90 protein-coding genes, 6 tRNA genes and 1 pseudogene (2 of these 97 running past the window's edge) are annotated in these 115,343 nt (G+C 67.1%); 62 read left to right on the forward strand and 35 right to left on the reverse strand.

The window, feature by feature from the left end; all coding sequences use genetic code 11:
* Both ACIA75_RS08110 and ACIA75_RS08115 read right to left on the reverse strand, forming a co-directional pair.
* A protein-coding gene (locus ACIA75_RS08110; protein ID WP_397101360.1) for an SDR family NAD(P)-dependent oxidoreductase crosses the window boundary here: on the reverse strand, positions 1-368 show its 5' portion. It extends 454 nt beyond the left edge of the window; the window shows 368 of its 822 coding nt (coding positions 1-368); it begins with the start codon at positions 366-368; its stop codon lies beyond the left edge, outside the window.
* Positions 365-2,320 carry a flavin-containing monooxygenase gene (locus ACIA75_RS08115; RefSeq protein WP_397101362.1) on the reverse strand — a complete coding sequence of 652 codons (1,956 nt, stop codon included), beginning with the start codon at positions 2,318-2,320 and terminating at the stop codon, positions 365-367. The genes ACIA75_RS08110 and ACIA75_RS08115 overlap by 4 nt, the downstream gene beginning before the upstream one ends.
* Before the next feature lie 104 nt (positions 2,321-2,424).
* On the opposite strand from ACIA75_RS08115, the gene ACIA75_RS08120 reads away from it, so the two are divergent.
* Positions 2,425-3,306 carry an IclR family transcriptional regulator gene (locus tag ACIA75_RS08120; RefSeq protein WP_397101364.1) on the forward strand — a complete coding sequence of 294 codons (882 nt, stop codon included), beginning with the start codon at positions 2,425-2,427 and terminating at the stop codon, positions 3,304-3,306.
* Positions 3,307-3,372: 66 nt separating this feature from the next.
* Positions 3,373-4,185 carry an alpha/beta hydrolase fold domain-containing protein gene (locus tag ACIA75_RS08125; protein WP_397101366.1) on the forward strand — a complete coding sequence of 271 codons (813 nt, stop codon included), beginning with the start codon at positions 3,373-3,375 and terminating at the stop codon, positions 4,183-4,185.
* A gap of 113 nt (positions 4,186-4,298) precedes the next feature.
* Here ACIA75_RS08125 and ACIA75_RS08130 read toward each other — a convergent pair whose 3' ends face one another.
* The 6 genes from ACIA75_RS08130 to ACIA75_RS08155 form a co-directional block, all read right to left on the reverse strand.
* The gene (locus tag ACIA75_RS08130) at positions 4,299-5,291 is read right to left on the reverse strand and encodes a GAF domain-containing protein (RefSeq protein WP_397101368.1); all 993 of its coding nucleotides are present in this window, start codon (positions 5,289-5,291) and stop codon (positions 4,299-4,301) included.
* A gap of 10 nt (positions 5,292-5,301) precedes the next feature.
* Positions 5,302-6,723, reverse strand: coding sequence for a cytochrome P450 (locus ACIA75_RS08135; RefSeq protein WP_397101370.1), 1,422 nt, complete (start codon positions 6,721-6,723; stop codon positions 5,302-5,304).
* Positions 6,724-7,352: 629 nt separating this feature from the next.
* Positions 7,353-7,667: a hypothetical protein gene (locus tag ACIA75_RS08140; protein WP_397101372.1), complete on the reverse strand. Its 315-nt coding sequence runs from the start codon at positions 7,665-7,667 to the stop codon at positions 7,353-7,355.
* 58 nt (positions 7,668-7,725) lie between these two features.
* A complete protein-coding gene (locus ACIA75_RS08145; protein WP_397101374.1) occupies positions 7,726-8,634 on the reverse strand; it encodes a hypothetical protein in 909 nt (302 codons plus the stop codon).
* Positions 8,635-8,901: 267 nt separating this feature from the next.
* A complete protein-coding gene (locus ACIA75_RS08150; RefSeq protein ID WP_397103405.1) occupies positions 8,902-9,492 on the reverse strand; it encodes a TetR/AcrR family transcriptional regulator in 591 nt (196 codons plus the stop codon).
* Positions 9,493-9,566: 74 nt separating this feature from the next.
* Positions 9,567-11,564, reverse strand: a complete 1,998-nt coding sequence (locus ACIA75_RS08155; RefSeq protein WP_397101376.1) for a heavy metal translocating P-type ATPase — start codon at positions 11,562-11,564, stop codon at positions 9,567-9,569.
* Between the two features lie 76 nt (positions 11,565-11,640).
* On the opposite strand from ACIA75_RS08155, the gene ACIA75_RS08160 reads away from it, so the two are divergent.
* Complete coding sequence (locus ACIA75_RS08160) at positions 11,641-12,003, forward strand: ArsR/SmtB family transcription factor (protein WP_397101378.1); 363 nt, start codon at positions 11,641-11,643, stop codon at positions 12,001-12,003.
* Positions 12,004-12,119: 116 nt separating this feature from the next.
* On the opposite strand, the gene ACIA75_RS08165 is transcribed toward ACIA75_RS08160, so the two are convergent.
* From ACIA75_RS08165 to ACIA75_RS08185, 5 genes are all read right to left on the reverse strand, one after another.
* A complete protein-coding gene (locus tag ACIA75_RS08165) occupies positions 12,120-13,445 on the reverse strand; it encodes an MFS transporter (protein ID WP_397103407.1) in 1,326 nt (441 codons plus the stop codon).
* A gap of 47 nt (positions 13,446-13,492) precedes the next feature.
* Positions 13,493-14,608: a PLP-dependent cysteine synthase family protein gene (locus tag ACIA75_RS08170; RefSeq protein WP_397101380.1), complete on the reverse strand. Its 1,116-nt coding sequence runs from the start codon at positions 14,606-14,608 to the stop codon at positions 13,493-13,495.
* A 106-nt stretch (positions 14,609-14,714) separates the two neighbouring features.
* Complete coding sequence (locus ACIA75_RS08175; protein ID WP_397101382.1) at positions 14,715-15,086, reverse strand: hypothetical protein; 372 nt, start codon at positions 15,084-15,086, stop codon at positions 14,715-14,717.
* 438 nt (positions 15,087-15,524) lie between these two features.
* Entirely contained in the window at positions 15,525-15,731 is a 207-nt protein-coding gene (locus ACIA75_RS08180) for a heavy-metal-associated domain-containing protein (protein ID WP_397101384.1), read from the reverse strand.
* A 711-nt stretch (positions 15,732-16,442) separates the two neighbouring features.
* Entirely contained in the window at positions 16,443-17,816 is a 1,374-nt protein-coding gene (locus tag ACIA75_RS08185; protein WP_397101386.1) for an MFS transporter, read from the reverse strand.
* Positions 17,817-17,862: 46 nt separating this feature from the next.
* On the opposite strand from ACIA75_RS08185, the gene ACIA75_RS08190 reads away from it, so the two are divergent.
* Positions 17,863-18,261 (forward strand): ArsR/SmtB family transcription factor, encoded by a 399-nt coding sequence (locus ACIA75_RS08190; protein ID WP_397101388.1) that lies wholly within the window; start codon positions 17,863-17,865, stop codon positions 18,259-18,261.
* 383 nt (positions 18,262-18,644) lie between these two features.
* Here ACIA75_RS08190 and ACIA75_RS08195 read toward each other — a convergent pair.
* Positions 18,645-18,729, reverse strand: a tRNA-Leu gene (locus ACIA75_RS08195).
* 388 nt (positions 18,730-19,117) lie between these two features.
* Between ACIA75_RS08195 and ACIA75_RS08200 the strand changes: the two genes are divergently transcribed.
* Together ACIA75_RS08200 and ACIA75_RS08205 are read left to right on the forward strand one after the other, a co-directional pair.
* Positions 19,118-28,459 (forward strand): fatty acid synthase subunit beta domain-containing protein, encoded by a 9,342-nt coding sequence (locus tag ACIA75_RS08200; RefSeq protein ID WP_397101391.1) that lies wholly within the window; start codon positions 19,118-19,120, stop codon positions 28,457-28,459.
* A gap of 11 nt (positions 28,460-28,470) precedes the next feature.
* The gene (locus ACIA75_RS08205; RefSeq protein WP_397101393.1) at positions 28,471-28,908 is read left to right on the forward strand and encodes a holo-ACP synthase; all 438 of its coding nucleotides are present in this window, start codon (positions 28,471-28,473) and stop codon (positions 28,906-28,908) included.
* A gap of 56 nt (positions 28,909-28,964) precedes the next feature.
* On the opposite strand, the gene ACIA75_RS08210 is transcribed toward ACIA75_RS08205, so the two are convergent.
* The 3 genes from ACIA75_RS08210 to ACIA75_RS08220 all read right to left on the reverse strand — a co-directional run bounded on the left by ACIA75_RS08210 (position 28,965) and on the right by ACIA75_RS08220 (position 31,558).
* Positions 28,965-29,585 (reverse strand): TetR/AcrR family transcriptional regulator, encoded by a 621-nt coding sequence (locus ACIA75_RS08210; protein WP_328398787.1) that lies wholly within the window; start codon positions 29,583-29,585, stop codon positions 28,965-28,967.
* Positions 29,586-29,805: 220 nt separating this feature from the next.
* Entirely contained in the window at positions 29,806-30,573 is a 768-nt protein-coding gene (locus ACIA75_RS08215) for an ABC transporter permease (protein WP_397101395.1), read from the reverse strand.
* 37 nt (positions 30,574-30,610) lie between these two features.
* On the reverse strand, positions 30,611-31,558 hold the full coding sequence (locus ACIA75_RS08220) for an ATP-binding cassette domain-containing protein (protein ID WP_397101397.1): 948 nt from the start codon (positions 31,556-31,558) through the stop codon (positions 30,611-30,613).
* A gap of 206 nt (positions 31,559-31,764) precedes the next feature.
* Between ACIA75_RS08220 and ACIA75_RS08225 the strand changes: the two genes are divergently transcribed.
* Complete coding sequence (locus ACIA75_RS08225; RefSeq protein ID WP_397101399.1) at positions 31,765-32,547, forward strand: TetR/AcrR family transcriptional regulator; 783 nt, start codon at positions 31,765-31,767, stop codon at positions 32,545-32,547.
* Positions 32,548-32,786: 239 nt separating this feature from the next.
* Here the strand turns inward: ACIA75_RS08225 and bcp are convergent, their stop codons facing one another.
* Positions 32,787-33,260 (reverse strand): thioredoxin-dependent thiol peroxidase, encoded by a 474-nt coding sequence (bcp, locus tag ACIA75_RS08230; RefSeq protein ID WP_397101401.1) that lies wholly within the window; start codon positions 33,258-33,260, stop codon positions 32,787-32,789.
* Between the two features lie 265 nt (positions 33,261-33,525).
* On the opposite strand from bcp, the gene ACIA75_RS08235 reads away from it, so the two are divergent.
* Positions 33,526-33,747 (forward strand): DUF3618 domain-containing protein, encoded by a 222-nt coding sequence (locus ACIA75_RS08235; protein WP_397101403.1) that lies wholly within the window; start codon positions 33,526-33,528, stop codon positions 33,745-33,747.
* 70 nt (positions 33,748-33,817) lie between these two features.
* Here the strand turns inward: ACIA75_RS08235 and ACIA75_RS08240 are convergent, their stop codons facing one another.
* Positions 33,818-34,123, reverse strand: coding sequence for an excalibur calcium-binding domain-containing protein (locus tag ACIA75_RS08240; RefSeq protein WP_397101405.1), 306 nt, complete (start codon positions 34,121-34,123; stop codon positions 33,818-33,820).
* 321 nt (positions 34,124-34,444) lie between these two features.
* Between ACIA75_RS08240 and ACIA75_RS08245 the strand changes: the two genes are divergently transcribed.
* Positions 34,445-36,574: an acyltransferase family protein gene (locus ACIA75_RS08245; RefSeq protein ID WP_397103409.1), complete on the forward strand. Its 2,130-nt coding sequence runs from the start codon at positions 34,445-34,447 to the stop codon at positions 36,572-36,574.
* A 174-nt stretch (positions 36,575-36,748) separates the two neighbouring features.
* Here the strand turns inward: ACIA75_RS08245 and ACIA75_RS08250 are convergent, their stop codons facing one another.
* A complete protein-coding gene (locus ACIA75_RS08250; RefSeq protein WP_397101407.1) occupies positions 36,749-37,060 on the reverse strand; it encodes a hypothetical protein in 312 nt (103 codons plus the stop codon).
* Between the two features lie 231 nt (positions 37,061-37,291).
* Positions 37,292-37,924: a transglycosylase SLT domain-containing protein gene (locus tag ACIA75_RS08255; protein WP_397101409.1), complete on the reverse strand. Its 633-nt coding sequence runs from the start codon at positions 37,922-37,924 to the stop codon at positions 37,292-37,294.
* Between the two features lie 731 nt (positions 37,925-38,655).
* On the opposite strand from ACIA75_RS08255, the gene ACIA75_RS08260 reads away from it, so the two are divergent.
* The 4 genes from ACIA75_RS08260 (at position 38,656) to ACIA75_RS08275 (ending at position 43,462) form a co-directional block, all read left to right on the forward strand.
* A complete protein-coding gene (locus tag ACIA75_RS08260) occupies positions 38,656-40,695 on the forward strand; it encodes an FAD-dependent oxidoreductase (RefSeq protein ID WP_397101411.1) in 2,040 nt (679 codons plus the stop codon).
* Between the two features lie 108 nt (positions 40,696-40,803).
* Entirely contained in the window at positions 40,804-41,631 is an 828-nt protein-coding gene (locus ACIA75_RS08265; RefSeq protein WP_397101413.1) for an ABC transporter permease, read from the forward strand.
* Positions 41,624-42,472, forward strand: coding sequence for an ABC transporter permease (locus ACIA75_RS08270; protein ID WP_397101415.1), 849 nt, complete (start codon positions 41,624-41,626; stop codon positions 42,470-42,472). The genes ACIA75_RS08265 and ACIA75_RS08270 overlap by 8 nt, the downstream gene beginning before the upstream one ends.
* A gap of 15 nt (positions 42,473-42,487) precedes the next feature.
* Entirely contained in the window at positions 42,488-43,462 is a 975-nt protein-coding gene (locus tag ACIA75_RS08275; protein ID WP_397101417.1) for an ATP-binding cassette domain-containing protein, read from the forward strand.
* A gap of 112 nt (positions 43,463-43,574) precedes the next feature.
* On the opposite strand, the gene ACIA75_RS08280 is transcribed toward ACIA75_RS08275, so the two are convergent.
* Positions 43,575-44,732: an Ig-like domain-containing protein gene (locus tag ACIA75_RS08280; protein ID WP_397101419.1), complete on the reverse strand. Its 1,158-nt coding sequence runs from the start codon at positions 44,730-44,732 to the stop codon at positions 43,575-43,577.
* 359 nt (positions 44,733-45,091) lie between these two features.
* Between ACIA75_RS08280 and ACIA75_RS08285 the strand changes: the two genes are divergently transcribed.
* Both ACIA75_RS08285 and ACIA75_RS08290 read left to right on the forward strand, forming a co-directional pair.
* Positions 45,092-45,167: transfer RNA gene (locus ACIA75_RS08285), tRNA-Lys, on the forward strand.
* Between the two features lie 418 nt (positions 45,168-45,585).
* Entirely contained in the window at positions 45,586-46,932 is a 1,347-nt protein-coding gene (locus ACIA75_RS08290) for an MFS transporter (protein ID WP_397103411.1), read from the forward strand.
* A gap of 5 nt (positions 46,933-46,937) precedes the next feature.
* Here ACIA75_RS08290 and ACIA75_RS08295 read toward each other — a convergent pair whose 3' ends face one another.
* Complete coding sequence (locus ACIA75_RS08295) at positions 46,938-47,546, reverse strand: TetR family transcriptional regulator (RefSeq protein ID WP_397101421.1); 609 nt, start codon at positions 47,544-47,546, stop codon at positions 46,938-46,940.
* 177 nt (positions 47,547-47,723) lie between these two features.
* Here ACIA75_RS08295 and ACIA75_RS08300 point away from each other — a divergent pair, with 177 nt between their 5' ends.
* From ACIA75_RS08300 to ACIA75_RS08325, 6 genes are all read left to right on the forward strand, one after another.
* Positions 47,724-48,779 carry a ferredoxin reductase gene (locus ACIA75_RS08300; protein ID WP_397101423.1) on the forward strand — a complete coding sequence of 352 codons (1,056 nt, stop codon included), beginning with the start codon at positions 47,724-47,726 and terminating at the stop codon, positions 48,777-48,779.
* A 12-nt stretch (positions 48,780-48,791) separates the two neighbouring features.
* The gene (locus tag ACIA75_RS08305; protein WP_397101425.1) at positions 48,792-49,976 is read left to right on the forward strand and encodes a fatty acid desaturase family protein; all 1,185 of its coding nucleotides are present in this window, start codon (positions 48,792-48,794) and stop codon (positions 49,974-49,976) included.
* Complete coding sequence (locus ACIA75_RS08310; protein WP_397101427.1) at positions 49,976-50,347, forward strand: hypothetical protein; 372 nt, start codon at positions 49,976-49,978, stop codon at positions 50,345-50,347. Before ACIA75_RS08305 ends, ACIA75_RS08310 begins: the two co-directional genes overlap by 1 nt.
* Before the next feature lie 68 nt (positions 50,348-50,415).
* Positions 50,416-50,736 carry a hypothetical protein gene (locus ACIA75_RS08315; RefSeq protein ID WP_397101429.1) on the forward strand — a complete coding sequence of 107 codons (321 nt, stop codon included), beginning with the start codon at positions 50,416-50,418 and terminating at the stop codon, positions 50,734-50,736.
* 189 nt (positions 50,737-50,925) lie between these two features.
* Positions 50,926-51,972 carry a mechanosensitive ion channel family protein gene (locus ACIA75_RS08320; RefSeq protein WP_397101430.1) on the forward strand — a complete coding sequence of 349 codons (1,047 nt, stop codon included), beginning with the start codon at positions 50,926-50,928 and terminating at the stop codon, positions 51,970-51,972.
* Positions 51,973-52,132: 160 nt separating this feature from the next.
* A complete protein-coding gene (locus tag ACIA75_RS08325) occupies positions 52,133-52,834 on the forward strand; it encodes a DUF4389 domain-containing protein (RefSeq protein ID WP_397101432.1) in 702 nt (233 codons plus the stop codon).
* 56 nt (positions 52,835-52,890) lie between these two features.
* Here the strand turns inward: ACIA75_RS08325 and ACIA75_RS08330 are convergent.
* The 4 genes from ACIA75_RS08330 to ACIA75_RS08345 all read right to left on the reverse strand — a co-directional run bounded on the left by ACIA75_RS08330 (position 52,891) and on the right by ACIA75_RS08345 (position 54,925).
* Positions 52,891-52,963, reverse strand: a tRNA-His gene (locus ACIA75_RS08330).
* Positions 52,964-53,017: 54 nt separating this feature from the next.
* Positions 53,018-53,692, reverse strand: coding sequence for an oligoribonuclease (orn, locus tag ACIA75_RS08335; protein ID WP_397101434.1), 675 nt, complete (start codon positions 53,690-53,692; stop codon positions 53,018-53,020).
* Between the two features lie 83 nt (positions 53,693-53,775).
* Complete coding sequence (cmrA, locus tag ACIA75_RS08340) at positions 53,776-54,579, reverse strand: mycolate reductase (protein ID WP_397101436.1); 804 nt, start codon at positions 54,577-54,579, stop codon at positions 53,776-53,778.
* Between the two features lie 272 nt (positions 54,580-54,851).
* Positions 54,852-54,925 (reverse strand) — tRNA-Arg (locus ACIA75_RS08345).
* 134 nt (positions 54,926-55,059) lie between these two features.
* Between ACIA75_RS08345 and ACIA75_RS08350 the strand changes: the two genes are divergently transcribed.
* From ACIA75_RS08350 to ACIA75_RS08380, 7 genes are all read left to right on the forward strand, one after another.
* Complete coding sequence (locus ACIA75_RS08350; protein ID WP_397101438.1) at positions 55,060-57,102, forward strand: cytochrome c oxidase assembly protein; 2,043 nt, start codon at positions 55,060-55,062, stop codon at positions 57,100-57,102.
* Positions 57,099-58,067, forward strand: coding sequence for a threonine/serine dehydratase (locus tag ACIA75_RS08355; protein ID WP_397101440.1), 969 nt, complete (start codon positions 57,099-57,101; stop codon positions 58,065-58,067). Before ACIA75_RS08350 ends, ACIA75_RS08355 begins: the two co-directional genes overlap by 4 nt.
* 231 nt (positions 58,068-58,298) lie before the next feature.
* Positions 58,299-58,799: a single-stranded DNA-binding protein gene (locus ACIA75_RS08360; protein ID WP_397101442.1), complete on the forward strand. Its 501-nt coding sequence runs from the start codon at positions 58,299-58,301 to the stop codon at positions 58,797-58,799.
* 35 nt (positions 58,800-58,834) lie between these two features.
* Positions 58,835-60,511 carry an energy-dependent translational throttle protein EttA gene (ettA, locus tag ACIA75_RS08365; RefSeq protein WP_397101444.1) on the forward strand — a complete coding sequence of 559 codons (1,677 nt, stop codon included), beginning with the start codon at positions 58,835-58,837 and terminating at the stop codon, positions 60,509-60,511.
* Positions 60,512-60,601: 90 nt separating this feature from the next.
* The gene (locus ACIA75_RS08370) at positions 60,602-65,551 is read left to right on the forward strand and encodes an NAD-glutamate dehydrogenase (RefSeq protein ID WP_397101446.1); all 4,950 of its coding nucleotides are present in this window, start codon (positions 60,602-60,604) and stop codon (positions 65,549-65,551) included.
* Between the two features lie 35 nt (positions 65,552-65,586).
* Positions 65,587-66,021 carry an acyl-CoA thioesterase gene (locus ACIA75_RS08375; protein WP_397103413.1) on the forward strand — a complete coding sequence of 145 codons (435 nt, stop codon included), beginning with the start codon at positions 65,587-65,589 and terminating at the stop codon, positions 66,019-66,021.
* A 109-nt stretch (positions 66,022-66,130) separates the two neighbouring features.
* The gene (locus tag ACIA75_RS08380) at positions 66,131-66,799 is read left to right on the forward strand and encodes a hypothetical protein (RefSeq protein ID WP_397101448.1); all 669 of its coding nucleotides are present in this window, start codon (positions 66,131-66,133) and stop codon (positions 66,797-66,799) included.
* A gap of 168 nt (positions 66,800-66,967) precedes the next feature.
* On the opposite strand, the gene ACIA75_RS08385 is transcribed toward ACIA75_RS08380, so the two are convergent.
* Complete coding sequence (locus ACIA75_RS08385) at positions 66,968-67,693, reverse strand: HNH endonuclease (protein WP_397101449.1); 726 nt, start codon at positions 67,691-67,693, stop codon at positions 66,968-66,970.
* Between the two features lie 255 nt (positions 67,694-67,948).
* On the opposite strand from ACIA75_RS08385, the gene ACIA75_RS08390 reads away from it, so the two are divergent.
* The 3 genes from ACIA75_RS08390 to ACIA75_RS08400 all read left to right on the forward strand — a co-directional run bounded on the left by ACIA75_RS08390 (position 67,949) and on the right by ACIA75_RS08400 (position 69,215).
* Positions 67,949-68,368 carry a globin gene (locus tag ACIA75_RS08390; RefSeq protein ID WP_397101451.1) on the forward strand — a complete coding sequence of 140 codons (420 nt, stop codon included), beginning with the start codon at positions 67,949-67,951 and terminating at the stop codon, positions 68,366-68,368.
* Positions 68,369-68,470: 102 nt separating this feature from the next.
* Positions 68,471-68,764: a hypothetical protein gene (locus ACIA75_RS08395; protein WP_397101453.1), complete on the forward strand. Its 294-nt coding sequence runs from the start codon at positions 68,471-68,473 to the stop codon at positions 68,762-68,764.
* Complete coding sequence (locus tag ACIA75_RS08400; protein ID WP_397101455.1) at positions 68,751-69,215, forward strand: DUF5130 domain-containing protein; 465 nt, start codon at positions 68,751-68,753, stop codon at positions 69,213-69,215. The genes ACIA75_RS08395 and ACIA75_RS08400 overlap by 14 nt, the downstream gene beginning before the upstream one ends.
* Positions 69,216-69,492: 277 nt before the next feature.
* Here the strand turns inward: ACIA75_RS08400 and pepN are convergent, their stop codons facing one another.
* Complete coding sequence (gene pepN, locus ACIA75_RS08405; RefSeq protein ID WP_397101457.1) at positions 69,493-72,066, reverse strand: aminopeptidase N; 2,574 nt, start codon at positions 72,064-72,066, stop codon at positions 69,493-69,495.
* Positions 72,067-72,194: 128 nt separating this feature from the next.
* Here pepN and ACIA75_RS08410 point away from each other — a divergent pair, with 128 nt between their 5' ends.
* Positions 72,195-73,019: a phosphoribosylaminoimidazolesuccinocarboxamide synthase gene (locus ACIA75_RS08410; RefSeq protein WP_397101459.1), complete on the forward strand. Its 825-nt coding sequence runs from the start codon at positions 72,195-72,197 to the stop codon at positions 73,017-73,019.
* A gap of 39 nt (positions 73,020-73,058) precedes the next feature.
* Here the strand turns inward: ACIA75_RS08410 and ACIA75_RS08415 are convergent, their stop codons facing one another.
* Complete coding sequence (locus ACIA75_RS08415) at positions 73,059-74,279, reverse strand: NAD(P)/FAD-dependent oxidoreductase (RefSeq protein ID WP_397101461.1); 1,221 nt, start codon at positions 74,277-74,279, stop codon at positions 73,059-73,061.
* A gap of 161 nt (positions 74,280-74,440) precedes the next feature.
* Here ACIA75_RS08415 and ACIA75_RS08420 point away from each other — a divergent pair, with 161 nt between their 5' ends.
* Entirely contained in the window at positions 74,441-75,088 is a 648-nt protein-coding gene (locus ACIA75_RS08420) for a DsbA family protein (RefSeq protein WP_397101463.1), read from the forward strand.
* Between the two features lie 57 nt (positions 75,089-75,145).
* Here the strand turns inward: ACIA75_RS08420 and ACIA75_RS08425 are convergent, their stop codons facing one another.
* Complete coding sequence (locus ACIA75_RS08425) at positions 75,146-76,189, reverse strand: M48 family metallopeptidase (protein WP_397101465.1); 1,044 nt, start codon at positions 76,187-76,189, stop codon at positions 75,146-75,148.
* 142 nt (positions 76,190-76,331) lie between these two features.
* On the opposite strand from ACIA75_RS08425, the gene ACIA75_RS08430 reads away from it, so the two are divergent.
* Together ACIA75_RS08430 and ACIA75_RS08435 are read left to right on the forward strand one after the other, a co-directional pair.
* On the forward strand, positions 76,332-76,805 hold the full coding sequence (locus ACIA75_RS08430; protein WP_397101467.1) for a ribose-5-phosphate isomerase: 474 nt from the start codon (positions 76,332-76,334) through the stop codon (positions 76,803-76,805).
* 4 nt (positions 76,806-76,809) lie between these two features.
* The gene (locus ACIA75_RS08435; RefSeq protein WP_397101469.1) at positions 76,810-77,622 is read left to right on the forward strand and encodes an Fpg/Nei family DNA glycosylase; all 813 of its coding nucleotides are present in this window, start codon (positions 76,810-76,812) and stop codon (positions 77,620-77,622) included.
* A 6-nt stretch (positions 77,623-77,628) separates the two neighbouring features.
* On the opposite strand, the gene ACIA75_RS08440 is transcribed toward ACIA75_RS08435, so the two are convergent.
* The gene (locus ACIA75_RS08440; RefSeq protein WP_397101471.1) at positions 77,629-78,585 is read right to left on the reverse strand and encodes a diguanylate cyclase domain-containing protein; all 957 of its coding nucleotides are present in this window, start codon (positions 78,583-78,585) and stop codon (positions 77,629-77,631) included.
* 472 nt (positions 78,586-79,057) lie between these two features.
* On the opposite strand from ACIA75_RS08440, the gene ACIA75_RS08445 reads away from it, so the two are divergent.
* A tRNA-Gly gene (locus tag ACIA75_RS08445) sits at positions 79,058-79,128 on the forward strand.
* 33 nt (positions 79,129-79,161) lie between these two features.
* Positions 79,162-79,235, forward strand: a tRNA-Pro gene (locus ACIA75_RS08450).
* Between the two features lie 90 nt (positions 79,236-79,325).
* Here ACIA75_RS08450 and ACIA75_RS08455 read toward each other — a convergent pair.
* Positions 79,326-80,102, reverse strand: a complete 777-nt coding sequence (locus ACIA75_RS08455; protein WP_397101473.1) for a MerR family transcriptional regulator — start codon at positions 80,100-80,102, stop codon at positions 79,326-79,328.
* Positions 80,103-80,302: 200 nt separating this feature from the next.
* Between ACIA75_RS08455 and ACIA75_RS08460 the strand changes: the two genes are divergently transcribed.
* The 9 genes from ACIA75_RS08460 to ACIA75_RS08500 all read left to right on the forward strand — a co-directional run bounded on the left by ACIA75_RS08460 (position 80,303) and on the right by ACIA75_RS08500 (position 90,237).
* Positions 80,303-80,845 carry a hypothetical protein gene (locus ACIA75_RS08460; protein WP_397101475.1) on the forward strand — a complete coding sequence of 181 codons (543 nt, stop codon included), beginning with the start codon at positions 80,303-80,305 and terminating at the stop codon, positions 80,843-80,845.
* A gap of 43 nt (positions 80,846-80,888) precedes the next feature.
* Positions 80,889-81,791 (forward strand): ROK family protein, encoded by a 903-nt coding sequence (locus ACIA75_RS08465; protein WP_397101477.1) that lies wholly within the window; start codon positions 80,889-80,891, stop codon positions 81,789-81,791.
* 384 nt (positions 81,792-82,175) lie between these two features.
* Positions 82,176-83,312, forward strand: a complete 1,137-nt coding sequence (locus ACIA75_RS08470; RefSeq protein WP_397101479.1) for a GAF domain-containing protein — start codon at positions 82,176-82,178, stop codon at positions 83,310-83,312.
* A gap of 72 nt (positions 83,313-83,384) precedes the next feature.
* A complete protein-coding gene (locus tag ACIA75_RS08475; RefSeq protein ID WP_397101481.1) occupies positions 83,385-84,380 on the forward strand; it encodes a conjugal transfer protein in 996 nt (331 codons plus the stop codon).
* Positions 84,381-84,396: 16 nt separating this feature from the next.
* Positions 84,397-84,657 (forward strand): hypothetical protein, encoded by a 261-nt coding sequence (locus tag ACIA75_RS08480; protein ID WP_397101483.1) that lies wholly within the window; start codon positions 84,397-84,399, stop codon positions 84,655-84,657.
* Complete coding sequence (locus ACIA75_RS08485; RefSeq protein ID WP_397101485.1) at positions 84,654-85,298, forward strand: hypothetical protein; 645 nt, start codon at positions 84,654-84,656, stop codon at positions 85,296-85,298. The genes ACIA75_RS08480 and ACIA75_RS08485 overlap by 4 nt, the downstream gene beginning before the upstream one ends.
* Entirely contained in the window at positions 85,299-87,821 is a 2,523-nt protein-coding gene (locus ACIA75_RS08490) for an ATP-binding protein (RefSeq protein ID WP_397101487.1), read from the forward strand. It abuts the gene before it with no gap.
* A gap of 62 nt (positions 87,822-87,883) precedes the next feature.
* On the forward strand, positions 87,884-88,753 hold the full coding sequence (locus tag ACIA75_RS08495; RefSeq protein WP_397101489.1) for an NlpC/P60 family protein: 870 nt from the start codon (positions 87,884-87,886) through the stop codon (positions 88,751-88,753).
* Positions 88,750-90,237: a C40 family peptidase gene (locus tag ACIA75_RS08500; protein WP_397101491.1), complete on the forward strand. Its 1,488-nt coding sequence runs from the start codon at positions 88,750-88,752 to the stop codon at positions 90,235-90,237. Before ACIA75_RS08495 ends, ACIA75_RS08500 begins: the two co-directional genes overlap by 4 nt.
* Positions 90,238-90,554: 317 nt before the next feature.
* Here ACIA75_RS08500 and ACIA75_RS08505 read toward each other — a convergent pair whose 3' ends face one another.
* Complete coding sequence (locus ACIA75_RS08505; protein ID WP_397101493.1) at positions 90,555-92,825, reverse strand: hypothetical protein; 2,271 nt, start codon at positions 92,823-92,825, stop codon at positions 90,555-90,557.
* 418 nt (positions 92,826-93,243) lie between these two features.
* Here ACIA75_RS08505 and ACIA75_RS08510 point away from each other — a divergent pair, with 418 nt between their 5' ends.
* The 14 genes and pseudogenes from ACIA75_RS08510 (at position 93,244) to ACIA75_RS08575 (ending at position 111,161) form a co-directional block, all read left to right on the forward strand.
* The gene (locus tag ACIA75_RS08510; RefSeq protein WP_397101495.1) at positions 93,244-95,415 is read left to right on the forward strand and encodes a hypothetical protein; all 2,172 of its coding nucleotides are present in this window, start codon (positions 93,244-93,246) and stop codon (positions 95,413-95,415) included.
* A 168-nt stretch (positions 95,416-95,583) separates the two neighbouring features.
* Positions 95,584-97,779, forward strand: a complete 2,196-nt coding sequence (locus ACIA75_RS08515; protein ID WP_397101497.1) for a hypothetical protein — start codon at positions 95,584-95,586, stop codon at positions 97,777-97,779.
* Positions 97,780-97,806: 27 nt separating this feature from the next.
* Positions 97,807-99,276, forward strand: a complete 1,470-nt coding sequence (locus ACIA75_RS08520) for a PPE domain-containing protein (protein ID WP_397101499.1) — start codon at positions 97,807-97,809, stop codon at positions 99,274-99,276.
* Positions 99,273-99,641: a hypothetical protein gene (locus ACIA75_RS08525; RefSeq protein ID WP_397101501.1), complete on the forward strand. Its 369-nt coding sequence runs from the start codon at positions 99,273-99,275 to the stop codon at positions 99,639-99,641. The genes ACIA75_RS08520 and ACIA75_RS08525 overlap by 4 nt, the downstream gene beginning before the upstream one ends.
* Positions 99,638-100,300, forward strand: coding sequence for a hypothetical protein (locus ACIA75_RS08530; RefSeq protein ID WP_397101503.1), 663 nt, complete (start codon positions 99,638-99,640; stop codon positions 100,298-100,300). The genes ACIA75_RS08525 and ACIA75_RS08530 overlap by 4 nt, the downstream gene beginning before the upstream one ends.
* A gap of 35 nt (positions 100,301-100,335) precedes the next feature.
* Positions 100,336-100,695, forward strand: coding sequence for a hypothetical protein (locus ACIA75_RS08535; RefSeq protein WP_397101505.1), 360 nt, complete (start codon positions 100,336-100,338; stop codon positions 100,693-100,695).
* Positions 100,692-101,033 (forward strand): hypothetical protein, encoded by a 342-nt coding sequence (locus ACIA75_RS08540; RefSeq protein WP_397101507.1) that lies wholly within the window; start codon positions 100,692-100,694, stop codon positions 101,031-101,033. Before ACIA75_RS08535 ends, ACIA75_RS08540 begins: the two co-directional genes overlap by 4 nt.
* A gap of 11 nt (positions 101,034-101,044) precedes the next feature.
* A complete protein-coding gene (locus tag ACIA75_RS08545; RefSeq protein WP_397101509.1) occupies positions 101,045-103,465 on the forward strand; it encodes a hypothetical protein in 2,421 nt (806 codons plus the stop codon).
* A 91-nt stretch (positions 103,466-103,556) separates the two neighbouring features.
* Entirely contained in the window at positions 103,557-105,446 is a 1,890-nt protein-coding gene (locus ACIA75_RS08550) for a type VII secretion target (RefSeq protein ID WP_397101511.1), read from the forward strand.
* 22 nt (positions 105,447-105,468) lie between these two features.
* A complete protein-coding gene (locus ACIA75_RS08555; RefSeq protein ID WP_397101513.1) occupies positions 105,469-106,530 on the forward strand; it encodes a hypothetical protein in 1,062 nt (353 codons plus the stop codon).
* A 60-nt stretch (positions 106,531-106,590) separates the two neighbouring features.
* A complete protein-coding gene (locus tag ACIA75_RS08560) occupies positions 106,591-107,001 on the forward strand; it encodes a hypothetical protein (protein ID WP_397101515.1) in 411 nt (136 codons plus the stop codon).
* A 6-nt stretch (positions 107,002-107,007) separates the two neighbouring features.
* Positions 107,008-107,280 (forward strand): annotated as a pseudogene (locus ACIA75_RS08565) (type VII secretion target); the annotation flags it as partial.
* Between the two features lie 567 nt (positions 107,281-107,847).
* A complete protein-coding gene (locus ACIA75_RS08570; RefSeq protein WP_397103518.1) occupies positions 107,848-108,942 on the forward strand; it encodes a hypothetical protein in 1,095 nt (364 codons plus the stop codon).
* On the forward strand, positions 108,942-111,161 hold the full coding sequence (locus ACIA75_RS08575) for a hypothetical protein (protein ID WP_397101517.1): 2,220 nt from the start codon (positions 108,942-108,944) through the stop codon (positions 111,159-111,161). Before ACIA75_RS08570 ends, ACIA75_RS08575 begins: the two co-directional genes overlap by 1 nt.
* A 513-nt stretch (positions 111,162-111,674) precedes the next feature.
* On the opposite strand, the gene ACIA75_RS08580 is transcribed toward ACIA75_RS08575, so the two are convergent.
* Complete coding sequence (locus tag ACIA75_RS08580; protein ID WP_397101519.1) at positions 111,675-112,943, reverse strand: hypothetical protein; 1,269 nt, start codon at positions 112,941-112,943, stop codon at positions 111,675-111,677.
* 205 nt (positions 112,944-113,148) lie between these two features.
* Between ACIA75_RS08580 and ACIA75_RS08585 the strand changes: the two genes are divergently transcribed.
* Positions 113,149-114,093: a C40 family peptidase gene (locus ACIA75_RS08585; RefSeq protein ID WP_397101521.1), complete on the forward strand. Its 945-nt coding sequence runs from the start codon at positions 113,149-113,151 to the stop codon at positions 114,091-114,093.
* A gap of 528 nt (positions 114,094-114,621) precedes the next feature.
* Positions 114,622-115,343: the 5' end (the start) of a type VII secretion AAA-ATPase EccA gene (eccA, locus tag ACIA75_RS08590; RefSeq protein WP_397101523.1), read on the forward strand. The gene runs 988 nt beyond the window's last position; the window shows 722 of its 1,710 coding nt (coding positions 1-722); its start codon is at positions 114,622-114,624; the stop codon falls past the right edge of the window.

The following is a 115,343-nucleotide window of genomic DNA, read 5'->3' on the forward strand; positions in this document are numbered from 1 at the left end:
GTGAGGTTTACCAGGAGCTGCGAGTTCCACTCCGCATCGGTGATCTCGGCGGCCTTGCTCCACTTGGCCTGACCGACAATGTCGACGCAGACATCCAGTCCACCCATGGTTGCCGCGGCCTCATCGATCGCCGCCGAAGCCTGCTCGGGCCGGAGTACATCGGCGATGACCGTGAAAGCCTTGCCACCCTCGGCGGTGATCTCCTCGACGATCTCCTCCGCGCGCGCGGCGTCCTTGTCGATACACGCGACAGTGGCGCCGGCCCGCGCCAGTTGCAGTGCCGAGCCGCGACCGTGACCCGCGCGGCTCGGGATGAATCCGGCGCCGACAACGACGGCGCGGGCGCCGTCCAATCCGAGGTCGATCACTGTGTTCCCGCTTCCTTGTCGGTATTCGTGCCGGTGTCGCCGGGGGCGGAGTACGTGTAGGCCCCGTCGATATGCATCAGGCGCGTGGCGAGTTCGAGGCCCGCCAGGGGAGTGATCGGTCCGAGCCGTCCGTATTCGTTGACGTAATAGTTTTTTTCGGGCTTCGCGGCCGGGTCGAGCCAGATGAGCCGGGCACCTTCGGTGTCGATTGTGTGGTTGTACTCCCAGAACGCCGCATCGGTGACTTCGGCGCAGCGGTAACCGCTCTGTACGACCGCCACGATCACCCGGGCAGCGTGGCCCACCCAGGCCTCCATCCACGCGGGTAGCCCGCCGAACCCGATGCCACCGCCGGTCACCGGCTGGGAATTCGGGCCGTAGAGCGTGAACAGGTTCGGGAACTCGGGGATGGTCAGGCCGAGGTAGGCGCGTGGACCCCCGTCGAGGTGCCAGCGATCTTCGATGTGCCTACCACCGCGGCCGCGGAAGTCGATGGGCCAGAGCCATTTCATCATCTGGAAACCCACCGCGGTCACGGCGAGGTCGATGCGGCGCTCGACCCCGTCGACCGTGACGATGCCGTGTTCGGTGAAACGCTCGATACCGTCGGTTACCAGCTCCACGTTGTCGCGGGTGAGCGCCCGGTACCACTTGTTGTCCACTACCGGACGCCGGGCCGAGGGTGGGTAATCCGGTACCAATCGGGCGACGAGATCCTCGCGGTTGTCCACTTGCGCCCGGATGTAGTGGGTGAGGTTCTCGCGTAACCGGTCGTTGCTCTTACTGAAAAGCCCACCGGCAGCGCGCCATTCTGGGTCGGGCCGGACCATGTCGCGTGGATCGGCGGGTTTGAGCGAGGTCATGCGTGCCCAGTTCCAGTAGTGCGGGATATTGTCCAGCACCCACCGCGTTTCCGCGCTCACGGGCTCGCCGTAACCTTCCCGGGGCGCGATCCACTGCGGGGTCCGCTGAAAGACGTAGACCCGGTCGGCATCCTCGGCGATCCGCGCCAGTATCTGGACTCCGGTGGATCCGTTTCCGATAACGGCCACCGATTTTCCCTGTGCGCTGTGCCGGTCGGTCCACTGCGTGGAGTGGATGATTTCTCCGGTGAAGTGCTCGATCCCGTCGGCGTCCAGGTTCTTCGGAGTGGAGAAGAGCCCGGTCGCGGTGACAACGAAATTGGTGTGCACGGAATTGATTGCGCCATCGCTGTCGGCGACACGTAGCGACCACATACCCGACCGCTCATCGAGCTCGGCTGCGCGGACCTCGTGTTCGAACCGGATATGTTCGAACACGCCGAACTTCCGCGCCACCATCTCGAGATAGGCGCGCACCTCGGGCTGCCGCGCGTACTGCTCGGTCCACGGGTGGTTCTTGACGAAGCTGTACTCGTACATGGTGCTGGCGCTGTCGACGCGCGCGTCCGGGTAGGTGTTGATGGCCCAAGTACCCCCCACATCCGGACGGCGTTCGTAGATCACGTAGGCGATGCCGAGCTGTTCGAGCTGGACGGCCATCGCGATACCGCACAGCCCAGCACCGATGATGACCACCGAGAAGTCGTCCGCGCGTTCGGGACGATCACCCGGCCACTGTGCGAAGAGCGGGAACTCGTCGACGGCAGGCACTGTCCGCGCCACCACGAATTCGGCGTCCGTGAGCTCTCGGCCGAGCGCGATCTCGACGATCGTGCGCAGTTCGTCGTCGTCCAGGCGGCGCGGAGTGTAGGTGGGAGCGGTATCGGCGAGGAACTTTTCGGCCTTGACGAAGAGTTCTTCGCGGTCTTCCTCGGCGATGGTCATCTCGAACGCGGCGCCGCTGCGAATCGGCACCAGTTCGAGTTTCATCGTGGCCAGGGCGGGGTCTCCGGTCGCGTGCAGTAGTGCCAACCGCAGGGCGTGCAGGTTCGACTGAGCCAATACGTGCCGGACGAAGTCGCCATCCATTTGCTGTCCTAGTTTTCAGCATTTCGAAACTAGTTTTCGAATTGTGTTCAAGCTACGCTAAACCTCGAAAGCGCCTGGCGTCAACGGATCGGTCAAGGAGTTCGATGTCCCTCTCCGCCCAACGTGCACTGCAGGTACTGGACTTCCTCACCGCCAACGAGCGGGGGACGTTCACCCTCAGTGAGCTGTCCAAGGCGCTGGATGTGAGTCCGGGTTCGATGTTCGCCGTGCTCAAGGCGATGAGCGAAGGGGGTTATGTCACCCGGCATCCGCGACACAAGACCTACACCCTGGGACCCGCGGTGGCGGCGGCCGGCCACGCCGCCTCGGGTGCGCATCCGGTGATCGAGCTGGCACGTACCGAGATGGTGAAATTGGCGGCGGCGACCGGGCACGAGTGCACCGGCACCGTTCTGGTCGGCAGCGATATCCTGGTCATCGCCGTGGAGGGCGAGCCCTCCGGGCAATCCCTCGACCTCGCACCCGGACAGCGGATTCCGCTGTTACCGCCGTTCGGGCAGCCGTTCATGGCGTGGATGCCACCGGCCGAGCTGCGCGAGTGGATTGCCGACCTGCCGGACGATCTGCGAGATCGGGTGGCCGGATACATCGAATCCTACGGCCGGATCGTGCGGCAGCGGGGTTATTCCGTCGGCCGCGGGGTTCCGGGCCGCGAACACCATTCGCTGACACGCGAATTATCCGCCCGACCCAATGATTCCGCACTGCGCGCGGCCCTGCTGCAGCGGTTCTTCGCAGAACAGCCGGAATTCGCGGTATCGGAGTTCGAACTCGATACCGAATACCATATCGGCAACATCGCGGCCCCGGTCTTCGATCCGGAGGGCCGGGTGGCCTGCTGCCTCACCTTGCTCAATATCGGCACCCGCACCGGCCGCGAGGTGCCTGCCGCCGCACGGCCGGTGATCGCCTCGGCGCAATTACTCACCCGGCAGATCAGCGGCCGTGTGCCGCAACAGGATTAACGCAGTACCGAGTACGACATCGCGCGGATCACCGGCGCGGCGTCCAGAGTGATCGAGGACCCGACCATGTCCGGAACAGAACTCGCCGCGCGCGATCCGCACGCCGATGTCCGTATCGAAGACCTCGGCTCCACCCCACCCATCCTGCGCATACAACCCGCCGCAGCGCCGTCCGACTCGGCGTTGATCCATTTCCACGGTGGCGGCTACCGCAAGGGATCCCCACGGATGTTCGCCGGCAGTGTCGCCAGAATCGCGACCGCCTGCGAAACTCAGGTGTTCGCGGTGGGCTACCGACTCTCGGGGGTGAGTCCGTTTCCGGCCGCCGTGGACGATGCCTTGGCCGCCTACCGGTTGATCGCCGCGGATATCGATCCCGATCGTATTGCGCTGTGGGGGGATTCGGCCGGCGGCGGACTGGCCGCGGCGCTGCTGCTGCGGCTCCGGCAACTCGGGATACCGGGCCCGGCCGGTGCGTTCCTGTTCTCCTCCTGGCTCGACCTGCGCAATACCGCCGCAAGCTACGCCGGGAACCGGGCCACCGACCGTATCTTCTCCATCGAGCTGGCGACCGAGGCTGCGGCGGCGTATCTGGCGGGCCGTCCGGCGACCGATCCGCTGATCTCGCCCGCCCTCGGCGACTGGACCGGGCAGCCGCGACTTGTCGTGCAGGTCAGTGGTGCCGAGGTGCTACGCGACGACTCCCTGCTGCTGGCCCGGAATGCTGCCGCTGCAGGTGTCGATGTGCGGCTGAAGGTGTACGAGGGGGAACCACATATCTGGAACCTCGCCTACCCCGCGACCCCTGCCTCGCGCCGCGCAATCGGCTTCATGGTCGAGCAGCTCGGTGAGCTGTTCGCGCCGGTTACCGATACCTGAGCTCGCCGCGGTCCCCGCCGGTTGGAGAACCACTTGCTTCGACTCGTATCGCTGCGCACGCCGGGATGGCGGGCAAGGTGCCGGCCGAGTCTCTGGTGGACCGAGTGAACGCGTTACTCGGCGCGGGAAATCCTGACTATATGCAGGCGGCTGCCGACCTCGCCGGGATAGCGGCGTGAGGTGATGGTCACCGGTTGCCATCCGCTCGGGTTGTGTGCGCGGATGCGGGCTGGGGTGACGGCCTTTGTATCGGGTAGGCCGGACTGCAGCATGACCGCCGTTTTGGCGACTGCTTCCCAGTCGTCTCGGTGGATGAGTTCGGCGTCGCCCTCGCGCTGCCAGTCGATCCACGCGGGCACGTGGCCGATCCACTGGGCAATGAGCGGGGCGCCGGTGGGCGGGAAGGCGATCAATGCGGCAGCCGGCATTTCGGGGCCGGGCTCGTCGGTGAGGCCGAGAGCTTCGTGCGGTCCGAGGGCCGCCGGTTCGACGTCGGATACATCATGGGTCAAGCCGCGCAGCCCGGCTCGCTCCAGATCCGTTCGGCCACGAGCGAAGATCTGCCAGTTCATCAAGTGGCCGTTGTCGTGCAACACCACAATGTTCGAGGTGAACTGGGCATCGGGCTCAGGGTTGGTGCCGAGAGCTATCAATGCGGTGGCATCATCGAATTTCACTACCTTGCGGAAGAACTCACCGGGTGATCGAACCCGCTTGAATCCGTCCGCGTCATCGGTGCTCATCATCCATGACTCGAGGCGCTGTTGAACTTGCAACTCGCCTGCGTACCAGCCGATTCCGGCTGCCGGACGGCACGCGGGAATCGGTTCGTCAGGTGCACCGACCCACAGCTGAAGGGCGTACACGTCGCCTTCCGGGCCGAGGACGGGCAGGGCTCTGACACGACGGTGACCACCGCGCCCGGACACAACCTGATCGAATTCCGAACCGGATCGACGGACCCAGTCGGACAGGTCGGCAACATCCACGCCTTCGTTGCGTTGCAGCGAACGGAGGGAAACCCACTCACGACGCTCGCCGTCCTTGGCGACGATGGTCATCGGGGTGTCCAGGGGACCCAGCGCCTCGATGAGAAACCATGACATCAGAAAGCGCCTACCTGTCCGGAACGGCGGCCGCCGAGCGGCCACGGGCGGTCAATTCAAAAGGTTCGGGACGCAAAGTTCCCCGCTCCTGGAGCGTCAGCGGGACGTCGGAGGAGCTGCGCAGATCGAAGGCGTATACCAGCCGGCCGAGCAAGAGCGTTGCCTCGTGCAGGGCGAACGCCCGCCCGATGCACGAGCGCGGGCCCGTGCCCCACGGCTGGAAGAACCGATCGGGGAAAGCGCGGAGAGCGGCGGCATCGAAGCGATCGGGATCGAACTCTCCGGCAGCCGGCCCCCAAACATCCGGGTCACGTTGCGCGGCCAGTGCCAGAACGAAGACCGCTCGGCCGGCCGGAATCTCGTAGCCGCCGAGGTTCTGCGCGGTGCGCGCGATCCGGAAATAGCCAGGCGCGGGTGGACACAGACGGAGGCATTCGTTCAGGAACTGGCGCGTGAATCGCATTCTGGTCACGGAGTCGTAGTCGAGGCCGGTTGCCTGCGGGGGCATTTCGGCTCGAACACGGTCCTGGTAGCCGGGGTTCTGCGCCAAGTAGTACAAGGCAACTTCCAGCAGTGCCGCGGTGGTCTCGTGCCCGGCGATCAAGAATGTAAGAGTCTGGTCGCGAACATTTTCGGTCGGCAGACGCGACCCGGTCTCCGGATCGACAGCAGTCAGCATCAAATCGAGCAAGTTGGTCGGTTCGCCGTTCTTCTCGGCCTGTCTGCCCGCTATCAGCTCGTCGACATACTGTTGCAGTGAAGCGATATCGCGCCGCACAGTCGAAGCCCGTAGCGCTTCTCGGATGTGGCCGAGGATCGGCACATCATTGGTGGATTCCGATGCCCACTGCAGGGTGCGGCCGAGTTCTTGCACGAAGCGGTGCGAATCGCTGCCGTCGCCGGTGGAAGAGAGCAACCGCAGATTGCGCCCGAACCCGGCTCGTGCGATCACCTCGAGGGTGGCGCGAGTCATCGCTGAATGGACTGCGACAGATCCACCGCCGGCCGAGGTCCACTCGGCCACCAGATCGTCGGCAACCGAGGCCATCGCGTCGTGGTAGGTGCGCATCGCGGCCTGGGCGAACCCCGGAGTGAGAATACGCCGGGCCTGTCCCCAGAGCGGGTCCTTGGAGCTCGCCGTGAACATCCCGTGTGGCGCCATCGGCCGTAGCTTCGCCAGTGGCCCCAGAAGTACACGACCCCAGGCAGTTTCGTCATTGCACTGCGTTGCCAGCCGGCCCCCGGCCACGAGGATGAGCTGAGTGCCGAGCAGTTTGCGCTGAAAGATCGGGCCCAGCCCACCTTGGGCGAGCTTCAGCTCGTGCTGCGTCGGGCGGCGCCTGTCCACACTGGCCACGTCACCGACGATCGGCAGCCGACCCGGCGGATGTGGCAGCGCGTCCACAGGCAGCGTGGCGGTAGACGATTCCATGCGACCACTCAAACATGCCTGCCGACTGATCGCCACGTAGCGTGCGGTCCCGTAGGCCCTCTGCGGTACGCCTCTCGGCTCCCCATTCCAGAAGGTGTGATCCAGGTGATTTTCACCTGTCGGATGCTTCGGTGCGACCCATGCGTTGGTTGCACCGTGCGACGAGCTTGTGCTTAGCTCTAGCCAAGTCGGGCGGCTTATTCCCCTGGCTGGACGTAAGAGGCTCGCACCGGACCGCGTATCTCAGGTACCCGTCTGCCTTGCTGAGCAATGAACACGACCAGCAGGTGGGACAGCAGTGAGCGCCGAGCAGTGCAGTAGCACCCAGTACCTTTCGACGCCGATTCGAGCGCCGCCGCCACTCGGTCGCCGGTTATAGCCAACACCTATTGGTGAATTGCAGAGAATTGCCCGGCGAGCCCTGAGCGTTTGCCCCCGAAAGTCCTTGCTGATAGCTGCACGGTCGGTGGGGCCGGATTCGGAGGGGAACTCCGGCCTGGAGAGTGGTCACCGATACCAGCACCGCGAGGACTTGGCACCGCCCGTCCTGGTGGGCCTTCGTCAGGATGCCGGGCAGGGCCGGCTCGGAGCGGTCGAGGAGCTGGAAGCCAGTGCGGTTCCCGGCGCGGTCACGGACGATGGCGTGCACGAGAAGGCGCCACGCGTCGCGTGCATTGCCTGTGTCCGCGGTAGTCCGGGCGTGATCCGCTGAACAGCGGAAGCGGCGCTCGTGAGGAGGCGCCGCGGTCTGGGGGCCGTTTGTCTGGACAGTCGGGCCGGGTCAGTTCCATGAAGTCGTCGTCGGAGGTGTCGATGCGGGTGGTGGTGCCGTCGGCTGCGAGGGTGAACAGGCCGGTGTGAGTGCCGGCCAGAACCGATCCGTCGGCGGTCAGGTGCAGGCCGTGCTGCCATTCGCTGGGGGTGCGCAGGGTATGCCAGGTCATGATGGCAGTGTGGGCCGGGCTCGACCAGGCCGTGTACCAGATGTGGTGGCTGCTGCCCTCAGTGATGGCGGTGGGTTGTCCTGGTGGGCAGTGTGAAGGCTGCGGTACGGACGGTTCCTCGATGTTTGAAGTCGAGGAACAGGCGATAGACGCCCGGCCCGGGGACCGCGGTGTGGAAGATGATGTCGGGGCCGGGCGCGGTGACACCGTCGCCGGGCTCCCCGTTGGGGTGGACGTGGACATAGGCCAGATCCCCGGCTCGCAGGACGACCAGGTGGCCGAACGCCGCGAGGTAGGGCTGCAGATCGGTGACCGGGGCTCCGTCCTTGCGGACGGTGAGAGTCAGTAGCCGGCCTTCGTCGGGGACCAGGTCGCCGCCCAGTTCGACTTCGTAGCCGTCGACCACGGTGGTGCGGGCGGGATCCGGAACCGGTAGCGGTGCATAGTTTCCTGCGACGGCGAGGTCCGCGCCGAGGGTGATGGTGCGGCCGAGTTCGCGCGGGGCGATATCGGTGAAGACCCGGTATGCGCCTGCTTCGGGTAGATCCAGCCGTACCGACCAGGTGCCGTCGGCGGCGCGCTGGGGATGCACGTGCCAAAAGCCGGTCAGTTCGCGGCGGGCAACGATCAGATGCAGTTCTTTGTCGTGGATCGGGGAGTAGTCGGTGACCGGCCGCCCGTCGAGGCCCAGGATCCGGAACCGGAAGTCGATCTCACCCGGCCGCACAACGGTGTCCGCCAAATCCAGTGAGTACCCGTCCTGGGTGACCAGTAGGCCGCCCGGGAACGCGCCGGCGTCGTGGCCGGTGTGAGGGTGGTGACCGGTGGGAGCGGGACCCCGGGCACTGTGACCACCGTGAGTATCCGCGGTGGCATGTGCTGTCGCCGTGCCGCCGGCCTCCTCGTGGTTCGCGTGATGTCCGTGGTCGCTGTGGCCTGCGTGGTGGTTGTTGTGTGGGGCGTTCATCGCGATCTTCCTTTTCTTGTCATCAGCGGGACGAGAACGAACATATACCCCTGGGGGGTATATGGCAACAGGGGTTGCCGCCCGCAGCAAATGCGCTGGTCGAGCATGCGGGCAAGCCGCCTGGGGGGCCGACGGAGGAGTGTGGACCGCTGAGTCCCGTTGGGGGAGTGGTGTCGAAATATCGGGTCAGGCCCCGTGCTTCGAGTGAGCCACGACAACCCGCACTCACAAGACGAACAAGCTTCGCGTCCGACCGGAACGAAGGTCTCAGTCCGCCCTCGTGAGTGAGCGGACCCAGAAGCTGATCACCACATCCACGCACTGATCGGTGGACCGGCCCTGTGGTGGGGCGAGGACCGCGCCGTGGACCTGAGCCTCGACGGCCTGCACCATCAGCAGCGCGGTGAGATCGGGTTCTGGGCACCCGGGGTCGACGCGGCGAAGGTGGAAGGCGACCTCCTCGGCGAGGAGCTGTTCGAGTTGCCGGAGTCGGGCGATGATCTCGGGCGTGCGCGGCGCCTGTTCGAAGAGCAGTTGATGCATTCTCGGTTGGGCACGATGTATCTCTGCAACGGCCAGGATCAGCCGTCCGGCGGTCTGGTCCAACGGCGGAGGGCCCTCGCACAGGGCATTCAGCTCGGCGAGAGGGGATTCACCGGACTGTCGGAGATGGCGTTCAGCAAGCGCGTAGAGCAGCGCGTCCTTGTTCGGGACGTAGTGATAGAGCGTGCCGATGGAGACGCCGGCGAGTTCAGCGACTCTATTGGTCGTCGTCGCAGCGTAGCCGTGCTGTTGGAAAAGTCGAGCAGCCGAGTCGAGGATCGCGTCGAAAGGTGCACAGCAAAGTCTGTTTCGGATCGGCCACCGCGGAGGCCGATCCGACTTCGCGTCCGGCGCGGCGTTGGGCCCACGACAGGGCTACACCGTGGTTGTCATTGTGTCGGGGCGCCTGTGGCCTGCTTCCATGCGGAATTGCGGAGCAGGCGTAGGCCATTGAGGCCGACGATGACGGTCGAGCCTTCGTGGCCGGCGACGCCCAACGGTAGTGGCAGGTGTCCGACGAGGTCCCAGACGACCAGGACTGTAATGAAGGTGGCGGCGATGGCCAGGTTGGCGACCACCACTCGCCGTGCGCGCCGGGACAACGCGATGACGGCGGGGATGGTGGTCAGGTCGTCGCCGACCACGACGGCGTCGGCGGTCTGCAGGGTGAGGTCGGAACCTGCTCCACCCATGGCGATTCCGGCGTGCGCGGCGGCCAGCGCGGGGGCATCGTTGATTCCGTCGCCGACCATGGTGACCCGCCCGCCCTGGGCTTCCAGTTCGCGTACGGCGGTGACCTTGTCCTCGGGCAGTAGCCCGGCCCGCACCTCGGTGATGCCGACCTGCCCGGCGAGCTGGGCGGCAGTGGCAGAGTTGTCGCCGGTGAGCAATACCGGTGTGGCCCCGGTCAGTGCGGTGACCGCCGCGATCGTTGCGGCGGATTCGGGGCGCACCTGGTCGGTGATGCCGAGCACCGCGACCGGCTGCTGCTCACACAGCACGACCACGGCCGTGCGTCCGCTCTGCTGTAACCGGTCGACCGCTGCCGCGGCCGCGGCTGCGTGCACCGACTGCGTGTCCTCGGCCGAGTTCAAGAGCGCCGCAGGAGAACCGACCTGGATGAAGTGGCAGTCGACCAGTGCGGACACGCCACGGCCGGGGCGGGCGGTGAACTCATCGGCCACCGGCAGCTCGAGTCGCCGGGTACGGGCCGCACGCACCACCGCGGCGGCCAGGGGATGCTCGCTGGGGTGCTCGGCGGCAGCGGCAAGGCGCAGGATCTGCTCCTCGGTGAACGAAACACCCGGCATCACACGGATATCGGTGAGCTCGGGCGCGCCCCGGGTCAAGGTGCCGGTCTTGTCGAACGCGACCCGGTTGGTGGTGCCGAGCTGTTCCATCACCACGGCGGACTTGACCAGCACGCCGTGGCGTCCGGCGTTGGCGATGGCAGCCAGTAGCGGTGGCATGGTCGCGAGAACGACCGCACAGGGCGAGGCGACGATCATGAACGTCATGGCGCGCAACAGTGAAGGCTGCAGGGCTGCACCGAACAGGAGCGGGACGATGAAGATCGCGAGGGTGAGCGCGACCATGCCGAGCGAGTAGCGCTGTTCGATTTTCTCGATGAACAGCTGTGTCTCGGCCTTGGTGCGGCCGGCCTCCTCGACGAGGCCGGCGATACGGGCGACGACGGAGTCCTCCGCGCGACGGTCCACCCGGACCCGCAGCGCGCCGGTGCCGTTGAGGGTTCCGGCGAACACCTCGTCGCCGCTGGTCTTGTCGACCGGCATCGATTCGCCGGTGATGGTGGCCTGATCGACCTCGCTCGCGCCGTTCACGATCTCGCCGTCGGCGGCGATACGGACGCCGGGCCGCACCAGGATCACATCACCGATCTCGAGGTCCGCGGCTTCGACAGTCTGCTCGTCACCGCCCGGGAGAAGTAGGGTCGCGGTGTCGGGGGCCAGATCCAGCAGTCCCCGCACCGAGTCCTCGGTGCGTGCGGTGGCGAGGGCTTCCAGGGCGCCGGAGGTGGCGAAGATGACGATCAGCAGCGCGCCGTCGAGGACCTGCCCGATCGCTGCCGCGCCGATCGCGGCGACGACCATCAGTAGGTCGACATCGAGGGTCTTCTCCCGCAGCGCCTGAAGTCCGGCCAGGCCGGGCTCCCATCCGCCCGCCACATAACAGGTCAGGTACAGCGCCCAGGACAACCATGCGGGTGCGCCCAGCCCCTGCGCCGCGAGGCCGACCAGGAACAACGCCGATGCGGCTGTGGCCCATCGTATCTCGGGCAGCGCGAACAGCCGGGTGCGCCGCCCCGGCGCCGGGGCGGCGGTGGGTCGGGTGGGTGTGGCAGTGGACGAAGCCACGGGACTCCTCATGGTCGGGGGTAGGCACTCGACAATACCAGTACATATGAAGAGGTCTTCATTAATACCTGTGAGATAGACTCCCGGCATGGGACACGGGGTAGAGGGCAACGACCGGCCGGTCGCACGCCTGGATGCCGAGTCGGCCGCGCACGTGGCGACCACACTGCAGGCATTGGCGACCCCGAGCCGGCTGCTGATTCTCACCGAGCTGCGCCAAGGTCCCCGGCCGGTCACCGACCTCGCTGAGGCGGTCGGCATGGAGCAGTCCGCGGTCTCGCATCAGCTGCGGCTGCTGCGCAATCTCGGCCTGGTCACCGGCACTCGTACCGGGCGCAGCATCGTCTACAACCTCTACGACAACCACGTCGCCCAACTCCTCGACGAAGCCGTCTACCACAGCGAGCACCTGCGGCTCGGACTCGCCGATCGGCCCGAAACCGCCAGTTGACCCTGCTCGGCCGGGTCGGGTGCTCGAGACGCAGGAGACCCGGCGATCCTGTCGGGAAGTGCGGTGGGGTGGTCGGATGACGCTCGGTTTCTCGTCGCCGCTGGTGAAAGGAGGCGTCAGCGGCGCGTTGGATGTGCTGGTTCGCGTTCCTGGCGGTCGAAGTCACCGTGTCGGCGGTGGGTAGTCGTGTCCTCCGGTTGTGTGGCGAGGGGGAACTGCTGGCTGGTTCCGGCGGCGGGGTCGTCTTGCTGTTCGCCCCGGAGGGCTTGTTCGCCTGGCTGCGATCGGTCGAGGCGGTGCAGCGCGATGGCCGCTATTGCTCCGATGAGGCCGAGCCCGGCCCACACTGCCCACTCCGCCCCGGCGGCGCGCGCGGCCCCGACTGCCGCGCCGGTGGTGAGGTTGCCGGCCAGGATTCCGATTCCCACGATCGTGTTGTAGAAGCCGTAGTGGGTGGCCACCAGTTTTCCGCCCGCGAGCGAGACGACGGTATCCATTTCGAACGGGAATACCGCGGCGGTCCCGACTGCGAGCACGGCCGTCGACAGGAGCAACGCGACGATCGCCGCGGTGACGCCGAATGGTCCGGGTCCGGGCACGACGAGTAACGGTAGAAACGCGGCGGCCAGTATCGCCATGCCCACTGCCAGGCTGCGTCCGGTTCCCCAGCGCGCCTCGAACCATCCGGTGATCCGCAGCTGCCCGGCTACGGCGACGACACCGGAGACGACGAACAGCGCCGAGACCAGTACCTGGGCGTGCTCGCCTGCGAGGAATTCGGCCTGGAGGGGCAGGGCCAGGTACACCTGGAACGACAGCACATACGAGCCGATCATCGTCAGCGAGAACAGCAGGAAGCGGCGGTTGGCCGCTACCGCGCGCCAGTCCTGCAGCACCGACGTCTGTTCGGCGGGCTTCTGCTCGCGGCGGGCGGGGAGGGCCAGCAACTGTGCGATGGTCAGGGCCGCGAATACGACGGCTGCGGCCGCGGCGGTCACCCGGAAGTCGAGAAACATCAATGCCAGACCGACCAGGGGACCGGCCAGGATGCCGGCTTGGTAGAAGATGTTGAAGACCGCGAAGGCTTCGATGCGGCGTTCGCCGGTGTCGGCGGCCAGATAGGCGCGTACGGCGGGGTTGAACAGGGCTCCGGCGAATCCTGTTGCGGCGGAGGCGATGAGTAGCGCGGGCAGTGAGGTCGCGAATACGAGCAGGGCGAAGCCGCCGGTGCGCAGGAGGCAGCCCGCGACGATCAAGGGTTTGTAGCCGAGCCGGTCGGCGAGGGTGCCGCCGATGAGGAACATGCCTTGCTGGGAGAAGTTTCGTACGCCGAGTACGAGGCCGACTGCCCAGGCTGCCAGCCCGAGTGGTCCGGCGAGGTAGCCGGCGAGGTAGGGCATCAGCATGTAGAAGCCGAGGTTGATGCCGAACTGGTTGATCATCAGTAACCGGGCGGCGAGGTCGAAGCTGTGGAAGCTCTTCAGTACGGTCACGATTCGCCCTTTCCGGTGTGCGGGTCGATGATGGTGGTGCAGCGGGTCCACGAGTTCACCGCTCGTTCGCCCGGGTGCGGGATGACAGCTGGTTCGATCGGCGGGCTGGTGGCGAGCAGGCCGTGTTCGCGGCAGTAGTCGTCGTTGTAGATGGTGTCGAAGTAGCGCTGGGGACCGTCTGGGAACACCGCGGCGATTCGTGTGTCCGCCGGCAGAGTGCGTGCGGCCCATCCGGCGACCAGTGCCACGGCTCCTACGCTCCATCCGCCCGTCGCATAGTGGGTGCCGGCCAGCGCCCGGCATGCCCATACCGCTTCCGCCGGCGCTACCCAATGCACTTCACCGAAGGCGGGATAGTCGACATTGCGGGGGAAGATGCTCGATCCCAGTCCGCGCATCAGCCGCGGGCCGGCGGGCTGGCCGAAGATCGTGGAGGCCACCGTGTCCACGCCGATCAGCTTCACCTGCGGATTGAATCGGCGCAGCACCCGGGCCACGCCGGCCGAGTGGCCACCGGTGCCGACCGCGCACACCAGGACATCGATCTCACCGAGCTGTTGCTGCAACTCCAGGCCCAGGGATTCGTATCCGTCGACGTTATCGGGGTTGGTGTACTGGTCGGGGCACCATGCCCCGGGTTCGGCCGCCATGAGTTCGGTGACCCGATCGCGGCGCGCTTGCTGCCAGCCGCCGCTGGGATGGGGTTCGGTCACCAACTCGACATGGGCGCCGTAGGAGGCGAGCATGCGTGCCACGATCGGCTCGAGCCCCGGATCCGTGACGACTGTGACGGGGTGGTGGTACACCGCCCCGGCCAGCGCCAACCCGAGCCCGAGAGTGCCGCTGGTGGATTCGATGATGCGTGCCCCTCGCGGCAGGTCTCCGCGTTGCGTCGCCCGCTCGACCATGTGCAGGGCGGGGCGATCTTTCATCCCGCCGGGATTGAAGCCCTCGAGCTTCGCCCAGAATCCGCGGTCGGCCGGGGCCAAAGGCGCGCCCACCCACAGGACCGGGGTATTGCCGACAAGCGAACTGGATTCCCGTACCGGAGCTGGTGGGCTGAGTACTCCAGCGGCTGCTTCGGCGGGTTTGCCGAATACGACGTTATTCATGATTGTCGCTTTCTGTATCCGAACCGCCGCACAGGGCGGTGTAGACGGTGAGCAGGCAGCGAACACCGGCCGGCGACACACCGAGTCGCGGCCTGGCGCTGACCGATCAGCGTCGGGAGATACAGAAATTCGTGAGTATGGCTTGCCCGTTCGACACGGGTAGTGCGGCGACGGGAGGACCGCGGATCCCACGAGCGGCGGTGAAAATCAGGGCGATGCCGCCCACGGCGGTCGCGGCGAGCAGCACCAGCCACAGCAATGGCGAAATCGTCGCGCCGCCGGAGGGCAGCAACGCCTTCTCGATGCAATGGATCATGTGCTGATCACAGTGGTCGGTGAGCCCCCCGCTCATCGCGTGCGGGGAATGGCTGTGCGAGGCGAGGGCGACCTGAACGGCTGCCCCCGCGGCGGGATGTGTGTGCTCGTCTTGCCGGTGCAGGGTGCAGTCGATCAGCGGGGCAACGAGCAGCACCGCCATCAGCAGTCCCACCGATGCGCGCCGCAGGCGAGCGGAAATATTCACCGCGGACCACTCGGGTCCGGGCGCCGGCGGCCGAGTGATAGCGCTGCGGTCTCCGGAGATGGTGCGCCGGCCACGCGGTCTCGAACGCCGCCTGAGCGTTCACGCTGGATATCGGTGTATTCGAACGTCCTGGTCACCTGCGCCACCTCCTCTCGTCACCCATTGTTCTCGCGGCGAAGGCCGCATCGGCGAAGCAACACTGCAACGGTCGCGAAACAACCTACTCGCCAGACCCATCCTGCCTCGCCTTCCTGCGCCCAGGGCCACCGATGGCGCCGACCGTGGGAAGGGTGTCCCGGCGTCCGGCGCCGGCTCGGCGCGCCGACCGAAGATGAATCAGCCGGCGTACCGCTGCACCAGCTCCGGGTCACGGACCTTATGCGTTCCGCGAAGTCAGGTGATCACTCGGTAACCGGCGGCTTCCACAGCGTTCGCGATGGTCTCGGGGTCGACCTCCCGAGCTGATTCGACGGTGACCCGGCCGGTAGCCGGATCCGCGTCGACGCCGGTGACCCCGTCGAGGACGCCGAGCTGGGTCCGGACTTTGGAAGCGCAACCGCCGCAGGTCATTCCCGCAACGGTGATGGTCGAAGTACTCATATCGTTTCCTGTCGATCCGGGGAGTCCGCGTGCCCATCCGTACTCGTGATCGCCGGGCCGCGGGAGGAACAATTCCACCTCACTATACCCGTACGGGGTATATGTAGCGAGTGGAGTCGCTGAGACGATCGAGGTCCGGTCGTGACTCGGAGACCGGGCGAGCCGCATGCAAAATGCCTCCCGTGCTCACAGCGGGCGTGGCGTACATGGGCGGACACCGCGAGAACACTGGATCGCGAGGCGTGCCGGACTTGCATGGGGTGGGGGTGGACCACCAGGGGCGGCCCCCGGGTGGCGGCTCGGCATCGCTTTGTGTAGTCCGTGGCCATGGAATGGCCACGGAAAGGTGCAAGCCCACGTGCATGGACGCGCCGGATGGGGGTACGTCCATGGCCCCACGCGCAAGTGGTGATAGGAGGTGGCACCGATGATGGAAATGTGCATGCAGATGATGAACATGGCGCGGAACTGGTGGAACGGCATGTTCCCAGGAATGCCTATGTCCATGATGTAGCGGACAGATCCGGCGGTCACGGAGCTGAAATATTCTCCGTGAGCCGAATCTCCGGCATGAAATAGTTCAACGCACCGCCGCCTGCTTCGGCGTCGATGGCCGCGCTGCGCGACGGCAGCCATGAACTGCGGTGAAGATCGAGGTGGATCGTAAGCGGCCGCGTCTCCGTGCGGCGGCCTTGGGGCGAAAAGGACACCTCAGGCGGCCAGCGCGGTCGGCCGCTCCGTTCGGGGCCAGTGCGGGTGCTCGGCATCGATGACGAACACGTGGGTGTGCAGGAAGTGGCGTTCGTCCACGCGGACCGCGTCGCCCACCCGGGCCGGGTCGATGGTGCCGACTTCGTGCAGGTGGGTCAGTTCCGCCGGGTCGTTACGCGGCCACATCCGCAGCGCCACCGTGATCCCGGCGCCGGCGAGCACGGCCAGCACCGACCAGGTCATGGTGAAGCCGGCTGCGGTACTCAACCATCCGGTGAGCGGGTAGGTCAGCAGCCACGCCAGGTGCGATAGCGAGAACTGCGCGGCGAACAACGCCGGCCGGTCCGCGGGCTGCGACGACCGCCGCAGCACCTGCCCCGTCGGAGTCAGTACCGCCGCCGTGCCCACCCCGACGACCGCCCACACCGCGACCGCGGCGCCCCAGCGCCATTCACCCCCACCTGCGGCCGACAGTGCGATAGCCGACCCCAGCCCGGCGAGCAGGGTGACCGCACCGGCCATCATCACCGGCCGCGCACCGAGGCGTTCGAGGACCCGGGGCAGCGCCGGCGCGACGAGCATGGTGCCGAACCCATTCGCGGCCAGCAGCATCGCCACCCCGGACTGCGTTCCACCGAGAGTGTCGCGAACGTAGTTGACTGTGTTGACCATGATCACCGAACCCGCGGCCGCGACCACCAGATTCAACCCGAGCAACCCCCGCAACCGCGGCGTCGCGGCGAAAATCCGCATACCCACCGTGATCCGTTCCCTGAAACTGCTCCCGGCAGAGCCGGCGCCCGTATCCGGGATGCGAGTCGTGACCACCAGCAGCGCCGAGACCACGAACCCGATCGCGGTGCCCACAAACAACCAGTGGAAACTGATCACCGCCAGCGCCGCCGCGGCCAACATCGGACTCAGCAACGTCTCCATCGTCGCGGCAAGCTGAGCGGCCGACAACGCCCTGGTGTAATCCCGCTCATCCGGCAGGATATCGGGGATAACAGCTTGGTAGGTCGGGGTGAACGCAGCCGAAGCGGTCTGCAGGACCGCGATCAGCACATAGATCTGCCACACCTGATCGATGAACGGCAACGCCAGCACAACCCCGGCCCGGACCACATTCAGAGCGACCAGAAACAGCCTGCGCGGGAACTGGTCGGCGTAGGCGGCCACGATCGGCGCGACCGTCACGTATACCAGCATCTTGATCGTCAACGCGGTACCGAGCACCGCGGCCGCGTCCGCGCCGGCGAGTTCATAAGCCAGCAGACCCAAGGCGACAGTGGTCAGACCCGTACCGAACAGGGCCGAGACCTGGGCGGTGAACAGTCGGAGGTAGTCGCGGTGGGAGAACAACGAGGCAAACATCGTGCGGGCCTTTCTCCCCAGCTTCTGCGTAGCTTAATATCTACGTATGTATGCAGATAACCGGAAGGTACGGACGCCTATTCCCGACCACGAACTGAACTTGGCGGTCGACGTCTTCCGGATGCTCGCCGACGCCACACGCGTCCAAGTGCTGTGGGCCCTGGCCGATGCCGAGCTATCGGTCAACGAACTTGCCGAGTACGTCGGAAAACCCGCTGCCTCGGTCTCCCAGCACCTGGCGAAACTGCGCCTTGCTCACCTCGTCCGCACTCGCCGCGCCGGAACCACCGTCTTCTACAGCCTGGAAAACGACCATGTCCGGCAACTGATCACCGACGCAGTCCACAACGCCGAACATGCCGGTCCGGATTCGCCGGCCCATCATCGCCGGGGAGCCGAAGTGCCTTCGACCAGCCATCACATCGACGGGGAGAACGCCGGCTGACGGTGTGGGAATGCGTGCCACCGGTCAGGCGTGCACGTCGGTGGCCGTGTGTGTCGCGAGTTGCTGCTCGCGTGGTCGGTCCGGGCGTGATCCGCTGATCGGGAGCCGCCGGGGAAGCGGCGCTCGTGATGAGGCGGCGCCAAAGGCCTGGGCGTGGCCGTCTACACAGTCGGGCCGGCTGTGGGGCCACTGTGGAAGTTTGCTGGTCGCGCGCTCCTGAGGCGCGTTGTACGGGGAACGGGCGCTCGCGCGCGGCACGGCGTGGAAGAGGAGTGTCTCTAACATGCGGAGCCGTCATCTGTGACAGGAAAACGTGCGGAGAGGGCGTGTAGAGGGCCTCGAGCACGGATTCCTGTCATAAATGACGGAAATTCGTGCCGGAGTGGTGCGCGAGGGGGGACTTGAACCCCCACGTCCGTGGACACCAGAACCTAAATCTGGCGCGTCTGCCAATTTCGCCACTCGCGCTGGATGGTACGACCGTCCAAACTCTACCGGGCCGCGGCGAGATCGCGAAGACGTGGGCCGGGGTTTCGTACTGGCCGGTAACCCCACCTGGGATTATAACGATTTCATAACTCCCAATATGAGGAGTGCTCATGTTTCGTCGCGGTAAGGAGTTGTCCTCACCTGCGGGTTCAAACATGAGGGAGGGTCATGTTTCGGAGGATTCTGGTACGTGAGTACATGAATACCGGTGGGTAAGCGCCCTGGTCGGGGGCAAACGTGAGGATTTCCTCATGATTTTGTGCCATTCTCGCCGTTATCAGGCCGGTGAGCGTGGAATGTCCATGCGCGGGCCGGGAGCCGGGGAAGTCTCCGCAGACATGTCGCCACGAGAGAAAGTCGAAGCGTCTTGACGATTAACGAGAGCACTGCGTCCGGTCCCGGATTCCGGGAGAACGCGACCTCGGGCCGGACTGTCTCCGAGACGAATCGCACGCCGCTGCTGGACCGGTTGCGAGCCGGAACCCCCTACGCCTTGGCCTTCGGCGGGCAGGGCGCCAGCTGGCTGGGCGAACTGTCCGAGATCGCCCGCGACGCCGCGCTGGAGCCGGAACTGACCGCGCTGGTCAACGAGGCGGCCGCGCTGCTGGGTCCGGTGGCCGATCAACTGCTGACGGTGCGCCCGATGGGCTTCGACCCCGTGGCGTGGATGCTGGAGGACGATCTCGCCGAAGACGACGCCGAGATCGCGGACGCGCCGTCGGAGCGCGTACTGCGCTCGGCAGCGGTGTCGATGCCGGGTGTGCTGCTGACCCAGCTCGCCGCGCTGCGCGCACTGCGGTTACAGGGACTGGACCCGGCGGAGTTCGCGCCGGTCGCGGTCGTGGGGCATTCGCAGGGGCTGCTGGCCGCGACGGCAGTGGCGACCTGTGGGCAGCGCGATGCGGAAATGCTGGCGATCGCTCAGCTGGTCGGCGCGGCGGCCGGGCTGGTCGCGCGCCGGCGCGGGTTGATGCCGGTGGGTGACCGTTCGTCGATGGTCGCGGTGTCGAATATCGACCCCGACCAGCTGCGCGCCGTGCTCGCCGAGGTCTTCGCGGATACCGACCCGGCGGCCGCCGCCGTGCTGTCGATCCGCAACGGCCGGCGTCGGGTGGTGCTGTCCGGTACCCCGGATGCGCTGCTGCGGGTGCAGCAGCGATGCGAACAGCTGCACGCCGAACAGGACCGCGAACGGGCCGCCAAGCAGCGGGGCGGTGCGGTGTTCGCGCCGGTGTTCGAGGACCTGGACGTGGATGTGGCGTTCCACCATCCGGCGCTGGGCGACACCGTCGATCTGGTGTCGGGATGGGCCACGCAGTGCGGGCTCGATACCGAACTGGCGGGCCGGATGGCGCGCGACATCCTGGTCGAGCCGGTCGACTGGGTCGGGACCGTGGACGAAATGGTGGCCGCGGGCGCGGAATGGATCCTCGACCTCGGCCCCGGCGACCTTCTGACCCGGGTGACCGGTGGTTCTCTCAAGGGCCGCGGCGTGGGAATCGTCGCGGCGGCGACCCGCGCCGGACAGCGCGGCCTGCTGACTCCGGGCGCGGCGCCGGAGGTGGCGCTACCGTGGTCGGCCTTCGCGCCGCGGCCGGTGCGGCTGCCGAACGGGCGGATCGTGGTCGAGACCGCGTTCACCCGGCTCACCGGACGTTCGCCGGTCCTGCTGGCGGGAATGACCCCGACCACGGTGGACGCGAAGATCGTCGCCGCGGCCGCCAATGCCGGGCACTGGGCGGAACTGGCCGGTGGCGGTCAGGTGACCGAGCAGATCTTCGCCGACCGGGTCGACGAGCTGAAGGAACTGCTGCACCCGGGCCGGCAGGTGCAGTTCAATTCGCTGTTCCTCGACCCCTACCTGTGGAAGCTGCAGCTGGGCGGTAAGCGGCTGGTTCAGAAGGCACGCGCGGCGGGCGCTCCGTTCGACGGTGTGATCGTCACCGCCGGTATTCCGGAGCTCGAGGAAGCCGTCGCGCTGATCGAGGAACTGACCGAGGTGGGTATCAGCCACGTCGCCTTCAAACCGGGCACGGTGGCGCAGATCCGCGCGGTGCTGCGGATCGCCGATGCGGTGCCGGACTACCCGGTGATCATGCATATCGAGGGCGGTAAGGCCGGTGGGCACCACTCCTGGGAGGACCTGGACGATCTCCTGCTCGAAACCTATGCCGAACTGCGCACCCACGGGAACGTCGTGGTCTGCGTCGGCGGCGGGATCGGGACCCCGGAGCGGGCCACCGAATACCTGACCGGGGCCTGGTCGGCGGCGCACGGATATCCGGCCATGCCGTTGGACGGTGTACTGGTGGGAACCGCGGCGATGGCGGCTCTGGAGGCGACCACCGCCCCCGAGGTGAAGCAGCTGCTGGTCGACACCCCGGGAACCCCGGACTGGGTGGGCGCCGGAACCGCCAGTGGCGGTATGGCCTCGGGCCGTAGCCAGCTCGGGGCCGATATCCACGAGATCGACAACGCGGCGTCGCGGACCGGCCGGCTGCTGGACGAGGTCGCGGGTGACGCGGAGGCGGTCGCGCAGCGGCGCGACGAGATCATCGGCGCCCTGAACGCCACCGCCAAACCGTATTTCGGTGATGTGGCGGCCATGACCTACCTCGCCTGGCTGCAGCGCTATGTGGAGCTCGCGGTCGGGCAGGCGGGCCGGGCGGACTTCGATTGCGGAACCGATCTGGGTGAGGCGATCGCCGATTCGACCCGCTCGGTCTGGCTGGACAGCAGCTGGCGGGAGCGTTTCGCCGAGATGCTGCGCCGGGCCGAGGCCCGCCTCGCGCCCGCCGATCGCGGCGAGATCGATTCGCTGTTCCGCGACGAGGACCTGGAGAACCCCGCCGCGGCGCTGGCCGCGTTGCGCGAGCAGTACCCGGCGGCCGAGCAGACCCTGCTGCACCCGGCCGATGTCCCGTTCTTCGTCACCCTGTGCAAGACGCCGGGTAAGCCGGTGAACTTCGTGCCGGTGGTGGACCAGGATGTGCGGCGCTGGTGGCGCTCGGATTCGCTGTGGCAGGCCCACGATCCGCGGTACTCGGCCGATCAGGTGTGCGTGATCCCGGGCACCGTGTCGGTCGCCGGCATCACCCGGGTCGACGAGCCCGTCGGGGAACTGCTGGACCGGTTCGAGCAGGACGCCGCCTACGCGCTGGTGCGCGACGGTGTCGTCCCGGCAGCGGTCGACGCGCGCCGGGTCGCCGCGGTGACCAGCGGGCCGATCGATGTGGTGCTGGCCGCGCCCGATGTGAACTGGTCGGGCCGGGCGACGGTCAATCCGGTGCACCGGCTGGGCGATCTGCACGAGTGGACCGTGGACGAAAAGGGTGCGGTACATCCGCCGACCGGGGCCACGCTCGTCGAGACCGAAGGCCCCGAGCCTGAACACTCCTACGTGGAACTCGCCGTTCCGCTGTACGCCGGGCACAGCGTCCGGATCCGAATCACCGTGCCGGTGTCCGTGTACAACGGTGGCGCGCCGGTGGTGACCGAAGCCGACGCCGATATCGCCATGTCGGCGCTGCTCGGCGTCGCCGCCGGGCAGACGCTGCCGGAGGTGAAAAACTCTGTCGCGCACGTCAATCTGGCCTGGACGCCGGATCTGATCGCCGACCACGCCGGGGTCACCGGGGCCGGACTGCCGGCGAATCTGAGTACCCTGGGCCGCACGGTGCCGGACGTGCTGGTGGGTGCGTGCTGGCCGGCGGTGTTCGCGGTGCTGGGCGCGGCGCGGACCGGCGCCGATACCAGCGTGATCGAAGGCATGCTCGACCTGGTGCATCTGGACCATCGGATCGAGTTGCTGCGCGAACTGCCCGATGTCACCAGCATTCTCGTGGTGCGGGCGGAATCCGGCACCGTGGTCGACACCGATCTCGGCCGGGTGGTCGAGGTGGAGGTCACCGTCGGCGAGATGCGTGACCAGGGCCTCGACGTGGTGCCGCTGGCCCGGCTCGCCGAGCGGTTCGCCATCCGCGGCCGCACCGGCGCGGGCGAACTGACCGATCCGCCGCGGGCCGCGGGCACCGTGAGCGCGGACGCCACCGAGACCCCGCGGCGCCGCCGCCGGGATGTCGCGATGGTCGCGCCGCGCAGTATGGCGGCGTTCGCCTCCGTCTCCGGGGACCACAACCCGATCCACACCAGTGACGCGGCGGCGAAACTCGCCGGGCTGGGCAGCCCGATCGTGCACGGTATGTGGCTGTCCGCGGCCGCGCAGCACGCGGTATCGGCGGTGGACCCGCAGGCCTCGGTCCCGGCGCGCACGCTGACCGCGTGGACCACGCGGTTCCTCGGCATGGTGCGCCCGGGCGCGGAAATCGATGTGCGGGTCGAGCGGGTCGCCGTCGACTCCGGGGACGAGATCATCGAGGTGTCCTGCCGGGCCGGCGGGGACCTGGTGATGACGGCCACGGGCCGCACCGCCGCGCCGAAGACCGTCTACGCGTTCCCGGGCCAGGGAATTCAGCGCAAGGGGATGGGCCTGGACGCCCGCACCCGGTCCAAGGCCGCGAAGGCGATCTGGGACCGCGCCGACAAGCACACCCGGGAGGCTCTCGGCTTCTCGATCCTGGCCGTGGTGCGGGACAACCCGACCTATCTGAAGGCCCGCGGTGTCGAGCACCGCCACCCGGACGGTGTGCTGCACCTGACCCAGTTCACCCAGGTCGCCATGGCGACCCTCGGTGTCGCCCAGGTGGCCGAGCTGCGTGAAGCCGGTGCGTTCGTGGAGGGTTCGCTGCTGGCCGGGCATTCGGTGGGGGAGTACAACGCCCTTGCCGCCGTTGCGGGTGTGCTGCCGCTCGAGGCGGTGCTCGAGGTCGTGTTCCAGCGCGGCTCGGCCATGCACGAACTGGTGCCGCGGGATGCGCAGGGCCGCAGCGATTACCGGATGGCCGCCATCCGTCCGTCGCAGATCGGACTGCCGGACGACGAGGTGATCGACTTCGTCGCGGGCATCGGTGCGCAGGCCGGGGAATTCCTCGAGGTGGTGAACCTGAATCTGCGCGGTGCGCAGTACGCGATCGCGGGTACGGTCGCCGGGCTGGAGGCGCTGGAGACCGAGATCGACCGGCGCCGCGAGGAATTCGGCGGTAAGCGCGCCTTCATCCTGGTTCCCGGTATCGATGTGCCGTTCCATTCGACCGTGCTGCGCAAGGGGGTGCCGGAGTTCCGCGGCAAGCTCGAACAGCTGCTGCCGGAGGAACTGCGTCCGGAGGTGCTGGTCGGACGCTATATCCCGAACCTGGTGCCCCGGCTGTTCTCGCTGGATCGGGCGTTCATCGCCGAAATCGCCGACTTGGTGCCGTCCGAACCGCTGGCCGCCGTGCTCGCCGATTTCGACTCCTGGTCGCAGCGGCCGAGCGAACTGTGCCGGGTCGTGCTGATCGAGCTGCTGGCCTGGCAGTTCGCCAGCCCGGTGCGGTGGATCGAAACCCAGGATCTGCTGTTCGGCGATCTCGATGTGGAGCGGTTCGTGGAGGTCGGGCTGGGTGCTACGCCGACCGTGGCGAACCTGGCGAGCCAGACGCTCAAACTGCCCGATTTCGCCACCGCCACAGTGGAAGTCCTCAATATCGAGCGTGAGGCGGCGGTCGTCTACTCGACCGATACCGATCCGGCGCCCGTCGAGGAACCGGCCGAAGAAGTCACCGAGGCACCCGCCGCGGCCGCGGCCCCGGCCGCCGCACCTGCTGCCGCCCCGGCGGCCACCGGCGGACCGCGGCCGGACGATATCGCCTTCACCGCCGCGGACGCGACCAGGGTCCTGATCGCCTTGTGGACCAAACTCCGCATCGATCAGATCGGTCCCGTCGACACCATCGAGGGCCTGTGCGACGGTGTGTCCTCGCGCCGTAACCAGCTGCTGGTCGACCTCGGATCGGAACTGTCGCTGGGCGCGATCGACGGTGCCGCCGATGCGGATATGGGCGCGCTCTCGGCCACTGTGGAACGCCTGGCCCGCACGTACAAGCCGTTCGGCTCGGTGCTCAGCGACGCGATCAACGACCACCTCCGTAAGGTGTTCGGCCCGTCCGGGAAGCGGCCCGCCGCGATCGCCGAACGGGTGAAGAAGGTCTGGGAACTCGGTGACGGCTGGGCCAGCCACATCACCGCCGAGGTATCGCTCGGCACCCGGGAAGGTGCCAGCGTGCGCGGCGGCGACCTGGGCGGGCTGGTCTCCGGCGCGCTCACCGACGGCGCCTCCGTGGATGCCGCCGTCGACGCGGCCGTGCAGGCCGTGGCCGCGCGGCGCGGTGTCTCGGTATCGCTGCCCAGCGCCGGTGGTTCCGGCGGCGGCACGGTGGACGCCGCGGCTCTCGGTGAGTTCACCGAGCAGATCACCGGCAAGGACGGTGTGCTGGCCTCGGCCGCGCGCCTGGTGCTGGAACAGCTCGGACTGAACGAGGAGGTCTCCGCGCCGGAGGCCACCGAGGACAGCCTGGTCGATCTGGTCTCGGCGGAGCTGGGGTCGGACTGGCCGCGGCTGGTCGCGCCGGCCTTCGATGCTCGCAAGGCGGTGCTCATCGATGACCGGTGGGCCACCGCGCGTGAGGATCTGGCCCGGTTGTGGCTGGGCGACGACGCCGACGCGGCGCAGCTGACGGTGGCCGGTTTCGCCGGTGCCGGAGAAGCCGTTGCCGCGCAGGCCGACTGGTGGCGGCAGCGGGCCGTGCACGAGGCGCGTTCGGTCCTGGCCGGACATTACGAACGGATCGCCACGGCCGCGCGGGACAGCGCGGACGCGGGCGAATGGACCGGTGAGATCGCCGTGGTGACCGGCGCCAGCAAGGGGTCCATCGCCGCGGCGGCGGCCGGGCAGTTGCTGTCCGGTGGCGCGACCGTGGTCGTCACCACCTCACGGCTGGACGATTCCCGGCTCGGTTTCTACCGCGAGCTCTACCGCGCGAATGCCCGCCAGGGTGCCGCGCTGTGGGTGGTCCCGGCGAATATGGCCTCCTACACCGATATCGACGCGCTGATCGATTGGATCGGCACCGAGCAGGTCGACAATGCCGGTGGCGCCAAGATCAAGACCAAGGACGCGTTCACGCCCACCCTGCTGCTGCCCTTCGCGGCGCCGCGGGTGGCCGGTGACCTCTCCGACGCCGGCGCGCGCGCCGAAATGGAGATGCGGGTACTGCTGTGGTCGGTCGAGCGGCTGATCGGCGGGCTGTCGAAGCTGGGCGCCGATCACGATGTCGACGCGAAACTGCATGTGGTGCTGCCCGGTTCGCCCAACCGCGGCCTGTTCGGCGGTGACGGCGCCTACGGCGAGGCCAAGGCCGCGCTGGATGCCGTGGTTGCCAAATGGCGGGCCGAGAAGTCGTGGTCGGCCCGGGTCACCCTGGTGCACGCGCTGATCGGCTGGGTCCGCGGCACCGGGCTGATGGGGCACAACGACCCCATGGTGGACGCCGTGGAGGCGGCCGGCGTGCAGACCTGGTCCACCGATGAGATCGCCGGTGAACTGCTGAAATGGGCGACCGAGCGGGCCCGTGCGGTGACCGCTTCCGGCCCGCAGCAGATCGACCTCACCGGCGGGCTGGCCGAGGCGAAACTCGATCTGCCGGAGTTGGCGAAGCAGGCACAGGAGGCCGCGGACGCCGAAGCGTCCGAACCGGCCGCCGAGCCGACCACACCGCGGATCGCCGCGCTGCCCGCCCCGCCGACCCTGTCCTCGGCGCTGCCGGTGCCCGAATGGGGCACGGTGACTGCCGATCTCGCCGATATGGTGGTCATCGTCGGTGCCGGTGAGCTCGGACCCTACGGTTCCGCGCGGACCCGGTTCGAAATGGAGGTCGCCGATGAACTCTCGGCCGCGGGCGTCCTGGAACTCGCCTGGACCACCGGCCTGGTGACCTGGGAGAACGATCCGAAACCGGGCTGGTACGACGCCGAATCCGGCGACTACGTCCCCGAATCCGAACTGGCCGAGCGCTATCACGACACCGTGGTGGAACGCTGCGGTATCCGGCGCTACGCGGACGACGCGGCCATGGTCGACAACAGCAGCCCGCTGATGACCTCGGTCTTCCTGGACCAGGACCTGTCGTTCACCGTCGGCGGCGAAGCCGAGGCCCGGGCCTTCCACGCGGCGGATCCGGAGCATACGGTCATCACCCCGATCGCCGATTCCGGCGACTGGACGGTGACCCGTAAGGCCGGCACCGAGATCCGGGTGCCGCGGCGCGCGAAACTGTCGCGTACCGTCGGCGGCCAGATCCCGACCGGCTGGGATCCCACCGTCTGGGGTATCTCCGCCGATATGGCGTCCTCGATCGACCGGGTCGCGCTGTGGAATATCGCCTGCACCGTCGACGCGTTCGTCGGTTCCGGCTTCAGCCCCACCGAGCTGATGAGCTGGGTGCACCCGAGCCTGGTGGCCAACACCCAGGGCACGGGTATGGGTGGGATGTCGTCGATGCGTTCGCTCTACATCGACAACCTGCTCGGCGAACCGCGGCCGAACGACATCCTGCAGGAAGCCCTGCCGAATGTGGCGCTCGCGCATGTGGTGCAGTCCTATGTCGGTAGCTACGGCGCGATGGTGCATCCGGTCGCTGCCTGTGCCACCGCCGCGGTCTCCGTGGAGGAAGGCGTCGACAAGATCAAACTCGGCAAGGCCGAGGTCGTCGTGGCCGGCGGTTTCGACGATCTGGGGATCGAGGGCATCGTCGGCTTCGGCGATATGTCCGCGACCGCGGACTCGGCGGCCATGAGCGCCAAGGGAATCAGCGACCGCTACTTCTCCCGGGCCAACGACCGCCGGCGCGGCGGGTTCGTCGAATCCCAGGGCGGTGGCACCGTGCTGCTGGCCCGCGGTGATATCGCGCTCGAACTCGGACTTCCGGTGCTCGGTGTGGTGGCCTACGCGCAGTCCTACGCCGACGGCGTGCACACCTCGATCCCGGCGCCCGGACTCGGCGCGCTGGGCGCGGGCCGGGGCGGCCGGGAATCCCGGTTCGCCGCGGAACTGCGCAAACTCGGTGTCGGACCGGACGATATCGCGGTGATCTCCAAGCACGACACCTCCACCGCGGCCAACGATCCGAACGAGTCCGAACTGCACGAGCGGCTGGCCGCGGCCATCGGCCGCTCCGACGGTGCGCCGCTGTTCGTCGTCTCGCAGAAGAGCCTCACCGGGCACGCCAAGGGTGGCGCGGCGGCCTTCCAGCTGATCGGCCTGTGCCAGGTGCTGGAAAACGGTGTGGTGCCGCCCAACCGGAGTCTCGACTGCGTGGACGACAAGATGCGTGAGTACCCGCATCTGGTGTGGTTGCGTGAGGCGCTGCGCTTCGGCGACCGGTTCCCGCTCAAGGCGGGCCTGGTGACCTCGCTCGGCTTCGGCCACGTCTCCGGCCTGCTCGCGGTGGTGCATCCCGAGGCGTTCGTCCAGGCGATCGAACCGGGCCGGCGCGACGACTACCAGCGGCGGGCGCAGGAACGGCAGCTGGCCGGCCGGCAGCGCATCGTCGAGGCGATGTGCGGCGGCGCCGCGCTCTACGAGCGGCCGGGCGACCGGCGGCTCGGCGGCGACGGCACCCCGGCCGCGCAGGTCCGCGGCCTGGAAGCCGAGGTGCTGCTGTCCGAGAGTGCGCGGCTGGGTGCCGACGGCGTCTACCAGGTGGACGGAGCCGGTTGCGAGACCGGGCAGTTCATCGGTGGCGGTTCGGATGCCGCCGCGGCCGGCACGCCGTAGGCTGCGCCACTGTGACCATCCTCGGAATCGGCTTGGACCTGGTGACCATCTCCGAGTTCGCCGAACAACTGCAACGAGCCGGAACAACCATGCTCCGGGAGAGTTTCACCGCCGGTGAGCGGCGCTACTGCCAGAGCAAGGCCACCGATCCGGCCCGTAGCTACGCGGCGCGGTGGGCGGCGAAGGAGGCCGTGCTGAAAGCCTGGGCCTCCTCCCGGTTCGCCCGCCGCCCGCAGATCGGGGACAACCCGTATCCGCTGATCGAAGTGGTCAACGACGCCTGGGGCCGGCCGAGCATCAAACTGCACGGCCTGGCCGCGGAGTTCCTGCCGCGGGTCCGGGTGCACCTGTCGCTCACCCACGACGGGGACACCGCGGCCGCCATGGTGGTACTGGAGGATCCCGGTGAACTCGCCGATCTGATCGAAGGACGGTCACCGGAGAGCTGAGATCGACCGAACGGCCCGGAGTGCATGGCACCCCGGGCCGTTCGGCGTATCGAGCTTCAGCGTTGGCTGGCGGTGCGGGATTCCTTCTCCGCGACCAGGAGATACGCGACCATCAGGCGTTTGAGCTCGGCGACCGCGTCGGCGTGGCTCTGCTCGTCCTGCACCGAGAAGTTCATCATCGAATAGACCACGTGCACCAGCACCTCGGCCATCATGGTGCGCCGGGCCCGGGGCGTGCGCGGGGTGAGCGGGCGCAGCATCTGCGAGACGACCTCGGCGAATTCCTTCTCGTGGATCGCGCCGGTGGCCCGCGTCGAGGGCGTGGACTGCATCGCCAGCCAGACCTCGCGGCGGGACGGGTCGGTCATCCACAGGCTTGCCAGATGATCGACGAACTGGTTCATATGCCGCAGCCAGTCCAGCGAGGGGATCTCGCCGTGGAAATCGGCCAGCTCCTGGGATACCGCGACCAGGTCCTGCCGATTCAGTTCGCAGACGATCACGTACTTGTTGGCGAAGAATTGGTACAGCGTGCCGATCGGCACTTCCGCCCGGGCGGCGACCTCTTCACAGGTGAACGATTCGAAGCCCACTTCGACGAGAAGTTCCCGCGACGCCTGCAGCAGCGCGTCGAACTTTCGCTTGCTGCGCTCCTGCGTCGGACGCCGCCGCGGCATGAGTTCCTGCGGATCGTCCTGCAGTTCCAATTCCAGCGCAGGGTCCGGACGCCGTTTCACTGTGGCCTCCGCACGTACGTTCACATGTCCCAGGCTAGCGGTAGGCCGAAGGTAGTGGTGGGAGAGTGCGGGATTGTAACGGCGAGTCTGTCATGTCTCACCACGGGAACCCCGCCGATCGGGGGCCGGCAACACCGTCGCGGATCGGCGGGGGTTCGGTTCAGTTCCGGGTTTTGCGCCGGAAGAGCACCAGGGCGGTGAGGTAGCACACCAGCGCGATGGAGCCCCACCACACGATCGCCAGCACCGCGCTGTTTCCGATCGGGGTTCCGACCAGCAGTCCGCGCAGAGTTTCGATCACCGGTGTCACCGGCTGGTGCTCGGCGAAGCCACGCAGCCGGCTCGGCATGGTCTCCGGCGGAACGAAGGCGCTGCTGACATAGGGGATGAACATGGCGAAGATGGTGAATCCGTTGGCGGCCTCCGGACTACTGGCGAGCAACCCGAAACATGCCGACATCCAGGAGAGCGCCACCACCACCAGCGCCAGGAGTGCCGCGGCGGCGAGCCAGCGCAGCGGATCGGCGGTGGGCCGGAAACCGATGGCCAGCGCGACGATCACCACCACCGCGGTCGCCAGGATATTGCGCAGCAGACTTTCGGTGATGTGCCCGGTGAGGAACGACGAGCGGCTGATCGCCATGGTACGGAAGCGATCGACGATACCTTCGGCGATATCGACCGAAACACTGATCGCCGTGGTCGAGGCGCCGAAACAGGCGCACATCAGCACGATCCCGGGCACCACGTAATCGACGAAGGTACCGCCGACATCCATGGCCCCGCCGAAGACGTAGACGAACATGAGCAGGATCATGATCGGCAGCGCGAGGGTGCTGATCAGCGCGTCGGGACTGCGCACCGTATGACGGAGATTGCGGGCCGTCATGGTTGCCGCGTCCTGTGCAGCGTGGGTGAGGGTGGTCATGTGAGTGGCTTTCTGTGAGGGGGATGCGCGCGGGTCGCTATGCGGCCGGTACGGCTTCGGCGGGACGGCTGGTCAGTGCGAAGAAGACGTCGTCGAGATCCGGGGTGTGCACGCTGAGCCGTTCGACGGTGATATCGCGTGCGGCGAACTCGTCCAGCAGATGTTTGAGATGGGTGACCTGCCCGTCGGACGGGACCTGCAGGGTGAGTTCGTCCGGATCGGTTTCCGGGAAACCGGTCACGCGCGCCGCGGCGGCCAGGTTCGCGCGGTCGGCGAAGCGGAAGAGAATATGGCCGCCGGGGGTGAGTTGTTTGAGTTCGGCCGGGGTTCCATCTGCGACGATGCGGCCGTCGTACAGGACCGCGATCCGGTCGGCCAGTTGATCGGCTTCCTCCAGGTACTGGGTGGTGAGGAAAACCGTCACGCCGTCGTCGACCAGTTCCCGGATGACCTGCCAGAGTTCGCGACGGCTACGCGGGTCCAGTCCCGTGGTGGGTTCGTCGAGGAAGACCACCTCCGGGCGCCCCATCAGGCTCATGGCGAGGTCGAGGCGGCGGCGCATACCGCCGGAGTAGGTGCTCGCGGGCCGTCCGGCGGCCGCGACGAGGTCGAAGCGTTCCACGAGTTCGGTGGTACGCCGGCGGACTTCCGACCGGCTCAGATGCAGTAGCCGGCCGACCATGTGCAGGTTCTCGGTGCCGGTGAGCACTTTGTCCAGTGCGGCGTACTGACCGGTGACCCCGATGGCGGCCCGGACTCGATCTGGTTCGTGCGCTACGTCGTATCCGGCGACCCGGGCGGTTCCGCTGTCCGGACCGGTCAGGGTCGCCAGGATGCGCACCATGGTGGTTTTCCCGGCGCCGTTGGGGCCGAGGAGGGAGAACACCGATCCGGGCGCGATATCGAGGTCGATACCGGCGAGGACCCGGTGGTCGCCGAAGGATTTGCCGAGGCCGGCGAGGGAAATGGCAGGTGGGGCGGTCATAGTGGGCTCCGTTCGTAGAACTGCATGCTGAATAAACTGTATATGGCATATATTCTGATTAGAGAGTACACAGTTTGAGGCGGGGTGCAAGGACAGCGGGGAACCCGGTGGTAGGAAGGGGTAGGCGCCAGCGGGCCGGCCGCTGTCCGGCCGGACTGCCGACCACCGCGAACCGGGTCGCGGAACCGACGGAAGGAATCAGATCGATGCCGAGCGCAGCGGACAACGGACCGGCCATGGCCGTCCCAGAAGGGGCAGCGGCCACGGCGGACACCGAACGGCCGCTCCCGAAATCGATCGAACTCATGTGGGGACTGGCGCCGGCCGGAACCCGAGGGCCCCGCCGCGGGCTGAGCCTGGAACAGATCGTGGACGCCGTGATCGAACTCGCCGACGAGGAGGGGTTCGCCGCGCTGTCGATGAACAAGATCGCCGAGCGCCTCGGTTTCACCGCGATGTCGTTGTACCGCTATGTCGACAGCAAATCCACCTTGGTGGAGATCGCGCTGGACCGGGTGCTGGGAAAACCTCCGGAGCCCGCACCCGGCACCCCGTGGCGGGCGGTGCTACACGAATGGGCGTGGGCGGAGTACCGGCTGATCGCCAAGCACGCGGGCTGGCTCAGTGTGCGGATGACCGCACCGCCGCTGGGACCGAACAACATGGCATGGCTGGAGGCGGGCCTGTCGGCGCTCGGTCAAACCCGGGTGCCGGAACCGATCAAATTACAGCTGGTGATGAACCTGACGCTGTTCGTGATCGGACGGGTCCGCCTCGTCGCCGAAATCGACCCCGGCAACCCGGAATCCGACGGCGATTGGGACATTCTCGAACGGGTGATCGACCCCGAACGCTTCCCTGCCGTCACGGCTGCCGTGCGGGCCCAGGCCTTCGAACAGGACGAGGGAGCCTGGGAGGACCTGTTCTTCGAACGGAGTCTGGGACTGCTACTCGACGGCTACGAGCGCTTGATCGAATCCTACGACTGATCGCCCGGGAGCACCTCCCCACCGGATCGCGCTCGTCGATGAATCGACAGCAGCGCGATCCGGTACGGGGTTGTTCACCGGGTTTCGCGGCGTCCTGGACTCGGCGGGCCACGATCGAACGCGCGGTCGTCGCAAGGTCGGTGCTGTCCGACGAGGGCCCGGCCGTGACGGATCGGCGGCGGGGGCGGTCACTGCTATCGCCGGGCAGGCGCCGGCGGATGCTGCGCGGTGGTCCGCGGCTACACCGACAGGTCGCGGCGGAGTTTGGCGACGTGGCCGGTGGCCCGCACGTTGTACTGCGCCACTTCGATTTTCCCGTCGGCATCGACCAGGAAGGTGGATCGGATGACCCCGGTCACCTTCTTGCCGTACATCGTCTTCTCGCCGAACGCGCCCCATTCGGCGAGGACCTTGCGTTCTGGGTCGGACAGTAGCGGGAAGTTCAACTGCTCGGCATCCCGGAACTTGGCGAGTTTGGCCGGTTTGTCGGGGGAGATCCCGACCACCTCCAGCCCGGCGGAATTCAGCTCACCGAGACTGTCCCGGAAATCACAGGCCTGCTTGGTACAGCCGGGAGTGCTTGCGGCGGGGTAGAAGTAGACCACCACCTTGCGGCCGCGGTAGTCGGCCAGCGAGACGTTCTTGCCGTCCGCGTCGGGGAGGGTGAAATCGGGTGCCGGATCGCCCGGGGAGAGTCGATGGTTGTCGGTCACCTTCGCACCGTACCGAATCGCCCGGCTCATGGGCGTGGACTCGGATCGCGTCGCAGGGTGTGCGGTGTACCACGGTGGTAGTCGTCGGCGGGGACACGAGTTCGGTGGTGGCCGGCGACCGGCCGGATCGGGCCGAGCGCATGGTGACCGCGGTGTCCACGGATACACTCGTGCGCGAACCCTGGCGCGACCGGTGACAACCGCGGCCCGGGGGTGATCATCGGCCGGCGGACGACGCGGCAGACCAGGTACAGGAGGCGTGAAGGTGGCAAAGGATACCGAGCGGATCGAGCAGGAGATCGAAGCCGCGCGGGAGCGGCTGGCGAGCACCCTGGACGAGATCGCGGTGCGGGCCGATCCGCAGCGGCTCGCCGAGGGCACCAAACAGCTGGCGCTGGCCAAGGTGAATCAGCCGAAGGTGAAGTACACGCTGATCGGTGTGGGTGTGCTGGCGGCGGGCGCGCTGCTGTTCAAGATCCTGCGCTGAGCCCGTGACCTACGACAACGCCCGGTGACAGAAATTCTGTCACCGGGCGTTCGTGCGCAGTGGTGCTGGATCAGACGGTGGGGCAAGCGAATCCGTCGCCGTCCGGATCCAGGTGCGGCCCGAACCCGGGCTCACCGCGGAAGATCGGCGCCCGGCCCGCGGCGCGTGCTTCGTCACAGTTCTTGAAGGCGCCGCCGGCGGAACCGGTCTGCGCCAACTGCGCCGAACCGGTGGCGCCCAGGACCGCGTCGGCGGCCGAGGAACCGGTACCCGCCAGGGAAGGCAGCGGGAACAGGATCTGAGCGCTGGCGGCGGGAGCGGCCAGAAGAGTCAGCCCCGCGGCGGCGGCACTGACATAGAGCTGGCGTACGTTCATGAATTCCTCTATGTCTGCTGGGGAGTGGATCTAGCGTCCGAGAACGCGCGGCTACCACTGTTGTGAGGGGGGCCTCGATTGTCAACTCGTATGGCCCGGATAAGACAGGGGAAATCGGGGTCGTAGGTGGGTACTCCCCGGGTGCTGCGGCGGATCGAGCCACAGTGGCGAAGCTCTCCGGTGAGACGGCGGAATTCGCCCGGGACCACACGTTGTGATAGGGATTCATGCTATGTCCGAGGCTTGTTCTCCGCTGCTCATACCCGACTCGAACCGGGCCGGGCGGGGAATTCGATAGGTCGGAGTAAGCAGTTGTTGCGAATCAAGGACCGTGACGTCGCCGCGCAGCCCCCGGTCGCGCAGCCTCCCGCCGCGGAGCCCGGTGCCACCGCCCCCTCGGCCGAGTACCGGCTGGACCTCGACGGTCTACGCGGTATCGCGATCGCTCTGGTTGTCGCGTTCCATGTCTGGTACGGCAAGGTGTCCGGCGGCGTCGATATCTTCCTGGTGCTCTCGGGCTTCTTCTTCACCGGTATGTTGCTGCGCCGGGTGGAACGCACCGGCCGGGTTGTTCCGCGGGAGGTCGCGGTGCGCACGGGGCGGCGGCTGCTGCCCGCGCTCATGGTGGTACTCGCCGCCGTGGCCGTGGCCACAGTCGTCACCAAGCCGTATTCGACCTGGAGCAATATGTCCGGGCAGACCATCGCGTCTGCCCTCTACTACCAGAACTGGTACCTGGCGGGTGCCGCGGAGAGCTATCTGGCGGCCGACCCCTCGGTGAGCCCGCTGCAGCATATGTGGTCGATGGCGGTGCAGGGCCAGTTCTATGTGGCCATCGTCGTGCTGCTGGCACTGGTCGCCTGGGTGTGCCGGCGCGTCGCCCGGCCCGCCGCGCTCCGCCCCGCGATCGTGGTGCTGTCGGTGCTCCTGGGCGCCGGCTCCTTCGTCTACGCCGCCGTCTGGATGACGGTGTCCCAGGAATGGACCTACTACGACAGCGCAGCGCGTGCCTGGGAACTGCTGACCGGTGCCCTGCTGGCCGCCGCGCTGCCGTGGCTGCGTCTCGGCGCGGGTTGGGCCGGGCGAACCCTGGCGGCCGTGCTGGCGGTCACGGGTCTCGGCGCGGTACTCGTCTGCGGTCTGCTGTTCGACGGTGCGCGCCAATTCCCGGGACCGGCCGCACTGTTTCCGGTGGGTGCCGCGGTCGCCCTGATCATCGCCGGTATCCGTACCGAGAGCGGGCGGCGGCCGCTCGTCTCACGGTTGCTGGCCACCCGGCCCATGGTCGAACTCGGTGCCATCGCCTACTCGCTGTACCTCTGGCACTGGCCACTGCTCATCTACTACCTGGTGCAGACCGGGAAACCGCATGCCGGGCTGTACGGCGGCCTGCTGGTCATCGGGGTATCCCTCGTCCTGGCCCTGGTGACCAACAAGTTCATCGAGGAACCGCTGCGCATGCGGTCGGGTGCGGCAGCGGTCGTTTCCCCGGCCTGGCGTCGCCGTATCCCGGGTGTCGCCGTGAGCCTGGTCGGCGTGCTCGTTTTCGGTGCGTGCGTGTCCTGGCAGGTGGTGGTGGCGCGCACGCCGTCCGAACCGGTCGAGGCGCTGCCGGTGAACGAATACCCCGGTGCCGAGGCGCTGTTCGCCGGCGCGGAGGTCCCCGTCGCGAAACTACGGCCGTCGATCCTGGAAGCGTCCAACGATCTACCGGCCCCCACCCGCGACGGCTGTATCTCCGACTGGTTCAACAAAGAGGTGGTGACCTGCACCTACGGCGACCCGAACGGATCACGCACCATCGCCATGGTCGGTAACTCCCACACCGAGCACTGGATGCCGGCCATGGACGCGCTGGCCCGGGTTCACGACATCAAAGTGGTCGTGTATCTGAAAATGGGCTGTTCGCTCAATATCCGTGACGACGCCCAATACCGGGGTCTCGATATCTCCGATTGCCGTGACTGGTCCCGCCAGGTGATCGACATCTTGGCTGCCGACCCGCCGGAGTTCGTGTTCACCACCGCCACCGCGCCGGTCTGGCCGAGCGGCGGCGATGTGGTCCCCGCCGAGTACCTCGATGTATGGGCGGCGCTGGCCGAACGGCGCCTGAACGTTCTCGCCATCCGCGATACGCCGTGGCTGCGCAGCCCGACCGGGGTCCGGTACAGCGCCGTGGACTGCCTGGCCGCCGGCGGGGACAGCGCGACCTGCGGTATGGCTCGTACCGCGGCGCTGGCGCCGGTGAACCCCGCTCTCGTCCACGCGGCGGCGTTTCCGAATATGAAGCTGCTGGACCTCACGGATTCGGTATGCGGCCCCGACGTCTGCCGCGTGGTCGAAGGAAATGTCCTGGTCTATCACGACGAACATCACCTCAGCGCCAGCTACGCGCGCACCCTGGCCCCGGAGCTGGAGCGACAGATAGGAACAGCCACCGGCTGGTGGTGAGTTCGAAGTTCCGGGCGGGATCGTGCGCATGCTGCTGGCCGGCGGTGCCGATCTCACTGTCGGGGGCCGTCGGCGGTCGATGTCGCTCGGCGGTTGGGCAGGGACGAGCTGCTGGCACTGTTCGCCGGAGACGTGACCTAGCCGAAGGCTCACGTGGCGCGGTCGAAACACTGCTCACCACGGGGTTATGGGTGGCTTGACCCAGAGAATTTTTTCGTCGCGATCAGGGTGTTGCGAGGCGGGATGTGTGGGGTGACGGGCGGCCCAGGTGGCTTTGTCGTCGAGAAGTTGTGCGACCGACCGCCAGGTTTCCGCGCTACTCGGCGGGTTGACTCCCGCCGCCCGCGCCAGCTTGCGGCGGGCCGGGTCCGGCAGGTCGAGCAGTTCGGGGCCCGAAATATCCCGGTCCCACAGATATCCGGCCAGGTGCCGCGCCTTGGCGGCCCGACCGGCCTCCGCGGCCGGTGAGTGCGCGTAATCGGCCATGGGCACGAGTGTAAGCCGGTGTTCGAAACAGCCGATCGGAGAAGGGGGTTCACGGACTTTCTCCAGAAAGCAATGCGCGGTGCCGCGCTTTCGCACGGCACCGCGCACCCACTCCGTTGTGGGGTCCTCTGGTCACTCTCGCGGACGATGTCACGCGCCGTTGCGTCGACAGATGTCCGTTTCGGGTGATCGAGCTGTGTTTTCCGGTGCGCCCGTGGTGGCGCCGCAGGCTCAGTAGGCGCTGTTGACGTTGTCCATGGAGCCGTACCGGTGGGCGGCGTAGTTGCAGGCCGCGGCGATGTTCGAGACCGGGTTCCAGACATCGAACGGGGTGCCGGGCACGTGGTACGCGGCGAAGGTGGGGTCGATCACCTGCAGGAGTCCCTTGGACGGGATGCCCATGATGGCGTTCGAGTCCCAGAGGTTGATGGCGCCGGGGTCGCCGGAGGATTCACGCAGGATATTGCGCTGGATCCCCTCGTAGCTGCCGGGGATGCCGTTCTTGGCCATGATGTCCAGCGCCTCGCGGATCCAGCCGTCCAGGTTGTTGGGGTAGACCGGTGCGGGCGCCGGAGCCGGTGCGGGCGCCGGGGCGGGAGCGGGAGCCGGAGCGGCGGCAGCCGGGGCAGGAGCAGGTGCCGGAGCGACGGCCGGGGCCGGCGCCGGAGCGGCGACGTTTTCGGCGGTCACGGCCGCGGCAGGCTGCTGCTCAGCGACCATGGCGACCTTGGTGGGTGCGCTGTCGTCGGCCATGGATACCGCGGAGGACGCGGTGACGGCGACGATGCCGGCGGTGGCGAGGGCGAAGCCCAGGGCTTCGCGTTTGGTGCGACGGCGCAGGCTGGAGAAACGGTGATTGGACATGAGCGGATTCGGTTCCTTGATCGGTCTCGGGATCCGGCCCGGTTCGGGCAGCACGGATCTACGGTGGCGACCGGTGGGTCACGACCGGAAAACATGGCTGTGCTGTTGTCGGGTTTTGTTGTGTGACACCGAACGCAGGCCGGTTCGGGTCCGGAGGGCGCATCCACGGTGCCGGGTGGTTTCCCGGGCCGCCGCGCCGGCGGATCTCCACCTCCCGGTGGAGTACATTTGAATTTGGATTCGTGTTCGGCTGTCGCCATACCTTCTGTGGTATTCACCGGCGGAGCTGTTCCGGTTGTTTCCAACCCGGCGTCCACACTGTTCGCGGACCATCCGAACCTCAGGTCGTTTCCGACCGGATCTCAGAATGGTCACAGGGGGTTAACAGAAGGTGAATGGAACCTGAGAAACGCCTGAGCGCGATCTTGAATGCCGAAATGAACGAGTTGCAGTACGGCCGCGACCTGGGGAAATATCTTTAAACATCTTGTGGCGTACGACACAAAACTTTTCGCCCTGATGCCTGGATTTAGCTTCCTCGTGACGGTTCCGTGATGGATCGAGGGCCGTTTTCGTGCTGCCGGACCGGCCGGCGAACCCGGTCGTGACCGAGCGTTGTCCGAGGCTGTGGCCGGGGGTGGAAATCGCCGTGCACCGAATGGTGTGATGAGGTCCGGCAGGACCCCAGGTCCGGGTGGGGGCCCGGATCGATACCGGAAAGAGAGCCCGCGATGGACTCGACGACGAGTTATCCGCAGCTGTTCAGCCCGCTCGAGGTGGGCGGCACCACGCTGCGGAACAGGGTGGTCATGGGATCGATGCATACCGGCCTGGAGGACCGGGCGTGGGATGTGAACCGGCTGGCCGCCTATTTCGCCGAACGCGCACGCGGCGGGGTGGCGCTGATCATCACCGGCGGTTACGCCCCGAACCGCACCGGTTGGCTGCTGCCGTTCGGCGCCAAGCTGACCACCCGGACCGAGGCCTACCGGCATCGCACGATCACCCGCGCGGTGCACGATGCCGGTGCGAAGATCGCGCTGCAGATCCTGCACGCCGGGCGTTACGCCTACGTCCCGGGCAGCGTTTCCGCCTCGTCGATCAAGGCACCGATCAACCCTTTCCGTCCCCGCGCGCTGTCCGACCGGGGTGTCCGGGGCGTAATCGACGATTACGTGCGCTGCGCCGAACTGGCCCGCTTCGCCGGGTACGACGGCGTCGAAATCATGGGTGGTGAAGGCTATTTCATCAATCAATTCCTGGCGCCCCGCACCAATCGCCGCACCGATCGCTGGGGCGGGTCGGCCGAGAACCGCCGCCGGTTGGCCGTGGAGATCGTGCGCCGGACCCGGGCCGCCGCCGGACCCGATTTCCTGATCATCTTCCGGCTGTCGATGGCCGAACTCGTCGAGAACGGGCAGACTTTCGCGGAAATCATCGATCTGGCGAAAGAACTCGAAACCGCGGGCGCGAGTGTTCTCAATACCGATATCGGGTGGCACGAGGCGCGTGTGCCCACCATCGTCACCTCGGTACCGCGGGCGGCGTTCGTGGAATTCACCGCCAAGATCGCCGCGGCGGTGGATATCCCGGTGTGCGCCTCGAACCGGATCAATATGCCGGAAATCGCCGAAGAGATACTGACCCGTGGCGATGCCCAGCTGATTTCCATGGCGCGGCCGCTGCTGGCGGATCCGGAATGGGCGAACAAGGCGGCCGCGGACCGCGCCGACGAGATCAACACCTGTATCGCCTGTAACCAGGCCTGTCTCGACCACGCCTTCCAGCGCCGGACGGTGTCCTGCCTGGTGAACCCGCGGGCCGGGCACGAGACCGAACTGGTGCTGCTACCGGCGCGGCGAACCAAACACGTGGCGGTGGTCGGCGCCGGCCCGGCGGGTCTGTCGGCCGCGGTGAACCTGGCCGAGCGCGGGCATCGGGTCGAATTGTTCGAAGCCCTGGACCGGATCGGCGGGCAGTTCGATATCGCGCGCCGTATTCCGGGTAAGGAAGAGTTCGACGAATCCATTCGCTACTTCACCCGCAAACTCGAGCTCACCGGTGTCCGGGTGCATCTGAATACCCGGGTCACCGCGGCCGAACTGATCACCGGCGAATACGACGAGGTCGTGCTGGCGACCGGGGTGCGGCCACGGATCCCCGATATCCCCGGGATCGACCACCCGATGGTGCTGTCCTACGCCGAACTGGTGCGCGCGGAGAAACCGGTCGGCTCGCGGGTCGCGGTGATCGGCGCGGGCGGTATCGGTTTCGATGTGAGCGAATACCTCACTGTCGAGGGTCATCCCACACTGAAACCGGATGAATGGAAACAGGAATGGGGGGTGGACGGTGACGACGAACTGTTGCGCGGCCAGTTGCGTGCGCCCCGCCCGTCGCCCGCGGCGCGTGAGGTCGTGTTGTTGCAACGGAAGGACACGGCGTTCGGTAAAGGGCTCGGCAAGACCACGGGCTGGGTGCACCGGGCGGCGCTGAAAGCCAAAGGTGTGCGGCAGATCGGTGGCGTGAACTACGAGCGGATCGACGACGACGGTCTGCATATCAGTTTCGGGCCGAAACACGAACGGCCCGAGGTTGTCCGCGTCGACAATGTGATCGTCTGCGCCGGACAGGATTCGGTACGCGACCTCGAATCCGAACTCACCGCCGCCGGGATGACGGTGCATCTGATCGGCGGGGCGGAACTGGCCGCCGAACTGGATGCCAAACGCGCCATCGACCAGGGCACGAGGCTGGCTGCCCGCCTATGACGGTCCGGGCTTGGTGGCCGCCCGGGGCCGGTGCGAAATAGCCTTTCCCCGAAGGGAGTCGCGCGGTAAGGTCCCGTCCTTGTGTCCGCACGAGGCAGGGGGTGAGCGGTGCTCGGTGCAGCGCCCGATCTACCGGGGCATGCGAAGGTCTACTGGTGCCTGGCCGTCGCCGGTTTCCGGCGGCAGTGGCACTACAAACTGGCCATGTTCGCCGGGCTGTTCACCAACAGTGTCTTCGGATTCGTTCGCGCGTCGGTGATGGCCGCGGCGATCGGCGCGACGGGCGGTTTCGCCGGATACGACGCCGGCAGTATCGGAGCTTATGTCTGGATCTCGCAGGGTTTGCTCGGAGCACTGCAGTTCATGGCCGCCGAACTCGAAATCGCCGAACGAATCCGCACCGGGGATATCGTCGTCGACTTCCTGCGGCCCGTCGACCTACAGCTGAGCAACCTGGCCGCCGATATCGGCCGCGCGGTATGCACATTGATTCCGCGCGGAGTGCCGAGCCTGCTGATCGGTTCGCTCACCTTCGGGCTCGTTCTGCCCGGCACCCCGGAGTCCTATCTGCTCGGCGCGCTCAGCGTTCTGCTGGCGGCCGCGATCTCTTTCCTGGCCTTGTTCGCACTGACCACGGCCGGATTCTGGGTGGTGGAGACACGCGGGATCAGGACCCTCTATCAGACCTGCGGGCCCTTCCTCGCGGGGCTGTTCGTTCCGGTGCACCTCTTCCCCGACTGGTTGCGGACCTTCGCAGCTGCCACTCCCTTCCCTTCCATGCTGCAGGTACCGGTCGATGTGCTCTCCGGCCGCGTCGTCGGTTTCGAGGCGGTACAGGCTGTCGGAACCCAGATCTTCTGGTTGCTTGTGGTGGGAGCCCTGGGCCGGGTACTGCTGGCCGCGGGGCGCCGGAAAATGGAGGTGCAGGGTGGCTGACACCGCGGTGCGCGTGCCGGAACCGCGGACCGGGCCGGTCGGCTCCCGATGGCGACCCTATGCCGCGGTGCTGAATTCGCGGATCCGGGCGCAACGCTCCTATCGGCTGTCCTTCGCGGGCGAAATACTCGCTGCGACGCTGCTCGGTCTCGTGGAGTTCGCGGAAGTGTGGTTGCTCTTCCGCCAGGCGAAGGTACTGGGCGGGCTGGACATGGATGCCGCGCTGCTGTTGTTCGGGCTGAGCAATCTGGCGTTCGCACTCGCCCAGCTCGTCTGCGGACATCTGGACAAGCTGCCGACCCTGATCCGGCTCGGCATGCTCGATATCTATCATCTCCGCCCGCAGCCGGTGCTGCTGCAGCTGATCACCAGCGATTTCTCGTTGCGCCGGCTGGCCCGGGCCGGGGTCGCGATCGTGGTGCTGGCCGCCGGTCTGGTGCGTAACGAGATCGAGTGGTCGGCGAGCACGGTGGTGCTGATCCCGCTGACCGTCGCCAGCGGCGCGGTGCTCTTCGCGGGCCTGTTCGTCGTGGCTGCGGGCTGTCAGTTCTTCCTGATCGACGGTGCGGAGCTGACCAACAGTTTCACCTACGGCGGATCCTTCGCGGCGACCCAGCCCGCGTCGGTGTTCCCTACTCCGCTGCGGGTCCTGTTCTGTATCGCGATCCCGGTCGCCTTCACCGCCTACTTTCCGACGTTGGCCCTGCTGGACATACCCGGGCCGGACGGTATGCCCTCCTGGCTCGGCTGGCTGGCGCCCCTGGCGGCGCTGTGGGCATGGGTGATCGCGGCGATCATGTGGCGATTCGGTACCCGGCACTATCAGAGCGGCGGTGGATGAGATGGGAGAACGGCGATGACCGGGGCGGATTCGATCATCGAAGTCGACGAACTGACGCGGCGGTTCGTGCGGTACCGGCGCGACGGGAAACGGCGGCGGCGGGAGGCGGTCACCGCGGTCGACGCGATGAGCTTCCGGATCGAGCCCGGCGCGGCGGTGGGCTATATCGGCGCCAACGGCGCCGGGAAATCGACCACGATCAAAATGCTCACCGGGATCCTCGTGCCCACGTCCGGTGCGGTGCGGACCTGCGGCCTCGACCCTATCCGGCGGCGCCGGGAACTGGCGGGCCGGATCGGGGTGGTGTTCGGGCAGCGGTCCCAGCTGTGGTGGGACCTGCCGCTGCGCGAGTCGTTCACGATCCTGGCCGCCGTCCACCGCCTGGACCCGGCGGCCGGCCGGGCCCGCACCGCGGAACTGGTCGAACAACTGGAGATGGCCGACACCCTCGACACTCCGGTCCGGCAACTCTCGCTGGGGCAGCGGATGCGCGCCGAGGTCGCGGCGGCGCTCCTGCATTCGCCGGAGCTGATCATCCTCGACGAGCCGACCATCGGCCTGGATGTGCTGTCCAAACAGCGGCTGCGCGAATTCCTGCGCGCCGAACGTCAGGAACGCGGTACGACTCTGCTGCTGACCACCCACGATATGGGCGATATCGAACGACTCTGCGACCGCGTCCTCGTGGTCGACCACGGCCGCCTCGCCTATGACGGCTCGCTGGCGGGTCTGGGCGCGACGGTGGGTGCGCAGCGGGTACTGGTTGTCGACCTCGTCACACCCGCCCCGGCATTACACGGGCTGCCGGGGGCCGACCTGATCTCGTACGAGGCCGAGGGGTTGCGGCAGCGGCTGGCCTTCGACGCCGAAACCATCACCGCCGCGCAACTGCTCGCCGAAGTGTCGGCGCGGGCAGAGGTACGCGACCTCTCGATCGAGGAACCCGATATCGAGGACATCGTGCGGCGGCTGTACGAAACCGCCCGGTGAAAGGTTACGGCGCCGGGTCCCGCGGGACCCGGCGCCGTGTTCGCGTCGCGGTGGTCGTGTCATCGGTGCATGAGCGAGGGTCGCCCTGCGTGATCACGACTCACTCGTGCCGTCACATCTGGGCGTTGCCGGCCTTCCATTCCGGCCACGGGATATTCCAGTCGCCCAGGCCGTCCACCCCGGACAGGGTGTCGCCCACGGTGTTCTTCACGATCGTGATATCGCCGCGTTTGGCGTTGTTGAACACCCACTGCGCGTCGGCCGGACTGAGATTCAGGCAGCCGTGGCTGGTGTTCGTATTGCCCTGCGCGCCCAGTGACCACGGGGCCGAATGGAAGAAGATCCCGCTGTAGGACATCCGGGTGGCCCAGTCGACATCGGTGCGGTAACCGTCGGCCGAGTTCACCGCCACGCCGTATGTGGAGGAGTCCATGACGATGTGTTCGTGCCGGTCGGCCAGGATGTAGATGCCGTTGTCGGTGGGGGTGTCGTCCTTGCCCATCGAGGTCGGCATGGTGCGGATGACCTGTCCGTTCTTCTCGACCGTCACCATCTTGGTGTTGTCGTCGGCGGTGAAGACCATCGCGTCACCGACGACGAAATGCGAGGTGATGTCGTCCTGGCCGTACAACCCGTTGCCGAGGTCCTTGCCGTAGACGTTCACGTCGATGTCCACCCGGGTGCCCGGCGCCCAGAAGTGTTCGGGGCGCCACCGGACCTCGCGGTTGTTCACCCAGTAGAACGCGCCCTCCACCGGCGGATTCGTCTTGATGGTGATGGCGTCCTGCGCGGCCTTGCGGTCGGGGATGTTCTCGTCGAACTGGATTGCCACCGGCTGGCCGATGCCGACCACTTCGCCTTCGCCCGGGATCAGGTACGGCTTGGTGACGTTACCGGGAGCGGTGGTGGTGAAACTCATTGCCGCAGTAGCGGCTCCGCCCAGACCGATCGAGCGGGCCTGGAGCCGGTAGGTCTTGCTGTAGCCGAGGGACTCGGTGGTGGACCAGCTGCGCCCGTCCTCCGACAGCTGGCCGGCGACCGGTTGATCGTCCGCGTTGACCAGGGCCACATCGGTGAACTGTCCGTCACTGACCTCGAACTTCATCGGCGCCGCCGGCGAAACGCCGATATCGCCGTCCTTGACAGGCGAGACCAGCTTCGGCTTGATGAGTTCGGTGATGGGGTTGCGATCGATGGCTACTGTGCCTTCAGATGCTTCCGAGGACGAACATCCGGTCAACACCAGCGCTACCAGTGTGACGAGGACCATCGGTCCGAGAATCCAACCGATCGGCCCGCGCCGATCACCTATCCGCATAACAACCCCGTTTCAAGTCCCGGCGCGCACCCGCTACGCGCCGATGGCTTCGGATCCGACCGATTACTGCTCTCCTCGAACCCACCGCAGCGGCGGGATCGGTCGAGACCACGTCCAACTATTCTGCCAGCCGTGCCGAAGTGATCCCAACCGTTGATCACCATTTCCGGCTCCGGTGGCCCACCTACACATAGGGTTCTGCGGGCCGACCGTTACGGCGTCGCCCGGGTCACACCGGCGCGACTCGCTATCGATTTCACTTCTGCGGCCCGGTCCTGTTAATGTCTGTCCCGCACCGCACGACGGGGCATGCGCCATTAGCTCAATTGGCAGAGCAGCTGACTCTTAATCAGCGGGTTCGGGGTTCGAGTCCCTGATGGCGCACCAGTAAAACTAACTCTGAGCTGCGAGTTCACCATTTCTCTCACCCTCCGTTAGAGGTTCGGCTCCCAACTACTTCCGGCGGCCGACGGCGGAAATCCCTGGGTTTCCACGCATCGAGCGCGTGCCGTATCGGCGTTGCTGAGTAACGTGCCGACGGGCCTCGGCCGAACCATCACCGTCTCATCGCATCCGCTTCCGACAAGCCTGCGAACTGATCCAACGCCGGTGTGGAACCCACCACAAGCAAACCGCGCGGGATGTAATTGATTTGCGTCACCTTCGATCCCGGACGGTGGCCGAGCTGTTCGCTGCCCGAGTCCGGGCTGGGGGCGTTACTGTGCGCGGTATGAGCGAGTCAGGCCCGGAGGCGGCAGCGGAGCGTCACCACGCAGGGCCCTCGCGCATACCCGATGGGCACAGCATGAGCGAGTCGGGCCCGGAGGCGGCAGCGGAGGCCCCGGTGGGGCGGGGGCGGGTGGTTGCCTGGGGGTTGTGGGACTGGGGGTCGGCCGCCTTCAACGCGGTGATCAGCACCTTCGTTTTCGCCGTGTATCTCACCGACAGTGTCGGGGACGATCTGCCCGGTGGTATCTCCGCCAGCGCATGGCTCGGCTGGGCGCTCGGGTTCGCCGGTCTGCTGGTCGCACTGACCGCACCTGTCCTCGGCCAGCGTTTCGATGCGACCGCGAATCGTAAGCGTTCGCTGGCGATCCTGACCTCGGTGACGGTCGCCCTGATCGCCGCCATGTTCTTCGTCCGTGACGATTATCACTATCTCTGGTTCGGTTTGGTGCTGCTGGCGCTCGGCCACGTCTTCTTCGAGCTCGCGAGCGTGCCCTACAACGCGATGCTGCGCCAGGTGTCCACCCCGCAGACCGTGGGCCGGGTTTCCGGTTTCGGCTGGGCAATGGGTTACTTCGGCGGCATTTTCCTGCTGTTGATCTGCTATTTCGGGTTCATATCCGGTGACGGCGACGAACGTGGGCTCTTCGGGGCGACCACCGACGGCGGGCTGAATATCCGGCTGGTGGTGGTGCTGGCCGCGGTCTGGTTCGCGGTGTTCGCGCTGCCGGTGTTTTTCGCGGTACCGGAGGTGCGGCGCACCGGCGCCGACCCCGGGGCGGCGAGCGCGGGATTCTTCGCCTCGTACCGGGTGCTGTGGCGTGATCTGCGGGAGCTCTGGACGGTGGACCGCCGAGTGATCTGGTTCCTGCTGGCCAGTGCGATCTTCCGGGACGGTCTGGCCGGTGTCTTCGCGTTCGGCGCGGTGCTGGCGGTGCAGGTCTACGAGATCAGTGATTCCGATGTGCTGCTGTTCGGCGTCGCCGCGAATGTCGTGGCCGCGCTGGGCGCGATCGTGGCCGGCCGCTTCGACGATACGGTCGGGCCGAAGCGGGTGATCGTGGTGTCGCTGGCCTCCGCTGTCGTGTGCGGGACGGCACTGTTGCTGGTGTCCGGGCCCGCCATGTTCTGGATCTTCGGCCTGGCGCTGACCCTGTTCGTCGGGCCGGCGCAGGCGTCGGCGCGGTCCTTCCTCACCCGGCTGACGCCGCCCGGACGGGAAGGCCAGTTGTTCGGGCTCTACACCACCACGGGCCGGGCCGCGTCGTTCCTGTCGCCGAGCCTGTTCGGCCTGTTCGTGTGGGCCTTCGACGCGGACCGGGCCGGTATCGCCGGGTTGATTCTGGTACTCGCCGCCGGACTGATCGCCGTGCTGCTGGTGTCCGCGCCCGATGCACGAGTGTCCACACCGGCCGCGGCCGGCTGAGGACGTCAGGGTTTCCAGACGCCCATACCGAGGGCGATGAGCCGGACCTGCGCGATCGTGCGTTCGACAATCGGCTGCTGCTCGCGTGGTGCGGCCTGGACATAGTCGGCGATACCGTCGGTCACGGTGGCGACCAGCAGGTCGGCCGCTACTTCCAGGTCGGCCGAGGACCAGGAGTCCAGCGCCCGCACCCGGGACAGATCCACCACGAGTTCACGTACGATCAGCTGTAGCTCCAGAGCGATTGCCGAACGTAGGGCGGCACTGCCGCCGCGCTGCTCCCGGATCAAGAATCCGTACAACTCTCGTTTGGCGCCGACCTCGCCGAAGACGAACCGCACCGTTTCCGATAATCGCGCGTCCGGTGTCCGGCGCAGCTGTCGCAGTGCCAGTCGCAGCGCCTGGACACCTTCGTCGACGAGGGTGGCGCCGAGGTCTTCGAGTGAATCGAAATGCCGGTAGAACGCCGTCGGCACGATCCCGGCGGAACGGGCGATCTCCCGCAGGCTCAGCGCACCGAAGCCGCGTTCGGCGGCCAGGGCGAGGGTGCCTTCGAGCAGGGCCTGCCGGGTGCGCTCCTTGCGCTCGACGCGGCTCGCTCCCTGATCGGTCATTTCAGTGAGCATACAGCCGTTCACCATTCGCTCGTCTCCATCTTGTCGTTCGCGTCACACCGATTCCTGGTTGACAGTCCCGGCGGGGTATCCGGCACACTAGTTGAGTGTACATTCGTACACCGAAACGGATCGATGGTTCGTGAGACGACCGACAGTTAGGGACGGAGAAGTCCGATGGCCCTCCTCGACCTGGTGCAGACGCTGACCACCCCGCACCCGGTGGACCGGTACCTGGAACTGGTGCGCCCGATGCTCACCGTCCGCGATATGCGGGCCCGGATCGTCGGCGTGGACCGCTCGGTACCGGGCACCCTCTCACTGAGCCTGCGCCCGACCCGGCAGTGGGACGGGCTGCTGGCCGGCCAGTTCGTGCAGCTGGGTGTGGTGATCGACGGTGTGCGGCACGTGCGGTGCTATTCGCCGGTGAACTCCCAGCACGATCCGCGCCGCCGCCTCGACCTCACGATCCGGGTGCACCCGCACGGCCTGGTATCGCGCCACCTCCACGACAATGCCGAACCGGGCATGATCCTGGATCTCGAACCGGCCTCCGGGATCTTCCATCTGCCCTCGCAGCGGCCGGACCGGGTGCTGCTGATCAGCGGCGGCAGCGGGATCACCCCGGTGCTGTCCATGCTGCGCACCCTCGCCGACGAGAGATACACCGGTTCGGTGGTGTTCCTGCACTATGCGCGGTCACCGGAGCTGGTGCCGCATCGCGACGAACTCACCGAAATCGCCGCCGCCCACCCGAATATCTCGGTGGAACTGCGGTATCCGGAGCGAGACGGCGGCGGCTTCGACCGGGACGAGCTCAGCCGGGTGGCGCCATGGTTCGCCGAGGCGGAGACGTTCCTGTGTGGTCCGCCGCCGCTGATGGAGTCGGTGCGCGAGATCTTCACCGCAGACGGGCTGAGTGAACGCCTGCACACCGAAGAGTTCGTCGCGACTGCCATCCCGGTGGACACCGCGGACGTGCACGGGACGACCACCTTCTCGGCCAGCGGGGTCCAGGCCGACAACGCCGGCGCCTCGCTGCTGGAGCAGGCCGAAGCGGCGGGCCTCACGCCCGAATTCGGCTGCCGGATGGGGATCTGCTTCTCGTGCACCTCGGTCCGGCGCAGCGGCTGCACCCGCAACCTGCGCACCGGCGAACTGGAAACCGATCCCGATCAGCCCATCCAACTCTGCGTCCAGGCCGCCGTCGGCGACGTGGACATCGAAATCTGAAGGGGAGAACAGATGACCATCCTCACCGAGACCAAGGACGGACCGCTGGTCCTCTCGCCCGATCAGGTCGAGGAGATCGGCCGTACCCTCGACGAACTCCGCGACCGTCTCGTCGCCGATCTGGGCGAGCGCGACCGCGAGTACATCTACAACATCATCAAGGCGCAGCGAGGTTTCGAGATCGCCGGCCGCGGGCTCATGTACCTGGGGTTCCTGCCGCCGTTCTGGCTGGCCGGTGTGGCCGCGCTGAGCGTGTCGAAGATCCTGGACAATATGGAGATCGGCCACAACGTGATGCACGGCCAGTTCGACTGGATGCGTGAGCCGAACCTCAATTCGCGGGTCTTCGAATGGGATACGGTCTGCCCGGCGGACCAGTGGAAGCATTCGCACAACTACATGCACCACACCTACACCAACATCCACGGGCGCGACCGGGATATCGGCTACGGCGTGCTGCGTATCGACGAGGGTCAGGACTGGCACCCGTACTACCTGGGCAACCCGCTGTACGCGTTCCTGCTGATGGTGTTCTTCGAATGGGGCGTGATGCTGCACGACCTCGAAGCCGACAACATCGTCAAGGGCAAGCGCAGCTGGGCGGATCTCAAACCGCTGATCAAGGGTCAGCTCCGCAAGTCGGGGCGCCAGGTCCTCAAGGACTATGTCGCGTTCCCGTTGCTCTCCGGTCCGCTGTTCCTGTCCACCCTGGCCGGCAATGCGACGGCCAACCTGGTGCGCAACCTATGGGCGTATTCGATCATCTTCTGCGGGCATTTCCCGTCGGGCGTGCAGAGCTTCACCGAGGAGGAAACCGCCGAGGAGACTCGTGGCGAATGGTACGTCCGGCAGATGCTCGGCTCGGCCAATATCACCGGTAGCCCGCTGTTCCACATCATGTCGGGCAATCTCTCGCACCAGATCGAGCACCACCTGTTCCCGGACCTGCCGGCCAACCGGTATCCGGAGATCGCTCCCGAAGTGCGGGCGCTGTGCGAGAAGTTCGGGCTGCCCTACAACACCGGTCCGCTCGGCAAGCAGATCGGCTCGGTCTGGGGCAAGATCTTCCAGCTGGCCCTCCCGCCGCAGCTCCTGGAATCCCGGTTCTCCCGATTCCTGCCCGCTGTACTGCGGAAACGCGAGGAAACCGGTGTTATCGTGATGCGTCAGCAGAGTCCTACCGGAGCGGGCGTGTGATGATCGGCAAATTCGAGGCCAACAAGGACCTGATCCAGGAACTCACCTCCTCGGGCGCGCGCCGGATCGGCAATATCGCGGGCATCATCACCGGCACCGTGGCCGAGGTGACCCGGGAAATCGGCGAGTGGGTCACCGACGCGATCGAGATGAACGAAGCTGCCGCGGCGGCTCGCCGCGATGCCGCCGGCACGGACGGCCGCGACGGAGCGGCAACCGCCGGGCGGGTGGATACCGACGAGGACGTGGTGGACAGCCCGAGTGTCGCCTCCCCAGTGAGCGCTGAGACGCCGCTCGTGGCCGACGTCGTGGACGCCGATGTGGTGGAGTCCGAAACCACGGAGACCGATCTGCGCGGCAAGCACCTCTGATCGAGTCGCGCGACCGCCCGGTGGGATAGTTCACACCGGGCGGTTACTCATGAGCTAACGTCTGGGTCGTGCCCGCCTATGTCTCCTCCCCGGAGCTGACCTTCGGATTCCTGTTCGCGCTGGAGGATCCCGAACGGGTCGCGGAGGTGGTGCGCCAACTCATGGAACGGAAAACGGTCTCGGTTTTCCGCCTGGCGCGGCTGTCGGACGACGCCGGTCCGCCGGAACGTTATGTGGTGAACTGGGCGGCCATCCCGCAGATCACGATCACCACCACCGCACCCGACGCCGCCGTGCTGCGCGCTGAGCGAGTGATGCTGGTCAATGCGTTCCTCGGTGACGGCGGAGAGGTCCGGCTGTATTCGGCGGAGGGGCAGGCTCGCGAGTGATCCCTGGGCGGGCCCCTGAGCGATGTCGGAGCGGGGCCGAGCCGGGCAAACTGCCGGGCCCGGGTGGCCCGGTGCGGGAGTCTCGAGTGAGCCGGGCAACGTTCCCGTGACAGGTGGTAATCCCTCGTTATCGAACTGTAGCCTTGTTCCCGGGGTTCTGAACGAACCGATGGGCAAGGAGTGGGTGCTGTGGAGAACGTACTACGGCTGCTGATCGTTCTGGGGGGAACGCTGGCCGTGACGGTCGCGATCGGCTGGGCCATCGACCGCGGGCTGCGGTACTGGTCGGCGCGGCATCCGAAGACCGCGATACCGGGCCTGCTGCGCCGGATCCAGCTTCCGCTGCAGCTTTTCCTCGGCTTCGCCGCACTCCGGGTGACCTACCCGCTGGCCGATCTGAACCTGCGGCAGGACACGGTCATCCTCAGCGTCCTGGCCACGATGGTGACCATGTCGTCGGTCTGGCTGGTGGTGCGGATCGCCGATGCCGTGGCCGACGGCCTGCTGAGTACCTACTCCCGCCGGGCCCGTGACCCCCGTCGCGTGCGCCAGCTCAACACCCAGTTCACGCTGATCCGCCGGATCACCAGCTCGGTACTCGCAGTCGCCACCGCGGCGATCGCCATGCTGGTGATGTTCCCCGAATTGCGGGTGCTGGGCACCTCGCTGCTGGCCTCGGCCGGGATCATCGGCATCATCGCCGGTGTGGCGGCGCAATCCACGCTCAGTAACTTGATGGCGGGTCTGCAGATCGCCTTCGGTGATTCGGTGAAGATCGGCGATACGGTCGTGGTCGAGGGCGAGATGGGCACCATCGAGGAGATCACGCTGTCCTTCCTGACCGTCCGGATCTGGGACGATCGCCGGCTGACCATGCCGGTGTCGTACTTCAACAGCAAGCCGTACGAAAACTGGTCCCGCGGCGGTACGGAGATGACCGGCACGGTGTTCCTGCACCTCGACCACAGCACGCCGGTGGCCGAGCTGCGCACCCATCTCTACGAATACCTGAGCGATCATCCGGACTGGGACGGTCGCAGCTGGAACCTGCTGGTCACCGACAGCACTCCCACCGGCATCGAGGTGCGAGCGTCGATGACGGGCCGCGATTCCGACGCGGTGTGGTCGCTGCGCTGCGCGGTGCGCGAGGAATTGATCGGCTGGCTGAACGAGCACCATCCGGGTTCGCTGCCCCGGCTGGGTGCGCTCGACGGGCTCGACGCTCCGGTTCGCTAGTCATCGGCGCGGGCGGCTCGCCGACTCCGGAGTGACTTGATCTCGATGGCGTGTCTTTATTTCGCGTTCATCGCGGAAGGGTGTGTTGTAGCTCACACTTGAGGGTATGGCCGCGCTGACATCGGCCGGCCGGGCCAGCACTCTCTAAGGAGCCCCGCTCATGTCTGCTCCCGCCGGTTATCCGGTCCGTGTCCGCGGCGATCTGGATCCTGCGCTGTCGCGCTGGATGTGGATCGTCAAATGGATTCTCGCCATACCGCACTACATCGTTCTGTTCTTCCTGCACATCGGTTATGCCGTGGTCACGGTGATCGCTTTCTTCGCGATCCTGTTCACCGGGAGGTATCCGCGTGCCCTCTTCGACTACAGCGTCGGCGTCATCCGGTGGTCGTGGCGTGTCAGTTTCTACGCCTGGACGCCGGCCGGGACGGATAAGTACCCGCCGTTCTCCCTGGCGGTCGACGACAACTATCCGGCGGATCTGGACATCGACTACCCGCCGACCCTGCATCGCGGTCTGGTGCTGGTGAAATGGTGGCTGCTGGCCATCCCGCACTACCTGATCATCGGTGGTATGACCGGCGCCGCCTGGGTCGTGTACTACGAGGACACCGACGCTATGGCCAGTGCGGCGGGGGTTCCGCTGATCGGTGTGCTGACCTTGGTCGCCGTTGTCGGCCTGCTGTTCGTCGCGCGATATTCGCAGGGCCTGTTCGATTTCGTGATGGGCATCAACCGGTGGATGCTGCGGGTGCAGGTCTACAGCTCGCTCCTGCGCGACGAATACCCACCGTTCCGGCTGGATCAGGGCGCTCGCGACGAGGTGCCTCCGGCGGTCGATACCAGCAAACCTGCTGTCTGACCCCGCCCTGCCGGAAAGGAAAAAGCCCGAGGGCCGATGGGCCCTCGGGCTTTCAGGGTGAGTGACGGGACTCGAACCCGCGACAGCCAGGATCACAACCTGGTGCTCTACCAACTGAACTACACTCACCATCGCCGATTTGCACCGGCGGCCTAGATACTAGCGCGTCCACCCCGTCGTTAGCTAATCGGTTTCCGGTGTGGTGGTGACCTGGGCCGATACCGTGTCGTCGGCGGAGGCCGCGATCTCGTCCGCCGCGCGGGCGCTGACCTCGGCGGCGATCGCGGTGATCTCCGCGGTCGACGGGCCGGGTGCGGGGACGAACACCGTGCGCCGGTAGTACTCGAGCTCACGAAGGGATTCCCGGATATCGGCCAGAGCGCGATGAGCCAGGCCCTTTTCCGGCTGGCCGAAGTAGATGCGCGGATACCAGCGCCGGCACAGTTCCTTGATCGAACTCACATCGATCATCCGGTAGTGCAGATGCCGGTCCAGTTGCGGCATATCCCGGGCGATGAATCCGCGGTCGGTGGCGATGGAGTTACCCGCCAGCGGCACCACGCCCGCGGTGGGGGCGTACTGCTTGATGTAGTCGAGCACCTGCTGTTCGGCTTCGGCGAGAGTGACGGTGGACCGGCGCACTTCCTCGGTCAGTCCGGACCGGGCATGCATATCGGCGACCACCTGCGGCATGGCGGCGAGTGCCGCGTCATCGGCGTGGATCACGATATCCACACCCTCACCGAGGACGTTCAGTTCGCTGTCGGTTACGAGGGCGGCTACCTCGATGAGCTTGTCGTTGACCAGATCGAGCCCGGTCATCTCGCAATCCATCCACACCACTAATTTGTCGGACACTCGTCCCACCCTAATCAGCCGGGCTACCGGTGCGGTGCAATCGCGGTGGTCACGATCTGGGAAACGCCGCGGCCGATGGCCGGTCAGCCACCGAGCTTCTTGTAGAAGGCGCCCGCGACAGGAGCCGTGACCGCCCGCGGGCCGTAGTTGCCGGCGGCGCTCATCCCTTTGCCGATCAGACCCGGAACTACCCGCCTTTTGTTGCGGGCGAGCCCGTCGATCGAAATTCGTGCGGTGTATTCGGAGGAAACCCACAGGAAATCCGGGACCATCCGGTCTACCAGGGATGCCTCGGCGGGATCCGGCGTCTCGGTGCGGACGGGTCCCGGGGCCAAGAGCGTGACGTGCACACCGGTCTCCGTCAGCTCCCCGCGCAGGGATTCGGTGAAGGTGTTCGCGAAGGCCTTGCTGGCCGCGTAGGTGGCGTTGTTCGGGATCGGCATATTGCCCGCCGCCGAACCGCTGACCAGAATGCCGCCCGCGCGGCGGGCCAGCATCGCGGGGAGCACGGCCAGGGTCAGGTCCTGTACCGCGACCGCGTTCAGTTCGAGCTGGGCCCGCTCGTAGGCGGGATCCAGGCCGGTGATCGGGCCGAATGTCGCGATGCCGGCGTTGTTGCACAGAATCGAGATATCGCGGCCGGCCAGTTCCTCGGTGAGGGGCGCGCGCTTATCCCGATCGGCCAGGTCCACGGCGCGGACCTCCGCGGTGATGCCGTGGGCGCGCGTGAGGCGATCGGCGAGTTCGTCGAGCAGTTCACCGCGGCGGGCGACCAGGATGAGCGAATAGCCGCGGCTCGCGAGTTCGGCCGCCAGTGCGGCTCCGATTCCGGACGATGCCCCGGTCACGACGGCGCGGCTGTCGGCGGTAGGCGAAGGCAAACCCATCCGGACACCCTAAGCGAACCCCGTCTTCGCTGCGGTCGGATGCGCTTCGACCAGCGGCGCCTGCCTCGAGTGAACCTCAGCGGACGCTGCGGCATCGAGGGTCCCGGGGATGGGCTTCGCACGGGCCGGTTGCCGATATCCGGGCTTCGAGACGAACGCCGAGGGAGAGGTCCCCGGAACCTGAAATTGCTGTAGATCGGGGGCGTTTGGGGCCGGGGGAGATGGGTACACCCACTCCGACTGGCCCGAACAGCTCAGTCGGGTGGGTGGAGCGCCCCCGGCAGGAATCGAACCTGCGACCTAGGGATTAGAAGGCCCTTGCTCTATCCAACTGAGCTACGGAGGCAGTGCATCCACCATGGCGGACAACGGTCGCGGTGTCCAGCTGAAAAGTGTAGCGATCATTCGATCGTCTGATTTGGGCTGCCCGGAAACGGCCCGGCCGGGCCTGTTGGGGCTCGCCGAACTACTCTCGAACCTATGTCGTCAGTCCAGGCCCCTGCCGCCGAACCCGCCACCGAGGTCGGTCGGCCGGGTGCTTCGGCGGTCGCCACCGTCGCGCTGACGGTGGTCGCCGGAGCGCTCGCGGGGCTGGTCGCGATCGTCGTGGTGAGTGCGTCGGCGGCCGAGGCACTGAGCCTGCTGGGCATCCCCGATCCGGGCCCTGTCACCACCTACGGCCTGCCGGCGGTCCGGGCCCTGGCCGATCTGTTCGCGGCGCTGACAGTGGGCGCCCTGCTGTTTGCGGCCTTCCTCGTTCCGCCGCAGCGCAGTGGCCTCCTCGATGCCGGTGGCTACCGCGCCGTGCGGCGCGCCTCGGGCCTCGCGCTGGCCTGGGCGGTCTGCGCCGCGCTGCTGGTACCGCTGACGGTGTCCGACAGCACCGGCCGACCGGTCTCACAAATACTCGCACCGCAGGACCTGTGGGGTGTGGTCGACGAGATCGAGTTGGCCGGCACATGGCGGGTCACCGCCATCGGCGCACTGCTGCTCGCGATCGCGTGCCGGCTCGCGTTGCGCTGGGGGTGGACACCGGTCCTGTTCGCCGGATCGATCGCGGTGATGATGCCGCTGGCGTTGACCGGGCATTCCTCCTCGGGCGGAGCGCACGATGTGGCCACCAACAGCCTGATCCTGCACCTGATCGCCGCGGCGGTCTGGGTCGGCGGCCTGGTCGCCTTGCTCGTGCACGCGCTACGCGACGGGACGGATACGGGCCTGGCGGCCCGCAGGTTCTCGCCGGTGGCGGCGGTTTCCTTCGTGGTGCTCGCGGTGAGCGGCGTGGTGAACTCCTGGGTCCGGGTGCCCTGGGACGACCTGTTCACCAGTACCTACGGCCGCCTGGTTCTCGCCAAGGTCGCTGCCCTGGTGGTGCTCGGGGTGATCGGCTGGTATCAGCGCCGCGCGGCGCTCCCGGCGCTGGCTGCCGAACCGGGCGACCGCCGGGCACTGATCCGGTTCGCCGGCGTGGAGATGCTCGTCTTCGCCGCGACGATGGGCCTGGCGGCGGGGCTGGGCCGGACGCCACCACCGCCACCCACCAGCGTGCCCACCCCCATCGAGGTGGAGCTCGGATATCAGCTGGACGGGCCGCCGACCGTTGCCCGGCTGCTGTTCGACTGGCGGTTCGACCTGATCTTCGGCACGCTCGCCATCGTGCTCGCGGTGCTGTACCTGCTGGGGGTGCGCCGATTGCGGGCCCGCGGTGACGCCTGGCCGGTGGGCCGGACCGTCGCCTGGCTGCTGGGCTGCGCCGTCCTGCTGTTCACGACGTCGTCGGGCGTCGGCCGCTACGCACCGGCGATGTTCAGCGTGCATATGGGGGCGCATATGGCGCTGTCCATGCTGACCCCGATCCTGCTGGCGCTCGGTGGCGTGGTGACCCTGGCGCTGCGCGCTCTCCCACCGGCCGGCCGGACCGGCGCGCCGGGGCCGCGGGAATGGGTTCTCGCGGCCGTGCACAACCCCGTCTCGCGCCTGCTCACCCACCCCATCGTGGCGTCGGTGGTGTTCGTGGCCGGCTTCTACGCCCTGTACCTGGGCGGGATCTTCGATACCTTCGTCGATTCTCATGCGGCTCATCTGCTGATGAACCTGCATTTCCTGGTCAGCGGCTACCTCTTCTACTGGGTGGTGATCGGTATCGATCCCAAGCCGCGGCGGGTGGAGCCGCTCACCAAACTCGGGATGGTGTTCGGTTCACTTCCCTTCCACGCGTTCTTCGGTGTGGTGCTGATGGGGATGAGCACGGTGCTGGGCGGCTGGTTCTATCGCAGTCTCGGCCTGGACTGGCATACCGATCTGCTGGGCGACCAGCGCACCGGTGGCAGCCTGGCGTGGGCCAGTGGCGAGGTACCGCTGGTGGTGGTGATGCTGGCGCTGCTGATCCAGTGGTCGCGCAGCGATAACCGGCTGGCCCGCCGCACCGACCGCGCCGCGGAACTCGACGACGACGCGGAACTGGCCGCGCACAATGCCATGTTCGCCGAATTGGCCAAGCGAGATCGGGCAGTAGGTAGATGACCGAACAGAAGACCCCGCTGACACCCGTGCAACCCTTGCGTCGCATCTACCGATCCGATGTGCGGGCGGCCCGTCGCCGGCTGGGCCGGCATATTCGCAAGACCCCGGTGTTCCACACCGTGGTCCCCGGGCCGTCCGGGCCGGTGCCGGTCACGTTGAAGCTGGAATACCTGCAGCACGGCGGCACGTTCAAGGTGCGCGGTAGCTACAACGCGCTGTTGTCCGAGCGGGTATGTCCCGAGCATGTTGTCATCGCCTCCGGCGGGAACGCGGGGATCGCGGCGGCGCTGGCGGCGGCCGGGATAGGCAAGTCCTGCACGGTGGTGGTACCGGAATCGGCACCGCACACCAAGGTCGCGGCCATGTGGTCGCACGGCGCCGAGGTGCGCTGGCACGGGACCACCTACGCCGAGGCATACGAGCACGCGCGCGAGATCGCCGCGGAACGCGGGGCACTCCAGCTGCACGCCTACGACCTTCCCGCCGTGGTGGCCGGGGCTGGAGTAATCGGCCTCGAAATCGAGGAGCAGGTGCGCGGCCGCCCGCCCATTCTGGTCGCGGTCGGCGGTGGGGGCCTGATCGGCGGGATCGCGGCGGCGGCCGGCCGGCGCCGGCAGGTCGTCGGGGTGGAGCCCGAGGGCATTCCGACGATGCATTCGGCCCTGGCCGCGGGCAAACCGGTGGATGTCGAGATCTCCAGTATCACCGCCGACGCCCTGGGCGCGTCGCGGCTGGGTGAGATCTCCTTCGATGTGGCCCGGCGCTACGGCGTGCGGTCGGTACTGGTCACCGACGATGCCATCACCGAGGCCCGCGACCATCTGTGGCGTGAGTTCCGGATCGTGGTCGAACTGTCGGGTGCGGTGGCCCTGGCCGCGATTCTCAGCGGCGCCTACGTCCCGCCGGACGGGGAGCGGCCGGTGGTCGTGCTGTGCGGGGCGAATACCGAACTTCCGGTTCTCTGACCGGGTCGGCGCTCCGCGGGGTGGGCTGCCGCGCCGTGGCTGGGTGACGGCGGCCCGCAAGGCGGTCCCCAGGGGCGGGTGTTTGTCCACAGGCTCGGTCGGAAGTGGAAGTTGTCCACAGATCCGAATTCCGTCCGCCGCGGGTGTGCGGTGCGGGTCACCATGGACATGTTCCCGGGAATCGGGCACGGGGTGGCCCGGCAGTACCGGGCGCGACGAAGGGGTGGACTCATGTACGAAACTCTGGCGACGGTGGTCGGTACCGTGGTGACCGAGCCGGTCAAGCGCGACCTCCCGAGCGGAGAGCAGATGCTCAGTTTCCGGTTGGCGAGCACCGCGCGCCGGCTCGATCGGGATTCGGGCGAGTGGGTGGACAATGGGGTGTTGTTCCTGACAGTGAGCTGCTGGCGGCGGTTGGTGGCCGGTGTCGATGCCTCCATCCGCCGCGGCGATCCGGTCATCGTGCAGGGGCAACTCCGGTCGAACGAATACCGCTCCCGCGACGGTATCGAGCGCCGGGATCTGGAGATGAGGGCCCAGACGGTGGGGCCCGACCTCACCCGCTGCACCGCCCAGGTGGTGCGCCGGAGATCCGAGTATGCGACGGTTACCGGGAATAATGCGGCCGATCCGGACGCTGGGTCGACCGGGGCCGGGGTGGCGGGGGAACAAGACGATCCGATGAGGGAGACGTCGGCGGCCGGCGACCGGCCGGTGAACGCCGACGTGTGAAACTGCACCGACGTTCGACGGATAGGGTTACCGCTATGGCTGAGTTCATCTACCAAATGAAGAAGGTTCGGAAGGCGCACGGCGACAAGGTCGTGCTCGACGATGTCACCTTGAACTTTCTTCCCGGCGCCAAGATCGGCGTTGTCGGCCCGAACGGCGCCGGTAAATCCAGCGTGCTGAAAATCATGGCCGGACTCGACCAGCCGAACAACGGCGAAGCCTTTCTGGCGCCGGGCGCCAGCGTGGGCATCCTGCAGCAGGAGCCGCCGCTGAACGAGGAGAAGACGGTCCGCGGCAACGTGGAGGAGGGCCTTGGCGAGATCAAGGTCAAACTCGACCGGTTCAACGAGATCGCCGAGCTCATGGCCACCGACTACTCCGATGAGCTCATGGACGAAATGGGCAAACTGCAGGAGGATCTCGACCACGCCGATGCCTGGGATCTGGACTCGCAGCTGGAACAGGCGATGGACGCCCTGCGCTGCCCGCCGCCGGACGAACCGGTCACCAACCTGTCGGGCGGTGAGCGCCGCCGCGTGGCGCTGTGCAAATTGCTGCTGAGCAAACCCGATCTGTTGCTGCTCGACGAGCCGACCAACCATCTCGACGCCGAGAGCGTGCTGTGGCTCGAGCAGTTCCTGGCGCAGTACGCGGGCGCCGTTCTGGCGGTCACCCACGACCGGTACTTCCTGGACAATGTCGCCGGCTGGATTCTCGAGCTGGACCGGGGCCGCGCCATCGGCTACGAGGGCAACTACTCGACCTATCTGGAGAAGAAGGCCGAGCGCCTCGCAGTGCAGGGCAAGAAGGACCAGAAGCTGCAGAAGCGGCTGAAGGACGAACTCGCCTGGGTGCGTTCCGGGGCGAAGGCCCGCCAGGCCAAGAACAAGGCGCGTCTGGGCCGGTACGAGGAAATGGCCGCCGAGGCGGAGAAGATGCGGAAGCTGGACTTCGAGGAGATCCAGATCCCGGCCGGCCCACGGCTGGGCAGTGTGGTGGTCGAGGTGGAGCACCTGGACAAGGGCTTCGGCGATCGTCAGCTGATCAAAGATCTGTCGTTCACGCTGCCGCGCAACGGAATCGTCGGTGTCATCGGCCCGAACGGTGTCGGTAAGACCACCCTGTTCAAGACCATCGTCGGGCTGGAGGAACCGGACAGTGGCACGGTGAAGGTCGGTGACACGGTTCAGCTGAGCTATGTCGATCAGACCCGAGCCGGTATCGATCCGAAAAAGACGGTGTGGCAGGTGGTTTCGGACGGGCTCGACTACATCGAGGTCGGCCAGCAGGAGATGCCGTCGCGGGCCTACGTGAGCGCTTTCGGGTTCAAGGGGCCGGACCAGCAGAAGCCGGCCGGTGTGCTCTCCGGCGGTGAGCGCAACCGCCTGAACCTCGCGCTCACCCTGAAACAGGGCGGCAACCTGATCCTGCTCGACGAGCCCACCAATGACCTGGATGTGGAGACGCTCGGTTCGCTGGAGAACGCGCTCGAACATTTCCCCGGTTGCGCCGTGGTGATTTCCCACGACAGGTGGTTCCTGGACCGGACCTGCACCCATATCCTCGCCTGGGAAGGTGACGACGACAACGAGGCCAAGTGGTTCTGGTTCGAGGGCAACTTCGAAGCGTACGAGGCCAACAAGATCGAGCGTCTCGGACAGGAAGCCGCACGGCCGCATCGAGTGACCCATCGCAAACTGACCCGCGGGTAACGCCGCGGATTTTTCCCCGCTACCCGGTCGCGGGACTACCCTCGGGACGGCGTCGGTATGTCCGCAAGAACCGCATCGAGGGAGTGGGAAATGACGGTCTCGTCCGAATTGTCCAGCGAGGCATGGGGTGCCGAACTGCCGGACACCCTACGAGCCGGCCTCCCCGCCCTGGAGGAGGGATATTTCCGGCATGTGGGGACCGACGAGGCGGATTGCGAGATCACTTCCGTCGCCCTCACCTTCCGGGCGCATCTGGCGCTGGCCCTGACCCGGCAACCGGGTCGGGGATCGGTGCGGGTCCATCACCCGGACGACGGCACCGGACTGGGGGCGGCGGTGCAGATCGTGACCGACGATATGCCGATGCTCGTCGATTCGGTCACGGCCCTGCTCGCCCGGATGGGCGGGACGGTCAGCGAGGTCATCCACCCGATCGTCACGGTGGAACGGGATGCCGACGGCCGGCTCGTCGCGGCCCGCCCGCACGAGGCCGATCGGGGTCGTAACGGCAACGGTCCGTCGTCCGGCCGGGAATCCTGGATCCATCTGCAACTGCACCCCGCCACCAGTGCCGAGCTACTCGACGAGATCGCGGCCGCCGTACCGGGTGTGATCAGCGACGTACGGCAGGTGAGCAGCGATACCGACGCGATCCATTCCCTGCTCCACGAGCTGGCCACGGGTCTCGAACGCACCGGTGACACCGTGGGCACCGGAGAGGCCGATATCGCGCCGTCCGACTGCGCGCGGCTGTTGCGCTGGATGGCCGCGGGGAATTTCACCGTGCTCGGCTACGCCCGGTACCGGAACGAACCCGGCGAATCGTTACCCGCGATGATCCCGGATTCCGCCTTGGGAGTGCTGCACCCGGGCGCGGGGAGCGGGTTCCAGGTGCCCATCGGGACCGGTGCGCCGCGACTGCTGCGGATGACCCAGGGGCTGGTCCCGGTGACCATGCAGCGGGCGGTCTATCCGTTCTTCATCGGGGTGGCCGATCTCGGCAGCGCGGGCGATGTCCGCGGCGAGCATCTGTTCATCGGCGTTTTCACGGTGACCGCGCTCCACGAGAACGTGCTCGATATTCCGGTGGTGGGTGAGCGGGTCCGGTCGGCCATCAAGGGCAGCGGTTTCGACCTCGATTCGTTCTCGGGTCAGGCGATGCTCGAGGTGATGCAGGGTTTCCCGCGCACCGAACTGTTCGCTTGCGATGCGGCAACGCTGCGGCGCATCGCCGCCGCGGTACTCAATGTGGGGCTGCGCCGGCAGGTCCGGTTGTTCCTGCGCGTCGATCCCTACGGCCGCTTCGTGGCGGCGATGGTGTATCTGCCGCGGGATCGCTACACCACCGCGGTCCGGCTGGAGATGCAGGACATCCTGGTCCGCGAACTCGGCGGCGCTTCGATCGATTACTCGGCGCGGGTGAGTGAAAGCGAACTCGCCAGTGTGTATTTCACGATCCGGCTGCCGGGCGCCGATACCACCGAACCGGTGCGGGTCTCGACGGCCGAGGAGATCTCCGAGGCCGAGCGGCTGCGCATCCAGAATCTGCTCGGCGAAGCGAGTCGCACCTGGGACGACCACCTGAACGATGAGGTGAGCGCGTCCACAGTGCTCGACCCGCAGACGGTCCGCCGTTACTGCGAAGCGTTCCCCGACGGGTACAAACAGGATTTCACCGCGCCGCGCGCGCTGGCCGATATCGCTCGCTTGGAGCGGCTGCGAACGGGCAGCATCGACCAGCATCTGTACCGGGTCACCGATGCGCCCGCGGGTTCCTGGCGCTTCACCCTCTATATCGGCGGTGCCGGAATCTCGCTGAGCCAGGTCCTCCCGGTGCTGCAGAGCCTCGGTGTCGAGGTGCTCGACGAGCGACCGTATCGGATCCGGCGCGAGGCCGACGGGGCCGGCACCGCGGCGGAACGGTGGATTTACGATTTCGGGCTGCTGGCGAGCACGGAACTGCTGCGCGCCGCACTGGACCAGGATCTCGACACCGAATTGCTCGAGGTGTCGCAGGGGCGGCCGGGGCGGATGTCGACAGCACCGGCCGCCGGCGTCCGCGACCGTTTCACCGAGGCATTCGATGCCATCTGGTACGGCCGGGCCGAGGCAGACGGGCTCAACGAACTCGTGCTGCGGGCCGGGCTGACCTGGCGTGAGGTCGCCGTATTGCGCACCTACGCGAAATACCTGCAGCAGGCGGGGTTCCCGTACAGCCAGGTCAATATCGCCCGGGTACTGCACACGTATCCGGATACGGCGCGATTGTTCGCGCGATTGTTCGCCGCCCGGTTCGACCCGGACAGCTGTTCGGCCGACCACGCCACGGAACTCGAACAGCGGGTGCGCGAGCGGATCGACCAGGTGGTCAGCCTGGATGCGGATCGCATCCTGCGGGCCATGCTGGGATTGATCCTGGCCACCCTGCGCACCAATTACTACGTCACCGACGCCGACGGCGCCGCCCGGGAATTCATCTCGGTGAAGGTCGAGCCGCAGGAGATCGCCGAACTTCCCCAGCCGCGGCCGAAATACGAGATCTTCGTGTACTCGCCGCGTGTGGAGGGTGTCCATCTGCGGTTCGGTCCGGTGGCGCGGGGAGGTTTGCGCTGGTCGGATCGGCTGGAGGATTTCCGGACCGAGATCCTGGGATTGGTCAAGGCGCAGGCGGTGAAGAACGCGGTGATCGTGCCGGTGGGTGCGAAGGGCGGTTTCGTGGTGAAACGCCCGCCCGCGGCCACCGGCGACGCCGCGGTCGACCGGCAGGCCCGGATGGCGGAAGGTATCGAGTGCTATCGCACCTTCATCTCCGGCCTGCTGGATATCACCGATAACGTCGACCTGGCCGAGGGGCAGGTGTTGCCACCGGATCGGGTGGTGCGGCGGGACGGTGACGATACGTATCTGGTGGTGGCGGCAGACAAGGGAACGGCGACGTTTTCCGATATCGCCAACGATGTGGCCGGGCGGTACGGATTCTGGCTGGGGGACGCGTTCGCATCAGGTGGTTCGGCGGGATACGACCACAAGGCGATGGGGATCACCGCGCGAGGGGCGTGGGAGAGTGTGCGGCGGCATTTCGCCGAGATGGGCGTGGATACCCAAGCACAAGATTTCACCGTGGTCGGTGTGGGGGATATGAGTGGGGATGTGTTCGGCAACGGGATGCTGTTGTCGGAGCATATTCGGCTGGTGGCGGCATTCGATCACCGTCATATTTTTCTCGACCCGGATCCGGATCCGGAGTCGTCGTATGCCGAGCGGCGCCGCATGTTCGCGCTGCCACGGTCGAGCTGGGCCGATTACGATCGGTCGTCGATCAGCGCGGGCGGCGGTGTGTACGACCGTACGGTGAAGTCGGTACCCATCAGTCCACAGGTCCGGGCGGCGCTCGGACTCGCCGGCGATGTGGTCTCGCTGTCGCCACCGGAATTGATTCGCGCCATCCTTCAAGCGCCGGTGCAATTGCTGTGGAACGGCGGGATCGGCACGTATATCAAGGCGAGCACCGAGACCAATGCCGATGCCGGTGACAAATCGAACGACGCTGTGCGAGTCGACGCGAACCAACTGCGGGTCAAGGTGATCGGCGAGGGCGGTAACCTCGGCGCCACCGCGCTGGGCCGAATCGAGTTCTGCCGTAACGGTGGAAAGATGAACACCGACGCGCTGGACAATTCCGCCGGGGTGGATTGCTCCGATCACGAGGTGAATATCAAGGTCCTGCTCGACGGTGTGGTGTCGGCGGGGGAATTGGATATCGCCGACCGGAATCCGCTGCTCGCCGAAATGACCGACGAAGTCGCGCAGATGGTACTGCAGGACAATATTTCCCAGAACTATCTGATGGGGATCTCGCGGGCCGAAGCGCCGGGCATGCTGAATGTGCACCGGCGGCTGATCGAAGAACTGGAAACCAGCCGCGGCCTCGACCGTCAACTCGAGGCGTTGCCTGCCGATACCGTCCTGAAACGCCGGCTCGAGGAAGGTACCGGGCTGGCGTCCCCCGAACTCGCCAACCTGCTGGCACATGTGAAGCTGGCGCTGAAAGCCGATCTGCTGGCCGGGGATCTGCCCGACAGCGCGTACTTCGGCGCACGGCTCCCCGACTATTTCCCGACCCCGCTACGGGAGCGGTTCGGTGCGGCGATCAAGAAACATCGGCTGCGCCGGGAGATCGTCACCACCATGATCGCCAACGAGGTGGTGGACCACGGCGGTCTCACCTACACCTTCCGCCTGGGTGAGGAGATCGGGGCCACCGCCACCGACACCGTGCGCGCGTTCACGGCGGTCACCGAGATCTTCGGACTGCACGCTATCTGGGCCCGCATCCGCGCCGCCGATACCACCGTCGGCGTACGCGATCAGCTCGAACTGGAAACCAAGCGGACCCTGGACCGGGCATCGCGGTGGCTGCTCACCAACCGCCCGCAGCCCATTGCCGTGGGCGCGGAGATCAACCGCTACCAGGTGGGCATCCGCGAACTGGCGCCCAAGGTGCCGGGGTGGCTGCGGGGTCACCATGTCACCACGCTCACCGATCATGCCGCCGATCTGGTCGCCCATGGAGCGCCGCTCGACCTGGCCACCGAGGTCTTCGGGCTGCTGCACCTGTTCCCGCTGCTCGATATCGTCGATATCGCCGATATCACCGACCGCTCCGGTGACGAGGTGGGCGCGCTGTACTACGCGCTCAACGAGCATCTCAAGATCGACTGGCTGCTCGAGGCGGTGAGTCATCTGGAACGTGGCGATCGTTGGCATGCGCTGGCCAGGCTGTCGCTGCGCGACGATATGTACAGCTCATTGCGTTCGCTCACCCTGGATGTGCTCTCCGGCGGCGACCCGGAGGAGAGTGCCGACGAGAAGATTGCATACTGGGAGTCCAAGAATCAGTCCCGGCTCGGCCGTGCTCGCGCGGCGCTGGCGGAACTGTTCGAGTCCGGAACCCACGATCTCGCCACGCTGTCGGTTGCGGCGCGGCAGGTGCGCAGCATGGTGAGTGGGGTGGGCGCCCAATCGGAGGTACCACGGTGACGAGTGCTGTTTTCCGCAACGGTGAGGGTGCCGAGGTGGCCGAGGCCGCCCCGGCGCGTCGCTTCCATACCGCCGTCCATGTGCGCTGGTCCGATATGGACGTCTTCCAGCACGTCAACCATGCCCGCATGGTGACGCTGCTGGAGGAGGCGCGGATTCCCTGGCTGTTCGACGACGACCGGCCGACCGTTGCGCTGCGCAACGGCTGCGTACTGGCGGATCTGCACGTCAAATATCGGGGCCAGCTGCGCCACGAGGACACGCCGCTCGATATCGCCATGTGGATCGAGCAGCTGCGCGCCGTCGATTTCACCGTGGCCTACGAGGTGCGCGCCGCGGGTGCCGCGGCGGGCTCGCCCGCCGCGGTCACCGCCACCACCCAGCTGGCCGCTTTCGATATCGAAACCCAGCGACTGCGCCGCCTCACCGGAGCCGAACGCGACTACCTGGCCCAGTGGATGGCCGCATGAGCGGGTCAGGCCCGGAGGCGGTAGCGGAGCGTCACCACGCAGGGCCCCCGCTCATGCGCAACGGGCAGGGCATGAGCGGGTCAGGCCCGGAGGCGGTACCGGTTCTCTCGTGACATTCGACCAGCGGGTTCTGTCGGTACCGGACCCGGCAGAGCGCGAGAATCTCGCCACCTTCCTCAACCGGGCGCAGCGACTGGATCCGGCGGTGGTGGTCCGGATGCGGCGTCGCGGTGAGGGGCTGGTGGCCGCCTGGGTCACCACCGGGTTCGAGGCGCTCGCGACCCGGACCATCGGCGCCGAGCTCGGCGTCGACGACGTGACGGTCGGCGCCGAAACGGTGCTGGCCGCCCTGGCCCTTCCCGGGCCGATCGATCTCGGCTACTCGCTCGACTCCGCGTGGCGCGGAGCCTTGCCGCCGACCAGCGGATTCGGGCATATCGACGATCTTCCCGCCCGCACGCTGGTGGAACTGGCCGAGCGCGGGGCCGATCTGGCGAAAGAGCACGGGTCGAGTCACGGCCCACCCGCATCGCTGCTCGATCAGACGGTGATCACTGTCTCCGCGGACCGCGAGCAGGTACAGATACCGATGCGGGTGGTATTCGCGCTGACCGCCATGGACTTCATCCCGCACTCCGGGGAACGCACGGAACCGACCCGGATCCCGCCCGGTGAACTCGTCCGGGTTCGCGCCAGCAAGACCTGGCTCCGGCTCGATGCCCGCTACGGGTCGGTGGTCCGCCGCCGCGCCGGGACGCTCACGCTGACCCCTCAGTGAGAGGTGTGCCGGCATGCCGGCCGATCTCGTTGGGCTCGGTGGCTCCGCAGCGCACGGAATCCACCGCCCAGCCGCGGCAGGCATCACGGGCACGTTAGAACCGGGCTCAGCGGACCATCATGGGCCTCGCTGGACCAGCGTTCCGGTCTGTCGAAATCTGGGCGCTGCTTACGCAGCTCCTTCGCCCAGGTATTGCAACCAGACCGGGTCGAGTTCGTTCACCGTGGACAGCAGGCGCCAGTGGGGGCCCTTCGGTGAGACCAGGGGAGAGCGCAGTGTCCAGCCGAGTTCGCTGAGTAGCTTGTCGGCTTTGCGGTGGTTGCAGGGTGCGCAGCTGGCCACGCAGTTTTCCCAGCTGTGTTCGCCGCCGCGGCTGCGGGGGATCACATGGTCGATGGTTTCGGCTTTGCCGCCGCAGTAGCCGCACCGGTAGCGGTCGCGCTGCATGAGGGCGGCTCGGGTCATGGGGACGCGGGCGCGGTAGGGGACGCGCACGTAGGTGCGGAGGCGGATGACCGAGGGGATGGTGACCGCGGCGCCGGCGGAGTGCAGCACGGGGCCGGTGGGGTCGTGGTGTACCGCGTCGGCTTTATCGCAGACCAGCAGCACTATCGCGCGGCGGGCAGTGAGCGCGGTGAGCGGTTCGTAAGTGGCGTTGAGCAGCAGGACGCGGCGTTTGAGCCAACTGATCGACTGGGGAGAATGGAGTCTGGTGGCGGGGTCGCCGTGAGAGTGGAGAGCATCGGATGCGGTATCGGTGGAGTGCCGGTTGACCGCGTGATCGGACAGCAATTGCAGCGGAGGAGCCCCCGACCCACGAGCGTGGACGTCGGCGGGCTTCAGTTGTCGGTGGCGTATCGCCTCCGGTGATCGGGCGCCGGTCCGTTGCTTCATGTCGACCCCAAATTCTGCGTTTCAAGATCATGTGGTATCTCGCCGAGAGACAAGACCCAGTTGACCATGGAAAGGCCCTCGGTGCACGGTTATTTTGCACAATGGCTGGTTAACTGTCTCTGAAGCGACGCCCGAGGTCAACCGCCTCGGAAGCGGCGGGTGCTGCGCTCGGTGGCCCCCGGGCGGACCGCCGAATCTGCGAACCCGGGGCCACGCGGGCACAATGGACGGCGCATCCAGCGAAACGAGAGGTTCATGACTTCGGGTATTCCGGCTTCCGGCGAACAGGCCACGATCTCCTTCTACGAGGCCGTCGGCGGAGACGAGACGTTCCGCCGGCTGGTCGCGGTGTTCTACCGCGAGGTCGCCGCGGACGAGGTTCTGCGGCCGATGTATCCGGAACAGGATCTGGGCCCGGCCGAGCGCAGGCTGCGGATGTTCCTGGAGCAGTACTGGGGTGGACCCCGTACCTACTCCGACGAGCGCGGCCACCCCAGGCTGCGCATGCGCCATATGCCCTTCCAGATCGGCCCCGTGCAGCGGGACGCCTGGCTGCGCTGTATGCGGATCGCGGTCGCCGAGATCGAACCCGAGATCCTCGACGACGATCACCGCCGCCAGCTGCTGGACTACCTGGAAATGGCCGCGAACTCCCTGATGAACGCCGCCTGGTAACACCGGCGGGTACGGAGCCCCGTCGCGGGCACACGTCGGAGAACACAGCCGACACAGCACCAGCGAGCGAACTACTACAGAGGATCGTCTACCTTTAGACGTGTGAGCATTCTCGAGACAGTGGCGGTTTTCGCCGGTATCCCGCTGGGGATCTACCTCATAATCGCTGGTTTGTCGTATCTCGGTAAGCCGCTGCCCGGTGAGAAGCCGGTTCACTTCGATATGAGCAAGAAGTGGACCGCGGCCCCGGTGCTGTGGAGTGCTACCGACGAGGTCACCGGGCACGGTCATTCGTATGACGCCGGTGAGTCGCCGCATGGGTCCCATGCGGCGTTCGATGCCCTCGAATCTCCCAAGGAAGCGCTGATCGGAGGCCGGGCAAGTGGCAAGTACTAAATGGCCGGCGGTGGTCGAGTCCGAACTGCCGCACGGATACGCGATCACCAGTAGTGGCCGGGTCTCCGGGGTGCACGAGGCCGGTGACGTGTTCAAGGAGGCGCCGTTCGACAACAACGAGCGGCTGGCCATGGACAATGTGCTCACCGAGGCAACCCGGGCGACCAAGGTGCGGTTCAACGTCTATATCGGCGATCTCGGCGCCGATGCCGGTGCCGCGGTGGACGCACTGTTCCCCACCACGCCGGAGGCGGCGCGTTCGGTCCTCATCGCGGTCTCCCCGAACAGCAACGCCGTCGAGGTTCGCTCCGGTAAAGATGTGGCGGATCGCGCCAATGACCGGGTGTGCCAGCTCGGCGTCACCGCCGCGCTCAGTTCGCTGCGGCAGGGTGACCTGATCGACGGGCTCATCTCGGCGGTGCGGGTGATGGCGGCAGCTATCGGCCGCTAACGCTCACCACAGCCGCCGACGGCGCGCCCACCGGTTGGTGGGCGCGCCGTCGGTCGTTTCAGGAGTTATCGCAGGAGCGAGTCAGGCCCGGAGGCGGCAGCGGAGCGTCACCACGTAGGGCCCTCGCTCCTGCGCAATGGGCAGAGCAGGAGCGAGTCAGGCCCGGAGGCGGCAGCGGAGCGTCACCACGTAGGGCCCTCGCTCCTGCGCAATGGGCAGAGCAGGAGCGAGTCAGGCCCGGAGGCGGCAGCGGAGCGTCACCACGTAGGGCCCTCGCTCATGCGTCATGGGTATCGAAGGCGCGAGCGCGCAGCGAGCGTTCGATACCTGCCTTGCCTTCGCTCACCAGGCGCCGCAGGGCCGGCGGGTGGTCGGCGGCGAGGAAGGCGTCGGCGCGAGCCACCGCGTCGTCGCTGATCGCCCAGGCCGGGTAGAGGCCGATCACCACGGTTTGCGCGACCTCGCTGGATCGGCGTTCCCAGACCGCGGGGATCTCCTCGAAATATTTCTGCACGAACGGCTGCAGCAGGGCGTCCTGGCCGGGCTGGGCGAAGCCGTTGACGATGGATCGGGCCGTGATGTTGGGCACGGTATCGTCGCCGATCACCGTGGCCCAGGCCGAGTCTTTCACCTGCGCGATCGGACGCGCCGTGGCGGCCGTGGCCGCCTGCCGCCGGCCGGCCGCGGTTTCGTCGTTGCGCAGTTCGGCGTCGATGGTGGGTGTGTCGGGACCGTCGGCGTCGATCTCCCCGGCCGCCGCGAGCGCGGTGAGCAGCCGCCAGCGCAGGTCGGTGTCCACGGTCAGCCCGGACAGACCCACCCCGGCCGGGTCGCCGTCGAGCAGTTCCCGCAGAACCTCGGTATGCCAGGCGGACAGCTTCGCGCCGGTGAGCGCGTTGACGAAGGCCAGCTGGTGATCCGAGCCGGATTCGGCTTCGCGGGCCAGTTCCAGCAGCCGGTTCGCGTAGTCCTGCCAGCCGGTGGTCTCGGCCCATTCCGGGTCGGCGTAGCTGCGCAGCGCCGTATTGGCCTGCATGAGCAGCCGCTGCACCACCCCGATCTCGGATTCCGCGCCGATTCCGCGCTGGACCAGGGCCACGAAATCGCGGGCCCGGAATTCGGCCTGCCGGGTCATTTCCCAGGCCGCCGACCAGGCCAGGGTGCGGGGCAGCGGTTCGGCGATATCGGCGATGCGGTTCACCAGGATATCGAGCGAATCGGCGTCCAAGCGCACCGAGCAGTAGGTGAGGTCGTCATCGTTGATCAGCACGAATTTGCCGCGCGGCACGCCGGCGAGTTCGGCGACCACGGTGCGCTCGGCAGCCTCGAGATCCAGCTCCACCCGCTTGGTGCGGACGAGTTTGCCGTCCTGGTCGTCGTAGACGCCGATGGCCAGCCGGTGCACCCGCTGCTCACCGGCGCCGGGCGCGGCACCCTCCTGGATCACGGTGAACGAGGTGAAGGTGCCGTCGGCGTCGACCTCGAATTCGGGGCGCAGAATGTTGAGGCCGGTGGTCTTGAGCCATTGGGCGCCCCAGCCGGACAGATCGCGCCCGGAGGATTTCTCCAGCGCCGCCAGCAGGTCGTCGAAGGTGGCGTTGCCGTAGGCGTGGTCGGCGAAGTAGGCGCGCAACCCGGCCAGGAAGGGTTCCAGCCCGACGTAGGCCACCAGCTGTTTGAGCACACTCGCGCCCTTGGCGTAGGTGATGCCGTCGAAGTTGACCTCCACCGCGGCCAGGTCCGGGATATCGGCGGCGATGGGGTGGGTCGACGGCAGCTGATCCTGCCGGTACGCCCAGGATTTCTCGACATTGGCGAAGGTGGTCCAGGCGCTGGTGTACTCGGTGGCCTCGGCCTGGCACAGCACGGAGGCGAAGGTGGCGAACGATTCGTTCAGCCACAGATCGTCCCACCACTTCATGGTGACCAGATCGCCGAACCACATATGCGCCATCTCGTGCAGCACGGTTTCCGCGCGGCGTTCGTAGGACGCCCGGGTGACCTTGGACCGGAAGACGTAGTCCTCGAGGAAGGTCACCGCGCCGGCGTTCTCCATGGCGCCGGCATTGAACTCCGGAACGAACAGCTGATCGTATTTACCGAAGGCGTAGGGCACGCCGAAGTTCTTGTGGTAGAAGCCGAAACCCTGTTTGGTCTCGGTGAAGAGCCGGTCGGCGTCCATGTATTCGGCCAGCGAGGAGCGGCAGTAGATGCCGAGTGGGATGCTGCCGTGATCGTCGGTGTAGGTATCGGTCCACTCCGCGTACGGACCGGCGATCAGGGCGACCAGATACGTGCTCATGAGCGGCGTGGTGGCGAACCGGTGCCGCCCGCCGTCGGCGGTGCCCGCGCCGTTGGAGATGACCTTCCAGTCCGCGGGGGCGGTGACCTCGATATCGAAGGTGGCCTTGAGGTCGGGCTGGTCGAAGCAGGCGAACATCCGTTTGGCGTCGGCGGTCTCGAACTGTGAGTACAGGTAGACGGCGTCGTCGGCGGGGTCGACGAATCGGTGCAGGCCTTCGCCGGTGTGCGAGTACTCGCAGTCGGCCTCCACGATGAGCTCGTTACGTTCGGCCAGGTCGGGCAGGGTTATCCCGGTCGACTCGTCGTAGTTCGCGATATCGAGCGGTTTGCCGTTCAGGACCGCCGAACGGACACCGCGGGCGACGATATCGATGAAGGTGCGCGAACCCGGTTTTGCGGTGAAGGTGACCGTACTGCGGGAGGAGAACGTCTGCTCACCGGGTTTTCCCGCCCCGTCCGTCAGATCCAGGTCGATGCGGTAATTCTCGACCGAGACAACGCCGGCGCGTTCGATCGCCTGTTCGCGGGTGAGGTTCGGTGCGGACATCGGGCTCCTTCGAGGACACAGTGGTACGGGCACGGCCGCTGTCCACAATGCCACGTCGGTAAGGTTTGCCCGAGGCGAAGTCATCTGACTCCGCTCCAGCCGAACGACCAGAGGATCGGAGCCACAACGTGAAGCATGTGCACGCCGGAAAGGTGCGCGACCTCTACACCGACGGTGACACGCTGCTGCTGGTCGCCTCGGACCGGGTCTCGGTCTACGACGTGTCGCTGCCCACGCCGATCCCGGACAAGGGCGCGCTGCTGACGCAGCTGTCCAATTGGTGGTTCGAGTTCTTCGCCGATATCCCGAATCACGTGCTGTCCACCACCGATGTGCCGCCGGAATTCGCCGGCCGGGCGATCCGGGTGAAACCGCTGAAGATGGTGCTGGTGGAATGCGTGGCCCGCGGCTATCTGGTGGGGTCGGGGTGGAAGGACTACCAGCGCACCGGTTCGGTCTCGGGTATCCGGCTGCCCGCCGGGCTACGGGAGGGCGACAAACTGCCGGAACCGATTTTCACCCCGACCACCAAGGTCTCCGATACTGGCCATGACGAGCCCATGACCTTCGACGATGTGGTCGCACAGGAGGGTAGCGAGGTGGCCACCCGGCTGCGTGACCTGACACTCGACCTGTACACCCGCGGCGCGGCCTATGCCGCCGAGCGGGGTGTGATCATCGCCGATACCAAGGTCGAATTCGGCTGGGACGGTGACGTTCTGACCCTGGGCGACGAACTGCTGACCTCCGATTCGTCCCGTTTCTGGCCCGCCGCCGAATGGGAGCCCGGTCGCTCGCAGCGCTCATTCGACAAACAGTTCGTCCGGGACTGGGCCACTTCCACCGGCTGGGACAAGGAACCCCCCGGCCCGGAGATCCCGGCGGATATCGTCGCGGCGACCCGGGGTAAGTACGTCGAGGCCTACGAGCTGATTACCGGCCTGACCTGGTGACACCTGCGGGTTTCCGCTGACGTGGCACGGGCCGCGTGATCAGAGCGGGACCGAGGTATCCGCCAGGTGGTCCGGGTCTACCGGGTCACCGGAGAGGATGAGCTCCTTGATCCGGTCGCCCACATCCCACACGTTCACATTCATCCCGGCCAGGACTCGTTGCTGAGGGTCCAGCCAGAACGCCACGAATTCTCGTCCGGCGAGGTCCCCCCGCACGACTATCCGCTCGTAGTCGCCGGGGGCGGCGAAGCCGGTGTACTCCATGCCGAGGTCGTACTGGTCGGTGAAGAAGTAGGGGAGGCGGTCGTAGGAGGCGGCCAGACCGAGCATGGTCCGGGCGGCCACCGCCGGTTGATTGAGCGCGTTCGCCCAGTGCTCCACCCGGATCCGGCGGCCCAGCACGGGATGCTCCTGATCGGCGATATCGCCGACCGCGACGATATCGGGGTCGCTGGTGGTCAGCCCGGCGTCGACCAGCACTCCGGTGCCGGTCAGCAGCCCGGACGATTCCGCGAGACCGAGGTTGGGCCGCGCTCCCACTGCGATCAGTACGGCGTCGGCCTCGAAATCGGTCCCGTCTTGAAGCCGGACTCCGTTCGCTCGTCCGTCGGCCACGGTGATCAGCTGGACCTGTGCTTCGAATCGCAGCTCCACGCCGTGTTCCCGGTGCAGGGCGGCGAACACCTCGCCCATCTCCGGGCCGAGCGCCCCCAGCAGCGGCCCGGACGCTGCCTCGAGTACGGTGACCGCCACCCCGGCCGCGCGTGCCGCCGCGGTGACCTCGAGCCCGATCCAGCCCGCCCCGACGACCAGCAGGCGCCGGATGGTGCCGAACAGTTCGATCAGCGCGTCGGACTCCTCTAGGGTGCGCAGGGTATACACACCGGCCGCATCGGCTCCGGGGACCGGCAGTGGACGGGAGGCGGCGCCGGTGGCGAGGGCGAGTTTGTCGTAGGGCAGGGTCGAACCGTCCGACAGGCGGACCGTGCGGCCACCCCGGTCGATCTCGGTGACCTCGGTACCGAGCAGCAGATCCACGGCATGGTCCCGGTACCAGGCGGCGTCCGCCACGGTGAATTCGTCGACGGTTTTCTTCCCGGCCAGGTACTCCTTGGACAGCGGCGGCCGTTCGTAGGGCAGCCGGTTCTCCGCACCGATGAGGGTGATGCGGCCGTCGAAATCGTTGTCGCGCAACTCCTGTGCCAGCTTCGCACCGGCCAGGCCGGCCCCGGCGATCACGAAATGCCGTGCAGATGTCATGGATGCCACTCCCTTGTCGTGAGTTGTTCCAGCGACGATCCGAACTTCTGCGGCCAGCCTACTGATGGAGTCCCGGCGAGCGGCCGGATCGGGAACGAAAACGCCGCCGCCGGGGTTGCTCGGTACAGCGCTCGACTACGACCTATGGAGAGGACCGACTCGTGACCGACCCGGCCGAGAAGAAAGACCTTGCCGAATTCTGGTTCGACCCGCTGTGCCCGTGGTGCTGGATCACTTCCCGCTGGATTCTCGAGGTCGCGAAAGTGCGCGATATCGAGGCCCGCTTCCATGTGATGAGCCTGTCGGTGCTCAACGAGGGGCGGGATCTGCCGCCGGAGTACCAGGACATGATGGCGAACGCCTGGGGCCCGGTGCGGGTCGCGATCGCGGCCGCCCAGCAGCACGGCGACGAGATCCTGCCGACGCTGTACACCGCCCTGGGCACCCGGTTCCACAACCGCCGGGCCGAGTTCGAGCAGGAGGGGGACGCCAAGGCCACCTTCACCGCCATCGTGGCGGATGCACTCGCCGAAGTGGGATTGCCGGCCGAACTGGCCGCCGCGGCGGACAGCGGCGACTACGATGAGGCGCTGCGGGCCAGCCACCATGCGGGGATGGACAAGGTCGGGCCCGATGTCGGTACACCCACCATCCACGTCAACGGTGTCGCGTTCTTCGGGCCGGTGCTGTCGCGGATCCCGCGGGGTGAGGAGGCGGGCAAACTGTGGGATGCCGTCGTGACGCTGGCCGCGTACCCGCACTTCTTCGAGTTGAAGCGCACCCGCGACGAGGACCCGCAGTTCGACTGACTGCCACGGTCCCCGATTCCCGCCGCCGACCGGCCGGAATCGGGGACCGGGCCGTGCTCAGACCGGGGACTTCGACAAGGTCACCGAATCGGGGGTCGCCGGGGTGAGCGGGGGTGGTCCCGGGCTGGGCCGCCAGAAGAGCCGGCCGTGACTGCTGCGATCGCGCAGGGCCCACATCCGCCAGGTGAGGACGGGATGCGAGGCCACGGCGTTCACCACCCAGACGAAGAAGCCGCGTTCCTGGGCGGCCCGGTCGGCCATCTCGTCGAAACCGACCACCGTGTTCAGGTACTTGCCGGCCGCCAGCGTGCCCATGGCGGCCTGCGCACCCTGTGGCCGATGGCAGTAGCCGTGGTTGTCGGCGGTGTACTCCTGCGAACGGATCAGCGAACTGCCCAGGATCGGCAGGAACGGGACCATGAACATGCCCAGTTGCCGCCAATACGACGTATGCCCGGCCGCGATATGACCGACCTCGTGACCGATGATGAACGCCAGCGCATCGGGTTCCCGGGCGGCGCCACCGACCTCGAACAGGTCGCTGTATACCACCACGTACCGGCGGAAACCGTGGCCGGAGGCGAAGGCATTGATCTGCCCGTTGCCGAGCACCACGTAGGCGTCGGGTGCGGAGGCCATCCCGAACCGGGCCGCGGCCTCCTGGACCATCCGATATCCGTCGGGGAACTGGGTCGGTGACATCTTCACCCCGTTGACCCGCTGCCGCGAATAATTCATCCCGCGGCCGAACCAGACCAGCAGCGGTGCCGCCACCAGGATCAGGACATATTCGTTGACCGTGCCCTCGTTCACCGTGTTGAGGATCAGCAGCAGAAACGCCAGCAGATAGGCGACCCCGGTCACCATCACCACCACGACCAGTAGTGGGATCTCCCAGCTGTGCCGGGCGGGCATCCCGAACGGCGACAGCCCGCGCGGCTCGTGCGCCGGTCCCGGCGGCGGGGGATAGCCGGCAGGGAAAGGCCCCGGGGCAGTCGAGCGGTCGGTGAGCCACGGGTAGGGCCCGGGCTCCGGCGGATTCGCGGACCAGCCGGGGCCGGGACCGGACCCGAACGGTTGCTGAGGGTCGTGCGGCTGCATACCCAGACTCTAAGCGCATCTCCGAATTCGCTCCGGTCGTGTGCGGACCGCTGATGTGCTCGCCCGGCAGCGCCCAGCAGGCTGTCCGCCGCCGGCGCCGCCCGCCGTCAGAGCCCGATACCCGGCCTGACACAATCGCGGCATGCGCGTATACCTGGGTGCCGATCACGCTGGTTTCGAATTGAAGAACGCTGTCAAGGACCATCTGGAGCAGGCCGGTCACGAGGTCGTCGACTGCGGCGCCCTCGTCTACGACGCTCTGGACGACTACCCCGCCTTCTGCATCGAGGCGGCCCGTCGCACCGTCGCCGATCCGGGCAGTCTGGGACTGGTCTTCGGCGGTAGCGGCAACGGTGAGCAGATTGCCGCGAACAAGGTGCCCGGCGCGCGGTGCGCGCTGGCCTGGAGCGTCGAAACCGCCCGGCTGGCACGCGAGCACAACAATGCCCAGCTGATCGGCATCGGTGGCCGGATGCACTCCCGGGAGGAAGCGCTGGCGATCGTGGACGCCTTCGTCGAGACCCCGTGGTCGGAGGAGGAGCGGCACCAGCGCCGGATCGATATTCTCGCCGCCTACGAGAAGACCGGCGAAGCGCCCGCGCTGCCCGCGCACTGAGGCGGTGCCGGAGGGACATACCCTGCATCGCCTCGCCCGCCGGCACGACCGCCGGCTGGCCGGTGCGGTCGTGCGGGTGTCGAGTCCGCAGGGCAAGTTCGCCGAGGGCGCGGCACGGGTGGACGGCCGGACCTTGCTGCGTGCGCAGGCCTGGGGCAAACATCTGCTGCACGAGTACGAGGGTGCGGTGTTCGTGCACGTCCATCTCGGGCTCTACGGGACGTTCACCGAATCCGCGCTGCCGATGCCCGAGCCGGTGGGGCAGGTGCGGATGCGGCTGTCCGGGCCCGGCCGTGACGGCGGCGGGTTCGGTACCGATCTGCGTGGGCCCACCGCCTGTGAGCTGCTGACCCCGCCGGAGGTGGCGGCGCTCGTCGCCCGCCTCGGACCCGATCCGCTCCGTCCCGATGCCGACCCGGACCGCGCGTGGGCGCGAATCCGGCGCTCTCGGCGCGGTATCGGCTCATTGCTGATGGACCAGCAGGTGGTCGCCGGAGTCGGCAATGTCTACCGGGCGGAAGTGCTCTTCCGGCACGGTATTTCGCCGGCCCGGCCGGGTTGTGAGCTCGGCGCGGACGAATGGTCGGCGTTGTGGGCCGATCTGGTCGAGTTGATGCTGGTGGGGGTGCGCCGCGGGAAGATGCACGTGGTGCGCCCGGAACACGATCACGGTGCGCCGTCCTACGCGCCGGACCGGCCCCGTACCTACGTCTATCGGCGCGCCGGTGAAGCGTGCCGCTGCTGCGCCGCGCCGGTGCGGCACCGCGTACTGGAAGGCCGCAACCTGTTCTGGTGCGCCGGATGTCAGCCGGACTGATCCCGGTCAGCCCGCCACGGCGGTATCGACGCCGCCCACCCCTGGTTCGGCGCCCACGTAGCGCCGGCCGCCGGCGGTTTTCGCCGAGTACATGGCCCGGTCGGCGCGCCGCAGCAGTTCCGCGAGTTCGCTGCGGTCCGCCGGCGGCGAATAGGTGGCGCCGACGCTGGCCGATACCGGTACCCGCCCGGCCGAGGACCACACCGAATCGTTGAGCGCGAGCACGATATCGGCGGCGAGTTCGGCGACGCGGTTGTCCTCCATCCCGGCCGCCAGCACGAATTCGTCCCCGCCGTACCGGCACACCACCGTCCCCGGTGGCGCCACTTCCCGCAACCGCTGCGCCAGTTCGACCAGCACCTCGTCGCCCACCGCGTGCCCGTAGTTGTCGTTGATCTGTTTGAACCGGTCGAGATCCACCACCAGCAGGCCGATACCGCGCTCCGGGTGCTCGGCCATTATCCGGACCCGCTTGCGCAGCAGGGTGCGGTTGGCCAGGCCGGTCAGCGCGTCGTGGGTGGCTTCGTGTTCCAGCCGCTGCTGCAGCGCCGCGAACTCGCGGACCCGCTGTGTGGCCTCGTCGGAGAAGTTCTTCTTCTGCTGCGCCAGCGCCAGCTCCTGCAGCGCCTGGGCGTAACTGTCGATCGCCTGACTGGCCACCAGCGGCCATTGGGTCGCCACCAGGGATCCGCGTGGACCGGCCGGGAACCCCAGCAGGGTGCGGGTCACCAGGGCGAGCATCCGGACCTGGTGTAGCGGCTCCGCGCAGAGGCGGGCACCGAGCCGGCGGGCCGCCCGGATCGGGAACGGATCGGACACCGTCAGCTCGAGCAGCTGCTCGAGAATATCGACGAGAACGGGTTCGATCTCCGCCGCGGTGATACCGGCATCGGACTGTGCGCCGGCGGCCAGGGCCCACTCGCGGGCGGTCGAGTGGACGGGCGGCCGCTTGTCAGCAGTCATCGCGATCACCGGAGATCGAGGTGATCAGGCCGCGAGTGCGCGTCTCCGGCACCGGGCCGACCCGGCTCTGTCGTACTGCTGTGCGGATGGTCCACCTTGTCGGGTGCACGCCACCGCCCCCTTTCCAGATACCCCGTCCGGCAAGAAGATCGTAGCAAGATGGTGGGGCCCGGAGACCTGCGTTCTAGAACAAGTTCTCGAACCCCGGAACAACAGCAATCTCTGGCGTATCGCGGGGGAACCGTCGGCGTTACACACTTTTTCGTATTTTTTGCCGACATCGGCCGGAGGCGGCCGAGCGCCGGTGTCATACGGCCGCGGCGTTCGTGGCCGGCCGGTCACCGGCGCCTGGCCGAGAGGGTGGGTGGCTCGCCGATCCTGGGAACCCGGGGCTGATTGGCGAAATGAAAGTGGGATTGGGTACAGTCGCTGATGCACACGACATGGTGGCGATCGAACCAGTCGTATGTATGCGGGTGTAGTTCAATGGTAGAACCTCAGCCTTCCAAGCTGATGGTGCGGGTTCGATTCCCGTCACCCGCTCCGACCGGAAAACACCCCCATCGGGGGGTAGTACGGGGTGTGGCGCAGCTTGGTAGCGCACCCGCTTTGGGAGCGGGTGGTCGCAGGTTCAAATCCTGTCACCCCGACATCGTGGCCGGAGTGCGGCCGGCGGAACCGATACTCGGTAGGGTTCCGGCGCTACTCGCCGCCGAAGCGGCTGTATCGTGCGGGCGAGGTCACGACCGGGAAGGCTGTTTGCCGTTGGGCGTCACTCGTGGCTGTCCGGCATAGGGCCGGTTGGTTTCGGGATCGGGTGTGGGGAGTTCGGCGCGCCGGCCGAAGGCCTGGTCGACGAGTTCCGATGCGGCGCGGGTGACGATCAGCCGGGCGATGGCCAGATCGGTTTCGAGTTTCGTGCGGTCCTTGGGGTTTCGCTCGGACTGTTCGTAGGCCTGGCCGGCCAGGACGTAGAAGATCTCGGCGGCGAAGCGCTCGGCGATGCGGTCACAGTCCGCGCGCATTCGTTCGACCAGGTGGAAGGTGGCCGCGGCGGGCAGCCCGGCGTCGGTGAGCCGGGTGGCGAGATCGCTGCAGCGTGGATTGGTGACCCGGTAGACATCGAAGGGGTCGTCGCTGGCGGCGAGCGCTTGTTTGACGTAATCGGGTAGTTCGTGGACCGGTTCGTCCGGTTCGGGTGCCGGCGGCGGGGCGGTCGGCGCCGGCCGCCCAGGGGCGCCGGCGGCCTGCTCGGTGACGCCGAGGACATCGGCAAGTCCATCGCCGCGATCCCAGGCGGTGAGCAATTCCCGGATGCCGTTGAGTTTCATTCCCCGGCCGAGCAGGCGGCTGATGGTCTGCAGCCGGTTGAGATGGTCTGAGCCGTAATACCCGATCCGGCCACGGACATCGGGTGAGGGCAGCAGCCCGCGCTCGTGGTATACGCGGACGCTGCGCACAGTGGTTTCGGCAGCACGCGCCAGCTCGTCGATCGTGAACTCGGATTCGCCAGCCATACCTATAGCAAACCACACCTGGGACCGTAGTTAAACGGTCCGTAACTAAACGACCCGCCAACCAGTGGCTTATTGATGTTAAGAAATGATCAACGTCCCGTTGCTTGGCGTCATATGGCTTGCCTGGCCGCCGCGGCTGGCTTAACGTACGTGATACAGCTGACAACAGCTTGGTTTCCGGGGACTGTCGAGCAGCCCTGATGATCCGCCCGACCAACGGGACACGTATCGGTTCGTCCGGCGTGCCCTCGGCAGTTCCGGAGACGGTTATGACTATCTCGCCCACTCGTCCCCTCGGCGTGGTCCTGCGTCGTTTGCCCAGTGCCACACCGGTTTCGCCGGCACCCGCCGCCACCGCGGGGCGATCCGCGCAGCAGCCCCCGTGCGCGTCCCTGCCGGACGGCTGGGACCTGGACTCGGGGAGCCCCGAGGCCTGGCGCGTCGCCATACGTACTTGCTATGGCTGTTCACTCTTCGATCAGTGCAGCAAGCTGGCGCAGTCACTCATCGAGCGGGGCGATGCACCGCGAGCCATGATCTGGGCGGGCATCGCATACGACAACTCGGGTAACGTCATCGAGGATCTCGAGCGTCATCGCGCGGTGCCGGTCGACCACAAGCGGCCGATGCGGATCATCCGCAACGGTCCGCGCCCGGCCCGGAACCAGCCCGCATCGGCGGCACCCAAGCGGCACATTGTGCTCGGTCGTCCGCTCCGGCCGAACGAAACCATCGGTGCTTGACTATATTGCGGAGAAATCGCGTCCCTAGCACTGGTGGTTGCAGATGACAGTTCTGGCGTTGGAGATCGGTCCGACCCGGTTCGCGGCGATCGAGATCGCCGACGATGTCGGTCCGGAAGAGACGAGGCAGATCCCGATTCCCGAGCGGCAGGCGTGGGAACGAACCCGGGACCTCGTCCTGGAGGTCGCGGCGGGCCGGGAGCTCACCGCGGTCGGCATCGCCGCCGCCGGACCCATCGATATGTCCTCGGGTGTTGTCGCCCCCGCGCATGTCCGGGACTGGCAGGCCGGATTTCCGCTGGTGGAATCCGTGCAGAAACTCTTTCCCGGTGTGGCGGTGGCGTTGGCGCTCGACGGCGTATGTCTCGCGCTGGCCGAAAGGCACTTCGGGGGAACGCAAGAGGTGATGGACTCCCTGTCGATGTACATCTCCGACACGATCATCGGGGGTGTGATGGTCGGTGGGTTCGTCGTGGTGGGACGCACGGGTAATGCCGGTCAGGTCGGGCACGTCTTGGTCCCGGGCTATGACGACCCGTGCGTATGTGGTGGCCGCGGCTGCCTCGAAGCCGTCGCCGGAAGCGGTGCGCTGGTCCGCTGGGCCAATGAAAAGGGCTGGCGGGGCGCTTCGATCGACGCGCTCGTGGCCGCCGCGCAATCGGGCGAGCCCGTCGCGGTGAGTGCCTTGGAGCGAGCGGGTACGGCGCTGGGCCGGGCGATCGCCTCGGTGGCGGCACTCCTGGATATCGATCGGGTGATGATCGGTGGGCCGATGGCCGCGAAGGGGTCGGCGCTGTGGAAGCCCCTGCAGAATGCCGTCGCGATGCACGCGCGACTGCCGTCGCTGCCCGGGTTGCGGGCACTCCCTTCGGAACTGGGAGACCTCGGCCTGCTGGCCGGCGCCGGTGTGCTGGCGCTGAGTACGTTGCAGCAGCAACAGAGCTGAGGGCCGCGGGTGCCGGGTGATCCGGCTCCCGCGGCCGTCGTCGTACTCGGTGGCCCGGCTCGGTATCCGGTTGCTGAACAACGCGGATGGTTGCCGGAGCGACGGCCTCGCGCCGTCGTCGGACGGTCTGCCGCCGGTGGCTACGGCCGGGTAGTGGGCAAATCGATTGTTCTGCCCCTGGTTCCATGATATTGCTGAATGTTCCCGTGGGTCCGTCTGCCGAGGACGTCCCCGGGTTGCTGGGCGTCCAGCTCGGAGGTTGTCGAGCGTCCGACTCGACCAATCCGGAGACCCTGTTGAACGTACCGCTGCGCAACGGTACATTATCTCATGCGGACGTTGTCTCATTTGGGGCGCGCGCCGCGTTGAGGCTGGACGCACGCGATGAGAGGGCGCGCAGTGATCCCCTGGGTAACGGTCGAAACATTGGCGCCGGAAGGTTTTTCGGTGGCCTCGGTGGGGGATGCTGCGCGCGATTTCGCCGATTGGCGGCGCGTTCTGCAGCGACAGCTCGCGCGGACCCCCGCGTTGTACGACGGGTTGACCACCCGGGACGTCACCGAGGTGCTGCGCACGTCGGTGGAACAAGCGATCGAAGTGGACCGGACCTTCGGTACCGAAGCGGGACCGCACCGGTTGATCACGCGACCGGTCTTCGGGCCGGCCGGTGATGTGCACGCCGTGCAGTGGTGGGCGGGGCCGGCGGCCGGGCCGGTGGTGCCGCCACCGGTGGCGGTGGGCGCAACCTGGGAATTGGACAGTCAGACCCTGGTGCAGCCGCCGGGTATCGCGGCGCTCTCCGGGATGGCGCCGGAGGAATATGCGCCGCGTATCTCCATCGCCGAGTTCTTCCACCGGGTCACTGGATTCGACCGGCACGCGGAAGTTCTCGACCTGCTGTATCGGCCCGGGCCCGGAGGAAAGCTCCAGTTCGAGGTGTCGATCCTGCGTCCGGCGCGGCGGGCCACCCGGTGGCGGATTACGGTGCGCACCCGGGACGACGAACGCAGCCGGGGCGCCTGGTGGCTGATCGAGGACATCACCTCAGACGAGGATCCGGGAGTGTGGCCGACCTTGGAAAGCGTCGGATTGCGGGAGGCGCATCGTCGTGCCGGTAACCATCTGGCCGTTGTCCAGCTGGCCCACACCAGTATCTCGCACTGGTTGACCGACCCGGCTCCGTGGATGCGCTGGGACTACCTGTTCCGGCCGGTGGACGTGTTCCATCCCGGCGACCGGCTCCGTCTGGTGGAGCAGGGGCCCCGGGTGGGCGCCGGTGAGAGCACCGAAACGACCATCCGCACACTCAACTACAACGGCGGCTATACGCCGACCTCTCTGCTGCTCTATCCCTACCCCGGGTTTTCGAATCGGGAACTGGCGATCGCGCATCTGACACGTGCGGGTGAGGAGATCCCGCCTGCGGAGAACGGCGGTGCCGGCGCGCACGGGCCGATCGGCTACGACGATCAGCTCCGTCACTGGCTGGCGGTGCGCCCGCAGCACAGTGTGGTCCACTGACAGTGCCCAACTCCCCAGTAGTGGGAAGGTTGCTTCGGGTCGGGCGGCACCGGGCTACCTACCATTTCGAGAGTGAGGACTGGGGCTGCCGGAAGCGCCGAATCGGGCGAGGCGCTGCTTCGCCGCATGGCCGCGCGCCGGCGCCGCGACAATATGGTGGTCGTCGTCTTGGCGGTGCTCGCCGTATTCGGTGGCGGGCACGCCATCTACGACTTCTTCGCCGCGGACCCGAAGCCGCCGGGTGACGAAGCGATGGTCACTGTGTCCGGACATGCTCGGCTTGCCGGGGCCTTCGCCGAGGATTTCGTCCAGACCTATCTCGGTGCCTCGTCCGGGGACCAGGAGACACTCGCACGCTTCGTCGACGGCACCCGCCAGATCTCGCTGCCCAAGACCGGGCAGCAGGTGACCGATCCGCTTGTTGTCTTCCAGTCGCGCACATTTGTCAGCGGCACAGTGGAAGTGTGGTCGGTGACGGTGTCGGTGCGGGTCGGCAGGGACGGGGCCCGGCAGTACTACCGGGTGCCGGTCTCGGTGTCGGAGGGCAGCCTGCGTGCCCTGACTCTGCCCGCCGCGGTGGAACCTCCAGCGGTGGGGGCCGATCTCGCGCAGGCGTATTCGGCGCCGTGCGGCGAGGAAACCGCTTTTACCCAGGTAGCCACGGGTTTCCTGGGCGCGTACCTGACAGGCAAGGGTGACGTCGCCCGCTATGTGACGGTGGACTCCGGTATCGCGGCGCTACAACCCGCCCATTTCTCCGAACTGTCCACCGTTTCGGTGACCGCCGAGGACACCCACTGCGGTACCGAAGGTTCCAGTGCGCGGGTGCTGGCCACCGTCACCCCGAAGGCGACCACCGGGAACGCGCCGACTCTGGCCTATCCGCTCACGATGGTGCGGGGGGAAGGCCAGTGGCAGGTCCAGGCCATCGATACGCTGCCCGCGCTGCGGGAGCCGCTGTCGGTCGTCGTGGGCCAGGGGGAGGAATCGGGCGCCACGGACGGCGCCGCAAGTACCACCGCCACTCCGACCACCGCCGTGCAGATCCCGCCGGCCACCCAGAACTGACAGTGGAGGCGACACGATGAGCAATCTCAGCAATATCCTGTACGGCATATTGGTCTTCGTTCGCTGGGCGGGGCTGATCCTGATCACCATCGTGTCGATGGGCGTCCTGATCTCCGAGGCGGCGAAATCCAAACTCTCCCCGGCGAAGATCCTCGGGGTGGCGGGATCGGCGATCCTGGCGGCGGTCCTGTTCTGGATGCTGCCGACACTCGTGAACTATGCCCGCAGCGACGCGAACATCATCGTGCCCGATCACCCGGTGGGTAGCTATCGATGACCCAAGTCCAGGTCGTCAAGGTCTTCACGCCGATCAAACGGGTTCCCATGGTGATCGGCAAGGCCCAGAACGGCCAGAAGCTGCCGTTCGGGCCCTACACCCTGCCGCAGGTCGCCGGGGTCGCCCTGGCGCTGCTGATCACCTCGTTCTCGGCCATGACCCTGCCGGCCAACCCGGCGATAACGTTCCTCGTCGGTCTCGCGTTCACGGTCGTGATCGGCTTCGGGCTCGGCCTGATCCCGTACACCGGTGTTCGCTTGAGTTCCCGGGTGCTGTGGATCGGGCGGCTGATCTGCGATCCGAAGCCGGTGTCGGCATCCGGTATGCCGGTGACCGCGGAATCGGGCCGGCTCACCTCGTTCATCGAGGAGACCGTGGTGGTCATCCTGCCCGAAAGCGATTCGCCCGGCCGGGCCACCCGGAAAGCCGAGCCCGCGGCGACCCCGTTCCTCCAGTTGTTCGAGCGGCGTCGCTCTCCGGATCCGACCCCCTCGCCCGTGTCGTCCTCGACCGGCAAGGCTCTCGCCCCTGCCGCCGAGTCCGTCGCCCCCGCATCGTCGAACTGGCGGTCGATGGCCGCCGGTAACGGGGCGAAGGTCAAGAGCATCAGAGAGCGAGCAACGAACGGAGTCAGAGGTTAGATGGGGTTCAACCGAGACCTACAACCCACCGCTGCCATTCGCGGCCATCTGCAGTTCACCCATTCGGGTTTGGTGACCGCGACCTATTTCATCAATCCCCTCGGCTACGGGTTGCGTAAGGCCGGTGACAAGTTCGATGTGAAGATGGCGCATCACGCGCTGATCAGCAATCTGCCCAACGGTTCGCTGCTGCTGGGTATCCAGGCGCGGCAGAACACCATCGACGTACTGAGCAAGATGGTCGAGGGCGTCGACCTCGACGAATGCGAAGACTATGCGGACGAGGTGGTCGCCTCCTTCGAGCGGGTACGCGCGATCAATCCCTTGACCAGAATCTTCCTGCTGTCGATACCGGTGGGCGCGGCGGCGAACAGCGGAATATCCGCCCTGTCGCGGATGTGGCGGAGCAGCACCACCACCATCGACGCCACAGCCCTGTCACGGGCAGATCTGGACAAGTACGAGGAAGAAGCGAACGAGATCCTATCCAGGGTCGGTGGCGATTTCGAGCCCACTCCTGTCCCCGCGGCACTGTTCCAGTGGCTGTGGGAGCACTATCTGGCGCGCGGAGCCGTCAACGACCCGGTCGCCCCCACGCGGATCGGCGCGCTCGACGACGCGACCGCTGCGGTGTTCCGGTCGGCGGCGTTGGACGAGGGGGCGCGGGCCGACAGCAATCGGCGGTTGCGGCCCTCGTTCGTACCGGTGATCAAGATCGTTCAGCCGGATTCCGGCTATCGCCCCTCCTACCAGGCGATGCTCACCCCGCGGTCCTTCCCGTACGGCGGAATGGCATTTCCGGGCGGCAGCGAATTCCTTGCGGTGCTGGAAGGTCTCGGCGATGTCACCGTCGACTGGGGGATGCGGGTATCGGCCAAGCCGGCCGAGACGGTGCTGAAGAACAACGAGGTCAACCTGCGCCGGCTCGGTGAGCAGATGGACCAGCGCGACCAGGAGGTGTCCTTCGCGCAGAACACGCTGATGTCGAAGGCGCAGATGCTGGGCGAATACAACCAGCATTTCGAGGTGAACGGCGGGGAGTCGGAGGTTTCCTTCACCACTGTCATCGCCGTCGGTGGGTCGACGCAGGACGCGACCATGGACGCGGTGAACACGCTGCGCCGCCGCTACAAGCGGTTCCAGGTGGAGATGACCGCACCGGTCGGCGCCCAGGTGGATCTGTGGTCCATGCTGGTGCCCGGGAGCCCGCCGCGCCGCGCCTACGACGATTTCGCGCATATCGTTCCCTCGGATATGTGGGCCGGTTTCGTACCGTTCACCACCAATCAGATCGGTGACGACAGCGGGCCCGTGATCGGGATCAATCTGCTGTCGGGCAACTTCGAACCGATCCACTTCGGAATCATGGAAGCGGCGTTGCACGATCTGTCCGCATCGTTCGCGGTGACCGGGGAACTGGGCTCCGGCAAATCCTATTTCCTGAAACTGATCGCCGTGCTGGTGCACGATATGGGCGGCCAGTTCCTCGCGATCGATCGCAGCCAGGTGGGCGAATGGGAGCATTTCGCCGCTTCGATCGACAATGCGGTGATCATCGATCTGGCGAATCCGTCCGTTTCCCTCGACCCCTTGCGACTGTTCGATCCACGCGTGGCGGGAGAACGAGCGCTCGATTCCATTCTGCCGCTGCTGGATCTCTCACCCACCTCCGGAGCCGGTGCCGCTATCAGCGGCCTGCTCTCGCCGAAAGGTATGGAACAGCACCGGATCCGCAGCCTCCTCGATCTGTACAAGGTGGTCTGCCGGTTGCGGGACGCGCCGGGAGAGCTGGAGGAATACGCGGATCTCGCGGCGCGGCTCGGGACCGTGGTCGAACGAGTGCCGGTGCTGTTCGATCCGGGCCTGCGCCCGGTCCGCCTCGATGCGGCGGCCACGGTGGTGCGCAGCCACAAACTGGCGCTGCCGAGCGCCGAGGAGCTCACCACCCCGCACCTGTACAACCGGCTGCCGCTGACCAAACGCCTGGGTACGGCCCTGTACGAACTCGTGGGCGTCACGGCGCGTGAGGCGTTCCTGTCCGATAACGGCCGGTTCGGGCTGCTCGTCGGTGACGAGGCGCACCATTTCACGCAAACCCAGGTAGGTGCCTCGGTGACCTCGGATTTCAGCCGGGACGGCCGTAAGCACCTGGCGGCCATCGGTCTGGCCTCGCACGATCCGGCCACCGACTTCCAGGGTGCCGCACACAATCTGATTCCCAACCGTTTCGTCTTCCGGCAACGCGACGAGACCCTGGCCCGTAACAGCCTCGAATGGCTCGGTGTGGACCTCGAGGAGGCACCGTTCCTGCTGTCGATCCTGCGGGAGGAGACCTCGCCTCCGGTGGGGGCCGGCCGGCAGGTACCGGAGGAGCGGCGCGGCGAGATGTTCATGCGGGACGCGTTGAACCGGATCGGCCGCGGAAAGGTGCTCGGCCCGGCCCGGCCCGACCGCGGCGCCGCCATCACCAGTACGCCGAGTGTGGCGGGCCACACGGAGCGGGAACCGGAGGCCGTGCGATGACCGTTGCTGTCCCGGGTCCCGATTTCCGGTTCGTCACGTCCTAGCAGGACGGGAGCTGAGCTGTGCTGTCGATTTTGGGGGATGGCGAGCGGTCGGGTACGGGAGAACGTCGGCGGCTGTCGATTACGGGGGATCGCCGGGGCGACAAGAAGTTCATCATGCTGATGCTCGTCTTCCTGACGGCCTGCGGCTGCTGCCTGTTCAGCCCGCTGATCGCGGTGGGCAATGTTTTCACGCACGGCGCGAGCGACTTTCGTAATCAGTGTGACAGTGCCATCGGCCCGGACCCGTCCAGCACTGCCACCACATCCCCCGCCCGGACCTCCGAGCCGGAGGTCACGCAGTCCGCGCTGCCCAGTACCAACCCGTACTCCTCGATGACCATCGACGCACAGGACCGGAACATTTCCGATCGGTACCGGGCCTGCGTGTCGGCCTTGCGGTCCGCGCCGTACCAACGGCCCGGTGCGGTCCGGACCCCGAACTCCGGGACTGCCGCGGCATGTGCGCAGCACTTGGCATTCCGCTACCTGGACGAAAGCTCCGGAGACTCGGCGGCCCTGGCACGTGATGTCATCTATGCCGCCTCCACGGCCGCGCTCACCGGGCAGTGCACTCCGGCGGCGGCACCGGCCGGATCGGACACGGTGCCGGGCGGGTGCGGTGACCCGGACGGTCCGCGGCGTGCGGTGGTGCTGCCGGAAACCGCCGGTCGGCAGGGGTATTGCGGACAGCAGGTCACGCCCACTGCCGCCACCGCTGGGGACCTGATCTTCTGGGACTACCGTGAGAATGCTGCTACACGTGTAGGAATTGCGGTGGGTGCGGGCGAAATGGTGACCGGTGGTCTCGGAGACGGGCGCTTCTTCCGGGCCCCGATCCCGGCCACCGATGATGTCCGGATCAAACGGGTGTTGGGTGGTGAGCTATGACGAGCGCCGAAGCCGGTCCGCTGGCAGCGGACGCGGAGCCGGACGACGAAACCTACCCGGCGCCTGCTGTCGGCACCGAAGACGCCCTCTGGGAGACGCCCTGGTCACCGAACGACGGCCGACGGCGGGGGAACGGTAGCCCCCCGGGATCGATACCCGGCACACCGGCGGCGAATCCCTCGCAGCAGAACGGAGCCGCTTCGGGGGCCACGGCTCCGCCGGGTGTAACAGCTCCCGGTGCCCGCGCGCCGGGAGCCGCCGCACCGGCACCCGGTACGACGGGATCGACCGGCACACCGCCCGGCACCCCCGGCCCCGCGGTTGCCGCACCGCCGGGCCAACCCGTCCCGGCTCCGCCTCCGGCCGCGGAAAACCGGCCGGCGGAGCGCGAGGAGCCGGAGAACGGCGGCCTACCCGTCGATCCGGAGATGTTGTCGACCATGGCACCGATGGCGCTGATGGCCGGCGCCGGCCTGTTGCCGATCCTCGGATCGGCGTTGTCGGGCCTGCTGGGCGGTGGCGGTTCGGGCGGTGGGGAAACCGCCGAGGGACAGATGTCGCCGGAGGCGCAGAAGGCTCTGGAAGCCCTGGATCTCCTGGCCGAGGTCTACGGCGACGGGCCCACCGACGATCCCCAGGTGAAGAAGCTTCGTGAGGAACTCGGCCTTACCGACGCCGACGGATCGGGGGCGGGCGGATCATCCGGCGGCTCGGGCGAAACCGCGCAGATGATCAAGGCGCGCCAGTTGTTCCAGAAGAACGCCGCCACTGCCTTCAACAACCTGGACAACCAGCTCGCCAACTACATCAAGCGACTGTCCGGGAACAACTCGGTGGACAAGAAAGCCGTGAAATCCCTGATCCGGGAGGTCAACGTGGCGCTCGCGGAACTCGGGCCCGAGGCCTACACCAAAGAGGGCCAGCAAAAGGTCCGCGCGATCCTCACCAGAGCCCTCCAGAAGGCGCACGGCATTGTTTCCGGCGGTCAGGCGACCGCGGACGAAACCGCCTCGGCAATCGACAAACTGACCAACCAGTATCTGTACAACCTCGCCGGACAAGAGGTCCCGGCGGGATACATGAACTTCGGCGGCGGCACCGTGGGTGCCCTGAGTGCGGGCGGGTCGGAGAAGGCGCGGCGGGCGGTCCAGGAGGCGCTGGCGCAGCAGGGTGATCCCTATGTGTGGGGCGCCGAGGGGCCGAGCAATTTCGACTGTTCGGGTCTGACGCAGTACGCGGCCAAGGCGGCGGGGGTAAATATTCCGCGCGTGGCCGCCGACCAGTACCGGTCGCTACCCAAAGTGCCCGCCAATCAGATTCAGCCCGGCGACCTGATCTTCCCGTCCAGCAGCTTCGATTCCGGCGGTCCCGGCCACGTCATGATGTACATCGGTGACGGCAAGGTGGTGCACGCGCCCAAGACCGGCGATGTGGTGCGGGTGGCTGCGCTGCCCTCGAGCTACCAAGCCGCGCGCTGGGCGTGAACGGCCTGTACCCGGATCTCCAGGTACGCGTGACCGCGCTGTTCCGGTTGGCGCAGCTTCCACGAAGGGACGTACCGTGCCCCTGGGCGTCGGGCGTCGGGCGTGACCGTGGTGAGTGAACCCGCCGGTCGACACGCGCGCGCAGGGCGCCACCCGGATGCTGACAGCTGGTCGGTTCGGCACCTCCGTGCCGGATCGATGTAGCACAGTCCGGCCGCCGCCTCGCTCGGTTTCTCGCCGGCGGGTGTGCGCAACCGCGCCGACGAGAACATCGGCCAGGGCCGGGAGCACCGGCGGGTGGGCGACGCGGTGCGAGGCTACGGATCCCAGGGGTCGAGGCCCATCTCCGGACTCATGTGATCGAGGTTGGCGACCCGGTTGGTCCACCGCATCATTTCCCGGCGGTTGGCGTCGGTCGGGTTGAGCATGTGGCGATGCGCTGCGTCCCGGTAGGCCGTGGTCACTTCGTGACCGATGGCCCACCGGGTATTGCGGCCCACCCGGTTCCACTCGTCCGGTGTGATGGCCTGGGCCAGATCGCGATCCGAATCCCAGTTCCGGCGCACCCGGTTGATGAAGCCGTGGTCCAGTGCGGCGCCCGGTGCCGGGCGGTTGGTGTGCCTGATGAAGTTGTTCGCAGCGATAACGGCTTGTGCCGCGAAGGCCTGGCGGGCCACCGCGTCCTGGTCCAGGTGGTTCTCGACAGCGTAGGACGCCGCGACAGCTTTCTGCAGCGGGGCGAAACCGTACGGATTCTGCGACATCGAGGCCCGCTGGACCGCAAGAGCTCGTTGACCCTGCTCGATCGAGTAATGGTTGGCGCCGAGTTCGTGCACGATCGCGGCGATATGTGCGTCCGGGACGCGGCTGTCGCCCAAGCCGTCGAGCGCGTTGGCCAGCCCGTACGGGTCGCCCACGCCACCGTGACCGGCCGCGCGGCGTTGCGCCTTGCCCCGCCAGTTCTCCCGCGCCATATGGCTCCACGCGTACGACTCCATCCGCGAATCGGCCGTGCGGTAGTTCGCCATATCGGACATTTTCTTTCCGCGCGCCAGCGGATTCAGCGGATTGGGCGTACGCATCGCCAGCCATCCGACCAGCGGCGAGGCATTGACAGTGTTGAGCGCCGCAAGCATGGCGAGGCCGCCCATACCGCCGCCGCCACCGCCGGGAAGCTGGGCGCCACCCATACCCAGCGCGCTGCCGCCCCCACGGCCGCCGCCCCCGCCCGAACTGCCTTGGATAGCGAGGGAGAATCGGTTCGCGACCCAGTGGTTGCCGCGCTCCAAACTCCGGTTGAGCCTGCTCAACTGGGAGATCGCGACGAGTTCTATCGCGCACGCGATGACGATCACCGAGATCACCTGGCCGCGCGCCTGCGCGAACACATTTCCCATGAACAAGATGTAGACCCCGAGGAAGACGGTGAAGGCCGCCATCTTCGCCGCGGCGATACCCGCATCGACGATATTGCGGACCAGGAAGGTCTGCGTAGGACCGTAGATGAAGCCGCCGGCAGCGAACCCGAAGATCGCCATGAAACCGTGGTAGATCGTGTCGAGGGCCGCTTTGGTGACTTTGAGCCCCAGGTAGACAGCGAACAACATCAGCACGGTGCTGCAGATCAGCAGGATGAGCCCGGTTCCGAGCTGGCCGACACTGGGATTCGATGCCTTGTTGTGGGCCGCGCCGTCTCCGCAGCTTTCCATGGCGTCCCGGACGCTACCCCCCGACGCTACGCTCGAGGTCCACGCGGCCTCGCACGAACCGACGTCGTCGACCACATGCCCGAAATTCCAGACCTGCACCGGCTTACGGGCGAAGTTGTCGGCCAGATCGTGCTGCATGATGCTGACGAGCTGCTGCGGATTCGGATTGCCGTTGCCCTGGAGTCCCGCCGCCACGGAGAGGCCCACATCGCGCCCCTTCACGAGCAGACCGTCGGACGACATCACGTCCTCGAGCGGTCCGGCCAGGAAGACTGGACCCAGAACGGCCACGCCCAGCATGGTGATCACCTGCATCGTCGCCTTCGTGGGCAATCCCCGCGCGATGAACCAAGCGACGAAAAACGCCCCGATGGTCGCGGCGGTGATCAGCACCATCGGTGTGGCGATCTGCCGGACGAGCGCCGAGGCGGTGCCGTTGAGCGCCGAGGCGAACATGTCCAGCCAGGTGAAACTGAAGGTGAAGGTGATGACCCAGATCGCCGAGGTCACGATGGCCATATAGCCGACGAATTCGATACCCAGCAGGGTCCACAGCACCGTGTTGGCCGGGTTGAAGATACCGCCGGCGTCGGTGTCGAACTTATAGCTGGCCAGCGGAACACCCTGGGAATCCCGGACGTTCATCCAGCTCAGGCCGTCGATCTGCGATACGCCACTGCCGGGTTGGGCACCGGCCACTACGATACCGACCGCGGCGGGGAAGATGACGAACGCGGTCAGCAGGCCGATTATCCACACCGCCCGGCGGCGCCAGGGCCGGGCGGTGAGCCAGGCACGCCAGCGGAGCACGATCATGTCCGGATACCAGCGGAGCGGGTCCGTCGGTGCCGTGCTTCGTAGCCACTCAGCAGTGGACATCCGGCTCCCTCCTCGTACCTGGGCGCCATTCGGGCCCGATCGGGGACGGGCGACATCCGTCTCCGCTGGGCGGCCTCGGGCCGGCTGCCGAAGAAGCCCGCATCCGGCAGACCGGTGCGTCGACATTCTCGACGTCCGGTTGCTGCTCGGTCGGGGTCATTCGGCCTTCCTCCTGGTCGGTCGCCGGTCGTGTCCATCGGGCCGGATCGGCTTCCCGGCCTTCGTGGCAGTCCCGAGACAAATATCTTGTCGCGACGCGCGCTGCCCGGCTTCCCGGTGATGGGAATCATCGAGAATGGTGTCGAGGTCTGGAAGGAGTCTCGGTTGCTCGGAAGTGCTGTCCGTAAGGGTGTTCGGGCTTCGGCCGGCCATTCGTTGGAGCTGTGGACAGCCCCACCCTCGACCTGATCATGGGTAGGTGAGCCCAGTGGGCCTTTTCGACGCGGTTGTCTCCCCGGTCGGTGATTGGATCGGTGATAACTGGGACACCATTGCGGTAGGCGCGGTGAGCGTCGCCGGGTTCGCTGTCGGTGGGCCGCTCGGTGCGGCGGCTGCCGGTGCCGCGGTCGGCGGGCTCGCCGCCTGGGCACAGGGTGAGGATGTCGGCGCCGCTATCGCCATGGGAGCGCTGGGCGGGGCACTCGGGGGTGTCGGCGGTGCCGCGTTGCGTGGCGGGCTCTCCGCAGCCGGGCGTACCGCGATCAGTAACTTCACGCGGCGCAGCGGTACAGCTCTTGTCCGGGGGCGAATGGGAGGCGCAGGCCTCATACGGGGCTCGGGTGGCGGGTACTTGAGGTCGGTTCGCCGGCAGCTTCCCAACCGGCTCGCCGGTTCTGTTGGCGCAGGCCTCGGTGCGGGCGGGTTGTACTGGGGCGAGACGATGGACATGCCCGGCTCCGGAGACGCGGATCCGGCTGATATCGGAGACATTCCGGTGTCGCCGATCGGCCAGCAGGGGCGCCCGGAACGTATGCCCGAGATTCTTATGCCCGATCCCAGTAAGGCCGGGTGGCCGGAGGGGCTGACGTTCAGCGAGCCCATGCAACAGAACTACAACACACTGCCGGACCTCTACTACGATATCTGGAAGAGTTTCGGCAAGGACCCTACGGAGTCCGGTCTGCCCGAGGAATCGAAACTTCCGGGCGAGATCGCTGACCCGGAGAAGGCCGGGGTACCGAACTATACGCAACGTGTCAGTGATCTGGAGATCAGCTTCGAAAACTTGCGTAGTTTCGATGAGCAGGTCGCGACTGCCGTCAAACGAACCGTCGAGTACTGCGACGCGGGCAAGAACGATATTCGTGGCTCGGTCAGTACCCTGGGAAAATTCGCGGTGATCCACCCGGAGAACATCGAGAAAATCGGTGCAACTCATGAGGGAACGGCCGGAGCGGAGATTCCGGTATTCGTCTTTCCGGAGACCTACGGCGCCGACGGTAGTTTCACGGAGGATTCGTATGCCTTCTCGATGATCGAGGGGGCATACGCGGGCGCCGAATCGATTATGGGCGCGTACGCGGAGTTGTTCGCCGCGCTGGCCGCGGAAACGACTCCGCCGGAAGAACCCGAAGATAAGGAAACTCCCACGGCGCCCGAGACTCCGGCCACTCCCACGACGCCGGGCGCACCCACCGTCCCCAGCATCCCCACAGCGCCCGGAGTCGACTCTCCGACCCTGCAATCGCCGACGCCGATCGATCTGGGTGACGACGCCGATTCCGCAGCGGGATCGGCAGCCGACAAGGCGAATGAAGCGGCACAGCAACAACTGGAGCAGATGGGCAGAGATGCGGCAGCTGCGCAGGCGGCCGGGGCACCCATGGCGGGCACCGCAGGTTCGGGGCTCGAATCGATGATGCTGCCGATGATGATGCAGGCGATGATGGGCGCGATGGGGGGCGCCAACCAGCAGCGTGCCCAGGTTCCGGACGAACCACGGCGCCGTCGGCGGGAGGACGAGAACCAGCCGCAGGCGCCGGCGGCCGCGCCGGTACCCGGTGGTGTACCGCAGGCGGCCGCGCCGCCGACCTCGGCGCCGCCGGCGGGTACCCAGCCGCCCGCGGCCCGGCCGCCCGCACCGCCGGCCACGCAGGGGCCGGCGACGCCCGGAAAGCCGCCCGCGCGGGGCGAGGGCAATATCGTCTACACCTTCCCCGACGGGCGAACCCAAGAAGTCTCCGCGGTGGTCGCGCAGGCGCTGGACGCCGCGTTCGGCAATGCCTCGCGTACCGACGCCAAGGAGGCGTACGCGAATACGAAGGTCACGTGGACGGATGAGAAGGAGATCGGAACGCGTGTCGATCCTTACCAGCTGATGACCGGGGACGTCGGGGTCTGGGACGGCAGGACCGCTCTGTTGGTCGTGTTCGGCACCGATACCAGCGGCACGCTCGAAGCGGTTGTGGATGGTCAGCTGCAGCCGGTGGTGGGTCCGGCGGAAATGCGTGATGGACAGGGCGAATTCGGGGCGTTCGTCGGGTTCTTCCATCCGCCTGGGATCGAGAAGGCCGCGGATGACCCGGGGGTTCCGGAGACGCAGACGGCTGCGCCGGTACCGGACCAGTCGATTGCCGTCGCACCCGCATAGGAGCATTGCATGGGCTGGTTGGGATTCGCCGCCGACGTAGGCGCCTCGGCGGCTTTCACCGGGATTGCCGCGGCGGTGCGGACAACGCCTGTCGGGTTGGGTGTCGCGGTCATCGGTGGCGCTGTTGGTGGCGTTATCGGGCAGGCGGTCGACGACGGCGGGTTCACCATGGGCGGCTTCATGAAGGGAGCCGCCACCGGTGCGATCGGTGGTCTCCTGGGTGGCGCGGTCGGGAAATGGGCGGTCGGTAAGGCGCTGGGGAAATGGTCGGACAGTGCAGCCAAGAAGGTCGATGACCTGGGGAATCCGGATGCGCTGAAGGCTGCGGACAATGCCGTGAAGACGGCAGACCAAGATTTGGCGCGAGCCGAGGCGGCGCTGAAACGTCATGAGGGTATGACTCGACCCCCGGGGAATGGTAAGGCTGCCCAGAAGTTCGATGACAAAAGAGAGGAGTTGAATGAAAAGGTCGCTGAGCTGAAAGATCACCGTACAAATCTGAAGGACAATGCTGATGAATTACGTAAGAAGACTGCCAGTAGTGATGAGCTGAAAAAAGCGGAAGCCAATCAGAAGCGAGCCGACTGGTGGAAAGATTCCAAGATTCCATACCATTCGCTGGTAGGTTTGGGTTCCGCTCTGGTCCGGCAAGGGTACAACTCCCACAACACCTCGGGCGGCGGCTCCGAGAAACCCGAGGGTGGCGCGGAAGCTCCGGTCGGTGAAGAAACCGTGCCGTTGGTGTGGTCGGGCCTCGCCGCGGCCAACTCCGCGGGGCTTTTCGGGAAGCCGCCCTTTGTCGCCGATCCGTCGATTCCGGCGACCGGCAGTGGTTTCCTCGCGCATCCGGACAAGCTGAACCAGGCGATCGCCACCTGGTACGGAGGGGCGTCCAACTCTTTTGCCAGCTCTCTTGTCGACAATTATCAGATGTTCGGCGACCTCGAGAAGAAAGAAGATCTCAAAGTAACCCCCATCAGGGCCCTGGTGGTGCCCGCCGGTGTTTCCGCGGGAAGCGAAGGCGGGGCCGGTTACTCGCAGGCGGTCCAAGCCCTGAACGCGTCGGCGAAGGGACTGAATCAGTCACAATCCGAACTCGCCGGGACGCTCGCCGAGGTCGAGGAGATCACCCGGACCGGGCAGGAGAACATCGCGAGCCTGATCGCCGGCGTGAACGGCGTGATGCCCTCGATTCCGGCCGGCGATATCGACGCATCCTTTGTGACGCTGCTGAACCAGGCGATCGGCGAGTCGATGGGGATCATGGCCGACGCGCAGGCCGCCGCCGAGCTGGCGGCCGCAACCGTCGGCAACCCGGGTTTGGACACGAACCCATCCGGCGACGACCTCGCCAATGCCGTCGGTCAAATCGATAGCGGTATCGGCAATTCGGCGCTGATGCCGGACAGTAGTACGTTGCCCTCGCCCACAGAACTCGACAACCTCATTCCCGACCCGATCGACACCGACAACGGCGTGAGTCCCGAACTGGACAACGCGATCGATCGAATTCAGCAGGCTTCCGCAAACCCGGCCGTTCCCGCGAACATGGCCGCAACCGATCCGTCGTCGAACATGATGAATTCGATGATGAGTTCGATGCTGCCGATGATGATGCAACAGGCCATGATGCGGAATATGACAGATAGTGATCTGGCCGGCCATCGTGCCGAGATGGATCCGGCGCGGTACGAGCAGCCGGCCGCCCCTCCTGCACCGGTTGCGCCGCCGGTGGGGACCACCCCGTGGTCAGCCCAGCAAGCCGCTACGACACCGCCCCCTGCGACGCAGGCGCAGGCCCCGGCTCATCCGCAGACCCATACCGGCCCGTCTTCGGGCGCGACATCATCGCAGGCCGGGGGCACGCCCCCGCGGACCCCGGGCGCGGACGGCAGTGTGGTGTACACCTTCCCGGACGGCCGCACCCAGAAGGTATCCCCAATGGTGGCAAAGGTCTTGGACAAGGCGTTCGCCAATATCAAGAGCACAGACGCCCAGGAGGCCTACGCCGATACCGAGGCGAAGTGGACCGACAGGAAGGAGATCGGGACGCGCGTCGATCCGTACCAGTTGATGACGGGCGATGTGGCGACCTGGGACGATCGCACCGCGGTGCTGGTGGTGTTCGGTTCCGCCGAGGAGGGCACGCTGGAAGTCGTCGTGAACGGCGAGCTGCAGCCCTTCACACCGGAGATGTCGGACAGTACAGGCGAGTTCGGTCAGTTCACCGGATTCCTGCACCCGCCCGGTATCGAAGTGGGCGCCGGGCAGGACTCGAGTGGGGACGGCGGGGCGGCCCCCTCCGGTGACCAGCAGACGTCGCCCCAGTCGAGTGATGCGCCACTGGCCGCGATGCCCGCGTGATCCGCTGATGGGTGAGAGGAGAAAGCTGTGCTGAACGTCGACCTGGGCGAGTTGATGACAGTCGCGGCCCGCGCCGCCGAGATGGCCAGGACCACCGGTGGTGCGCTGCCGCGCGAGTGGGTCCTGCCGGCGGGCGCCGATCCCATTTCCGCCGAAGCGGTGCCCCGGCTGAACAACCAGGCCGCAGGGCTTTTCAACGGTGTGCTGGGCGTCCTCAACGAGGTGCAGAAGTTATCGCACAACGTCGGCACCGCCGCGGTGGAGTACGCGGCGGCCGATACCGAAGCGGCGCGAACGATCGGCTCGTCGGGCGGTACCGATGCGGCCAACCCGGTCCCACAGGTCGAGCAACTGGGATATCGGCGGGTACCGGGACCACTGAGCAGTATGACGAGTGTGACGGGTGACCCGCTGATTTTCGCGCAGCAGCTGCACAGCGGTCCCGGCCCGGGCCCGGCCCGCCGGTTCGCCGATTCCGTGCGCGCGTTCACCGCCGATTCCGTGACCACTGCCCGGGGCGATATGGACAGCGCCGCCTCGTCCATGCAGCATTGGAGTCCGGTCGGCAGCGATGTCGCGGAGAAACTGACGAAGTACCGAGGTTGGCTGGACGAGCTGGGCAACGGTTTGACGCTGCTGGCCGACAGCGCCAACGCCTACGGTGATTCCTTCGCCAACGCGAAGGCGAAGCATCCGACCCCGGAGGAGATCATCGCCGCGCGAAAGGAACTGGTGCGCGCGATGCGTTCGAAGGACGAGGTCGGTATCCAGGCCGCGCTGGCCAAGTTCCAGGAACAGAACACGCGGTCGGCCGAGACGATCGGAAATTATTCGGCCGAAACGGGTGTCGGCACGGGTAAGGGCACCGGAACCGGCGAGGGAACCGGGACGGGGTCCGGAGCCGGGCAGGGCAGCGGCGACAACAGTGCGCTGATGCAGATGATGCCCGCGCTGATGAGCATGATGAGCACCGGGATGAACGGTCTGCCCTCCACCGAGGAGATCTCCGATGACTATTACGACGACTACTACGACGATTACGGCGTGGGCGATCTCGGGATCCCGTCGGGATCGCCCGGCGGGGGATATCCCTCGGCCCCGGGTGTCCCGAGCCCTTCGGAAGTGGAGTCGGTGACGGTCGGGACGATGCCGATGACGGCCGCCGCCGGTCTGGGCACCGGTTCGGGGCTGGGGTCGGCCCCCCGTGTCCCCGTCATGGAATCCGCGGGGTCCTCGTCCTCGTCCGCTCCGTACGGACGCAGCAGCGGAATGCCCTATATGCCGATGATGCCGATGTCGCCCGGCGCGGGCGGCGGCGGAAACGGCAACGAACGCAACCGGGTGGTCGCCTGGCACCCCGATCGGTTGATGTATGTCGACGATACGCCGCACACCGAGCAGGTGATCGGCGAACGTCCGACCATCGCACCCACCGTGACATCCCCGACCCCACCGCCGCCCAACCAGGCGCCGACCCGTTCCGGAGGTTCCGCATGAGCAATATCCATCCCGATGTGCAGGCTGCGCTCGACGCGGCCCGAGATCTGCGGCATCGGATCGCGGATATGCGGGAACGGATCGATTCGGTGCGGGCCCGGCGCCCCTCGCCCAGTGGCACGGTCATTCCGGAAGTGGACGCGATGGGCCGGCTCACCAGCCTCTATCTCGCGCCCGGCACCGCCGCCCGGTTCACCGGGGCCGAACTGGCCGAGGAGATCATGGCGGCGATCCGGGAGAGCACATCGGACGCGGCCCTCCAGTACCGGACGATCATGGAGACTTCCATCGTCGACGGCAAAGGTGACGACGATACGACGCGTGCGCCCGCCACCGGTACCCGCACCTCGGAGGCCGTGTCGTGACCGGAGCGGTGGTGGATGACAGTGATGTCTCGGTCAGCGACGCCGTCTTCTGGTTGCACGAGGAAGGTCTCGCCCGGCTGACCGCGCTGAGCGAGGCGTCCGGGCCCGCGGCCGCTTTCACCGTGGATATCGCAAGCGGCATGGTGACGTTGTTCCCTGTGACGGGCGCCGACTCGGCTGCCCGGTCGGCCGACGACCTTCCCGCCGCCGCGGAGAACACCGGCCGCCTGGTCGTCGTCGGAGTGACCTCGAACGGCGCGCTCCTGGTGGTGGATCTGAGCGGGTCGCTGATGATGGCGCTGAATGGTGACCGCCCGGAGCTCGCCGCTCGCTCGTGGGCGACCCAGCTGCTGCTGAATCCGGATATCACCCTCACCACCAACAGCGCGGAGGTGGCACTCGGGTCGAGTCCGCGGTTGCGGAAGAGTTTCATCCCCGGAGGCGGTGGTGACATCATCAGCGTGGACGACGGAAAGCCGCCGGTCACCACGATTTCGATGAACTCCGATATGGAGGGCTCGGACTATCTGGAGCGGTCCGCGGACGGAACCGGGGAGATGTACCTGGGCCCCAGATTCTGGCAGCTGAGCCATGTCATGAGCATTGCCGACGAACCCTGGTCGGCGCTCGCCGCAACCCTCGACGAGGCCGGAAAATAGCGCCGGCCCGACCGGCAGACTGTGGAGACCATGCGATGACCGATACCTACGACGACTACGAACTCGATCCGGATGCGGACGAGGTTCCCGCCGCGCCCCGCAAGACGATCCATGAGGTCTTCAATCCGGAGGGCACCGTCGGGGTGGCCTGTGACCGTGACGGCGAAGTGGTGGGTATGCACATCACCGACGAGGCACGCGAGAACGGTGACGTGTGGCTCGCGGCGGAGATCGTCAACCTTGCCAAGCTGGCCCATATGCAATCCAGGGTCGGACTGCGCCGGGAGATGGAAGCCAAGGGCACCCGTCCGTACACGATCGACTCCTTCGGCCTGCCGACCGAGGCGGCGTACCGGTCGCTGGAGAACGAGATCTTCGGGACACGAGCACAATGACCGAGGCGGCCGAGTCGACGAGGAAATCCGCTGGGATCGATATGGACGATCCCAGCGAGGTGATCGCGGCGGGCGGTACGTTCACCACATCGATCACCGGAACGACAGGCGACGTCGGCCGGATCGTCGACGATATGATCGTGCACAGCCCTGCCGCTTCGCCACTCGATCGGGCGCTGGTGGAAAAGCTGAAGTGGGTGCAGGACACGTTCGAGAACGCCGTAAAGGACACCGACGGGCAGGCTCGGATAACCCTTGATGTGACCGTGGCGGGCGCGTCCGCGATCGGGAATGCCGATATCGACGCGAGTCTCGTCGTGCGCCGCGCCGAGGCCTGAGCAGAGAACCGGTGCATCCCGAGCAGGAGAGCCCGTATTGGGACCGGATCGTCGGTGACGATTGGCCGGAAATCCCTCCTGCCGCGTGGAATGCCCTGGAGACCTCGGCGCGCGACGGTGCGGAAGCGTTGAACACGGGTAACGCGACCGCCGCGGCCCGCGGTTTCGACGATTCCGTTCGCTCCGCCGAATCCTTGGAACCGGTGCGTGACGCGATGGCCGCTATGCGGCACAAACCCCAGGCCTTCGCCGACGCCCTGGCCGCGGCGGCCGATACCTTCGGTGACTTCGCGGAACTGACCCGGCGGACCCGTAATCAGATCTTGGACGTGGTCGCCGGGGCGGCCGGCCGGATCCAGCGAGAAACACAGGGCGACAACAACGACGACGGCGTAACCGGCGACGACGCCGAAGCCGAGACCGATGCCGCGACCACCAATCGCATCGTGGCCGAGGCGCGAGCCGAGGTGCTCGATATCGTCGACGCCGCGCTTGCGGCGGTGGGTCCGCAGGGGCTGCCGTCGCTCGACGATATCGCCGAGGCGCTGGGACAGCCCGGGCCCTGGAAAACCGGAAGCCCACCCGGCGACCCGCTGCGCGACGCTCCGCCGGCCGCCACCGAAGGGGAGCCCGGCCCACCGGGGCCGGATACCGGCAACGGGGCAGATCTACCGGTGAACGTTCCGGTGATCGGGCCACCGGAACAGAACGAATATCCCACCTTTCCGGACGGCGTGGACTTCTCGCCGACTCCGGAAACGCCGCGGGAGAGCAGTCCGTCCGGTCTTCCCGACGAGGTGCGCGATCTGCCGCCGGGCGGGCCGCCGGGGCCGGTCGCCACCGGACCGGCACCGGCGGGGCACACCAGTGTCCCCGCTGGATACTCCGGTGATACCGATACCGGGGTGGGCGGGACCACCCGCCCCGCGGCGAATACCGGTGATTCCGAATCTGCGCGCGAGGATTCGGCGTCGTCGCCGTCCGGTCGGGACGGGCCCGAGGAAGAGGACACGGCGCGCCGGGACAACTTCCGGACCGAGGCGACCGAGTTCGCGGAACCCGTCTACGGCCGGTCGCCCACCGGCCGGCCGGAATCCGGGAACTCCGAATCGTCCACCGCTGCGCCGCCGATCCTGCCGCAGCTCATCGGACCGATGACGGCCGGCGGTACTCCCGCGGTCACCGCCCCTGCCGCGCAAGGTCGCCAAGCTCCGGGTGCGCCCGCGGAAGCACCCCGGGTGCTGCCGGCCCCAGCCGCCAAGGCGCCGGCAGCACCGGGCGCGCCCGCGTCGGGAGTTTCGGCTCCTGCCACCGGCAAACCCGGCGTTCCCGCCCGTGACGGATCGCCGGGGTCGGTGCCCGGCCGGGAATCGGAAGCGAAGGGCAGCGCCGACCTGATGAAAGACGCGGTCGGCGCCGTCATCGCCGCATCCGCCGCGCCGGTTTTCGTCCTCGGTGAACGCGTGGACGGTGATCTCGCGCTGGCCCGGACGCTGCTCGGTGGGATCCGCGCGGCCGTCGACTCCTGGCTCGTGGGCGTGGATTGGGCGGTCTCGGTGATGCGGCACCAGAGCGGTGTGAGCGCTTTCGTCACCTCGAGCGAAGGCCGTGGATGGCTGCCCACGCATTTGTACCTGCCGCGCGAAGTCTCTACGCCCTGGTTGTGGTCGGTAGCGGAGAACGCGGGCTGGGAAGGGGTGGGCGATCCCGCCCGCGTCCTTGCCGAGTTCGCGCTGGCCTGGGGCGGGAAGTCCGGCGCCAAGCTCTCGGCGCTGGTTTCCTCGCAGCCGTTCGACCCCGAGTTGCGCCGGCAGTTGGGTGATGTCGCGACCGCGGGGCCGGTGCCGGCCTCCGCGCAGATGGATCTCGCCAGGCCGTCGGACAGCACCCTGGACCGGCTCGGGATCACCGGTTCGCAGCGGCTGATCGACCGCGCGGCCAAGGTCGCGGACGGGTCGGTGGCGCTGCGCTGCCTCCAGTTGGCGGTGGATGCCCACCTGCGCGTGGCAGAGTCCGGGGTGGTCGCGATGGAATCGGTCGGCGCACCGGATATCCGGCTCCGGATCCTGCGGGCGATCCGGAAGGGCAGGGAGTTTCCCAGTAGCTGGTGGGAGGAGCTCCAGGACGCCGACGATCTGCTCGCCGCGACAGCTCTCGCGCATCGGCTCGATGTGCGCCAGATCGGCCTGGGTGAACTGCGACCCGATTCGGCGGACGGTCCAGGCGAGTCCGCGACGGCCGTCCTGCGGGAACTGACTTTCCAGCGGCGCTGCAACGAACTCGTGCTGTTGCTCGCGGAAGAGGTGACCCGCCAGACCCTTCGGGACGTGGTGTACGCCCACGCGCAGATCCTCACCCACCCACTGTTCGGGCGCCCCGCTCCGGAACCGGGGCCCGGATCCACGGTGGTATCGGCCCACGGACCGAGATGAAGGCATAACCGACAGGCTGCGCCGCGGGCTTCCCCATCCTGGGAAGCCTTGAGAATAAGGGGTGTCGGTGGCGGGAAAGGATTGAGGGAGCATGTCGGAGAGGCTGGAAATCGAACCCGCGGTACTCCGCCAGCTTGCCAACCAGCACGATCAGGTCGCCCGGGACACCCGTGAATGGGCCCGGCCACCGTACGACTGGCTCGCCAACTTCGAACCCACCTACGGCAAGATCGCCAATCCGGTGAAGGTCGCCCTGGAAAAGTACTACGACGCGCGTCAGCGCGCCGGGGAATCGCTGGCCCGTGAACACGAGCAGACCGCCGCGAACCTGCGCGCGTCCGCTGATTCCTATGAACAGGCCGACGAGGGCAACGCCACGGATATCGGCCGCGGCGGAGACGAGTTCGTCGATACTCCGGCGGCGATTCCGGCCGCGCCGGTCGCCGCAGGACAGAGCCCCTCCAACGGCCTGCTCGGTGGCGCGCCCGGTTCGCGTGTCCCCGGCCTCGACGGAATAGCCGCACCCAACGGCGCGACACCGGAAGGCGCCGCACCGGGAGCCGGATCGAACCAACCCGGTATGCCGGGCGGGACCGCCGCCGCCGCGGCACCCGGTTCGGTCACGGATTCCTCCGGTTCGAACACCACGACCCCGCCGACGGCCCCGCCCACCGGCGCGCCGGCCGGCGCGACTGCTGCCACGAACGGACTACCACCCCTCGGGGCGGCCGGAATACCGGGCGGAGCCCTCGGCGTCCCCGGAACCGCCGACGACCGGGCGGCGGGACAGTCGCCGGCCTCGGCCACCGACGGAATGCCGGTTGTGGCGGCTCCGACACCGTTCGGTTCCGCGGTCGCCGCGGCGAAGGACCGGGCGGCCGAACCCGACTACGTGGTCGGCGAGGAAGTCAGCGAAGACCTGATCATCGCTCGCACCCTCCTCGGCGCCGTACTCGCGGCCGTGGAATCCTCCGTGGGCACCGCATGGGCGGTCTCGGTGATGCGCGGACCGGCGGGCGCCGGAATCTTCATCACCTCCAACGAAGGACGCGGATGGCTGCCCGCGGGCCTGTATCTGCCCCGAGAGGTATCCACCCCCTGGCTCTGGGACGAGCTGCTGCGCACCGAGGATTCGTCCGGCTCCCCGTGGGAGGGCGTCTCCGATCCCGCACGCGTACTGGTGGAATTCGGTTTGGCGTGGGGCGCGAAAGCCAATGCGACGCTCGCCGCGCTGGTGTCCTCCGGACCGATCGACCCCGGTTTGCGCGTGCACCTCGCCGACGTCCCCATGGAAGGTATGGTCGGCCCCTCCTACGACGTCGACCTGCGAATCCTCACTCCTGACACGGTCGACCGGCTGGGTCTCACCGGCTCGGTCTCGGCACTCGAAGGCGTTGCGGCCCTGCCGGATGCCCGCGTCCGCGCCCGCTGCCTGGAACTCGCCCTCGACGCCCAGGCCCAGTTGGTCCGGTCGGTCGACGCCCCCGCCGAAAGCGTCGGGGTACGCAGTGTCCGCGACCGGATACTGGCCCGGCTCCAGGCCGGCGCCGACGTACCGCGTGAATGGTGGTCGGAACTCCACGATGCCGATGACCTCATCGCGGCGGCCATGATCTCCCGGCGGGTGGATGTCGGCCGGGTAAGCCTGGGCGATCTCCGCGTCGACGACGAAGCCGCCATCCTCCGCACCTTGTCCTGGGAACGCCGCTGCAACGAACTACTCCTCGGTCTGGAGCAGGAGGACGGGAGCCGGCAGACGCTGCGGGACGCTGTCTACGCACACGAACAGGTCGTGCAGCATCCCGCGTTCACCGCCGCTCCGGCACCGGTCACCGTGGGCACCGAGGAGCGGACAGATGCCCCGGCGATCTCGAGTGTGGTCTCCGCACCCGCCGCTGCCGTATCGGCTCCGGTGATCACGTCCGGACCACCGTCGGGTGCGGTGGCCCCGCCATCGACGGATGGCCGGCAGCAGGTATGACGGCGGATCTACTGGAGTCGGCGTGACGACGGCGACGGCACAGGCAGCGGGGGACTACCTGGCGGACGTCGCCGACCGGCTGGGACTGCCGGGCGAGCACACCCCGATCCGCGCCGTGATGGATCGCGCCTGTGGTGGACAGTTGGAAGCCCGAGGCCCGGACGGTCGCCGGGCGAGCACGCTGACCGCTTCCGGTGTCCCGTTCGAAGTCAGCGTGAGCGGCGGCGGTGGCGAATTCACGCCCGCCGTCCGCTACGTCACCGAAACCGCTACGCAGGAAGTATCGTTCGGCAAACGCCTCGCCTCCCAGCTGAATGCCATCGACAATCTCGTCACCTGGTTGCCGAACGGTGACGAGGCAGTAGCGGGGCTGCTGCGGTCTTTCGCAGCAACGCTCTATCCCGACCCGGCGAAGGTCACGAAGAAGTACCGCTTGGCGACCTGGATCGGTGTTGTCCATCACGCCGCCGCACCGCAGTGTGCCGCGCGCCTCAAGGTGTACGGAGGGCTCAACGCTGTGCCCGGAGCTCTGGAGCGCTTACGTCGTGAATGGCCCGGCTTCGCCGGCCTGGCTTCCGTGGCGGACGACGAAAGTCTTCTGGCACCGGCCGGTGCCGCGCTCGAGGTGGACGCTGTTGGCAACGTCAGCCACAAGATCTATCTGAAGACCGGGCACCGCGATGTTGCGGTTCCGATGCGGTTGGCGCGCATTTTCGGCGAGCCGGTATGGGAAGCGCAGTCCGAGTTCGTCCGCTGTGGTCTCGATCCCGCGCAGCTGTATCGCTACCGGTTCTTCGTGTGCTGCAGCCGAGGGGTCGGCACACCTGCTGTCAGCCTTCACTTGATTGCCGGCCGACGCGACGATCTCACCGCGCTCGTGAACGAACTCGCGAAACAGCACCACGGTACGACCGCTGCGGTGGACGCGCTCACCGGGGCAGCTGAATCATCCAGCGGAACATGGCGTTACACGGGGATCGGACTCGGCGTCTCGCCCGTTTCGGGTACCACGAAGCTCAATGTCTACGGGACGCCCACGTGGGGAGCGGATCCAGGCCCCCCGGGCGACAGCCGGGAGCAGTGACACCGCGCTCCGGTGCGGTGGTGGTCGGGAATCGGCGGTGGCCGGCGGAACCGAGGAGCTATGAGAGATATTCATCCCAGTGTGAAAATTGCCCGGGACGCCACCCGAGAGCTGCGGCATCGTATCGCCGATCTTCGCGACAAGGTCGAAAGTATCGTTGCGCGCCGGCCGTCTCCCAGTGGATTGGTGATACCCGAGGTGGATGCGTTCGGCCGGTTGCGAGATCTGTACCTGGCACCCGGAACCTGTGCTCGGTTCGACAACGACGAACTGGTCGCGGACATTATGGCCGCGGTGAGAGAGAGCGCCCAGGACGCCCGGCGCCAGTACTACGTGGTGATGAGCGACCAGAGCTCCAGGCCGCCGTTGGCTCAGGTGATGCGTGAACGGTGGGGCGACCCCGGCTCGGTTGAGTCCCCAACTGTGGGAACGAAGAACAATGAGCAGGGGATAGGTGGCGGGAAGGACTGACGGGGAATGGCCAACTACCTGAATCTCGAACCGGATGAGCTGCGCAGGATCGCGGAACAACACGATGCCGCCGCCGCGCACATCCGGAAGTGGGGCGAGATTCCGCGGGACTGGCTCAACGATTTCAAGCGCACGCACGGCACTATCGCCGACCCGATGCGGCAGGCACTCGAAGACTATTATCAGCGACGCCACGACCGGGCGGAACGCCAGGCGGACAACCATGAGCGCACGCGGGACAATTTGCTGACGGCGGCGCGAGCCATGGAAGAGGCGGATCGGAACTCGGGGGCCGGTGTCACCGGAGCGGGTGATTTCGCGGGCGCAACTCCCCACAGCGGGGGTCCGCCGGCGCCGGGGACCGAGACAGCGCCGCCGGTCGCGCCGATGGGCACTGCCCCCCCACCGGTTGGGCCGGACGTCGGGCGCCCGATTCCCGCGACACCGACGGTGAACAACACCGGCACCGGACCGTCGATCGGGCCGGCACTCGGGGCACCCGGCGCCTCGCACGGAGTAGGCCGTTCTGGCGCGCTGCCCCTGGCGCCAACCGCGGTACCGCAGCCGGGCAACGGTTCCGGGCGGCCCCAGGTCACCGCTCCGTCCGGAACGCCGGCACCGGTCCCTGCTGTGCCGCGCGCAGGCACTGTCACGTCTGCCATGCCGGTCGATGCGGCCGGGCCGACGGCGCGGCCCGCCTCGGTGCCGCCCGTTTCGGCGCAGTCGCCGGCTGAAAATCGGCCCGCTCCGGCAGGTTCGGGTCGCCGTCTGCCCATGCCGTTGGCGAGGGGGCCTTTCGAAGCGGCGCGTCGTGTGGCTCGGGGCGCGCCGCCGTTGGTCGTCGGTGTGACTGTGGACGACGACCTCGCACTCGCCCGTTCCCTCCTTTCCGCCATCCTGGCGGCCGTCGCAGGTTCGGAGCCGGGCCTGGGCTGGGCGGTCGCGGTGCTGCGGGTCCGGCGCGGGCCGATTGTCGTGGTGTCCTCCGCCGAGGGCCTGGGTTGGATACCTCCTGGGTTGTTCCTACCGGCGGAGGTCACGGTTCCGGCGAAATGGTCCGATGTCTTCGGCCGTGCGGTTCAGGAAACGGTGCTGGCCTCGGAGGGGGCCATCGATCCGGCTCGGATCTTCGCCGAGTTGAGCGCCGTCCTCCCCGGTCGGAGCCGGTTCCGGGTCAGCGCTCTGGCGTCGTCCATGGCCATCTCGGACAACGTACGTGCGGCTCTCGGTGACCGAGCAGCCATCGAGGGCGAGGTATCAGCCGCCGAGGCGGCTGTCGACCTCACCGCACCCGGCCCGGGACTGGTCGACCGATTCGAAGTGGCCGGCTCGGAAGTATTGCTACGGCAAGCGTCAGCGGTAGCCGAATCGGATATCCGTGCGACCTGCCTGGCGTTGGCCGGTGAGACGCATGAGCGGGTACGCGACGCTGTATCCCATGTGGACGACGAGACCGAGGCGCATCGCGAGCAGCGCCAACTGGTTCTCGATATGCTCCGGGCCAAGGGGGCGGTACCGCCGGCCTGGGTTGATGAGATGCGTGCGGCGGATGCCATGATGGCCGCGGCGCAACGCTCTCGGCGAATGGACGTGTCGCACATACCGATCGGTGGTCGCCCCGACACGGCCGGTTCGGAGGCCGTGCGCCGTATGTTCTTCGAGCGGCGCGCGGATGAGCTGCTCATGCTCCTCGCCGCCGGCGAACCCGACCGGCAGGTCCTGCGCGACATGTTCTACACATACGGTCAGGTCATCGAGCATCCGCAGTTTCCTTCCGACCGAGCTTCGGGTGTGGCGGTATCGGGTATGCCGGACGGTCTCGGCGCGAATCCCGATAGCGCCGTCTCCGCCCCGCCGGCCGGGGTGGCGCCGTCTCTGATCGAGCGGAGAATTGTCGAAATTGCCGGGCCGGAAGGTTCTGCACTGCAGAGGAGTACGTGATGGGTGCTGGCGTCGATCTCGCCGATAAAATCGAAAAAGAGCACGACGACTTCATGTGGAACGACACGGACAACGATTTGGCCGATGATTACTTCGACGATATCAAGGCGTTGAACTCAACAGAATTCAATGCCTTCATGGAGCGGCTGCCCGACGGAACCAGAGACGAACTTCTGAACAGTGCGGACGAGGACGACCGGAATCTGCACACCACTGACGAGTATCGTGAAATCTATAATGCTCTGAAGAACGAAGGGGATCGAGAAGAATACGTCCGGAAGCTGGTTACTGAAGAGAAAAAGGTAGAGGACAGCGATTTCGCCAATGGAGCCGGAGGCGCCGCGGCCCTTGGGGAGGGCGACTACCTCAAGGACGCAGACGGCAACGGTCTGGTCAATCTGTGGGTCCCGCGGGGTGCGACTCCGATGTTGAAAGAAACCGTCGAGGATACCCAATTCGCCATGCAGGAGGGGTTGAACTCGCTGGGCTCGGGTGATCCCAAGTCGTGGCTCGGTTTTACCAATATGCTGGCCGGGGCGGATATCGAATCGGCGGACGGCTGGTCGAACATCATCGACCAGCACGCCGAGAAGAAGGAGGTCCTCGATACTCGTGCGACCGATTACACCGAAAAGCACAAGGACGTAGAAATCCACACCCACGAGGCCGAGGTTTTCAAGGATGGTCTCTGGAAGGATCTCCTCACGATCAAAGACGGCCTCAACAACGACCGGCTCATGCTGGATCTGGAGAAGATCGGGTACGAGAAAAAGGACGACAACCGTATCGTCCTGACTCAGACCGCCGACAAGTTCCAGGTGGACGGAAAGGGGATGGAACATGCCAATATGGCCGTCAACGGGGAAGGAGGTGAGCGCGTACTCTACCGGAAGAATGTAGAGGGTGATGCCATGACGGCCGAACGCGGTTTCGAGGGTGAAGGCTCCCTGTATTATCTGACGCCCGAAGCGGAATGGCACTTCTATGTCAAACATATCGACCAGGCGGCCGAAGATTGGGACAAGAAGTACACGGACGCGATGGACCGTATGCAGCGGGGGGCATCGAAGGTCGACGAGGACCCAGGCGGCGATGAAGACAAGGACGGCGAGGAGACCGCTGAGGAAGCGTATCAACGCGGCCTGGAAGCCGGCCGGAAAGAAGCGGGCGGCGGCGATACTCCGGGTGCGGATACTCCGGGTGCGAATACCCCGGGTGCCGATACCCCGGGCGCTGACACTCCGGGTGCCGATACTCCGGCGACCGAGGACCAGGACTTCAGCGACACCTTCGACGATCTGCTCGATAAGGAGAAGCCGGAGGACGCCACCGGTGGGGGATCCGATGAGGACGGTGACGGTAAGGACGACAAGGACTCGGCGCTGGACAAAATTCTCCAACCCATTCGCGACGCCATCACCGGTGGCGGTGCGGCCGGCGCGGCTGGTGCGGCCGGCGCGGCGGCCGGCGGCGGCGGGATGATGAGCATGATGATGCCGATGATGATGATGAGCATGATCCCGCAGATGATGCAGCAGATGATGCAGCAGAAGAAGGAGGACGAGGACTCCGAGCGGGACGAGCAAGAGCGCGACGAAGAGCCGCAATCGGCTCCCGCCCCGTCCCCCGGCCCGGCTCCGGCCGCGCCGGCCGCGGCACCACCCGGCGCCACCGCGCCGCCCGCCCAGACGGATGTTCCGCCGGCGCCCGCGGCATCGGATACGCCGAAGTCCATGGTCGATATGAAACTGCCGGACGGTTCTTCGCAGCGGGTGTCGTCGGTGGTCTCCGAAGCGATCAACCGCGAGTTGAACAACCCGAACGGGAGCGATGCCCGGGCGGCGTACCAGGGCACCCCGGGCGAGGCCACGGCGGGAAGCCCGTGGGTCTCGGTGGAGAGTTCCGCGGTCGGCACCGGCGATATCGCGCAGTGGGAGAACCGATCCGCGCTGGTTGTAGTTACCGATTCCGGGTTGCAGGCCATCGTCAACGGACAGCTGGTGCCGCTGGATCCGCATAATCCACCGGACGGTGGGCAGGGCGGCTACGGCGAATTCCGTGGTTTCTTCCACCCGAGTGGCGCCGATATCAGCGATGCGAACGATACGGCCGTGGGGGCGACCCCGCCGGAGCCTCCGCCGGTGACCGCCGCCGCGCCGCCTCCCGGCGCCACCGCACCGCCCGCGGTCACGCCTCCGGCCACCATGGAGGTTCGGTGATCCGACGGGTCTGCGATCGGCAGCGAGTTGCGGGCGCTGCCGATCGGGTGCCCGGCTTCCTGGGCAGTCGATTCGGCGGCGGTGGCGCGGGATAGCTGAAGCCGGTGTTCCGGTGTGCTACACCGGAACACCGAATCCGGAGCTCTGCCCAGTAATTCCCCGCACGCGCAAATCGCTACGGCCGGCGAAGATCCGGCGTAGCGCCGATGATGGTCTTGCCCGGCTGTCGCGTACACCCGAACTCGGGATGGCGCCGACGCCTGGGTTGAGCCTGGCGAGGTCCGCATCTAATTCCCTCGCCTACACACACGTGAACATCGAACGTGTCCAGCGGCGGCGGCGAGTTCGGCCCGCATCTCGTCGCGATCGTCGAGCGCCGAGAGACGGACCCGTTCCCGCAGATTGCCGGCTTTGTGGCCCGGCGCACTTCCCGCCGAGGTGAGTCGGCGCGGTAGGCGCAGTGCAGTACGGCGTCGGTGGTGTGGGGGCGAGCTCGTGGGAAGTGTGACCCGATCAGGCTTGGGCCTGTGATGCGGTGTCCTGGGGTGTTTGCCCCTCGCCGTCCGGAGTGTTGGGGGCGGGTTGTCCGTTCGGCGCCGTCGCCTCGCTCGGCGGTGCGGTCGGGTCGATAGGTTCCGTCGATTCCTCGTCCGTGCCGGACTCTTCGCCTTCTTCGTCTTCGTCTTTGTCTTTGTCCGGGTTGAGCAGTTCGGGCAGCATCTGGGTGGCCAACGGCATCAACGACATGGGCAGCATGGCGAGCATGGGCAGCATGGACCCGAGCCCGCCCATGGCATTGGCGGCACCGGCGCCGCCCCCGCCGCCGCCCGATGTGCCGCCCCCGCCGGAACCTTCCTCACCGCCGCCCCCCGCCATTTCGGAGCTGAGATCGGAGACCGCGGTGACCTTTTCGTAGACAAGGGTGATTGCCTGGGCGATCACCTCCAGCACTTTGATCTCCATGGCAGGTTTGAGCTTTGCACTGCCGACCTTGGTGAGTACCCCGTTCAACCGTTCGATGATATCGATGATCGTGTTCAGGGTTCGGTCCTGCTCGCCGGCCATGACGATCGACGTGTCGATCACCTGGTTGTCCATCACGAGCAGGGAAGTCTGTTTCGCCTCGACCTTGGTGAGGGTGTCCTGGTACGCCTCTTCGGCTTTGCCCTTACCCAGCGTTTCACGGGTGACCTTGGTCAGCAGATCGCCGACCTCGGGAGGTGGTGTCGGCATACCGCGGCCGAGTAGGTCGACCGCGGTCTGAATGGCGGCCTCCGCCATCGCGATATAAGAGATCAGGCCTTCGGAGCCGCCGGGTGGTCGCACCAGGTCGACCTCCCAGTACTTGCCCTCACTGCCCTTGTCGCCGAATCCGTCGTCGTTCTGGTCGGTGGTGCTGATGGTCTCGGAGACCGCACCGTCCTGGTCGTCGGTGCCGTCATTGCCGGCGCCGCTGCCCTCGTCTTCTCCACCGCTACCGTCGTCATCGTCGTCGGCGGACGAGTCCTCGTCGAGCTCCTCTTTTTTCGGCTCCGGTGCCGGATGCTCGGGATCGGGCTCACGCTCGGGTTCGGGCCCGGGCTCACGCTCCGGGGGCCGCCGGATGGGGTCGTCGTCATCGCCGGGCCGCCGGATGGGGTCGTCGTCATCACCCGGCCGCCGGATCGGGCCGTCGTCATCACCCGGTCGGCGGATCGGGCCGTCGCCGGCGTCGGGATCGTGCCGAACAGGCACGAGGGGGGCGCCGGGCCGGCGATCGGTATCGGCCGTAGGGGTCGCCATAGCGCAGACACCACCTTCCTCGGACTTCCTGCAGTCATTCTCTTGCCTTCCCGGAACTGGGAATGGACCGCGCGTAGTCTCGGGGCGTGCTGCCGCATAGTCGAAGCAGCCCGCGCAGGGGAGTGGCGGCCGGGCGGCGAAGGATAGCGGTCCCGGGGAGCGGGAGGTGGTCGGTCATGAGCGAGGGCAGGGTGGGCGCATACCCATGTTGACCGATGATGTGAACAGCGTGCTGAGCGATCTGCTCGGCCTCTACGGTGACGGGCAGCCGTCGGAGCGGGCCGCGGCATCACTGGCTCGGTCGATGGCGGCGGATATCAGCCTGCAATCGGGTGGGTTCGCGTCCGGGTACACGAATCTGCAGTCCGCGCACAAATCTCTCGTCGAATTACAGTCCGGCCGTGAGGGGATCGTGCACCGCGCGGTGGCGGATTCGGGTGGCGGAACACTGACCGGCCGGGGCGTGCTGAGCAACCAGATCGCCGATCTGCAGACCAGGATCCAGGCGATTACGGCGATTGCCGACACCCGCTTCAGTGGCCCGGCGCTGCTCGAGTCGGCGCACAACACGATCACCAGTGCCACCCGTCAGGTGAACGCGGATGTGGATGCCGCGACCAAGCAGGCCGCCCGGGTCATGCCGCCGGTCGCGCCGATCGCCCGGTCGCACCGGACGCAGCCGGTCAGCCGACGCAGGCGGCGGCGCCCCCGGTACGTCATGGGGCGAGGGCGAGAACGGAAGCCGCGGGTTCGGGTACCGTCCGATCGCACCGCCGGCGGCCGGGCCGTCGGAGCCGCCGACGCGTGGATCGGCACGCCGTACGTCTGGGGTGGAGGTGGTTCCGGGGGGCCGTCGGGGGGTGGTTTCGATTGTTCGGGGTTGACGCAGTACGCGGTCGCCCAGGCCACCCACGGTGAAGTCGTGCTGCCCCGCACTACTTACGAGCAGATCTACGCCGGCGAACGTGTGCATCCCCGGGATGTGAAACCGGGTGATCTGGTGTTCCCGGCCAGTTCCTTCAGTTCGCGGGGGCCTGAGCACGTTCAGTTGGCGGCCGGTAACGGGATGGTGATCGAGGCGCCGTACTCCGGTTCGACGGTGAAGTATTCGGAGATGCCACCCAGTGCGGTGGTCGTCCGGGTCATGTAGGCGGCCGTTCGGCTTCTGTGGGATGCGGTGCGCGGGCCGGATCGGTTGCTGATCGTGGGAAGTGCGGAGGAAGGGGCGGCCGGTGGCTCGCTGTTTCCACCGGCCGCCTTCTTTCGCAGATCGTCAGGGATGAGGGGACCGACGATCTGCAAAAGAATGTACCACGGAATAACGCGCCGTTCAACAGCGGCAAATAGTGCACGTTCTTCCTGTGTTCATGCTTGCTGCGGACCTCCCGGCCTGCGTACAGGTCCTGTCGAGATGTGTGGATGTTGACATCCGGTATTACGAGCCGTTAGATAATGGGTCTTTACTTGAGTGTATGTGCGACCATCGCGAACTATCCCGACCGGACCGACAAGAAAACCGCCGCCCAGGCCCTGGTGGGCATTCCCAACTCTGGGAGGTTTTCCCGGATGACTGATGCCTACGCTGCCTTATCGTGCATTTCAGCTAGGAACGGCGGAAGGGAAGTCCGAGGTGTCAGGGGCCGAAGACGCGTTCTACACGGGCGTTCAAAGTTTGGGGTTGGTCGCCGGTGGAGTGCGTAACGAGCAGAGCGCTCTGGCCGCTTTCACCGCCGCGACGAATCTCGATCCGGATATGTGTGATGCCTGGCTCGGGCGGGCGATGGCCGGTGATATCAGCCCCGAAGTGATCTACGGTGCCTATCGGTCGGTGCACAATCTGTACCGCGACCAGCAGCGGGCCGGTCTGGTCGACCGGGCGCTCTGGTGCCAGGTGGAGATCGGGATGTACGGACTCCGGGTCGCCATGGCGGACCGGGATCAGATCTCCATCGCGCAGGCGGCGGCCTATGCCGATAGTGGCGAATGGCAGGAAGCCGCTTCGATACTCGACGAATTACGCGGCGAGGATGTCGCCGATTTCGTCCGGATGTCCCTGTACTACCGGACCGGCCGGTGGCCGGATGTGCTCGACGCCCGCACGGCCAAACCGGTGATCGAGGACGGTCTGCTCGATATCGCGGCCGAACTCATGACCTCCGGTGCCATGGCACACCTGGGTCGTTTCGGTGAAGCGCTGCCGCGTGCCCAGCGCATTGTCGAGGACAGCCGCTCCGGGAACCTTTCCTACATCTGGGCGGACGCGCACTATCTGCTCGGGATGATCCTGCGCCACAACGGTGACTTCGACTCCGGCGAGAAGATCCTCAAGGGATTGCAGGGTTCGGGTCTGTGGCCGGACCGGCCGCAGTGGCAGCAAGCGGTTCGGGACAAGAACTTCCG

Source organism: Nocardia sp. NPDC051750, assembly GCF_044453135.1.
GTDB lineage: Bacteria > Actinomycetota > Actinomycetes > Mycobacteriales > Mycobacteriaceae > Nocardia.

Bases quoted from the DNA above. Each gene is read 5' to 3' on its own strand.
- ACIA75_RS08115 (WP_397101362.1), bottom strand. From the start codon at position 2,320: ATGGATGGCGACTTCGTCCGGCACGTATTGGCTCAGTCGAACCTGCAC.
- ACIA75_RS08120 (WP_397101364.1), top strand. From the start codon at position 2,425: ATGTCCCTCTCCGCCCAACGTGCACTGCAGGTACTGGACTTCCTCACC.
- ACIA75_RS08125 (WP_397101366.1), top strand. From the start codon at position 3,373: ATGTCCGGAACAGAACTCGCCGCGCGCGATCCGCACGCCGATGTCCGT.
- ACIA75_RS08130 (WP_397101368.1), bottom strand. From the start codon at position 5,291: ATGTCATGGTTTCTCATCGAGGCGCTGGGTCCCCTGGACACCCCGATG.
- ACIA75_RS08135 (WP_397101370.1), bottom strand. From the start codon at position 6,723: ATGGAATCGTCTACCGCCACGCTGCCTGTGGACGCGCTGCCACATCCG.
- ACIA75_RS08140 (WP_397101372.1), bottom strand. From the start codon at position 7,667: ATGACCTGGCATACCCTGCGCACCCCCAGCGAATGGCAGCACGGCCTG.
- ACIA75_RS08145 (WP_397101374.1), bottom strand. From the start codon at position 8,634: ATGAACGCCCCACACAACAACCACCACGCAGGCCACAGCGACCACGGA.
- ACIA75_RS08155 (WP_397101376.1), bottom strand. From the start codon at position 11,564: ATGAGGAGTCCCGTGGCTTCGTCCACTGCCACACCCACCCGACCCACC.
- ACIA75_RS08160 (WP_397101378.1), top strand. From the start codon at position 11,641: ATGGGACACGGGGTAGAGGGCAACGACCGGCCGGTCGCACGCCTGGAT.
- ACIA75_RS08165 (WP_397103407.1), bottom strand. From the start codon at position 13,445: ATGATCAACCAGTTCGGCATCAACCTCGGCTTCTACATGCTGATGCCC.
- ACIA75_RS08170 (WP_397101380.1), bottom strand. From the start codon at position 14,608: ATGAATAACGTCGTATTCGGCAAACCCGCCGAAGCAGCCGCTGGAGTA.
- ACIA75_RS08175 (WP_397101382.1), bottom strand. From the start codon at position 15,086: ATGGCGGTGCTGCTCGTTGCCCCGCTGATCGACTGCACCCTGCACCGG.
- ACIA75_RS08180 (WP_397101384.1), bottom strand. From the start codon at position 15,731: ATGAGTACTTCGACCATCACCGTTGCGGGAATGACCTGCGGCGGTTGC.
- ACIA75_RS08185 (WP_397101386.1), bottom strand. From the start codon at position 17,816: ATGTTTGCCTCGTTGTTCTCCCACCGCGACTACCTCCGACTGTTCACC.
- ACIA75_RS08190 (WP_397101388.1), top strand. From the start codon at position 17,863: ATGTATGCAGATAACCGGAAGGTACGGACGCCTATTCCCGACCACGAA.
- ACIA75_RS08210 (WP_328398787.1), bottom strand. From the start codon at position 29,585: ATGCCGCGGCGGCGTCCGACGCAGGAGCGCAGCAAGCGAAAGTTCGAC.
- ACIA75_RS08215 (WP_397101395.1), bottom strand. From the start codon at position 30,573: ATGACCACCCTCACCCACGCTGCACAGGACGCGGCAACCATGACGGCC.
- ACIA75_RS08220 (WP_397101397.1), bottom strand. From the start codon at position 31,558: ATGACCGCCCCACCTGCCATTTCCCTCGCCGGCCTCGGCAAATCCTTC.
- ACIA75_RS08225 (WP_397101399.1), top strand. From the start codon at position 31,765: ATGCCGAGCGCAGCGGACAACGGACCGGCCATGGCCGTCCCAGAAGGG.
- ACIA75_RS08240 (WP_397101405.1), bottom strand. From the start codon at position 34,123: ATGAACGTACGCCAGCTCTATGTCAGTGCCGCCGCCGCGGGGCTGACT.
- ACIA75_RS08250 (WP_397101407.1), bottom strand. From the start codon at position 37,060: ATGGCCGATTACGCGCACTCACCGGCCGCGGAGGCCGGTCGGGCCGCC.
- ACIA75_RS08255 (WP_397101409.1), bottom strand. From the start codon at position 37,924: ATGTCCAATCACCGTTTCTCCAGCCTGCGCCGTCGCACCAAACGCGAA.
- ACIA75_RS08260 (WP_397101411.1), top strand. From the start codon at position 38,656: ATGGACTCGACGACGAGTTATCCGCAGCTGTTCAGCCCGCTCGAGGTG.
- ACIA75_RS08275 (WP_397101417.1), top strand. From the start codon at position 42,488: ATGACCGGGGCGGATTCGATCATCGAAGTCGACGAACTGACGCGGCGG.
- ACIA75_RS08280 (WP_397101419.1), bottom strand. From the start codon at position 44,732: ATGGTCCTCGTCACACTGGTAGCGCTGGTGTTGACCGGATGTTCGTCC.
- ACIA75_RS08290 (WP_397103411.1), top strand. From the start codon at position 45,586: ATGAGCGAGTCGGGCCCGGAGGCGGCAGCGGAGGCCCCGGTGGGGCGG.
- ACIA75_RS08295 (WP_397101421.1), bottom strand. From the start codon at position 47,546: ATGACCGATCAGGGAGCGAGCCGCGTCGAGCGCAAGGAGCGCACCCGG.
- ACIA75_RS08300 (WP_397101423.1), top strand. From the start codon at position 47,724: ATGGCCCTCCTCGACCTGGTGCAGACGCTGACCACCCCGCACCCGGTG.
- ACIA75_RS08305 (WP_397101425.1), top strand. From the start codon at position 48,792: ATGACCATCCTCACCGAGACCAAGGACGGACCGCTGGTCCTCTCGCCC.
- ACIA75_RS08310 (WP_397101427.1), top strand. From the start codon at position 49,976: ATGATCGGCAAATTCGAGGCCAACAAGGACCTGATCCAGGAACTCACC.
- ACIA75_RS08325 (WP_397101432.1), top strand. From the start codon at position 52,133: ATGTCTGCTCCCGCCGGTTATCCGGTCCGTGTCCGCGGCGATCTGGAT.
- cmrA (WP_397101436.1), bottom strand. From the start codon at position 54,579: ATGGGTTTGCCTTCGCCTACCGCCGACAGCCGCGCCGTCGTGACCGGG.
- ACIA75_RS08350 (WP_397101438.1), top strand. From the start codon at position 55,060: ATGTCGTCAGTCCAGGCCCCTGCCGCCGAACCCGCCACCGAGGTCGGT.
- ACIA75_RS08355 (WP_397101440.1), top strand. From the start codon at position 57,099: ATGACCGAACAGAAGACCCCGCTGACACCCGTGCAACCCTTGCGTCGC.
- ACIA75_RS08360 (WP_397101442.1), top strand. From the start codon at position 58,299: ATGTACGAAACTCTGGCGACGGTGGTCGGTACCGTGGTGACCGAGCCG.
- ettA (WP_397101444.1), top strand. From the start codon at position 58,835: ATGGCTGAGTTCATCTACCAAATGAAGAAGGTTCGGAAGGCGCACGGC.
- ACIA75_RS08370 (WP_397101446.1), top strand. From the start codon at position 60,602: ATGACGGTCTCGTCCGAATTGTCCAGCGAGGCATGGGGTGCCGAACTG.
- ACIA75_RS08385 (WP_397101449.1), bottom strand. From the start codon at position 67,693: ATGAAGCAACGGACCGGCGCCCGATCACCGGAGGCGATACGCCACCGA.
- ACIA75_RS08390 (WP_397101451.1), top strand. From the start codon at position 67,949: ATGACTTCGGGTATTCCGGCTTCCGGCGAACAGGCCACGATCTCCTTC.
- pepN (WP_397101457.1), bottom strand. From the start codon at position 72,066: ATGTCCGCACCGAACCTCACCCGCGAACAGGCGATCGAACGCGCCGGC.
- ACIA75_RS08415 (WP_397101461.1), bottom strand. From the start codon at position 74,279: ATGACATCTGCACGGCATTTCGTGATCGCCGGGGCCGGCCTGGCCGGT.
- ACIA75_RS08425 (WP_397101465.1), bottom strand. From the start codon at position 76,189: ATGCAGCCGCACGACCCTCAGCAACCGTTCGGGTCCGGTCCCGGCCCC.
- ACIA75_RS08430 (WP_397101467.1), top strand. From the start codon at position 76,332: ATGCGCGTATACCTGGGTGCCGATCACGCTGGTTTCGAATTGAAGAAC.
- ACIA75_RS08440 (WP_397101471.1), bottom strand. From the start codon at position 78,585: ATGACTGCTGACAAGCGGCCGCCCGTCCACTCGACCGCCCGCGAGTGG.
- ACIA75_RS08455 (WP_397101473.1), bottom strand. From the start codon at position 80,102: ATGGCTGGCGAATCCGAGTTCACGATCGACGAGCTGGCGCGTGCTGCC.
- ACIA75_RS08460 (WP_397101475.1), top strand. From the start codon at position 80,303: ATGATCCGCCCGACCAACGGGACACGTATCGGTTCGTCCGGCGTGCCC.
- ACIA75_RS08465 (WP_397101477.1), top strand. From the start codon at position 80,889: ATGACAGTTCTGGCGTTGGAGATCGGTCCGACCCGGTTCGCGGCGATC.
- ACIA75_RS08470 (WP_397101479.1), top strand. From the start codon at position 82,176: ATGAGAGGGCGCGCAGTGATCCCCTGGGTAACGGTCGAAACATTGGCG.
- ACIA75_RS08480 (WP_397101483.1), top strand. From the start codon at position 84,397: ATGAGCAATCTCAGCAATATCCTGTACGGCATATTGGTCTTCGTTCGC.
- ACIA75_RS08485 (WP_397101485.1), top strand. From the start codon at position 84,654: ATGACCCAAGTCCAGGTCGTCAAGGTCTTCACGCCGATCAAACGGGTT.
- ACIA75_RS08490 (WP_397101487.1), top strand. From the start codon at position 85,299: ATGGGGTTCAACCGAGACCTACAACCCACCGCTGCCATTCGCGGCCAT.
- ACIA75_RS08500 (WP_397101491.1), top strand. From the start codon at position 88,750: ATGACGAGCGCCGAAGCCGGTCCGCTGGCAGCGGACGCGGAGCCGGAC.
- ACIA75_RS08505 (WP_397101493.1), bottom strand. From the start codon at position 92,825: ATGTCCACTGCTGAGTGGCTACGAAGCACGGCACCGACGGACCCGCTC.
- ACIA75_RS08515 (WP_397101497.1), top strand. From the start codon at position 95,584: ATGGGCGGCTTCATGAAGGGAGCCGCCACCGGTGCGATCGGTGGTCTC.
- ACIA75_RS08525 (WP_397101501.1), top strand. From the start codon at position 99,273: ATGAGCAATATCCATCCCGATGTGCAGGCTGCGCTCGACGCGGCCCGA.
- ACIA75_RS08535 (WP_397101505.1), top strand. From the start codon at position 100,336: ATGACCGATACCTACGACGACTACGAACTCGATCCGGATGCGGACGAG.
- ACIA75_RS08540 (WP_397101507.1), top strand. From the start codon at position 100,692: ATGACCGAGGCGGCCGAGTCGACGAGGAAATCCGCTGGGATCGATATG.
- ACIA75_RS08550 (WP_397101511.1), top strand. From the start codon at position 103,557: ATGTCGGAGAGGCTGGAAATCGAACCCGCGGTACTCCGCCAGCTTGCC.
- ACIA75_RS08560 (WP_397101515.1), top strand. From the start codon at position 106,591: ATGAGAGATATTCATCCCAGTGTGAAAATTGCCCGGGACGCCACCCGA.
- ACIA75_RS08575 (WP_397101517.1), top strand. From the start codon at position 108,942: ATGGGTGCTGGCGTCGATCTCGCCGATAAAATCGAAAAAGAGCACGAC.
- ACIA75_RS08580 (WP_397101519.1), bottom strand. From the start codon at position 112,943: ATGGCGACCCCTACGGCCGATACCGATCGCCGGCCCGGCGCCCCCCTC.
- ACIA75_RS08585 (WP_397101521.1), top strand. From the start codon at position 113,149: ATGTTGACCGATGATGTGAACAGCGTGCTGAGCGATCTGCTCGGCCTC.